The following is a 115,046-nucleotide window of genomic DNA, read 5'->3' on the forward strand; positions in this document are numbered from 1 at the left end:
TCGGTCGTCCTGCCCCGCGACGCGCCGACCGGTCTCGCGGTCGAGGAGCTCCGCGCGGCGGCGGCCCGCATCTCGGCAACCATGGGCACGCACCGTCCCCAGGCGCCGGGCGGGCACCGGGACACCAGGGCGTCCTGAGCCCCGGCCCCACGCGACCCGAAATCCGATTCCCGTTCAATGGGAACAGCGGTCGTGGGCCGGGCCCGGCTGGGCCAGACTCCCTGCCATCCCCGTCGGCCCGTCGAAGGAAACGACATGCCCGTACGTACCCGTGTCGCCGTCATAGGCGCAGGACCCGCCGGCCTGCTGCTCTCCCACCTGCTCGACCGGTGCGGCATCGAGTCCGTCGTCATCGACTCCCGCACCCGCGAACAGATCGAGACCACCATCCGGGCCGGGATCCTGGAGCAGGGCACTGTCGAGGTCCTCGCCGAAACCGGCGCGTCGGACCGGGTCCTGACGGCCGGCCAGAAGCACGAGGGCATCGAGCTGCGCTTCGGCGGCGAGGGGCACCGGATCGACTTCACCGACACCGTCGGACGCGCGGTGTGGCTGTACCCGCAGCACGAGGTCCTGAAGGATCTCGTCGCCGCGCGTCTCGCCGCCGGCCAGGACCTCCGCTTCGGAGTGACCGCCGAGCGCGTCGAGGACGCCGGGACCGATCGGCCACGCGTCCTCGCGCGGGACGCCGAGGGCTACGCGATCGAGATCGAGGCCGATGTGGTGGTCGGCGCCGACGGCTCGCGCAGTGTCGCCCGCGAGGCCGTGACGGGCGCGTACGGGGGGTACTTCCGGGAGTACCCGTTCGCCTGGTTCGGCATCCTGTGCGAGGCGCCGCCCAGCGCCGGGGAACTCATCTACGGCAACTCGCCGGACGGCTTCGCGCTCATCAGCCAGCGCAGCCCCGACGTACAGCGCATGTACTTCCAGTGCGACCCGGACACCGACACCGAGGCGTACGACGAAGGACAGCTCTGGGAGATGCTCCAGGCCCGCGTACCCGGCACCACCCTCCACGAGGGCCCGATCTTCCAGCGGGACGTGCTGCGCTTCCGCAGTTTCGTGGCGCACGAGATGCGCCGGGGGCGCGTCGTCCTCGTCGGCGACGCGGCCCACACGGTCCCGCCCACCGGCGCCAAGGGCATGAACCTCGCCGTCGCCGACGTCGTCCTGCTCACCGACGCGCTGCGCGCCCTGCTGCTCGACCGGGACGAGACGCTGTTCGACTCCTTCGCCGAGACCGCCCGGCAGCGCATCTGGAAGGCGCAGCACTTCTCGTGGTGGATGACGAGCCTGCTCCACGTCCAGCCCGGAGCGAGCGACTTCGACCGTATGCGCCAGCTCGGCGAACTGCGGACCGTCGTCGAATCGCGCGCGGGCAGCACCTACCTCGCCGAGGCCTACACCGGCTGGCCCCTGCCGGGAACCGGCCACCACTGACGGAGTCGGCGCGAGGCCGAAGTCCAGGCGGCGCAGCGCGAACTGCCCGGTGACACACCGGCGCCCTACGCGACGAACGACAGCGCCGCCTGAAGGAGCCCGCGGCCAGGTCCCTGGTTCTGGACTCCCAGGCCTTGTCGCTGCTGCTGCTGCTGAGCGACGCCGGTGGCGCGCCTGGCCACACGTACGCCATCGACGCTCTCGCCGCCGCGATGGCAGTGCGCTCCCCGCCACCCGTTCCTCGCACTGACCAAGGAGCGCGACGACTGGTCGGAACTGTGCGACGACCACGTACAGGTCAAAGACGTCTGCCCTCGGCGCCCGCTCAGGTGGAACGCACCCGGTGGCCGACCGTTGCTTCGTAGACGGCATAAGCAAGGGCCCGACCCCGAAGAGCCGGGCCGAACACATATCCCACCAAAGGAACCAGTGGGTCAACGCGCCGGCCCGCCTCCGGGGCCACCCCGGTTACGCCCCTGCTGAGCTGCACTGCTGGACGTACCTCCACTGGGACTTCACCCATGTCTGAACCTCGTCCATGATCCACTCGCTCTCGATCACGTCGTCCCGATGGCGATCGCCCCGGTCACTCCAAGGAACGGACCGGGAAAACGGAGCACTAAAGAGGCAACGGGCAACACCGCCGAACTTCGATTCTCCAGGCGCGCCTCATGCCAAACTCGCTCTCGGATGCGAAGCGAAACGATGCTGTCACAGCGGGTGTTGACCCGTCAGGTTTCGTGTCGCCCGGTGGTCGTCGGATGGCGACTCCCCGTGAGGGCTTACGGCTCTCGCGATCAGTGTTCAAGGGGAGGTTGATGATGAGCACGACTTCCAGTTTTGGCCCTGAACTCCGCCGTTTACGAGTGGAAGCGGGGCTGACTCTGACCGAGTTCTCCGTGGCGCTCAACTACGACAAGGGGCACCTCAGCAAGGTCGAGCGTGGGGAACGTTCCGCTTCCCCCCAACTGGCCCGGCGGTGTGATGCCTTCCTCGGCGCGGACGGCAAGTTGCAGCGCCTGGTTACCCGTCCCGAGACGGACCCGGGCACTGCCGAACCCCACGCCGGACCGAGCCGCTGGCTCGTCGGGCGCCGGACGGTCCTCTCCGCAGGTACGGGAGCGCTGATCGACCTCGGCCTGCAACTCGGCGGTCAGGCGGTGTCCTCCACCGATGCCCCCCTCCTGCCCTCCCTCCGCATGCAGTTCGACCAGCTGCGGAAGCTCGGTCAGTCCACTGCGCCCAAGGTCCTGCTGCCCCTGCTGGAGACGCAGACCCGTATGATCGCCGGACTAGCCGCCGACGCCCGGTCCGTTTCTCGGGCCCCTGCGCTCCTGCTCGCCTCGCGGTTCGCGGAGTTCACCGGCTGGATGGCTCAGGAGGCCGGGGACAGCGATGCGGCACTCGGCTGGACGGGCGAGGCCGCCGAACTGGCGCGCGCCGGGGGTGACCCCTACCTCGGTTCCTACGCACTGGTGCGACGCGCTCTGGTCACGCTGTACGGCGGGGATGCCGCCGGCACCGTCGCTCTGGCCCGCCGCGCCCAGAGCAGCGAACTCCCGCCACGCATCCGGGGACTCGCGGCCCAACGGGAGGCCCAGGGGCACGCGCTCGTCGGCAACGAAGTCGACTGCCTCCGCAGCCTAGACAAGGCGCGGGAACTACTTGCCAGTGACGACGCCCGCAACGGCGCCGAGCCCGTGATCGGCACCTCCCATGTGAGCGATCCGGCGGCGATGTCGACCGGCTGGTGCCTGCACGACCTCGGCCGCCCCAAGGCCGCCGCCGAGGCACTCGACCGGGAGTACCGCCGCCTCCCGCCGCATGCGCTGCGCACCCGCGCCCGGTACGGCTTCCGCCGGTCCTTGGCCCATGCAGCCTCGGGGGAGGTCGAGCATGCGTGCGCGATCGCCGGGGATCTCCTGGGAGTGATGCCAGCCGTGCCCTCAGCGACGGTGAACAGCGACATCCGGCGTCTCGCACGGGAACTCTCCCGATTCCGGAGCAGTCGCGCCGTACGTGATCTGCAGCCCTCACTAGCGCACGTACTCGCCCCGGCGCACGACTGACAGTCGCTCCACGACCCACACAGATTCGAACCGTCCGGCTCGCCGGATCTCCGGTCCCTCCGGCTCCCACGGTTTCCGACGGGCCCTTCTGATCACCGCTCGACGCGTCGCCTCGCGCCTCGGCTTCTTCAGGCTGCCCGCGACCGGTGACGCACCAGGCAGCACACCTCCATCCGCACGCCTTCCCGTGGACGCGCCATGCGCCCACGTGGTCGGAACCTCATGGCCTGGGCTGCCCCGTAGCCCCGCGCCCGTTCGCCCCGTCCTCCTTCACGAAGGGAAGCTTCATGCCCGACGTCTTTGTCAACTACCGCACAGGCGATGAGGAGTCCGCAGCGACCATGGTCGCTCGAGAACTCGCCCGTCGGTTCGGTGACGAGCGGATCTTCTTCGCCAGCAACTCGATCGAGCCCGGGCGTCGCTTTCCCGTGGAACTGGTCAGGGCTGTAGAGGAGTGTGAGGCACTCCTCGCAGTGATCGGCCCGCGCTGGGCGGAGGTACGGGGGGCCGACGGCCGCCCTGCCCTCCAAACCGAGCAGGACTGGACCCGCCGCGAGATCCACACCGCGCTCGACCGCGGGGTCCTCGTGATCCCTGTGCTAGTCGGAAAGGCCACGCGGATCGACCGCGCGCTCCTTCCGGACGATCTGCTGGAGCTGGCAGACTGTCAGTACAGGCGGTTCGACCACCGCAACGCCGAATCGGACCTGACGGCGCTCGGTGACAGCCTCGCCCGGCTCCTGCCCGAGCTGGGTGCGGTGGACCGGGACGCCCGTGCGGTGCCGGAACGGGCGAAGGGAAAGTCCCGCAAGAAGTCGGCCCGGGACGCCGGGCACACCAGGATGCGGACGCACGATGTCGAGCAGCGCGTGCGCGGCGGCATCGGAAACCTCAACGGAGACCTGTCAGGCACCTTCGTCAATGAACCTCAGGGGCCTGTGAACACCGGCTGGGGGCCCCAGTACAACGCACCTCACTTCGAGGGTGACAACACTGGGGTCCAGTTCACAGCGGGCGACAACAGCGGCACGGTCCACCAGCGCTTCGAGCGAGAGCGCCGGCATTCGGACGACGGACGATGACTGAGCAGGACCGTGTCACCGTCAACGATCCTCGCGGGCCGGTGAACAACGGCGAGGGGCACCAGTATGTCTATTACGGCGTCGGCACGGACTGGATGATCCGCAGGGGGGTCGAGTCCCTCCGGATAACCCGCGAGGACCGGGTGCACCTGGCCAACCGATTTGTTCCGCCGACGGGCTACCGCGTTGCCGCCGACCGTCTGGAGAAACCCGGATCCGTGGTGCTGTTGGAAGGGCGGCCCGGCAGCGGCCGCCGCGCCGCAGCAATCATGCTGCTGCACGGGTTCGGTGAGGACGGGGGCGCCGATGAGGAGGGGGTCCGGTTCGAAGAGCTCCCTGTCACGGGCAAGGACGAGAACCCTCTCATTCCCGGTATGGGGGACCGCTTCCTCCTCGACCTCTCCGGAATCGCCGATGAGGAGACGTACGACAAGGCCCAGCGCCGCCTGGCCGTACGCCGATCACAGGTCCAGGAGGCGGGGGCCCACATGGTCGTCGTCCTGCCGTCGGGCATGGAGCACGCCCACCCACCCGATCTCGAATTGCACACGGTGAGGCTGGGACGCCCCAGAGGTATCGCCGTCATCACCCGGTACCTCCGCATGGACCGGATGCCCTTCCGCCCTGCCGACCTGAGGAGCGCTGACCTCCAGCACCTGTGCGACCGCTCCCCCATGTGGGAACTGGCGCGGCTCGCAGGACTGGTGAGAGCCGCTCGTGACAGCGGCCGGTTCGGCGCCGACTTCGCGGGATGGCTGGATCAGGCGATGCACGCGGTGACCGACCGTGCCGGCGAGGTGGGCCGGCAGGTGGCCTCTGTCCGCACCACGCCTGAGCGGGCCCTGCTGCTCGCGACGGCAATGTTCGAGGAGGTCCGCGCCGACATCGTCTACGAGGCGTGGCACGGCCTGATGAAGACGGTGAGGCACGAGGAGGAAACGACAACCGAGCTCGCGCGGACCGATTTCGGAGAGCGGTTAGCGGGGCTCGGGATCGAGCGGGATCCGGACGGACGTCTCCGCTTCGAACGGCTCGCCTACGCGGACGCGGTACGGACGTACTTCTGGGCGAACTTCCCCGGAGTACGTGACGACCTCAGGGACTGGATCGGCCGCGCCGCCGGGCTACGCGGTCTGACCACCGACGACCGGGTGAACATCGTCGTCCGCTTCGGCGAGCGAGCTCTGGCCGCAGGCCAGCCCGACCATCTCTTCGACCTGGTGGCGCGCTGGGCGAACCGCGCGACCGGAACACCCTGTGATCCGCGGGCCGTGGCGGCACTCGAACTCGGCCTTGGACACGAGAGGTTCGGGGGATGGTTCCGCAAACGGATGTATGAGTGCGTCGCGAGATCGAGCTTTCTGTCGGACGGTCTCGTCCGTGTCCTGACCACAGCCTGTGTCCAGAGCCTCAGCGCCACGCACCCCGATCAGGCGGTGGTCAGGCTCCACTACCTTGCCGTTCGGAAAGGGGAGGCAGCGCGCGAGGCCCAGCTGGCGCTTCTCGACCTCGCCAGCCGCGACCGTCGACTGTACCGACTACTGATCGACCGCCTGCGGGACCGGGCGCGTCGGGGGCAGCACGGGCCAGAGCCTCATCTCCAACTGCTCACACACCTGTTGAGGAGCGACCGGGCGCCGGACCCGCCGCCGTGGCCGGACCTGTTCCTGGGCTGGGGGGCGGTGTTCTCCCAGCCGCCGACGGAACTCTGGAATCCGCTGGTGAGCAGCTGGCTGAACGCAGTGGCAGGCGACAGCACACGGAGGATGGCGCTGGACCTGATGGTTGGGGCAACCCGTGGCCGCGCGGTCGCCCTCCACCGCCTCTACACCATCACCTGCGGCTGGGCTGGGTCCGCTCGCCACCCGTCCCGAGCAGCGGTCGCCGCCCTTTTCTGGCAGTACATCGACCACGTGCAGTACGGCCGCACGGAGCGTGCGGACGCCGGACCACGGATTACGGAAGAGCCACAATGAGACCCCGACTTCCCCGCTTGTTGTTCGTCGCTCTCTGCGGCCTCGCACCGGCTGCGCTCGGAAACCTTGTGCACTGGTCGGTGTGGCTATGGGGGTTCATGTCCATGGTCACGGCCTCGGGCTCCCTGCTGCTCCTGATGACGGTCCTCAGCGATGGCCCGGCATCGGCTGCCCCCTCCGAGCCCAGGGAACCCGAGGCGCCCGCAAGGCCGGCGGAGCAGCCGTACCGGGAGACACGGGTGATCGACGCGGTGTTGCCGAGCGGGACGGACGGCTACGACTTCCTCTTCTCCGCCACTGTCTGGTGGAAGCCGGTTCCCGACCACGCCGGCTGGTCGGACGACGCCTCCCCGGCTCTCGCCGCCTCCTCGGTCGTCAGCCGGGCCCGGGAGGTCGTCCGCCACGAGGAACCCGGCCGGGCCAGCTTCGCGCAGTATCTCCTGGACGGGGAGTTGGGCGTTCCGCTCCCGGACCGGAACAATCGGGTGAAGGCTTTGGCGACGGATGTGACGCTGACCCTCGCTCCCGCCGACCGTGAGCGTCTTCGGAAGCTGAACGATCTCCGCAAGGACGAGGAGATCTGGGAATACGAGCGCGAGCACGAGCGCAACAAGCGACGTTACCTCGGCGGCGATGTACTCAAGAGTGCAGGCAGCGCGGTGGTGTGGTGGCTCGCCCGCCACGAGAACGAAATCGAGAAGGCGGTCCACATGATCGGCCCGCTCGCCCAGATCGCGGCGGCCGCAAACGACGAGGAGGTGCCCGATGTCTTCCGCCATCTGCTCGTTCCACCCGTGGGCGCGCGGAGCGAGGCGACCGTCGGGGGACCGTCCTGGGAGGAGGGTGGCCTTGCAGGGGACTTGTTCGACCGCGAGGAGGAAGTGGGGGTCTCGGATCGGCTGCGCCTGCTGCTGACGGCTGCGGGCCTCAAGCCGGACATGGACGGGTACGCAGTGCTCGTACACCGTGTGATGCGGTTTCTCAAGGCGGAGGGGCTTGACGAGGCCGCCGACGAGATCGGACTGGCCTTTGGCATGGCCCCCGACGAAAGGCCAGAAGACGACACATCGAACGAGGAGGACACCACTACGCCCTGGCCGCCGCCCCACTCTCCAACCTCTGAGGGCCCGTTCTTCACCGACATGGCCACAGACCCGGATACCGGCACGGGCGGGGATACGTTCACGTCCTGGGGGGCGGAGAACAGCGCGAACGAAAGGAACAGCAACTGGTGGGAGAGGGGCGAGGACGACATGCGATCTTCGCACCTCTGGGACCCCTCGCACAGTCCTCACCGTCGCGCCGAATCCCGCCCACGAGACGAGGACGGAAGCTGATCCGGTAGTCGGTCAGCTCTTCGAGGCTCCTCTTGGCAGCACACCACTGCAGGGCAGCTGCTCTTTATCGTCCCGGACAGTGCAGGTCGGAAGGGGTCAGACCTCAAAGTCCAGGTGTCTTCCGACATGCGCATTCTGCTGGATCATCGACGTTGTGGCGGCATCTGCGGCACCAACGCGGCCATGACGCTGAACTTCTACACCCACCTGTGGCCCGACTCCGTGGGGCGGACCCGGGCCGCCGTCGGCAAGGCGTACGCGGGCCGGTCCGCCGAGGCCCAGCCACAGGTCAGCGAAACGGCGTAACCGCCCCCCGCGTGCCGGGCCCATCCAGCACGCTGCGGACTCCGTGCGGACCGCAAAGGCCGCCCGACCCGCTCCGCCGCAGGTCAGACGGCCTTTCGCCGAACGTATGAGACGTTGAAGCGGAACTCCACCACAAGGCTGTGAACTGCGGAAATGCGGGCGCATCCCAGCACCATCCCAGCACGGGATGCGCGACGAAGTGCAAGAAGGCCGAAGATCGCCAACGCTACCCGGCAGCGCCCACACATGCCTGAAGTCTGCGGAACTTCTACGCACGCCGTATCAGGCTCGTGCCACCGCGCCGAACCTCGCAGAACAGCACAGCGCTCACACTCACTCGCGGTCTTCCCGGGCGCCGGCGGCCAGCTCCGCCGCCTGGCCGCCGCCCAGAATGTACGTCCAGACCTAGGGGCCGGCGCGAGCGTCCACAGATCCCGTATGCCCCTGGTTTGGTGGGGTATAGTCAAAAACTTCCGCAGGTCAGCCTGCATAGCCCAGCGGATGGAGCAGGCGCCTTCTAAGCGCTTGGCCGCAGGTTCGAGTCCTGCCGGGGGCGCCCCAAACATGGCTGGTCAGGGCTCCCTCGGACCGCCAGCGGAGAAACGGTGCGCGCGGTACTACGCCGTTCGTTCAAAGCGTTGGATTCCGTGCTCCAGAGAGGGGCAACGTGGATCAGCTCGGCATTCAGCTGGCCGAAGTGCGACGCGCCAGGCCCCCCTTCTCCAGCTCGTGCACCACCAGCTCCTCCATCACGTGTCGCTCCCTGGCGGAGGCGTAGGCGAGGTCGTGCAGGGCAGCAGCACGCCTGGCGAAGTCCCGCCTCACCGCATCGGTCGGCCAGGGGATCTTGTAGCGGGAAAAGTCCTTGCGCCTCATCGCGCGGGCCTGCTCACCCTGCGTAACGACCGTTAACTCCCGCCTCCGGTAACGCAGCGAGTGCAACAACCACATCCGATCGACCTCGGACTCCGTGTAAATCGCGAGCGTCCGCCGACCTGGCACTACCGGGGTAGTAGTGAGCACGGTCCGCACCTCCCCGGGACGCGGCGCGATCAAGAGGCTGCCGGACGGGCATACAACCTCCGCTTGCGCCACGGTGCGTGAAGTCACTGCACCCAGATGTACTGTCTTGCAGTTCAGTACTTCGCGGGGAGACACCCACGGCATAGCCGACTGCTCGCTGTCTGGCAGAGACTGTGCCGCACCAGCCGTAACCCGACACACTTCGCCCACTGCACGCTCGGTAGCGGGACCTTGCCCGCACGTCTGCAGCGCCTCCATGAAATGCGCATCCGCTATTTCCGTCGCGCAAGACACAATCCGGGTGTTCAACGCATTCTTGCGCTCAGCAAGCGAGATCAGCGAAAGCAGCCTCTCCCGCACCGGCGCTGGAGGCACTGGCACGGGAAGTCGGTTGAGTGCTCGCAGAGGCAAGGTCATGTGCTCGGCGTTCGACGAGGACAGCGTGAGATAGCTCTGGCTCTGCGAGGTCTTCAGCCACCATCGAAGCCACAGATCCCATTGTTGGGCGCGGCCCTCTGGTGTCCAGCGGACAACCGCGAGCGACCTGGCGACATTCCATCCTGCGTGCTCCTCCCCTGCAACTGCTGCCTCCCCCACACGCCCCACGAGCACGACAAGGAGGTCCCCAGACCTCAGCGTGCTGCGTGGGTGGCGTCTGGCCACATCGGGAGGCACAAATGTGAACTCCTGGACGTGCACACCTCCCTCGACGATCTCTGTGGCGCGGATCATCGGGATTCCGCCGGATGCCTTCTGCTGTCGCGCAATTCCGTAGGCGGCGTACTCGACCCCAGGGAACTCACGCAACTCAACGACGGGCCACGGAGTGGGGACATCATCCGATTCTGTAGTCATGCCTGCTCTCCAGGGCATCACGGACTCGGTTCCTGGCTGCGGCGCTACGATCCATGCACTCATACAGCTCGGCCTTCCGGTTCCGGTCTCCGTCACTTGAATGCAACTGCGCGGTGCCCCCGTTCCGTACGTAGCGTGCGGGGGTCAGATCGAAGCCGGCCTCAGCGATTTCCTCGTACCTCGCCGCACGGCACCATGGGACGGATTCAGGGTCCCCCTCGCCCTCACGGCTTCGAAGTCCCTGCCATTCGCCGAAGATCTGCAGCAGGCGTTCGGCCGAGTCCTTTGCGAAGTGGCGCCGCTGCCCCTCCTTCGCTGCTGGCAGTTTCCCTGCATCCGCGAACAAGACCTGATCGGAGTGCGGCCGCTCCCCTTTGGCCAGCAGCCACAGCGCCGTGCTCGCGCTGGCATGCGGAAAGAGCCACGTCGGCAAGGCCACGACGCCCACGACCAGACCGTTCTCCAGCAGCCCACGGCGGATCAGTCCGTCGGTACTGTTGCTGCTGTGCGCCGCGCCGGAAGACAGCAGAACGACGGCCCGTCCTTGTGGCGTGAGATCGGCAAGGATGTGCTGGACCCAGGCGAAGTTCGCGTTACCCGGACGTGGCACCCCCAGGGTCCACCGCCAGTCGTCCTTCAGTTCACCGTGCCCCCAGTCCCGCTGGTTCACAGGAGGGTTGGCGACGATCACGTCGGCCGGTATCGGCGAAGTGCCGGCCCTGAGGGTGTCAGCTCCTTCCTTGCCGAGGTCGGCAAGGAATCCGTGCAGGGCGAGGTTGACGGCTGCGGCATAACGCGCCGTCCGGTTGATATCCGCACCGGACAAGCGCACTTCACCCCCCTGTGCCCGAGCCCGGTGTGCGGCGGCGCGCAGCAGTCGCCCGCTGCCGCACACCGGGTCCCGAACAATCTCGCCTCCTCGGGGAGCGGCCAGCCCCGCGAAGAGGTACGCCAGGTCGTTTGACGTGAAGTAGTCATCGCCACGCGCATAGCGTGTCGAGTACGTGTCGAGGAGCACGTCAAGGAGCCTCGGGTCCGGATCCAGCTGCCGCACCTCCGCGATCAGCTCACGGAGGGCCGGGTCGATGAGCTCGAAGGGACGGCTCACACCTTCGTCGCGATACGCAGGAAGACTGTGGGCGCGAGCAACGGGCGTACGCGGCCACACTGCGCCGAGCCTGGCCCCGGCTGACCCCGAACCCGGCCCCCACAACCAGTCCACCTCCGCCAGTGATCCATGGCGGGACCAGCAGTGAAGGTAGACCACTTGAAAGGCAAACCGGTACGTCGTCGCAGCATCGGCGACGCTGCGTAGCTTCTCGACGGCCCGCAGCACTCGCCGGTACTTCAGCCGCCTCTCTTCGTTCGCCCATTCCTCCTGGGTCACGACGACCTCAGCCAGGAGACGACCGCCAGCCCGATGAGAACAGCGGCTCCGCAGGCGGCACCACCGTTCTGGATGGCCGTGACGACCTCTCCCGCGCCCACGAAATCGAGGATGCCGGCCACGAGCCCCACCACCACGGACGTCAGGACGACCACCACCAACAGCAGCGCTCGCTGCGACATGCCACGACTCCCTCGGTTCCACCAGCAGTTAGCAGTTCTGCGGTTCGTTCCGCGGACTTGAAAGTAGTGGCCTGACGCACCTCACGTCTCGCAGCACGGGAATTTGCTTTTTCCATAAGGCGATCGGGCGCAGCCCCTGCCGACCCCACGAAGGACATCCGGTCGGGCAGACGACCGCCCCGGCAAGCAGACGCTTGCCGGGGCCAGAAGCAAGATGAGCGAGGGCTATGCGTCGGCGGCCGAGCCGTCCTGGGACCACTTGTCGGCAAAGTGTTCCATCTGACGGATCACCAGATCGATCGCTTCCTTGGACTGCTCCGGCGGGTAGCCGTGGCGGGCCAGGAGGCGCCTGATGGTGGCGCGGAGCCTAGCCCGGACCGGTTCGCGGGCGATCCAGTCCTTCTTGAGGTTCTTGCGGACCTGGACCACGAGGTCCCGGGCGATGCCGGAGAGGATCTCGTCGCCCATGAGGTCGCGGGCGCTGCCGAGGTCGGCGACCGCGTCGTAGAAGGCGAGTTCGTCGTCGCCCAGCGGCGGGGTGAACTTCTCACCTCGCCGCGCGTCCTCCGCAACCGTCTTGGCCAGTTCCACCAGCTGGGCGATGATCTCGGCGCTGGTGAGCTGCTGGCGCATGTAGCGGGTCATCAGGTTCTGGAGGCGCTCCGAGAACGCGGTCTGGCGGACGATGTTGTGCCGGGTCTGCTCGCGCATCTTCTGCTCGACGAGACGGCGCAGGGCTTCGGCAGCCAGGTGCGGGGTTTCGCTGTTCTGCAGGCGGCCGACGAGGGCGTCGTTGAGGTGCGTGAGGTCGGCCTTGTCCAGTCCGGCCTCGGAGAAAAGGTCGGTGACGCCGCCGGTCTCCACGACGGCAGAGGTGAGCTGGGAGAGGTAGAGAGCGACGTCACGGGCGACGGGCAGGCCTTGGGCCTCGCGGTCCATGGCGTCGAGCTTCGCCATGTACGTACGGACCTCGACGAGGAACTGGATGTCGCGCTTCCAGTACGGCTGGTCGCCGAACCGGGAGGAGATGTCGGCGGAGGAGCCGGCCAAGGCGAAGAAGCGTTCCAGGCGGTAGCCGTGTTCGCGGAAGCGGCGACTGAGGGTCTGGTTCGGGTCGTCGAGCTGGTCGGGGTTGTTGCCCGGGGTGGCGGGGCTTCGGAGGTACTCGGCCGTGGTGTAGGCCGCCTTGATGAATGCCTTCGGGTCGGGGCGGGAGAGGCGTTCGCGCCAGTTCCAGCCGAGGAGCATCTGATCAAGGATGTCGTACTCATTGCGCAGTTCGTCTAGGGCGCGTTCGATGTCCTGGCCGAGGGTCTGGTCCGCTTGGTCGTCGGCAGAGTACTCAGCGATGGCCTTCTGGAGATTTTCGGTGAGCGGCGCGTAACCGACGAGGAGGCCGTCCTCCTTCTTGCGGAAGCGGCGGTTGACGCGGGCGAGGGCCTGCATCAGGCCGGCGCCGCGCAGCGGCCGGTCCAGGTACATGGTGTGGATGGCCGGCGCGTCGAAACCAGTCAGGAGCATGTTGTTGACAATGAGGAGCTGGAGTTCGTCCTCGGGGTCCTTGGCACGGTTGATGACGGCCTTGCGCTGGGAGTCGCGCAGGGCGTGGGCGCGCAGTTCCTTGGAGTCCTTGCGGGAGTCCGAGGAATAGACGATCTTCATGGCGCCGGTGGTCGGGTCGTCCGTGTGCCAGTCGGGGCGCAGGATCTTCAAGGCGTCGTAGACGAGGACGCAGATCTCACGGGTGGCGCAGACGAGCATCGCCTTGCCGGGGGCTCCGCCGGGTGCGTCGTCGGCATCCGCGACGAACGGCAGCATCGCCGCACGGCGCGCTTCCCAGTGTTCGACCAGGTCCTGGGTCAGGTCGCGTATCCGGGCCGGGGCGCCGTACATGGCGTTCATGGTGGCGACGGCCTGCTCCACGCGGGTGCGCTCGGTGTCGTCCAGACCGTCGGTGATGCGGTCGGCCTCGGTGTCGATGGTGGTGGGGTCAACGTCGTGGTCGAGGACGAGCCGGACGACGCGGCTCTCGTGGTAGACCTTCACGGTCGCGCCGTCGTCAGCGGCCCGCTTGAGGTCGTAAGTGTCGATGTAGTCGCCGAAGACCTCGCGGGTGTTGCGGTCGGCCTCGGAGATCGGGGTGCCGGTGAAGGCGAGCAGCGTGGCGTGCGGGAGGGCGTCGCGCAGGTGACGGGCGTAGCCGTCGAGGTGGTCGTAGTGGCTGCGGTGGGCCTCGTCGACCACGACGACGATGTTGCGCCGCTCGGAGAGGAGGGGGTGGTCGGTCCCGGATTCCTTCTCCAGTTTGGTGCGGCCGAACTTCTGCAGAGTGGTGAAGAGGATGCCGCCAGTGCGCTTGGCGGCGAGTTCTTCACGGAGTTCGGAGCGGTTGAGGAACTGGTGGGGCTGTTCCGGGAGGACCTCACTCTCCTTGAACGTTTCGAAGAGCTGGTCGTCGAGGTCGGTGCGGTCGGTGACGACCACGACCGTGGGGTTGTGCAGGGCGGGGTCACGCATGACGAGGTTGGTGGTCAACACCATCTCCTCGGACTTGCCCGAGCCCTGGGTGTGCCAGACCACGCCGGCCTTGCCGTCGGTCGCGGCGGCGCGGCGTACGGCGTCGGCGGCGCGGGTGACCGCGAAGTACTGGTGGGGCTTCGCGATCCGCTTCATGCGCTTGGCGGGCACGAAGTTGATGAAGGACCGGACGAGGGCGAGGAAACGGGGCTGGGTGAACAGGCCGTGCAGGGCGAGGTCCTGGCCGGTCGGGATGTCGACGTCGGCGTGGACGGCGGCAGCGTCCACGGTGTCCACTCGGGCGCCGAACTCGTCGGTGTTCCACGGGGCGAAGTGCTCGTACGGGGTGAACGGGGTGCCGTACTTGGCGGTGATCCCGTCGGAGAGCAGCACGACCGCGTTGCAGCGGAAGGCGGTCGGGAACTCCTCGACGTAATGCCGGATCTGGGTGTGCGCGGCGGCGAGGGTGGCGTTCGGGTCGCCGGCGCGCTTGAGCTCGATGACGGCGAGCGGGAGACCGTTGACGTACAGGACGAGGTCGAAGCGGCGGTTGCGTTCGCCGTTGATCACGGTCACCTGGCGGACGGCGCGGTACGTGTTCGCGTCCGCGTTCTCCAGGTCGACGATCCGGACGGTCGGTGTGTGCTCGGCGCCGAGCGCGTCGGTGTACGTGACGGAGTGGACGCCGTCGGTCAGGTAGCCGTGCGCGGTCCGGTTCTCCTCGTACGTGTCCTGGGAGGTAGGGGTCGCGGCGGTCGCGAGGGCCTCACGGACGGCCTCTGGGGGGAGGTTGGGGTTGAGCCTCTCGATGGCCTCGTGAAGATCGGAGTAGAGGATCAGGTCGTCCCAGGAACGGCGGTGACCGGATCCGGGCGCGAGCTCATTGCCATCGGCCTTCGGCCAGTCGAGCTCCAGGAGCTCTTCAAGGGCGAGGAGCTCCCAGTCGAGTTCGAGGGGGCGGAAGTTGTCGGGGGTGGGGGTGCCGGGGGTGTTGGGGGTGTTGGGGGTGTTGGGGGTCTCGCTGCTGCCGTTGTCGTTCCCGTGCGTGGTCATGCGTGGTCCTCGACAATCTTCTCGGCGTCCTTGACGCGGAGGCGGCCGGACATGAGTTGGGGGAGGAGGGTGTCGCGGAGGGCGGCGAGGGCAACGGACTCAATCAGCGCCTGGTCGGCACGGTCTTCAAGTGAGTCAAGCTTGACTCGGAGTTCGCGCTGCCGCGAAGTGCTGGGCAAGGTGATCTCTAGGCCCCCTACCTGGGCCCGTCGGAGTTCCGTCTGGCCCGTACTACCTTCGCCCATAGCCTCGATATCCGGCTGAGCTCTCAACATCGCGAACCCTGCGCAGACAGGGTCGACCTGCTGAGCGTCGAATCGCACGATAGTCACATGCGAGTCAACCGTCGCTTTACTATCGGAAGTCCAGCGAGCCACCCTCCCGAGGGTTCCAACTCCAGTCGAGTTCACCAGAACGTCGTTTCGGTTCAGCAGCTTCGGGGGCTTCACCTTCTCACCCAGCGTCCTACGCGCCGGAGACAAGTTCACCCGCCCATCCCGAATGCATTTCTGATTCAGGACGATAAGCTCATCAGGGGCGTCCGAATACTTCGGAGCGACGCCACGCATCAGAGCATTTACCACCGAATCGACCTCGACATCCACCGCCCCATCGCCTTGGATTGCCTGAACGAAAAGGGCCATTCCCAATCCGCGCGCCGTGGTCGCAATGCGCTCATTGACAGCGATCTTGTCGTCCAGCGCCCCGAGAAATGCCGCAACCGAGCGCTGCTCTGCAAGGGGCGGGCAGGGGACCATCAAACCTCGAATGCTCGCCAGAGAATTTGCCAAACTCGGCACGCCGGTAGTAACGGCATGCTCTAGAATGCTGCGACGCCCTGCAGGTGACACGAACCAGTAGTAGAGAAACTCCGGCACGGCTTTACTTTCATCGACACGCGCCTTCACTTGACTTCCCGAGATCACATACCGGTCATAAAGCGGCTCCCTCGGGATCATCGAGACTTGACCAACAGTCCCCTTTCTCGTGAAAATAAGATCCCCCGATGCAACAACGGCGGACTCAATCTCATCAGCTTTTTCGTCCGAGATGAAGACGAAGTCGGAGTCAACAAATACTCCTCTGGCCAGATTCACACCTCGAATGAACGGGACGCCACTCTCCTGATAGTCGGATGTCGTCACTTTCGAACCAAACGGCCCAATCGAGAAAGCCCAACGGTCTGCCGAGGAAAGCTGATCAAATCGGATACTTGACCAATTAGACATCGATCTTCTCCAGCTGCTCGCGCACCGACTTCGCCAGCTCGTCCGACTTGTCGAACAGCTCGTACAGCTCCCCCGTCAACCGTGCGATCTTCTCCGAGACCGCCTCGGCGTCCTCTTCCTCCGCCTCGGCCGCTCCGACGTACCGCCCCGGCGTCAGCACGTACCCGTGATCCTGAATCGTCTTCAGGTCCGCGCTCGCGCAGAACCCCGGCACGTCCGCGTACGAGGCCCCCGCGTCCTTCGCGCTCGCCGTCCCCCGCCACGCGTGGTAAGTCCCCGCGATCTTCGCGAGGTCGGCCTCTGTCAGGACCCGCTCAGTGCGGTCGACCATCTCGCCCATGTCCCGGGCATCGATGAACAGGATCTCGCCCCGGCGATCCGCAGCCGCAGCCTTCTGCCCCTTCACACCCCCCGGCGACTTGTCCTTTGCCAGGAACCAGAGACAAGCCGGAATGGCAGTCGTCCGGAACAGCTGCGCCGGCAGCGCGACCATGCACGCCACCATGTCCCCGTCCACCAGGGCCTGCCGGATCTCGCCCTCGCCGCTCTGCTGGCTGCTCATCGAGCCGTTGGCGAGGACGACGCCGGCCGTCCCCCGCTCCCCCAGCTTGCTGATCATGTGCTGGAGCCAGGCGTAGTTGGCGTTACCCCTCGGCGGGACGCCGTACTTCCATCGCGCATCCGACTCGTTCCGCGCCCAGTCCTTGATGTTGAAGGGCGGGTTGGCCATGACGTAGTCGGCCTTGAGGTCCGGGTGCTTGTCGTCGGAGAAGGTGTCGCCCCAGCGGGCGGCGAGGTTGCCGTCGATGCCGTGGATGGCGAGGTTCATCTTGGCCAGGCGCCAGGTGCGTTCGTTGAGTTCCTGGCCATAGACGGAGATATCGGATTTATGGCTGCGGCCGCGGTGGGCCTCGATGAACTTGGCAGCCTGGACGAACATCCCTCCCGATCCGCAGGCCGGGTCGTACACCCGGCCCTCGTACGGTTCCAGGACCTCCACCAGGAGGCGGACGACGCTGCTCGGGGTGTAGAACTCACCGCCCCGCTTGCCTTCCGCGCGGGCGAAGTTGCCGAGGAAGTACTCGTAGACCTCGCCGAGGACGTCCTGGGCGGGCTTGTCGTCGCTGCCGCCGAAGCGTGCGTCGGTGATGAGGTCGACGAGTTCGGCCAGGCGCTTCTTGTCGACGTTGTCCTTGTTGAAGATCTTGGGGAGGACGCCGGTCAGCGACGGGTTGGCCTTCATGATGGCGTCCATCGCCTGGTCGAGGACCTCGCCGACGTTGCCGCTCTTGGCGTTGGCGGAGATCGAGGACCAGCGGGCGCTCTCGGGGACCCAGAAGACGTGGTGCCCGGTGTACTCGTCCTGGTCCTCCAGGAACTCCTCCAGCCGGTCCTCGGCGATGCCTTCCTCCGCGAGCTCCTTGGCGAGCTGCTCGCGGCGCTCCTCGAAGGCGTCGGAGACGTACTTGAGGAAGATCAGTCCGAGGACGAATTCCTTGTACTGGTTGGCGTCCATGGAGCCGCGCAGCTTGTCTGCGGCCTTCCAGAGGATGGCCTGGATCTCCTTGGGCGTGGAGGCGGTGAACAACTCCGCCTGGTCGGCGGGCTTCTTCTTCCGGGGAGGCATGGGCGCTCGGGTCTCCTTCAAGAGTCGGACGAGAGATCAGACGAGAGGGGGTTCGGTGAGGGTCAGCGTGCCGTCGACGAGGCCGGCGGCGGTCAGGGAAGTCAGGTCGTCGAGGGCCGCCGCGTGCTGGCGCAGCAGGGCCGTACGGCGGGCGATGTCGGCCAGGAGCGCGTCGTACCGCTCGGCCTCGTCGCCGGGGAGGTCGGGGATGAGGAGGTCCTCTATGCGGCGGGCGGAGCGGACCGCGCCACTCACCCGCCGGTGTTCGGCCGCCGCCGAGCGCAGGAGCGCTGCCAGGACACGGGGCCGTACGGGATGCTCAGCATCGGCTCGTACGCGCAGGACGCGGGCGGGGAAGGCGACCACGGACAGGCCCTCGTCGTCGACGTACGCGCCGAAGCTCGGGGTGGCGGTGACGACGATGTCGCCGGGTTCGGTGAAGTAGGCGTGCTCGTAAGCGGTGAGGAGTACGGCGCGGTCGATGCGGTGGCTGCCGACCGGCGCGCTGCCGGTGATCTCGGCCGGGGTGAGGACGGTGTAGTGACCTGCGCCGCCGGTGGTGAGGTGTTCGTCGGCGATGCGGTGGCCGGGCAGGCGCCGAAGGCGACGGTCCTTGAGTAGGCGGGCCACGGTGGTGCGGCGGACCGGCCGGTCATCGGGGCGCAGGACGGCGTTGCTGCGGATCGTGGGTGCGTGGTCGAGTGCGCTGCGGGTGGCGTCGATCAGCTGCTGGAGCCGGAGTTCGGTTTCGGAGATGCGGGCGGGGCGTTCGACGACGGTGCGGGTGTAGCGGTCGGCGTGCGAGCGGTGCTGCGGGGTGAACGCAGTGCCCGGTGCGCCGGTCAGGGTGGTGGCCGGGACGATGACGGCGTTGCGCGGTTCGTGACGGCCGTCCGACCGCCAGCCGGCGTCACGGAAGATGTCGATGTCCTCGGCCAGCGTGTCCAGGGCCTGCGCGGTAAGGGTGCGTGAGGAGAGGTCGGCGAGGAGGATCTGGCCGGTGCGCTGTGCTTCGGGGGTGCGGTGCAGGACCCAGACCGCGGTGCGGTGGGCCGGGCGGAAAGGGAGCACGCCTTCGGGGAGACTGATCGCGGCCTTTAGGAGGTGCTGTTCCAGGAAGCCCCGGCGCAGGCGGTCTGCTTCCCCGCGTGCGGGCAGGGGGCGGACGAGCGCATCGGCGGGGCCCAGGACGATGGCCGTGCAGTCCTCGGCGAGGAGGTCGGTGAGGTCCTGCAGGTTCTGCAGGACGGCGAGCGAGCTGCGGGTCTCGGCCGCCTCGTAGGGGAGGGCACAGACGACGACGTGCGGGTCTCCCCAGTCGTCCGTGGCCAGTTCCTCGCCGTCCACGAGGTCCATCTCGTACTCCTGGACGCCTTGGGCCATGAGGCGGCGGCGGGCGAGCCGGGCTAGGTCCGGCATCGGGTCCGCGGAGAGGAAGAAGGGCATGCCCTCGGCGTCGGACACTGCTTCGCGCAGGGCGACCAGCAGATCTCCGCTCCTGGGATACAGGACGGCGGCCGTCGCCCCTTGCTCGCGCTCGTTCAGACGCGCGATGCCGGACAGGTGGGCCATCGCCCGACTCACCAGCGGAATCGGTTCGTCGGCGGCGAGGTCGTCGCAGCCCAGGCGGCGGCGCGCGTCCATGACCCGTTCGAGCGCGTCGGCCGGGGTGTAGGCGGCCTCGGTGAGGTGGTCGGCGAGTACAGCGAGCAGGGGGCCCTGACGTTCGGCGTCCGGCAGGTCGCGCAGTTCTTTGTGGAGGTAGGTGTCCTCGAAGTCGGTCTCCGAGGCGCGCTCCAGGATCGTGCGCCACGGCAGCTCGGAGAGCGGTTCGTCGAGGAGCTGGCGCAGGCAGAGCAGCGCGGTCACCGTGTCGACCAGCGTGCGGGCAGGGATCGCGCGCCGCCAGGCGGACAGGGTGTGCAGCACCAGCTCCGCCTGGATCTGGTCGGCGTCAGCGTTGCCGCGGCCGGTGGACAGCAGCCATTCGGCGACTTCGCCGCCGTCGAAGAGCGGGCTGGCTCCCTCGTATGCGACGGGCTCAGGGAAGTCCGCGTGCCGGCGCACCCAGGTGGTGACGACGGGCCGTTGAACTTGGGCCAAGTTCGCAATTTCGGCGTAACTGATCCGCCAGGAGGTCTCCTCCGGCAGGATGGGAGCGGTTGCTTCACGTGTGTCGGCCATGCGGTTCCGCTCCCTTCGTGACGACTGCCGCGTGCTCTCGGTCGAGAACGTTTCTCCCAGTGCACCTCACACGCTACAGCCGCCCGAGCTCTCATCTGCGCCAGTGGTTGATAACCAGGGTTATCAGGTTCTCGAACAATTTCACCTCTGATCTTCTGGCACCTTCGTCACCATCACCCCGGCACCACCCGCTGGGACGCCGGCCCCATACGAGTCTGATCGCACCGGCGCCCTCATCGCCGCACCTCTGCTCCCTTGCACGGCACTCGCCCTTGTCCGCCTCGACACCACCCGTCCCGTAAGGCCGCTCGTGTTACCGAACCGCACCGCAACCTCGCCCCAGGAGACCTCTGTGTCCAGCACCGCGTCGAAGCGCACCCTGTACCGCCTGACCGACGTCAAGGCGACCCCTGAGTCGATGCTCGAAGCCCTCGACGTCGACGCCCTCGACACCCTGGACGCGGTCGTGCGCGACGTCAGCGATCACATGGGAGTTCCCGCACTCGCGGTGTCCTTCGCCGTAGCGAAGGAGGAAGCCGCCTGGGGCAAGGACGTCCTCCGGCTCGTCGGCGAATCGGACCTGCTGCAGAGCGAGCAGCGCACCGGCGCACTGCTCGTGCTCGCCGTCGACGACGTGGTGTACGCGATCGGCTTCGACCAGGGCTACCGGCTTCTCCCCGTCCAGCTCAAGGACGCGCACTTCGGTCTGTCCTTCGGTATCCGCGCCATCAACCCGCGTCAGGTGCGGGACTTCACCGCCAGCGTCCTCGGCCAGGCCCGCATCGACAGTTCCCTGATCCCTGCCGGCGCCTCCGTACCGGCACTCGGACTCCGGGACCACGGGCGGATCATCCGCCACCTCGGCGGCTACCTCGACGAAGTCGACCTCACCGCGGGGAGCGGCACCAGGAACGGGGCCATGACCGCGGAGGGCGGCATCGGTCTCCGTATCAAACTCGGCACCACCCCCGCCACACTGATCAAGGACATCCGCGCCATCGCCGCGATCTGCGAGCACGTCGTTCCCCACCCCGACCTGGCCTTCGTCGAGCACATCACCGTGGTCAAGGACCCTTCCCTCATCGACGCGCTCGACGCGGAACTGGACGCCACGCTCGGCCGTCCCGCAGACGGCCGGATCATCACCGCCGTCCCCTTCTCCCAGAGCACCGACCTGCCCCGGTCCACCGCCTGCACCATCAAGATCGGGTCCTGCCCGCCCCACCTCCGGGACGAGTTCAGTCTCGACTACGTCCTGGAGCGGGCCCGTGTGATCAAGGCAGGCGCCCGCGTCACGGCGCTCCGGCAGGGCACCGTCGAACTGTTTCGTGACACGCTCTCCGCACGGACCGCGCTCGCCCCGCGCACCGCCTCCCTGGAAGCCCTGTCCAAGGAAACCGCCATGAAGTGGATCGAGGCCACCTTCTCCCTCAGCTCCCGCACGTTCTGTCTGCTCGACGGTGAGTGGTACGAGCTCGGGGCGGGCTACCTGCGCAACGTCAACGAGACCGTGGCTCCCTTGTTCCCCGACGCGCCCTCCGTCGATCTCCCCCGCTGGCCGCTCGTCGAGAAGCTCAACAAGAAGGGTATGCGCGTGATGCGTCCCGTAGACGAAGGCGACTACAACAAGCTGGCCGCCCAGGCCCGTCGCGGCTGGGTCTGCCTGGACAAGAAGAATGTCCACAACCCCTTTCGGGCAAGCAACTCCGTCGAGATCTGCGACCTGTTCACCGAGGACGACACTCTTGTCCTCGTGAAGCCCGCGCACTCCTCTAGCCCGCTGAGTCACCTGTTCAGCCAGGCGCGCGTCTCCGTTGAGCTCCTCTTCGAGAACGCGGCCGTACGCTCGGAGTTCGCCCGGTCCGTACACGTCAACAGCGATCCGGCCCGCAGCATCCCCGAGGACTTCACCCCGCGCCGCGTCGTCTTCGCGATTCTTCTGAAGGACGGAGCCAAGCTCACGCCGGACTCCCTCTTCCCGTTCTCCGCCATCACCCTGGCCCAGACCGCGAAGGCCCTCGCCGCTCGCGGCGTGACCGTCGAAGTCATCGGCGTCGAAAGCGAGTCGGTCCAGTCCGCCATGCTCGACGAGGCTGCATAGCAGCCCGGGCCCGCTCACCACGTGCAGCGTTCCGGGAGCCTGGCCGAATCCGCTTCCCCTTGAGCGCACCCCTACCTGCGAGCGGCCGACGCTCCCACTCGTGCGCCACATCACCGCCGTCAAGGAGTACCTGAATGAGCTGGCTCACTGGGACATAGACGCCCCGGAGACGAAAGCCGCGGCACTGACGGAGACCAAGCAGCTTTTGAGCCTGCTGAAGCTGATCGACCACGACCCACGGCCCTGGCCGGCTGAGGCGCCCTGAGCCGGGCCTGCTGTCAGGCTTCCGGCTCAGGGCTGTCGAGGCCGAGTTCGATCACCGCGAGTGCACGAGTGCGATGTCCTGATCCTGCCGGCCGACGAAGCTGCACTCTCACGGCAGATCCGGATGGCGCCGCGAGGCAATAAGTGCCTGCTGGCCATCGAGTGCAAGTACTACACCGCCAGCCGGGTCGGCATCGGCCACGCGCGTAATTTCGAGGGGTTGCACACCGACCTGCGGACCGCCCGCAACCTGTTCGTCTCCAACACGGGAGCATCGAGCGTGGTCAAGTACGTGTCCGCCCGCAAGCGCGGATACGAGCGGGAGGTCGTACCAGCCAACGTCAACACCGCCGGCTACACACGTGGCCAGATCCGCGAGGCGTTCAAGATCTACCTCGGCAAGACGGCTCCGTCCACGGTGATCTGATTCAGACGCGCACCGCGGCGACCGTCGACAACGTCCACGTACGCCCGATCTCGGGCTCAGCTGCGTGCACCACGATGTCGGCCCACTGCCCCTCCTGGACGTCCACCCGCACCCCAAGCCAGTTCAGCCAGATCCCTATCGACGACTCTGAACCCAAGCCGTTTCGCATCAATACCAGGAATAACTACTCTCGCCGTAAACACGCCCTCTATATCTCTCACCCGATCGAGGAGTCCTTTCAACAGCCCAGAATTCCCGCAAGGGCAGCGGGCATCGTCTCCGGGGGCAGGGCACCCAGGGAACGGCGGGAGGCTACATGGAACAGGCCCTCAACAAGCGGCAGCAGGCCGTGCTCGGCTGGGTGGGCCAGGGGTGTCCCGACGGAGTCTGGCCAGACAGCACGTACAAGACCAGCGGACAGGCCCTGCAGAACCGAGGGCTCATCAAAGTCAACAAACGCCGCGGGCATTGGAGCGTCCACCTCACCGAGAAGGGGCGGCAGCATCTCATCGAACGCGGCATCCGCCCCGTGGAGCAGAGCACCCGACCGCCGGAGCGCCCCACCCGAAAAGCGGCACCGCCGCGCCCCCGAGCCGTGCCGAAGGCCCTTGCGAACTACGCGGACCAGCTACTCGATGAACTGGCCGTTGCGAACGACTGCTGTCTCATCAAGCCCATCGAATCCGGCCCGCACGCGGTGAATTGGGCGTCACGGGTCAACGCCGCCCGCAAGTCCGGCAAGATCCCCCACACGCAGGAAATCCACGGATACCGCACCCACCGCGGCTACGAGATCAAGCTGGTCGACATCCCTGCCTGGCGCCTCACGGAACTCACCCCGCTCCCTGTGCCGGCCAGACTCACCAAACCCCATGCCGTCGTGGCCGCCCTCCAAAAGCAACCGCAGCCCATGGGCCTGACCAAACCCCTCCAGGGCCGAGCCCTGCGCATCATCCAAACCTTCATCGCCGCCACCACAGCCCAAGGCCACAAGGCATCGCTCGGAACCACACAAGGCGCGCCCCCGCCCCATCGGCGCCGCAAGGCACCACCGCACTTCTCCATCACCGCCCACGGCGAAAGTGTCGGATTCCTCGTCCTCCAAGAACAGGACCGCAACGAACACGTCCCCACAGACAAGGAGCTCGCCGACGCCAAGAAGCACTCATGGATGCGCATCCCCCGCTTCGACTACACCCCCTCCAGCCGCCTACGCTTCATACTCCGCGGCGGCAGCCCGCACCGTGCAAGCGAATGGGCAGATCTCCCCGACCGGCCTCTGGAAGAACAACTCGCCGAGATCGTGCAGGAGGTCGGACTCCGCGGCGAAGCCGCAGAACGCAAACGCCTTGCAGACCAGCAAGCCAGAGAGGTACAGCAAAAGCGCTGGGAAGCCGCCATGCAGGAAGCCCACGTCGCCTACGCCCATGCCTACCGCGTCAAACAGCTCGGAGAACAGGCGGACACCTGGTACCAGGCCAGGCGCCTGACTGAATACGTCGCAGCAGTAGGCGTCCATGCCACATCACTTCCGCCCGGGCAGGAGCGGACCGAGGTCGAGGCGTGGCTCGCGTTCGCGGACGCGCACCTCCAAAACCTCACCGAATCGGTCTCAGCGCCGAAACTGCCCACGCCGCCGAAACCCAGCGGCGACGACCTCAAGCCCTTCCTCGGTCACTGGAGCCCCTACGGACCCCGCTCCTACTGAGCCGGGCCAAGGGAAATCACACCGCCACGAGCCGGACCCGCTCACCGCACAGCTTGGCCATGTCGTCAATATCGGAAGTCAGCATGACCACGGGGCGGTGCTGTCGCAGCGCGGCCTCGGCGACGGCCGCATCGATCGCGTACTTGTGTCCGTGCAATCCGGCATTCATCAGCAACTTCGAGGCAGCCCTCGCCTCCTCGTCACCGACCGGGACGACCCGCAGCCCGGAAAGCACCCAGTTCAGGCGTGACTTGTTCGTACGGGCGTGGACGGCCTCGATGATGGTGAGCGCACTGATCACGACCTCCATGCCACGCGAGCGCGCCTCAGCGATCAGAGCCACCACCTGTTCTTCGTCAGCGAGCAGCTTCGAGAGTCCCTCGCTGTCGAGGACGAGCGTCCCCTCGTGACTCAGCCTGCGGCGGGCCACTCGGCCTCCTCGGCGAACACCTCGTCGAAGACCTGCCGCGCCCGCTGACGAGCCGGCTCGGAGACGGGCCCCTTGCGGCTCTCGTAGTCCGCCAGGTACTCGTCCAGGACCTGCCCGCGCAGCTCACGCTCGACCGCCTCGGCGATGAACGCGGAGAACTCCCGCTTGCCCACGCGAGCCCGGATCGCCTCCGCGGTCCCCTCCGGCAGCGACAAGCTCACCCGCGTCGCTGGCCCTTCCCCGATGCTGTACGTCGCCTCAGCCATACCCCCGATTGTGTCAAACGAGTAGGAAAAGCGCCACGTCTGCACTACCTTCAAAGCTCGGTCAGCGCCCCGCTCACACAAATCCCAGCACGGGCACCCCCATCCCATCCCAGCACGATCCCAGCACGGTAGGGATGAGCAGAGGTGATGACAGGTGACGAGGAGTCAGCTATCCCAGCACCATCCCAGCACGGGAAAAAATAAAGGGCCCGACTCCGAAGAGTCGGACCCTCTCTGAGCTGCACGTTTGCCAGATCAGCGACGTGGTGGTAAGTCGCCCACTACACGTTGAAGCGGAACTCCACCACATCGCCGTCCTGCATCACGTAGTCCTTGCCCTCCATGCGCGCCTTGCCCTTCGCGCGGGCCTCGGCGACCGAGCCGGTCTCGACCAGGTCCTCGAAGGAGACGATCTCCGCCTTGATGAAGCCCTTCTGGAAGTCGGTGTGGATCACACCGGCCGCCTCCGGGGCCGTGGCGCCCTTCTTGATCGTCCAGGCGCGGGCTTCCTTCGGACCTGCCGTGAGGTAGGTCTGGAGGCCCAGGGTGTCGAAGCCGACGCGGCCGAGGGTGGCCAGGCCGGGCTCTTCCTGGCCCATGGACTGGAGGAGTTCGAGGGCCTCGTCGTCGTCCAGCTCGATCAGCTCGGACTCGATCTTGGCGTTGAGGAAGATGGCCTCCGCCGGGGCGACCAGGGCACGCTGCTCGTTCTTGAAGTCCTCGTCGACCAGCTCGTCCTCGTCGACGTTGAAGACGTAGAGGAAGGGCTTCGTCGTGAGCAGGTGCAGCTCGTGGAGCAGGCGGCCCTTCTCGGTGCCGGCGGTGATGCCCTTGGAGAAGAGGGTGTCGCCCGCTTCGAGGATCTTCTGGGCCTCCTCCACGGCGGCGAGGACCGCGACCTTCTCCTTCTGGAGGCGGGACTCCTTCGTCAGGCGCGGGACGGCCTTCTCGACGGACTGGAGGTCGGCGAGGATCAGCTCGGTGTTGATCGTCTCGATGTCGTCCTTGGGCGAGACCTTGCCGTCGACGTGGACGACGTTCTCGTCCTTGAAGGCCCGGATGACCTGGCAGATGGCGTCGGACTCGCGGATGTTCGCGAGGAACTTGTTGCCCAGGCCCTCACCCTCGCTCGCACCGCGCACGATGCCCGCGATGTCGACGAAGTCGACGGTGGCGGGGAGCAGCTTCTGCGAGTTGAAGATCTCGGCGAGCTTGTCCAGACGCGGATCCGGGACGCCCACGACGCCGACGTTCGGCTCGATGGTGGCGAACGGGTAGTTGGCCGCCAGCACGTCGTTCTTGGTCAGGGCATTGAACAGGGTCGACTTGCCGACATTCGGCAGGCCGACGATTCCGATCGTGAGCGACACGTTGGCGACTTCCTGAAGTGAGGAGAGGGGGCTGTGCGGGCGGGCCGCGCGTGGACCCGATTCTCCAGTTTACGGGCGGGCCCGGGCTCCCCGTCACGGGTGCGGGCCCGCAGCCGTCCCCGGGGCCGAACGGTTGTGTTTCGGCCGTGTGGCATCGAACGCAGAGCCAAGGTCGTCCAAAGGGCGTGTCCCGCACCTGTGGGAGACCGTCCCGCGACCTAGGTTGTCGGGGTGGAGCAGCACAGGACACGTACCCCGCAGCGCAGGCAGCCCTCGCAGGTCCCGCCTGCCCCGCCCGGTGGCCTCGGCGAGGGCACGGCGGCGGCCGGCTATCCGGTGACGGTGGCGGTCGCCCCCGCACCGGCTGCCGGCCAGGGGCCGACGGGGGCCCGGACGGGTCCGGTCGCGCCGGTGGTGCTGGCGCTGCGCCGGTTCCCCAACCCCCGGCTGACCGGCATCGGTGCGGGGCTCTTCGCGGCCCTGACCATGTTCCTGCTGGCCTGCCTGGACCAGCTGCTCCTCGGTGGCTCCGAGGCCGTGTACGGGGTGCTGTTCCTCCTCGTCAGCGCCCTGACCGCCTACTGGGTCCGGCCCGCCGACCTGGTGACCGCCCCGATCATCGTGCCCATCGCCTTCGCGGTGGGCGTGATCCCCGTCGCCGGGGGCACGGGCGGCTTCGGCGGGCAGGCGATGGCCGTGGTGACCGCGCTGGCCGTCCATGCCGGCTGGCTGTACGGGGGCACACTCGTCGCGGGGCTCATCGCCTCCGTACGGAAGATCCGGCAGATGCGGGAGCGGCAGCGTCACCTGCTCAGGGCCGACCGGGTCGCCGCCCGCCGCCCCCGCCCGTAGGACCACCCGTACGGATCAGGCCGGGCTCACTTGCCGGCCGCCGCCATGGCCGCGCCGACGATCCCGGCGTTGTTCTGGAGCACTGCCGGGACCATCTCGGCCCGTACGTGCTCGATGAGCGGCAGGAACTTCTCCGCCTTGCGGCTGACGCCGCCGCCGATGATGAAGAGCTCCGGCGAGAACAGCATCTCCACGTGCACCAGGTACTTCTGCACCCGGTGCGCCCAGTGCTGCCAGCTGAGGTCCTCGTCCTCCTTGGCCTTCGTGGAGGCGCGCTTCTCCGCGTCGTGGCCGTGCAGCTCGAGGTGGCCGAGCTCGGTGTTGGGGACGAGGTGCCCGTCCGTGAAGACCGCGCTGCCGATGCCCGTGCCGAGGGTCAGCATGATCACGGTGCCCTTGCGGTCGCGGCCCGCGCCGAACGTCATCTCGGCGATGCCCGCCGCGTCCGCGTCGTTGAGGATCGTGACGGGCCGGCCGATGCGGTCGCTGAGGAGCGCGCGGGCGTCCGTGTCGATCCAGCCCTTGTCCACGTTGGCCGCGGTCCGGGTGATGCCGCCGGTGACGACCCCGGGGAACGTGATGCCGACCGGTCCCTGCCAGTCGAAGTGGTCCACGACCTCGGCCACACCCGCGGCCACGCTGTCAGGCGTGGCCGGGTGGGGTGTCAGTACTTTGTGGCGCTCCCGCGCCAGCTCTCCGCGGTCCAGGTCAACGGGCGCACCCTTGATGCCCGAACCGCCGATGTCCACACCGAAAATCTCCATGTGATCCACGGTACGGGCAGGTGGCACGGATCACTCCCCGGAGGGTCGATCCGGGGGCGCGCCCGGCTTACTCGGCGGAGAGGGCGGCGGCCTCGGCGCGCAAGTCGCGCCGGAGCTCCTTGGGCAGCGAGAAGGTGATCGACTCGTCGGCGGTCTTCACCGTCTCCACGTCGGCGTAACCCCGCTCGCCCAGCCACTCCAGCACGCCGTCGACCAGGACGTCGGGGACGGAGGCCCCCGAGGTGAGGCCGACCGTGGTGACGCCCTCCAGCCAGGCCTCGTCGATCTCGTCGGCGAAGTCGACCAGGTGGGCGGCGGGCGCGCCCGCGTCCAGGGCGACCTCGACCATGCGGATCGAGTTGGAGGAGTTCTTGGAGCCCACGACGATGACCAGCTCGGCGTCCTCGGCCAGCTTCTTCACCGCGATCTGGCGGTTCTGGGTGGCGTAGCAGATGTCGTCGCTCGGCGGGGAGAGGAGGTTCGGGAACTTCTGCTTGAGCGCGCCGACGGTCTCCATCGTCTCGTCCACGGAGAGCGTGGTCTGCGAGAGCCAGACGACCTTCGACTCGTCGCGGACCTCGACGTTCGCGACGTCCTCGGGGCCGTCGACCAGCGTGATGTGGTCGGGGGCCTCGCCGCTCGTGCCGATGACCTCCTCGTGGCCCTCGTGGCCGATCAGGAGGATGTCGTAGTCCTCCTTGGCGTAGCGCACGGCTTCCTTGTGGACCTTGGTGACGAGCGGGCAGGTCGCGTCGATGGTGGCGAGCTTGCGCTCGGCGGCCTCGGCGTGGACGGTCGGGGCGACTCCGTGGGCGGAGAACATCACGATGGAGCCCTCGGGCACCTCGGCGGTCACGTCGACGAAGATCGCGCCCTTCTTCTCCAGCGTCTGCACGACGTACTTGTTGTGCACGATCTCGTGGCGGACGTAGATCGGGGCGCCGTACTGCTCCAGGGCCTTCTCGACGGCGATCACGGCGCGGTCCACGCCCGCGCAGTAGCCGCGGGGCGCGGCGAGCAGGACACGGCGGGTGTTACTGCCGCGCGTAGCGCCTCCACTCGGGGCGGCGGCGGGTGACGGGCTGGGCGTAGCAGTCATGCGTCCCATCGTAAGGCCGTACCGAACAGGCGCCGGATCGGCGTGGTCGGGAGACTGATGCGTACGCGATCAAGCGATGGAGGGTTCATGGCCGGCAGCAGCACGGACGAGGCAAGGCTGCACCGCACACTCGGGTTCCGGGACCTGGTGGTCTACGGGCTGCTGTTCATCGCGCCCATGGCCCCGGTCGGCGTGTTCGGCACCCTGGACGCCAAGTCCGGTGGGGCTGTGGCGCTGGTGTATCTGGTGGCGACCGTCGTGATGGCCTTCACCGCCTTCAGTTACGCGCAGATGGTGCACGTCGCGCCGCTCGCCGGGTCGGTCTTCGCCTACGCCCGCAAAGGGCTGGGGGAAGGGCCCGGCTTCATCGCCGGCTGGATGGCGATGCTCGACTACCTGCTCATCCCGGCGGTCGCCTACCTCTTCTCGGGCATCGCGATGAACGCGCTGGTGCCCGAGGTGTCGCGGTGGGTGTGGACCGCCCTCGCGGTCGTCCTGACGACCGCGCTCAACCTCTGGGGCGTGCGGGCGGCGGCCCGGGTGGGCTTCGCGGTGCTCGCGATGGAGATCGTGGTGCTGCTGGTGTTCGTGGTGTCGGCGGTGGTGGTGCTGACCAGGGACGGGGCGCAGCGGGGCTGGCTGACGCCGCTGACCGGGGACTCCGGCTTCTCGATGACGGCGGTGCTGGGGGCGGTGTCCGTCGCGGTGCTCTCGTACCTGGGCTTCGACGCGATCGCCTCCTTCGCCGAGGAGGTGACGGGCGGTTCGGCGAAGGTGGCGCGGGCCGTGCTGTTCTGCCTGGTGCTCGCCGGGGTGCTCTTCGTGGCCCAGTCGTATCTGGCGGCGTTGCTGGAACCGGTGAGCTCGGCGGAGCTGGTGGCGGATCCGGGCAAGCAGGGCTCCGCCTTCTACGACGCGGTGGACGCCTCGGTCGGGACCTGGCTGCACGACCTGGTGGCCGTGAGCAAGGCGATCGGCGCGGCGTTCGCGGCGCTGGCCGGGCAGGCGGCGGCCGGGCGGCTGGTCTTCGCGATGGCCCGGGAGCGGCGGCTGCCCTCCTTCCTCTCCCAGGTCGACGCCAGGTCCGGGGTACCGCGGGTGGCGATCATGGGGGCCGCGGTGGTGACGCTGGTGGCGGCGGTCTGGGCGGCCCGGCGCGACGACGGGCTCGACCACCTGGTGTCGGTGGTGGACATCGGCGCGCTGACCGCGTTCGTGCTGTTGCACGCGTCGGTGGTGGGCTGGTTCGCGGTACGCCGGATGGAGGGCCCGCCGAGCTGGTGGCGGCACGTGCTGATGCCGGTGGTGGGTGCGGCGATCCTGGTCGCAGTGATCCTGGAGGCGACGACGAGCGCCCAGCTGGTCGGACTGTGCTGGCTGGGGATCGGCCTGGTGGTCCTGGCGGTCCAGTGGGGGCGGCGGGCCGCCTGAGGGCCGTCCCGCAGGCCCTCCCGCCGGAGGGAGCGCAACCGCGCGTACCGGCGCGTCCGGCCCGGCACGGACGGCTGAGCGCGGCCCGGCACGGACGCCGGCGCGCCGCCCGCACCCGGGGGCCGGGCCCGGCACGGCCCCGCTGAGCCCGGTGCGGACCGCCGAGCCCGGTGCGGCCCGGACGAGAGGCCCAGGCCCGGACCCGGGAGGCCGGGCCCGGCACGGCCCGGACGAAAGGCCCGGGTTGTCGGTCCCGGCCGATACGCTCGCCCGTATGGCTCTCACTACGTCCCCGGAAGCCCCGCTGCCCGTCGGCGACGTGTCGCGCCTGATCGGCGGCTGGATCGACCGGCTCGGTGCGGTCTGGGTGGAGGGGCAGATCACCCAGCTGTCGCGCAGGCCGGGCGCCGGCGTGGTGTTCCTGACGCTGCGCGATCCGTCCCACGACATCTCGGTGAGCGTGACGTGCTTCCGGCAGGTCTTCGACCGGATCGCCGACGTGGTGACGGAGGGCGCGCGGGTGGTCGTGCTCGCGAAGCCCGAGTGGTACGCCCCCCGGGGCCAGCTGTCGCTGCGGGCGACGGAGATACGGCCGGTGGGCATCGGCGAGCTGCTGGTGCGGCTGGAGCAGCTGAAGAAGTCGCTGGCGGCCGAGGGCCTCTTCGCCCTGGACCGCAAGAAGCCGCTGCCGTTCCTGCCGCAGCTGATCGGCCTGGTCTCCGGGCGCGCGTCGGCGGCGGAGCGTGACGTCCTGGAGAACGCGCGGCGGCGCTGGCCCGCCGTGCGCTTCGAGGTGCGCAACACCGCCGTGCAGGGGGTGCACGCCGTGAATCAGGTGGTCCAGGCGGTCAAGGAGCTGGACGGGCTGCCGGAGGTGGACGTGATCGTCGTGGCCCGGGGCGGCGGCAGCGTGGAGGACCTGCTGCCGTTCTCGGACGAGGAGCTGATCCGCGTGGTGGCGGCGTGCCGCACCCCGGTGGTCTCCGCCATCGGGCACGAGCCGGACTCCCCGCTGCTCGACCTGGTCGCCGACGTCCGGGCGTCGACGCCGACGGACGCGGCGAAGAAGGTCGTCCCGGACGTGGGCGAGGAGCTCGACCGGGTGCAGCAGCTGCGGGACCGGGCGCTGCGGACGGTACGGGGGCTGATCGACCGGGAGGAGCGAGGGCTGGCCCACGCGCTGGGCCGGTCCTCCATGGAGCACCCGCAGCGGATGGTGGACGAGCGGGCGGCCGAGATCGACGCGCTGGTGGGCCGCAGCCGCCGGGTGCTGGGGCACCTTCTGGACCGCGCGGACTCCGAGCTCGCCCACACCCGGGCCCGGGTGGTCGCGCTCTCCCCTGCGGCCACGCTGGAGCGCGGGTACGCGGTGCTCCAGCGGCCGGACGGCCATGTGGTGCGCTCCCCGGAAGACGCGGGAGCTCCGGGGGACGAACTGCGGGCGCGGGTCTCGGAGGGCGAGTTCACCGTCCGGGTCGCGGAGTGACGGGGCGGGTTTGTCGGACCCCGCGCATAGGGTGGACGGCATGACGGACGACGGGACGACGACGGCTGCCGCGACGGGCACGCTCGGGTACGAGCAGGCGCGGGACGAGCTGATCGAGGTCGTACGCCGCCTGGAGGCGGGCGGCACGACGCTGGAGGAGTCGCTGGCCCTGTGGGAGCGCGGCGAGGAACTGGCGAAGGTGTGCCGGCACTGGCTGGAGGGAGCCCGCGCCCGGCTGGACGCGGCCCTGGCCCGCCCGGAGGAGCCCGCGACGGACGGCGGCGGCACGGACTGAGCGCCAGGGACTGAGGGGCGCGCGCCCCGAAGAACACGCGCTCCGCGCGGGACCAGGGCGGGAGACCGCCGGTGCACACGGCCGGATGGACGGCCGGGAACACGGGGCACCCCCTCGGGCCCGACCCGGTGCGGCAAGGGGCGGGCGGCGGGCGGTCCTCCAATGTGCCCGGCCCGGTGAGCGCGGGACGCGAAACGACCCTCCGGACCCCCGGCTCAGCACGGCGACGCAGCCCGGCGGCTCAGCACGGCACGGAGCAAGCGCACCTCCGGTCCCCCGGACAGGTACGGCACGGAGCAAGCGCACCTCCGGTCCCCCGGACAGGTACGGCACGGGGCGAGCGCACCTCCGGTCCACCCGGCCCGCTGCGGCAACGGCTAGCGGCCCTCCGGTGCGCACCGCCGGCAGGATGCCCTGGAACCCAGGGGGCTCCTCCTTCAGGCCGGCCCGCTGCGGCACGGCAGGCGTTCTCCGACCTGACCTCCCCCGTGGTCCGTGCGCGGGACCCTCTGTGCGCTGGATCACTACCACCACGATTTAGTTGAAATTTAATCTATCCCTCGGCTACGGTGATCGCATCGCTTGACCCCCACACCCGTCCGGAAGGTAACGCCCCAGATGTCCCTCGTTCTTGACCCCGCCGCCCAGGACCTCCTCTTCCGTGAGGCCCGCACTGCCAACACGTTCACCGACGAGCCGGTGACCGACGAGCAGGTCCAGGCGATCTACGACCTGGTCAAGTTCGGCCCCACCGCCTTCAACCAGTCGCCGCTGCGCATCGTCCTGGTCCGCTCCGCCGAGGCTCGCGAGCGTCTGGTGCAGCACATGGCCGAGGGCAACCGCCCCAAGACGACGACCGCCCCGCTGGTCGCGCTCCTCGTCGCGGACCACGAGTTCCACGAGGAGCTCCCGGCGCTCATGCCGCACTTCCCGCAGGCCAAGGACGCGTTCTTCTCCGAGCGCCCGGTCCGCGAGCAGTCCGCCGCGCTGAACGCCGCCCTCCAGGCCGCCTACTTCATCATCGGCGTCCGCGCCGCCGGTCTGGCCGCCGGCCCGATGACCGGCTTCGACGCCGCGGGCATCGAGAAGGAGTTCCTGGACGGCGACCACAAGCTGCTCATGGCCGTCAACATCGGCAAGCCGGGCGAGGACGCCTGGTTCCCGCGCCTGCCCCGCCTCTCCTACGACGAGGTCGTCACGACCGTCTGATCCCCGGACCGGACGCAGGAAGGCCCGCGACGCTCGGCGTCGCGGGCCTTCCCGTATGCGCGTGGGGGCTCAGGAGGCCGTCTTCAGCGCCGCGGCCATCTCCGTCAGGCTCTCCATCGGGGCCGAACCGGTGACGACCGTGGTGACACCCTCCGCGTGCAGCACGAGGGCGTCGTACTTCGGGCCCTCCCAGCGCTGCCACTCCTCGCCCGCGACCTCCTGGGTGCGGCCGGTGTCCTCGGCGTCGTGGCTGACCTCGGGGACGTACTTCTTCGCGGGGGTCGTGGACTGCTCCACCGCGACGTACCGGCCCTGCGGGTCGAGGAAGCCCAGGTGCCAGCCGGCGCCCGCCTGGCCCTCGTACGAGACGGAGGTGGGCTTCCAGTCCTTCGACAGTCCGGCGGGAGCCGCCACCGGATACGGCGCCGCGCGACGGGCCGTCGCGAGTTCGACCCGGTAGTCGACCGCCTTGATCGGGTCGGCCTTGTCGTCGTGCGGGATGAAGAGGTAGACGACGCCCGCCACTGCGGTGATCACGAGCATCGACAGGAACATGTCCCGGACGGTCTGCTTGCCTCGCATGCTTGCCACGGACCCAATGGTGGCATGAGCCTCCGGACGCCCCTCCAGCGGGCATCCGCTCATTCGTGACCCGCTCTGCTCATTTTATCGACCTACCGATAGAGTCACAGCACCCTCTTTTCCGGTCGTCGTCGTACAGAAAGGTGCGCTCCGATGTCCGAGCATCATCTGCCGTCCCAGCTCGAGGTCTCCCCGGAGGCCCCAGACCGCAACCTGGCCCTGGAACTGGTCCGGGTCACCGAGGCCGCAGCCATGGCCGCCGGGCGCTGGGTCGGCCGCGGCGACAAGATCGGCGCCGACGGCGCCGCCGTGAAAGCCATGCGCACGCTCGTCTCCACGGTGTCGATGAACGGCATCGTCGTCATCGGCGAGGGCGAGAAGGACGAAGCCCCCATGCTGTTCAACGGCGAGCGGGTCGGCGACGGCACGGGAGCCGAGGTCGACATCGCCGTCGACCCGATCGACGGCACCACGCTCAACGCCAAGGGCATGCCCAACGCGATCGCTGTCCTGGCCGCCGCGGACCGGGGGGCGATGTTCGACCCGTCCGCCGTCTTCTACATGGACAAGCTGGTCACCGGACCGGAGGCCGCCGACTTCGTCGACATCAACGCCCCCGTGTCCGTGAACATCCGGCGTGTCGCGAAGGCCAAGAGCTCCACCCCCGAGGACGTCACCGTCGTCATCCTTGACCGCCCCCGGCATGACGGCATCGTCAAGGAGATCCGGGAGACCGGCGCCAGGATCAAGTTCATCTCGGACGGCGACGTCGCCGGATCGATCATGGCCGCCCGTGAGGGCACCGGCGTCGACCTGCTCATGGGGATCGGCGGAACCCCCGAGGGCATCATCTCGGCCTGCGCCATAAAGTGCCTCGGCGGTGTGATCCAGGGCAAGCTCTGGCCCAAGGACGAGGCCGAGCGGCAGCGTGCACTGGACGCGGGTCACGACCTCGACCGCGTGCTCTCCACGGACGACCTCGTCAGCGGGGACAACGTGTTCTTCGTCGCCACCGGGATCACCGACGGCGAACTCCTGCGCGGTGTGCGGTACCGCGCGGAGACGGCGACCACGGAGTCCCTGGTGATGCGGTCCAAGTCCGGGACGATCCGGAAGATCGACTCGACGCACCGCCTCTCGAAGCTGCGCGCCTACAGCGCCATCGACTTCGACCGGGCCAAGTGACACGGCGGGTGACCGTGCCGGGTGGCCGCGCCGCGTAGCGGACCGGGCCGTACAAAGGGGGGCCGCCCGTGCAGGCGGCCCCCCTCCGTACGCGCGGGTCAGCCGGCCGCGGCTATGCGTTCCGCCGGGGCCGCGGCCTTGAGCTCCATGTCGCGCCGACGGCGCCGGGCGAGCACCACGCGGCGCTCGGCAGCCGTCAGGCCGCCCCACACGCCGTAGGGCTCGGGCTGCATCAGGGCGTGCTCCCTGCACTCCACCATCACCGGGCACCGCGCACAGACCTGCTTCGCGGCCTCTTCGCGCGACAGCCGGGCAGCGGTAGGCTCCTTCGACGGAGCGAAGAACAGCCCGGCTTCGTCGCGGCGGCACACCGCCTCCGAGTGCCAGGGCCCCGCCTGGTCCTCGCGCGCGGGCGTGCGCTGGGACGGAACGGCGGCGACCTGCAGGGGCTGATGCGGCGAATGCAGCACGGTCCACTCCTGACGACGGCTTGGGCTTCGTGAGCGCGAGACGATGCAGCTGTCCCTACCCGCTGTACGCACGCCTATGCACTGAGTGGCACCGCCTTCGACCCCGCGCAAGCCCGCCGGATCGCATTCTGGCCGAAATTCGGACCCGGCCCTCCGGCCGCCGTCAGTGGCCGAGGTGCTTGCGCAACTGCTTGTGCAGATTGGCGATGAGCTTGCCACGCTTGGGTTTTGCCTCGACGCTCCCGAGAACCGAATAGCCGTTCACGACGACGACCGGTGCTTCCGGGTCGGCGGATTCCAGTGTGTCGACTTCGAAATTGCCGAAAATGCCCGTACCGCTGCCGCGCAGCGAGATGTTCTCGGGCACCTTGATCTCGACGCTGCCGAAGATGGACGTCGCGTTGATGACCGTGAGCCGCTGACCGAACAGCGCCTCGGTCAGATCGATCTCGACGCTGCCGAAGACCGCGAAGGCGTTCGTCCGGCCCCCGACACGCCAACGCCCCCTGCGCGTCGAGCTGCTGAACACCGCGACCAGATTCTCCGCGGGCCCGGGCGGGGCCTCGGCGTCGAATCCGTAGGCCGGGGAGGAGCGGCGGGCGGAGGTGTCCTGCACCGGCAGGTCCCGCACCAGCGGCTCGAGTTCACCGAGGGTCTTGGCGCGGTAGACGAGGTCGACCCGCTCGGCGTGCTCCTCGGCCGTCAGCCGGCCCTCCGCCATGGCCTCGCGCAGGATGTCCGCGATCCGGTCCCGGTCCGCGTCGGACGCTCGGATTCCGGCGGGCGCGGGATCGGCCGGAGCGACGGGCTGCTGGGGCTGCTTCTCGAGGTCCACCGGACCAGCTTACTCAAACGCGATAGATCGCGACCAGTACCCGTGCACGGCTCGATGCTTGGACTCCGGCGCGGGGCCGCGTCCCCTCCGGGTGAGCCTTACCTCACAGGGGCGGCGGGCCCAGGGCGTTCTACCCTGGTTGCTGCGCTGCCCAAGGGTGGTCAGCCGCTGTCGCCGAGTGAGGAATGGCCGTAATGCCAGAGTTTGCGTACTCCGATCTGCTCCCTCTGGGAGAGGACACCACGCCGTACCGGCTGGTGACCGCCGAGGGCGTCTCGACCTTCGAGGCCGACGGCCGTACGTTCCTCAAGGTGGCTCCGGAGGCCCTGCGCACCCTCGCGGCCGAGGCCATGCACGACATCTCGCACTACCTGCGCCCCGCCCACCTCGCGCAGCTGCGCCGCATCGTGGACGACCCCGAGGCGTCGTCCAACGACAAGTTCGTCGCACTGGACCTGCTGAAGAACGCGAACATCGCCGCGGCCGGCGTCCTCCCCATGTGCCAGGACACGGGTACGGCCATCGTCATGGGCAAGCGCGGGCAGAACGTCCTCACCGAGGGCGGTGACGAGGAGGCCCTGTCGCACGGCATCTTCGACGCCTACACGAAGCTCAACCTGCGCTACTCGCAGATGGCCCCGCTGACCATGTGGGACGAGAAGAACACCGGCTCGAACCTCCCGGCCCAGATCGAGCTGTACGCGACCGACGGCGGCGCGTACAAGTTCCTCTTCATGGCGAAGGGCGGCGGCTCGGCCAACAAGTCCTTCCTCTACCAGGAGACCAAGGCGGTCCTCAACGAGGCCTCCATGATGAAGTTCCTGGAGGAGAAGATCCGTTCGCTGGGTACGGCGGCCTGCCCGCCCTACCACCTGGCGATCGTGGTCGGCGGCACGTCGGCGGAGTTCGCGCTGAAGACCGCGAAGTACGCCTCCGCGCACTACCTCGACGAGCTGCCCTCCGAGGGCTCCCCGACCGGCCACGGCTTCCGCGACCAGGAGCTGGAGCAGAAGGTCTTCGAGCTGACCCAGAAGATCGGCATCGGCGCCCAGTTCGGCGGCAAGTACTTCTGCCACGACGTCCGGGTCGTCCGCCTGCCCCGGCACGGCGCCTCGCTCCCCGTCGCCATCGCCGTGTCCTGCTCGGCCGACCGCCAGGCCACCGCGAAGATCACCGCCGAGGGCGTCTTCCTGGAGCAGCTGGAGAAGGACCCGGCGCGCTTCCTCCCGGACACCACCGACGCGCACCTGGACGAGTCCGGTGACGTGGTGCGGATCGACCTCAACCGGCCCATGGACGAGATCCTCGCCGAGCTGACCAAGTACCCGGTCAAGACCCGGCTCTCGCTGACCGGCCCGCTGGTCGTGGCGCGCGACATCGCGCACGCCAAGATCAAGGAGCGGCTCGACGCGGGCGAGGAGATGCCGCAGTACCTCAAGGACCACCCGGTCTACTACGCGGGCCCGGCGAAGACCCCCGAGGGCTACGCGTCCGGCTCCTTCGGCCCGACGACGGCCGGCCGCATGGACAGCTACGTCGCGCAGTTCCAGGCGGCGGGCGGCTCCAAGGTGATGCTCGCGAAGGGCAACCGCTCCCAGCAGGTCACGGACGCCTGCGACGCGCACGGCGGTTTCTACCTCGGCTCGATCGGCGGCCCCGCCGCGCGCCTGGCCCAGGACTGCATCAAGAAGGTCGAGGTCGTCGAGTACGAGGAACTCGGCATGGAGGCGGTCTGGCGGATCGAGGTGGAGGACTTCCCCGCGTTCATCGTGGTCGACGACAAGGGCAACGACTTCTTCACCGAGCCCGCCCCCGCGCCGACCTTCACCAGCATCCCGGTCCGCGGTCCCGGTCTCGGCTGACCTCCCGGCCCGCGGAGTCTCCAGGGGTGCCCCGCCGCGGCGGGGCACCCCTGCCGTGGTGTCGGGGGCCTGGCCGGAGATCGGCGAGCCCTTCCGGCGGCGCCCACCGCGCCGCATATGTCCGGTCCGCGGCCCGGGTGCGGATATTTTCTGGCGGACGGCGCCCGGGAAGGCGCCCGGCCGGACACCCGGGGAATACGGGGCACGGACCACGCGCTCATCAGCATCAGGAGGTTTGCAGACCATGGACGGTTCGGCAGAGGAAACGGCGTACCGCGTCGAGCACGACTCGATGGGCGAGGTGAAGGTGCCCGCGCACGCCAAGTGGCGGGCGCAGACGCAGCGCGCGGTGGAGAACTTCCCCATCTCCGGGCAGCGGCTGGAGCGGGCCCACATCGAGGCCCTGGCCCGGATCAAGGCCGCCGCGGCCAAGGTCAACGCCGAGCTCGAGGTGCTGGACCCGGAGATCGCCGACGCCATCCAGGAGGCAGCCGCCGAGGTGGCCGCCGGGCGCTGGGACGAGCACTTCCCCGTCGACGTGTTCCAGACGGGTTCCGGCACGTCCTCGAACATGAACACCAACGAGGTCGTGGCCACGCTCGCCGCCGAACGCCTGGGGCGCGAGGTGCACCCCAACGACCACGTGAACGCCTCCCAGTCGTCCAACGACGTGTTCCCCTCCTCCATCCACATCGCCGCGACCGCCGCCGTCACCGCGGACCTGATCCCGGCGCTCGAACACCTGGCCGCGTCCCTGGGGCGGAAATCGGCCGAATTCGCGGACGTCGTCAAGTCGGGCCGTACGCATCTGATGGACGCGACGCCCGTCACCCTGGGCCAGGAGTTCGGGGGCTACGCGGCGCAGATCCGCCACGGCGTGGAGCGGCTGCGCTCCTCGCTCCCCCGCCTCGCCGAACTCCCGCTGGGGGGTACGGCGGTGGGGACCGGGATCAACACACCGCCCGGCTTCTCGGCCGCGGTGATCGCCGAGGTCGCCCGCACCACGGGGCTGCCGCTCACCGAGGCCCGTGACCACTTCGAGGCGCAGGGGGCCCGGGACGGACTCGTGGAGACGTCCGGTCAGCTCCGTACCGTCGCGGTCTCCCTCACCAAGATCTCCAACGACCTGCGCTGGATGGCATCGGGGCCGCGCACCGGACTGGCGGAGATCAATCTGCCGGACCTCCAGCCCGGTTCCTCGATCATGCCGGGCAAGGTCAACCCGGTCGTCCCGGAGGCCGTGCTGATGGTCGCGGCCCAGGTGACGGGCAACGACGCCACCGTCGCCGCCGCCGGGGCCGCCGGCAACTTCGAACTCAACGTGATGCTCCCGGTGATCGCGAAGAACCTGCTGGAGTCGGTGCGGCTGCTCGCCAACGCGTCCCGGCTGCTCGCGGACCGCACGGTCGACGGCATCACGGCCAACGTGGAGCGGGCCCGGCAGTACGCGGAGTCCTCGCCCTCGGTGGTGACCCCGCTGAACAAGTACATCGGCTACGAGGAGGCGGCGAAGGTCGCCAAGAAGTCCCTCGCCGAGGGCACGACCATCCGGGAGACCGTGCTCGCCGGGGGGTACGTCGAGCGCGGCGACCTGACGCGGGAGCAGCTCGACGCGGCCCTGGACGTGTTGCGTATGACCCGGCCGTGACGCACGGGGCGGCGGGCCGGGGGCCACGTCCCTAAGATCTCTTCATGACAGCGACGGAAGCGGGTACGGGAGCAGGCACCCCGGCGGGTGCGGGTGACGGCGGGCGCTGGGCACCGGGGGATCACATCCTCTGGCGCTACCGGGCCAACGGCAGGCCGGCCGGCGGTGGCCACGCGGTGCACATCTGCCGCCCCGTCACCGTCGTCCAGGACACCGACGAGCTGCTGGCCGTCTGGATGGCCTCCGGCACCGAGTGCGTGAGGCCGGTCCTGGCCGACGGGACGCAGGTCCACGCGGAACCCCTCGCCACCCGCTACACCCGCCCGCGGACGACGGTGCGCTCGCGGTGGTTCGGCTCGGGCGTGCTCAAGCTCGCCCGGCCGGGGGAGCCCTGGTCGGTCTGGCTGTTCTGGGACCGCGGCTGGCTCTTCCGCAACTGGTACGTCAACCTGGAGGAGCCCCGGTCACGCTGGGCCGGCGGTGTTGACTCCCAGGACCACTTCCTCGACATCTCGGTGCGTCCCGACCACAGCTGGGAGTGGCTCGACGAGGACGAGTTCGCGCAGGCGCAGCGGGTCGGGCTCATGGACGCCGCCACCGCCGGGCGGGTGCGGGAGGCGGGCCTGGCGGCCGTCGAGGTGATCCGGCGCTGGGGCACCCCGTTCAGCGACGGCTGGGAGCACTGGCGGCCAGACCCGGGGTGGGAGGTTCCCGCACTGCCGGATGACTGGGACCGCGCCCCCTCCCCCACGCCGTCGTGAGACCCTTGATGCACCCCATGGGGGCAAACGTAGGATCGGCCTCCACAAAGCTTCGCCGGACCGCTGCACCCTAACCGGCCCGGACAGCAGGGGAACTGACCAACAGTCACCGCATGCACCGCATGTGTCACACGGGCCACGAAGCCGGGTGGGACGCGCGGTCGCACGAACCACTACGAGGGGGTGGAGACGTGCCCGCTGCCCGCTGCCCCGTCGCCGCCGGACACCGTGGGGAGCCGACCGGCGGCCGTACGGTTTCGGCCCCTTTCCCGAGGGCATCCGGTGACAGCCGTTGTTCTCCGCGCTCTTGCCGGGGCAGAGTGGCGCCCCACAAGGTGATTGCCTCATACAACCGGCCCGGACGGACGGAATCCCACGCGTGACGGAGCATCCCACCTCCCACGAAGGCCGGCAGCCGCTCGCTGCCCGGCCGCAGGAACGCGCCCGGCCCCGGCAGCAGGAGGCCACGCCCAGCGCAGCCGCCACCGCCGCGATCCCCGGTCCCTCCCGGGTGCCGGGCACCGCCGGTGAGGCCGCGGCGAACAGCGCGCCGGTCCCGAACCCCACTCCGGGCGGGGCCGTGGATCCCGCCGCGCCCGTCGCCGACACCCAGGCGGTCAGCCGCCGCGAGGGTGACCGGCTGAGGTTCGTCGGGGCCGCGACCCGCCGGATCGCCCGCGGCATAGACCTGGACGAGATCGTGCTGGGCCTGTGCAGGGCGAGCGTGCCCACGTTCTCCGACGCCATACTCGTCTATCTGCGCGACCCGCTCCCGGTGGGCGACGAGCGGCCGGTGAGTCCGTTCGTGCTGCGGCTGCGGCGTACGGACAGGCTGCGCCTGCCCGACGAGGAGAGCGAGGGCGCCGGCCAGGACGGCGAGCGGCTGCGGCTTCCGGTCACCGACCCGCAGGCCGGGCTGCTGCCGGCCGCCGATCTGTGCGAGATCCGGGCGGGTGGCGCGCTGGCCGAGGTGCTGCGCGGGGTCCGGCCGGTCTTCGGGGACTCGGCCGCGGCCCGTGTCGCCCTGCCCGAGCTGCTGGGGGCCGGCCGGACCGTGCCCACCGGGCACCGCGCGATCCTGGCGCCGCTGCGGGGCCGGCGGCGGGTGATCGGTGCCGCCGTCTTCCTGCGGGGCACGGACCGCCCGCCCTTCGAGGCCAACGACCTGCTGGTCGCCGCGCAGCTGGCCACGCACACGGCGCTCGGCATCGACAAGGCCGTGCTGTACGGCCGCGAGGCCTACATCGCCGACGAGCTCCAGCGCACGATGCTGCCCGATTCACTGCCCCAGCCCACCGGCGTACGCCTGGCCTCGCGCTATCTCCCGGCCGCCGAGACGGCCCGGGTCGGCGGGGACTGGTACGACGCGATCCCGCTCCCCGGCAGCCGGGTCGCCCTGGTCGTCGGTGACGTGATGGGCCACTCCATGACGTCCGCGGCGATCATGGGCCAGCTGCGCACCACCGCACAGACCCTGGCGGGCCTCGACCTGCCCCCGCAGGAGGTCCTGCACCATCTGGACGAGCAGGCTCAGCGGCTCGGCAGCGACCGCATGGCGACCTGTCTGTACGCGGTGTACGACCCGGTCGCGCACCGGATCACCATCGCCAACGCCGGCCACCCGCCGCCCGTGCTGCTGCACCTGGGCGGCCGGGCCGAGGTGCTGCGGGTGCCGCCGGGGGCGCCCATCGGGGTCGGCGGGGTCGACTTCGAGGCCGTCGAGCTGGACGCGCCGGCCGGGGCCACGCTGCTCCTCTACACCGACGGTCTGGTGGAGTCCCGGATGCGGGACGTCTGGACGGGCATCGAGATCCTCCGGGAGCGGCTCGCGGCCACCGCGCAGCTGACCGGGCCGGACCATTCGCCGCCGCTGGAAGCGCTCTGCGACGACGTGCTCGACATGCTCGGCCCGGGCGACCGGGACGACGACATCGCTCTCCTGGCCGCCCGTTTCGACGGGATCGCGCCCAGCGATGTCGCGTACTGGCACCTGGAGCCGGAGGACGCGGCGCCCGGCCGGGCGCGCAGGCTGGCCCGCAGGGCGCTGAGCAGGTGGGGCCTGGACGATCTGTCGGACGAGGTGGAACTGCTGGTCAGCGAGGTGGTCACCAACGCGGTGCGCTACGCGGAGCGGCCGGTGACGCTGCGGCTGCTGCGTACCGACATCCTGCGCTGCGAGGTCGGTGACGACTCCCCGCAGCTGCCGAGGCAACGGCGCGCCCGGGAGACCGACGAGGGCGGGCGCGGGCTGTTCCTGGTGAACCGGCTGGCGAGGCGGTGGGGGGCGACGCGGCTCTCCACGGGCAAGGTGGTCTGGTTCGAGATGGCCACCCCCTGATCGTCCTTCCGGCACCGGCTTCCCGTGTTGCCGACCTCCTGTCGGCGGAGTTGACTTCAGTCGTGAACGAAGCGACCTGACCGATACCCCACCCCGACGGGAGGACGCTCGTGACCGAGGAAGCCCAGAAGGTTCCGTACACCACGAACAATGCCGGGATCCCGGTGGAGAGCGACGAACACTCTCTCACCGTCGGGCCTGACGGACCGGTGCTGCTCCAGGATCACTACCTGATCGAGAAGATGGCCCAGTTCAACCGTGAACGGGTCCCCGAACGTGTGGTCCACGCCAAGGGCTCCGGCGCCTACGGCACCTTCCACGTGACGAACGATGTCAGCCAGTTCACCAAGGCGGATCTCTTCCAGCCGGGCAGGCGCACCGAGATGCTCGCCCGGTTCTCCACGGTCGCCGGCGAGCAGGGTTCGCCGGACACCTGGCGCGATCCCCGGGGATTCGCGCTGAAGTTCTACACCCAGCAGGGCAACTACGACATGGTCGGCAACAACACGCCGGTCTTCTTCGTACGTGACCCCATGAAGTTCCAGGACTTCATCCGCTCCCAGAAGCGCCGCCCGGACAACGGGGTGCGTGACCACGACATGCAGTGGGACTTCTGGACCCTGTCCCCCGAGTCGGCCCACCAGGTCACCTGGCTGATGGGCGACCGGGGCATCCCGAAGACGTACCGCCACATGAACGGCTACAGCTCGCACACCTACATGTGGGTGAACGCGGGCGGCGAGCGGTTCTGGGTGAAGTACCACTTCAAGACCGACCAGGGCATCGACTTCTACACCCAGGACGAAGCCGACGCGATGGCCGGGATCGACGGTGACGTGCACCGCCGTGACCTGTTCGAGTCGATCGAGCGGCGCGACTTCCCGAGCTGGACCCTGAAGGTCCAGATCATGCCGTTCGAGGACGCTCCGGACTACCGGTTCAACCCCTTCGACCTGACCAAGGTGTGGCCGCAGGGCGACTACCCGCTGATCGAGGTCGGCCGGATGACGCTGGACAAGAATCCCGAGGACTTCTTCGTCCACATCGAGCAGGCGTCGTTCGAGCCGTCGAACATGGTGCCCGGCATCGGCCCGTCGCCGGACAAGATGCTGCTGGGCCGGCTCTTCTCGTACCCGGACACCCACCGGTACCGAATCGGACCGAACTACCAGCAGCTTCCCCCGAACCGGCCGCGGGTACCCGTCCACTCGTACGCGAAGGACGGGCCGATGCGGTACGAGCCCTCACGCACGGGTGCCGTCTACGCGCCGAACTCGTACGGCGGCCCCGAGGCGGACACCGCACGCTTCGGAGACCCGGCGGGGTGGGCCACGGCGGGCGAGATGGTCCGCGAGGCGTACAGGACACGCAGTGCGGACGACGACTGGAGCCAGCCCGGCACCCTGGTGCGCGAGGTCATGGACGACGCCGCGCGTGAGCGGCTCGTCTCCAACATCTCGGGCCATCTGCTGGACGGCGTGAGCAGGCCGGTCCTGGACCGTGCGGTGCAGTACTGGCGCAATGTGGACACCGACCTCGGCGACCGGGTCGCGAAGAAGGTCGACGGCGGCTGACGCCGGACACGGGTGAGGGGCGGGTGCCGGCCGGCACCCGCCCCTCACCCGTCGCTACTGCCCCAGCAGATTCTCGGCGCCCGGCCGTTCGCCGGGCGGCTGGTCCCCGTCACCGGGTTCGTCCGTCGTGCTGGGAGTCGTGCTGGGCGTCCCGGAGGGGGTCTCGCTGGGCGTCTGCGCCGGCGGCGACTCCTCGCCCGGAGTCTCGCTGGGCGTCTCGGAGGGTGTCTCGGGCTCCTCGGACGGGGTCTCGGAGGGCTCCTCGGACTCGGAGGGGGTCGCCGAGGGGCTCTCGGTCACCGCCGTCTCGCCTCGCTCGACGCCTTCCAGGTCGAAGGTGGCGCTGGAGCCGCCGCCGAGCGCGCCGAGGGTGTAGTCCGCCCAGATCCTCGCGGGGAATCCACCACCGTTGGCCCGGCCGGAGTTGGCGGTGCCGGTGAGCGTGACCTGGCCTCCACCCTCCTTGGTGGACTCACCGAACAGGGCGACGACCGTCGTGAGCTCCGGGGTGTACCCGGCGAACCAGGCCGCCTTGTTGTTCTCCGACGTGCCCGTCTTGCCCGCCGCGTCGTAGGCGGAGGTGTTCGCCGCGCGGCCGGAGCCGATGTCGACGACCTCGGTCAGCGCCTTCGTCACGGTGTCCGCCGACGCCCGGCTGATCACCTGGCCACCGGTGCCGTCCACGGGCTCCATGGTGCGGTCACGGTGCACGGCGGACTTGACGATGGTCGGGGTGACCTTCTTGCCGTGGTTGTCGAGCGTGGCGTAGACGCCGGCCATGTCCCACGTCGAGGCGTTCATGGTGCCCAGGGTGATGGCGGGCCGCTCGGGGAAGTTCTTGTCCGGTACGCCGAGGCCGAGCGCCGTCTTCTTCACGGCGGCCGGGGTGACGTCGACGACCATCTGCGCGAAGACGGAGTTGATCGACTTGTCCATCGCCGTCTGGACGGTGGGGCTGTCGTAGCTGATGTCGTCCTCGTTCTGCGGGGCGAACGGGGTGTCGCTGCCGACGACCGGGCGCTTGCTGGTGCCGTCGTACACCGTGTTCAGGCCGATCAGGTCACCGTCCTGGGTCCTCGACCCGTTCTCCAGCGCGGAGGCGAGCACCAGCGGCTTGAAGGTGGAGGCGGGCTGGTAGTCCTGCCGGGTGGCGTTGGATATCCAGTGCTCGGTGGCACCTACCCCGCCGTAGAGGGCGACGACCTTGCCCGTCCTGGGGTCGACGGAGGTCGCACCGGCCTGGACGGTCGCGTCGACCTTGCTGGCCTTGCGGTCGAGCTGGTCCTCCAGCTGGGCGTCCACCGACTTCTCCAGCTGCTTCTGGCGCTTCTTGTCGATGTTGAGGGTGATCGTCCAGCCACCCGCGTCCAGCATCTCCTCGGTGACGCCCTGCCGCTCCATCTCCTCGTTGGCGGCCTCGACGAGGTAGCCGGTCTGGCCGTCCATGCCGGGGGCCGCCTTGGGCGAGTCGGGGACGGGGAAGGTCATCTTGTCCCGCTCGGCCTGGTCGAGCCAGCCCTCGTCGACCATGTTGTCCAGGGTGTAGCCCCAGCGCTCCCTGACCAGCTTCTTGCCGGTCTTCGAGGCGACCGCCCAGTCGTACTGGCTCGGAGCCTGGAGCAGCGCGGCGAGGTAGGCGCCCTGGGAGGTGTCGAGATCCTTGGCGTCGACGCCGTAGTAGGCCTGGGCGGCGGCCTGGATACCACTCGCGCCGCGCCCGTAGTACACGGTGTTGAGGTACCCGGCGAGGATGTCGTCCTTCTTCATCCGCTGGTCGACCTTGAGCGAGATCACCAGCTCCTTGAGCTTCCTGGTGACCGTCTGGTCCTGCGTGAGGTAGTAGTTCTTCACGTACTGCTGGGTGATGGTGGAGCCACCCTGCTTGCCCTTGCCGGAGAGCGTGTTGAGCAGGCCGCGTGTGGTGCCCTTCAGGTCGATGCCCTGGTCCCGGTAGAAGGACTTGTTCTCGGCGGCGACGAAGGCGTGCTGGACCTCCTTCGGCACGACACCGAGATCGACTATCTCGCGGTTGACCTCGGAGTTGCTGCGGGCCAGGAGGGTGCCGTCGCTGTACTTGTAGACGTTGCTCTGCTTCTCGGCCTGGGCGTTGGCCTCCGGCACGTCGACGTACATGTAGAGCGCCAGGAAGGCGCCCATCACCAGCAGGCACAGCCCGAAGAACGTGCCGAGGACCTTCCGCCAGGTGAAGAGCCGGCGTGTGCCGCCCCGGGCGGCCCGGCGCGCTCCCCGCCCCTGGGCTCGTCGCGCATCCGCTCGACCCATCGCTGTGGTGCTCCTGTTCTTCTGCTCGTACCACTCCGGTCAGACCTGCCAGCTAACACCGAAAGCTTGGACAAATGACAAGCGATCCGGTCTTTTCCGGACGTGAGAATCAGCACCCGGTCCTGAAGGAACCGACTCGCGAGGGATGCGCAAGGTTGCGAAACGCGTTAATGTGAAATCACATTGATAGCGCGGCACCACGCCGCAGGAAACGGGGGACCCATGTCCGCACAGCACGGCCCCGCCGGCGCCACCGAGCCCGGCGCCGACCTCACTCCGGACGCGCCGGAGATGCCCGCTCCGCAGGTCAGAGAGACGACCGCCCATTCCATCCCCGGCGGCCTGGGGCTGCTGCTGACCGTGCTCGGGGTGCTCCTCGGCGTGGCGCTGACCATCGTCGGCGGCGTGCTCGGCTCCGACGGGCACAACGGCGTCGGCATCCCGCTCGTCGTCCTCGGCCTGCTCCTGGCCGTCGCCTCCTTCTTCTGCATGAGCGGTGTGAAGATGGTCGCTCCCGGCGAGGCCCGGGTCATCCAGCTCTTCGGCCGGTACGTCGGCACGATCCGCGCGGACGGCCTGCGGTGGATCAACCCGCTGACCTCCAGCCGCAAGATCTCCACCCGTGTCCGCAACCACGAGACGGCCGTCCTGAAGGTCAACGACGCGTACGGCAACCCGATCGAGCTCGCGGCGATCGTCGTCTGGAAGGTCGAGGACACGGCGCAGGCCCTCTTCGAGGTCGACGACTTCCTGGAGTTCGTCGCCACCCAGACCGAGGCGGCCGTCCGGCACATCGCCATCGAGTACCCGTACGACGCCCACGAGGAGGACGGGCTCTCGCTGCGGGGCAACGCCGAGGAGATCACCGAGAAGCTGGCGGCGGAGCTCACCGCACGGGTGCAGGCGGCGGGCGTACGGATCATCGAGTCCCGCTTCAGCCATCTCGCCTACGCCCCCGAGATCGCCTCGGCGATGCTCCAGCGGCAGCAGGCGGGTGCGGTCGTCGCGGCCCGGCAGCAGATCGTCGAGGGCGCGGTGGGCATGGTCGAGATGGCGCTGACCCGGATCGCGGAGCAGGACATCGTCGAACTGGACTCCGAGCGCAAGGCGGCGATGGTCAGCAACCTGATGGTGGTGCTGTGCGGTGACCGTGCGGCGCAGCCGGTCCTGAACACGGGCACGCTCTACCAGTGACGGACGACGCGACCCCCTCGGGCTCCGGCGCCGGCCGGCCGGCCCGGCGCGGCCCCACCCGCAAGCAGATGCTGCTGCGGCTGGATCCGGCGGTGCACGACGCGCTGGCCCGGTGGGCGTCGGACGAACTGCGCAGCGCGAACGCGCAGATCGAGTTCCTGCTGCGGCGGGCCCTGGCGGAGGCGGGCAGGCTGCCGGGGGGCGCCGCACCGATCCCCCGCCGGGGCCGGCCGCCGAAGTCCCCTCCCGCGGACCCGCCGGAGCCGACGGAGTGAGGACGCGCCGCCGGGCCCCGGGGCGAGCACCCCGGGGCCCGGCGGGTCGCGCACCAGGACGTGGGCCCTGGTACGGGCGCCGGACCCGCATACACGCCAGGTATACACACGGTGTACAGTGCGCCGCATGTCAATCGGTCACACACTCCTCGGGCTCCTGGAGTCCGGGCCCCGCCACGGCTACGACCTCAAGCGCGCCTTCGACGAGAGGTTCGGGCACGATCGCCCCCTGCACTACGGCCAGGTCTATGCGACCATGTCGCGGCTGCTCAAGAACGGGCTCGTCGAGGTCGACGGGGTCGAGACGGACGGCGGTCCCGAGCGCAAGCGGTACGCCATCACCGACGCGGGCATCACCGATGTCTCGGCCTGGCTCGCACAGCCGGAGAAGCCCGAGCCGTACCTCCAGTCGACCCTCTACACGAAGGTCGTCCTCGCGCTGCTCACCGGCCGCGACGCCGCCGACCTGCTGGACGCCCAGCGCTCCGAGCACCTGCGCCTGATGCGCGTCCTCACCGACCGCAAGCGCAAGGGCGACCTCGCCGACCAGCTGATCTGCGACCACGCGCTCTTCCACCTCGAAGCCGACCTCCGCTGGCTGGAGCTGACCGCCGCCCGGCTCGGCAGACTCGCCGAGGTGGTCGCCCCGTGACCCCCGCCGGCTCCCTCCTCGTCGCGCAGGACCTGCACAAGGCCTACGGTTCGACGCCCGCGCTCGACGGCGCCTCCTTCTCCGTGCATCCCGGTGAGGTCGTCGCCGTCATGGGGCCGTCCGGTTCCGGCAAGTCGACACTGCTGCACTGCCTCGCCGGGATCGTCACCCCCGACTCCGGCACCGTCACCTACGCGGGACGCGAGCTGTCCACGCGGTCCGACGCCGAGCGCAGCGCCCTGCGCCGCGGCGATTTCGGCTTCGTCTTCCAGTTCGGCCAGCTCGTCCCCGAGCTGACCTGCGTGGAGAACGTCGCCCTGCCGCTCCGCCTCGCCGGCGTCCGGCGCAAGGCGGCCGAAGGCACCGCCCTGGAGTGGATGGCGCGCCTGGAGGTCGAGGACCTGGCTGCCCAGCGCCCCGGCGAGGTCTCCGGCGGTCAGGGCCAGCGCGTCGCCGTGGCCCGCGCCCTGGTGTCCTCCCCCAAGGTCGTCTTCGCGGACGAGCCGACCGGAGCGCTCGACTCCCTCAACGGCGAGCGGGTCATGGAGCTCCTCACCGAGTCCGCCCGGACGGCCGGCACGGCCGTCGTGCTCGTGACGCACGAGTCCCGGGTGGCCGCCTACTCGGACCGCGAGGTCGTCGTGCGCGACGGCCGCTGCCGTGATCTGGAGTACGCCGTATGACCTGGCTGCGCGATCTCGGCCTCGGCATACGCTTCGCCGCGGGAGGCGGACGCGAGGGCTGGGCCCGGACCGCGCTCACCGCCGTCGGGGTGGGCCTCGGCGTGGCGCTGCTGCTGGTCGCCGCCTCCGTGCCCCATCTGGTGGAGGAACGCGCCGGGCGTGACCTCGCCCGCCAGGAGAGCGCCGCCTCCTACGCGGAGAAGGCCGAGCGGTCCGACACCACCGTCCTGCGGATCAGCGCGGAGACCGAGTACAGGGGCCAGGTCGTCGGTGGCTTCCTCATGCGTCCGGAGGGCGCGCACCCGGTGACCCCGCCCGGGGTCGGGGCGCTCCCCGGCCCCGGCGAGATGGCCGCCTCCCCCGCGCTGAAGGAGCTGCTGGCCTCGCCCGAGGGCAGCCTCCTGCGGGAGCGCCTCCCGTACCGGATCACCGCGACGATCGGCGACGCGGGCCTGCTCTCCCCGGGGGAGCTGTACTTCTACGCCGGCAGCGACACCCTGACCACCGCCGCCGGCGGCCACCGGGTCGACGGCTACGGGGACAGGTCCGAGGACGAGCCGCTCCCGCCCGTCCTCGTCGTCCTGGTCATCATGATCTGCGTGGTCCTGCTGGTCCCCGTCGCCGTCTTCATCGCCACGGCCGTACGGTTCGGCGGCGACCGCCGCGACCGCCGGCTCGCCGCCCTCCGCCTGGTCGGTGCGGACATCCGCTCGACCCGCAGGATCGCGGCGGGCGAGGCCCTGTTCGGCGCCCTGCTCGGGCTGCTCGCCGGCGTGGCCTTCTTCCTCGTGGGCCGCGGGTTCAGCGGCCACGTAGAGGTGTGGAACTACAGCGTCTTCCCGTCCGACCTGACGCCCGCGCCCTGGACGGCGGTGCTGATCGCCGTCGCGGTGCCGCTGTGCGCCGTGCTGGTGACCCTGGTCGCGATGCGCGCGGTGGTCGTCGAACCGCTGGGCGTCGTGCGCGACACGGGCCGCCGGAGGCGCCGCCTGTGGTGGCGCCTGCTGGTGCCGGCCCTGGGACTGGCCGTGCTCGGCGTGACCGGCAGGGTGGGCGAGGGCGACGTCACCGACCCGTACCCCCTCGCGGCCGGCGCCGTCCTGGTCCTCCTCGGGCTCGCCCTGGTGCTGCCCTGGCTGGTCGAGGCGTGCGTCCGCCCGCTGCGGGGCGGCCCGCTGCCCTGGCAGCTCGCCGTCCGCCGGCTCCAGCTCAACAGTGGCGCCGCCTCCCGCGCGGTCAGCGGGATCGCCGTCGCGGTGGCGGGCGCCGTGGCCCTTCAGATGCTGTTCGCGGCGGTGGGCGACGAGTTCACGCACCTGACGGGCCAGGACCCCTCGCGCGCCCAGTTCCACACCTTCTCGGAGCAGGTCAGCGGGGACGCCGCCACCCGGACCATCGAGGAGTTCCGGTCCACGAAGGGCGTGGAGGCCGTCATCGGCACGGTCGAGACGTATGTGACGAAGCCCGGGACGTACGAGGAGGACGAGGTCACCCCGACCACCTCGCTCAGCATCGGCGACTGCGCGACCCTGAAGGAGCTGGCCGAGATCGGCTCCTGCGCGGACGGCGACGTCTTCGTCGTCCACCCCAGGGGCGACAAGGAGATGAGCGACTGGGTCGACGAGACGGCGCGCAAGGGCCGGGAGGTCGAGCTCGACTCCGGTGCCGAGCTGCCGCCGGGCGGCACGAGGCGGCTCTGGACCCTGCCCGCGGACGCCCGGACCGTCACCGCCGCGCCCGACCCGCTCGGTGAGGCCCACTGGGGCATCATGGCGACGATCGGAGCCGTCGACCCGCGCACGCTGCCGCACGCCCGGACCGTCGCGCAGATCAAGGTCGACGAGGACGTCGAGGACGTCGGCGAGTACGTGCGGAACACCGCCGCCAGGATCGATCCGGGCATGCGGGTCGCCGCGTTGACGTCGATGACACGCGACCGCCAGTACGCCAGCGTGCAGACGGGGCTGCGGTTCGGCGCGCTGCTGACGCTGCTGCTGATGGCCGCGTCGATGCTGGTGTCCCAGCTGGAGCAGCTCCGGGAGCGCAGGCGGCTGCTGTCGGTCCTGGTCGCCTTCGGCACCAGGCGCGTCACGCTCGGCTGGTCGGTGCTCTGGCTGACGGCCGTCCCCGTGGCCGTCAGCCTCGTGGTCGCGGTGGCGGGTGGCGTCGCGCTCGGAGCCGTCATGACCTGGATGATGGCCAAGACGGTCACGCGGTGGTGGGTGTTCCTGCCACTGGCCGGGGCGGGCGGGGCCCTCGTCGTGGTCGTGACCCTGCTCTCGCTGCCGCTGCTGTGGCGCATGATGCGCCCGGACGGCCTGCGCACGGAGTGACGGCCCAGGGGGTGGGCCCGGCGGCGTACGGGCCCACCCCTCCGCGTGCGGCGCCGGCGCGGTGCGCGCTCACCCCTGCGCGTACAACCGCACCGGCAGCGTCGCCAGCGCGCCCCGCAGCGCGGTCGCGAGCTCCTCGAACTCCTCGTGCCGCGCCGAGCCCGTCCGCACCGCCAGCGCCACGCGCCGGGACGGTGCGGGGTCGCTGAAGCAGCCTGTGGACAGGGCCTCGTTGCGACCGGTCTCCACCGTCACCGCCGTGCGCGGCAGCAGGGTCACCCCGAGCCCGCCCGCGACGAGCTGCACCAGGGTGGAGAGCCCGGCGGCGGTCGTCGTCACCGGGGCGCCCTGCGTGCGCCCCGCCTCCCGGCAGATGTCCAGCGCCTGGTCGCGCAGGCAGTGCCCCTCGTCGAGCAGCAGCAGCGGCAGATCGCGCAGCGCCTCGCGCGGCAGGCCGGTGGCCCCGGCGAGGCGGTGCTCCTTCTCCATGACGAGCACGAAGTCCTCGTCGAACAGGGGGAGTTCCGTGACCCCGGGCACTCCGAGCGGCACGGCGAGCAGCAGCAGATCGAGGCGCCCGGCCGCGAGCCCGTCCAGCAGCGAGGAGGTCTGCTCCTCGTGGACCTGGAGGTCCAGCTCCGGGTAGCGCTCGTGGACGAGCCTGAGCACCGCGGGCAGCAGATAGGGCGCGACCGTGGGGATCACCCCGAGCCGGAGTATCCCGGTGAACGGCGCGCGCACCGCCTCGGCCTCCTCCATCAGCTCACCGAGCGCCTCCAGCACCACCCGGCTCCGCACCGCGAGCCGCTCCCCCGCGGGGGTGAGCAGCACCTTGCGCGTCGTACGCTCGATGAGCTGGACACCCAGTGCCACCTCCAGCGCGGACACCGCTCCGGAGAGTGCCGGCTGACTCATCCCGATTGCCGCCGCGGCGTCCCGGAAGTGCAGATGTTCCGCCACGGCCTCGAAGGCGCGCAGCTGCGAGAGACTGGGCTGCTTGCCCCTCATCGTCTGATTGACGTACGCCACTGATAGGCACCTCCGATCATCCGGACCAAGTGTAGCTATTTCCGTGATCAATGCACTGTGTGCCAAGGTGGGGACTGTCCAACCCCCAGGAACGCCCTCAAAAGGGGATTTCCTACGCAGCAAGGAGTGCGCGTGCTCACTGTCGGTGACAAGTTCCCCGAGTTCGACCTGACCGCTTGCGTGTCGCTGGAGAGCGGCAAGGAGTTCGAGCAGATCAACCACAAGACCTACGAGGGTCAGTGGAAGATCGTCTTCGCGTGGCCGAAGGACTTCACCTTCGTGTGCCCCACGGAGATCGCCGCCTTCGGCAAGCTGAACGACGAGTTCGCCGACCGCGACGCGCAGATCCTCGGCTTCTCCGGTGACTCCGAGTTCGTGCACCACGCCTGGCGCAAGGACCACCCGGACCTGACCGACCTGCCCTTCCCGATGCTGGCCGACTCGAAGCACGAGCTCATGCGTGACCTCGGCATCGAGGGCGAGGACGGCTTCGCCCAGCGCGCCGTCTTCATCGTCGACCAGAACAACGAGATCCAGTTCACGATGGTGACCGCCGGTTCCGTGGGCCGTAACCCCAAGGAGGTCCTGCGGGTCCTCGACGCCCTGCAGACCGACGAGCTGTGCCCCTGCAACTGGACCAAGGGCGAGAACACCCTCGACCCGGTCGCCCTCCTCTCGGGCGAGTGAGCTGATACCCCATGGCACTCGATGAACTGAAGTCCGCCATACCGGACTTCGCCAAGGACCTGAAGCTGAACCTCGGTTCGGTCATCGGCAACAGCGAGCTCCCCCAGCAGCAGCTGTGGGGCACCGTCCTGGCCTGCGCGATCGCCTCGCGCTCGCCGAAGGTGCTGCGCGAGCTGGAGCCGGAGGCCAAGGCCAACCTCTCCGCCGAGGCGTACACCGCGGCGAAGTCGGCAGCGGCGATCATGGCGATGAACAACGTCTTCTACCGCACCCGGCACCTGCTGTCGGACCCCGAGTACGGGAACCTCCGTGCCGGCCTGCGGATGAACGTCATCGGCAAGCCTGGCGTGGAGAAGGTCGACTTCGAGCTGTGGTCGCTCGCCGTCTCCGCCATCAACGGCTGCGGCCAGTGCCTGGACTCGCACGAGCAGGTGCTGCGCAAGGCCGGCGTGGACCGTGAGACCATCCAGGAAGCCGTCAAGATCGCTTCGGTGATCCAGGCGGTCGGCGTGACCCTCGAAGCCGAGGCCGTGCTCGCCGAGTAGCAGCCCGCAGTACCTTTGTACGAGAAGGGCCCCGAGGACGACCGACCGTCCCCGGGGCCCTTTCCCGTGTGCCCTTCCGCTCCGCTCCCCCGGGCCGCCGCTCACGACCCCCCGGCGGAGCCTTGGTGCCGCTCGGCTCGGAACCTCCGCCGGGTCACGTCCCGGGTCCGGCCTCCGGTTCCGGCCGGTCCCGGCTTTCCGCCGGCTCGTCGGCCGGGCGCGGAGGCGCCGTGGGCGGCACGGCCGAGAGGGCCGTGGCGCCGTGCGGGCCGGGGCCGTGGAGGTTGGACGAGCCGTGCTGCCCGTACGAGCGCAGATAGCCGACGACCGTGTTGGTCACCGCGACCAGCGGTACGGCGACCACCGCGCCGCCGATGCCCGCCACCATGCCGCCCGCGGCGACGGAGAGGACGACCGCCAGCGGATGGACGCGCACGGCCCTGCCGAGGATGAACGGCTGGAGGATGTGGCCCTCGATCTGCTGCACCGCGAGCACGACGATCAGCACCATCAGCGCGGTGAACACGCCCTGGGTGACGAGCGCGACGACCACGGCGAGGGCGCCGGAGATCACGGCGCCGACCAGCGGGATGAAGGCGAAGAGGAAGATGAACACGGCGAGGGGGACCGCCATCGGCACGTCGAGGAAGTAGATCCCCAGCCCGATGAAGATCGCGTCGATCAGGGCGACGATCACCGTGCCCCGCACGTAGGCGGTCAGCGTCCGCCACGCGCGCGGCCCGGCTCCCGCGACGCCCGGACGGGCCTGCGAGGGCACCAGCTTGAGGACCCACAGCCAGATCCGCTTGCCGTCGTACAGCAGGAAGAGCGTCGAGAACATCGCAAGCAGCAGCCCGGTGAGCACCTCCACCATCACCGTGACGCCCTGGAGCCCGGCGGAGGTGATCTCCTCGGTGTTGGTGCCGATGGTGTCGCTGAGGTTCTTCGCGATGTCGTTGATCTGCGACTCGGTGACGTGGAACGGGCTGTCCAGGAGCCAGCGCTTCAGCTCGTCGATGCCGTCGCGTACCCGGTCGGAGAGCGTGTCCAGATTGTCCATCACCTGCCATACGACGAACCAGCCGACCAGGCCCATGACGACGAACCCGAGCACCGCGGTGACCGCGGTCGCCAGCCCGCGCGGCAGCCCCAGCCTCCTCAGCCGCACGACCGTCGGCTGGAGCATCGCCGTCACCAGCATCGCGGCGGCGAAGGCGAGGACGACCAGCTGTACGGCGCTGATGATCCGCATCAGCACCCAGAGGGTGCCCGCCAGGACCAGCAGCCGCCATCCGGCCTCGGCCGCGACGCGCATCCCCCAGGGGATCGCGGCCACCGGTTCGGGCCGCGCGGCGACCGAGGGGGCGTAGGAGGGCGGGGCCGGCACCCGCTCGGCGACGACGGTGGACAGCGTCGAGGAGGACACGTCCTTGGCCGCGTCGGCGTCGGCACGGCGCTCGTCCTCGGCGCGCCGTTCTTCCAGGCGCGCCCCGATCTCGGTGAGTTCGGCGCCCAGCCGACCGAGCCACCCCGGAAGTTTTGACATGGATTTTTTCCTTCCCCCATCCGCTCCCCGCACGCCCCCGGAGCTTTCCGGGTCCGACCGTACACGCGGGAAGCCCCGCACCGTAGGAGACGGTGCGGGGCTTCCCGGAGTTGAGAGCGGAACCTCGCGGGGTCCTAGTACCAGTGGTTGGCCTGCCAGAACGACCAGGCGGCGCACGGGCTGCCGTAGCGGTCGCTGTTCATGTAGCTGAGGCCCCACTTGATCTGGGTGGCCGGGTTGGTCTGCCAGTCCGCACCCGCCGACGCCATCTTGGAGCCGGGCAGCGCCTGCATGATGCCGTAGGCGCCGGAGGACGGGTTGGTCGCCTTGTAGTTCCAGCCCGACTCGCGCTCCACGATGTTGCTGAAGCACTGGAACTGGTCGGCCGGCATCATGGCCCGCGCCATGGCCTGGACCTCGGCGACGCTGTAGGAGCTCTGGGCCGAGAACGTGGAGGCGTCGCGGACGGAGCTGCGGCTCGCGCGCTCGGCCTCTTCCTTGGCCTCGCGCTCCGCCTCCAGCTTGTCCTCGGCCGCCTGCTTCTTCGACTTGGCGTCCTTGGCGGCCTGGATGCGGGCCGTCTCCTCGGCCGACTTCTTCGCCGCCGCGTCGGCCGCGGATGCCTGGGCATCGGCCTGCTGCGTCAGTGAAGCGGTCTGCACCTGGGCCTGCTGGCCCGCGGGGATGTCTGCGAGCAGCGTGGTGTCGGCTGCGGCCGCCTCGAAGTTGTTGTCGTCGACAGCGGGGGTGCTGCCCGACGCAACGCCTACGACGGCGCCTACGGTGGTGACCGCGGTGGCAGATGCCACGGCGAACCCCCGGACCGAGATCCGGCTCACACGGTGTCCTTCCAGCATCGCCCGCTTAGGTGACCTCGCGGGCGCAATCGTGCCCCTGACACTGGCCTCCCTACTGCATGGGTCACGGGAGGCACGGGCCCGGTGGGCGGCTTCCTCGCGGAAGCGCCGCGTGGTGCTCGCGGGCGGCATACGGACGGCGATTGTTGAGTTGTGTGGTGCGGGGCGCCTTCGGAGGTGCCCGAGTGCCGTATGCGGGGCCTGACGGAAGCAAGACTCTGCCGGACGGACACGGCCTGTTGCAATTCTGTGTTGCGTGTGAAAGCTCACACCCCGTTTGGCGCACAACATTTTCGGAAATGACGGCGCGACACGATGCCGCCCGGCTAAGCTCCTTGGCTCGCCGGGCGGCATCTATCGGATGTTCAGGGTCAGATGTGGCCGTCCTCCAGCATTTCGGTCACGAGAGCGGCGATCTGCGAGCGCTCCGACCGGGTCAGGGTGACGTGCGCGAAGAGCGGATGCCCCTTCAGCTTCTCGACCACGGCGACGACTCCGTCGTACCGGCCGACCCTGAGGTTGTCCCGCTGTGCCACGTCGTGCGTGAGCACGACCCGCGAATTCGCCCCGATCCGGGACAACACGGTCAGCAGGACGTTCCGCTCCAGGGACTGGGCCTCGTCCACGATCACGAACGCGTCGTGGAGCGAGCGGCCCCGGATGTGGGTGAGCGGCAGGACCTCCAGCATCCCGCGCCCCAGCACCTCTTCGATGACCTCGCGCCCCGCGACGGCCGACAGGGTGTCGAAGACCGCCTGCGCCCAGGGGCTCATCTTCTCGGCCTCGCTGCCGGGGAGATAGCCGAGCTCCTGCCCGCCGACCGCGTACAACGGCCGGAAGACCATCACCTTCTTGTGCTGACGGCGCTCCAGCACCGCTTCCAGGCCCGCGCAGAGCGCGAGGGCCGACTTGCCGGTGCCCGCCCGGCCTCCCATGGACACGATCCCGACGTCCGGGTCGAGGAGCAGGTCGAGCGCGATGCGCTGCTCGGCGCTGCGGCCGTGGATGCCGAAGGCCTCCCGGTCCCCGCGTACGAGACGGACGTTGCCCTCGGCCGTGACCCTGCCGAGCGCCTTGCCGCGCTCGGACTGGAGGACCAGCCCGGTGTGCACGGGGTACTCGGCCGCCTCGGGGACGTACAGGGTCTCCTCGGCGAAGAGGAGGTCGACCTGTTCGGCCGCGAGGGAGAGCTCCGACATCCCGGTCCAGCCGGAGTCGGTGATGGCGAGTTCGGCACGGTACTCCTCGGCCAGGAGGCCGACCGAGGACGCCTTGATCCGGAGCGGCAGGTCCTTGGAGACGACCGTGACGTCGTACCCCTCGGCCTGGAGATTGCGCGCGACCGCGAGAATCCGTGAGTCGTTGTCCCCCAACCGGTAGCCGGCGGGCAGTACGCCGGGGTCGGAATGGTTGAGTTCGACACGGAGCGAACCGCCCAGGTCCCCGAGCGGGATCGGGGCGTCCAGCCGGCCGTACCGGACGCGGAAGTCGTCCAGCAGGCGCAGGGCCTGACGGGCGAAGTATCCGAGCTCCGGGTGGTGCCGCTTGGCCTCCAGCTCCGTGACCACGACGATCGGCAGCACGACTTCGTGCTCGTCGAAGCGGGCCATGGCGTTGGGGTCGGCCAGCAGGACGCTGGTGTCGAGAACATAGGTGCGCCGGTCGGGCATGCGGCGCTTGATGCTGGTCACCACGGAAGGACGTACCCCCTCGGACGAGGTCGGGGAGTGCGACGGAGGTCGCGGAACTTCCCGAAGGGAGAGGACGGACCGGGTTCGGGCCCCGTGCGCGGGCCGAACGCCGGCCCTCCGCGTCGGCCGCACGTCGTGCGGTCCTTCGTGTGCAAAGGGCCTCCCGGGCGAGCGGGCTGGGTGCCGCTCACTTGGTTGCGACGTCCGCCTGGTTACCGACCGGACGTCGACCTGAGAGCTGTATTCCCTCGAACACGCGAAGCCATGCCCCGGCCTGCGACAAGCTGCGCCCGGCCGGCCCTCCGGCCCCTCCCCGCCCTGGCGTCCCGGACGGGTGCCCGCCCGCGCCGTCAGGCCCCGTAGCGCCGGTGACGCGCCGCGTAGTCACGCAGGGCGCGCAGGAAGTCGACCTTGCGGAACGCCGGCCAGAAGACCTCGCAGAAGTAGTACTCCGAGTGGGCGCTCTGCCAGAGCATGAAGCCCGAGAGGCGCTGCTCGCCGCTGGTGCGGATCACGAGGTCCGGGTCGGGCTGGCCACGGGTGTAGAGGTGCTCGGAGATCAGGTCCGTGGAGACGACCTCGGCGAGCTCCTCGAAGGTCGTGCCCTTGGCCGAGTGCTCCAGGAGCAGCGAGCGCACCGCGTCCGCGATCTCCTGCCGGCCGCCGTAGCCGACGGCGACGTTGACGATTATCCCGTCGATCCCGGCGGTGGCCTCCTCCGCCTCCTTGAGGACGGTCTGGGTCCGTGCGGGCAGCAGGTCGAGCGTGCCGACGTGGTGGACCCGCCAGCGCCCGTCGGCGGCCAGCTGGCGCACCGTGTTCTCGATGATGCCGAGCAGCGGGATGAGCTCGGCCTCGGGCCGGTCGAAGTTGTCCGTGGACAGCAGCCAGAGGGTGACGACCTCGACGTCGGTCTCGCTGCACCAGCCGAGCAGCTCGGAGATCTTGTCCGCCCCCGCCTGGTGCCCCTCGACGGCCGAGCCGCCGGACGCCTTCGCCCACCGCCGGTTGCCGTCGAGGATGACTCCGATGTGCTTGGGCACCTGAGCGTGATCCAGGCGGCCTTCCACCCGGCGTGCGTAGAGCCCGTACACCAGGTCGCGCAAGTTCACTGAGTTCACCCTCTCGGTTCCGTACGGGCCGAAGGCCCGCCCTCCCCCTCGACGGGGGTCCGGGGCCGCCCCCCGGGGGATCGCCGCGCGGTTCGCGCACCGCTCTCACGCGCCGCGGACCGGCAGGTCCCGAAGCGGCCACATTACTGCGGACGGGTCACGGGGGCCCAACCCGGCCTGTCACAAGTCCGTGATAAGGAGTGAAACGTGACTGATTCCCTCTCCTACCTCCCCGACGCGTCGCGCTACGACTCCATGGAGTACCGCCGTACCGGCCGCAGCGGGCTCAAGCTGCCGGCCGTCTCGCTGGGCCTCTGGCACAACTTCGGCGACGACCGCGGACTCGGTTCCCAGCGGGCGATCCTGCGCCGTGCCTTCGACCTGGGTGTGACCCACTTCGACCTGGCGAACAACTACGGCCCGCCGCCCGGCTCGGCCGAGCTGAACTTCGGCAAGCTCTTCCGCCAGGACTTCGCCCCCTACCGGGACGAGATTCTCGTCTCGACCAAGGCGGGCTACCGGATGCACCCCGGCCCGTACGGGGAATGGGGGTCCCGCAAGTACCTGCTGTCCTCGCTCGACGCCTCGCTGCGGCGGATGGGCCTCGACCACGTCGACATCTTCTACTCCCACCGCTTCGACCCGGACACGCCGCTGGAGGAGACGATGGGCGCGCTCGCCTCGGCCGTGCGCCAGGGCAAGGCGCTCTACGTGGGCGTGTCCTCCTACAACGCGGTGCAGACCGCCGAGGCGGCCCGCATCCTCCGCGAGATGGGCGTCCCCGCCCTCATCCACCAGCCGTCCTACTCGATGGTCAACCGCTGGGTGGAGTCGGACGGGCTGCTCGACGCGCTGGAGTCCGCCGGCATGGGCTGCATCTCCTTCGCGCCGCTCGCCCAGGGCCTGCTCACGGACAAGTACCTCGCGGGCATCCCCGAGGGGTCGCGCGCCAGTCAGGGCAAGTCGCTGGACCCGGAGCTGCTGTCCGGCGAGATGGTGCGCCGGCTGCGCGGGCTGAACGACATCGCCCGGGGTCGCGGACAGTCACTCGCCCAGCTGGCGCTCAACTGGGTGCTGCGCGACAGCCGGATGACGTCCGCCCTGATCGGTGCGTCGCGTGTGGAGCAGCTGGAGGAGAACGTGGCCGCACTGGCCGCGCCCGCGCTGACCGCGGCCGAGCTGGAGGAGATCGACACCTTCGCCGTGGACACCGCGAGCACCAACATCTGGGCGAACCGGGGCTGAGCCGGGCCTGCGGAGGCGCCCAGGGCCTCGCCCCAACGGGCTGCGGGGCGGGTCGGAGGAGCCTGCGGGGCGGGTTCACCGGGGCCTGTGGGGCGGGGGCTCACAGGGCCCACACATCCCCCGCACGACCCGGGCACAAAAAACGGGCCGGTCCGTGGGGGGGGGGTTACGGACCGGCCCGAGGGGGGGTTTCCACCATAACCCTTCGTAAGTGATGCTGCGTGCCACGCCACTCAACAACTACTCTCCGGATTCACCGGAATGCGCTGCGGGCACGCTCCGGCCCCTCCTACAGGACAGATTCCGTCCTGTAGGAGTCCTAGATTCCGCGTCATGACGACACGAACCCGTACGACCACGGTGACCTGGTCCCAGGCGAACGCCAGGCGGCTGGACCGCCAGTCGCTCGGCGGGAGCGGCTCGCCCGCCCTCGGCGTCACGGAGGCCGTCGCCGCGATGCTCGGGGCGCACGCACAGGTGCTGTCGGCGGCCGAGCTGGCCGTCGGGGTCCGCGCCCCCGGGGTGACGCGCGCGGAGGTGCGCTCGGCTCTGTGGACCGACCGGAGCCTGGTCAAGACGTTCGGCCCGCGCGGCACCGTGCACCTGCTGCCCGCCGCGGAGCTCCCGATGTGGACCGGGGCCCTGTCGGCGGTGCCCGGGGAGGCGGCCCGTCTCCCCGGGGACGCGCGGATGACACCCGAGCAGGTCGAGGCGGTCGTGACGGCCGTGGCCGAGGCGCTGACCGGGGCCGAACTCACCGTCGACGAGCTCTCCGACGAGGTGATCGCCCGCACGGGCCCCTGGGCGGGCGACCCGGTGATGCCCGCCTTCCAGGGGATGTGGCCCCGCTGGCGCCAGGCGCTGCACCTGGCGGGCCACCGTGGCGTCCTCCGCTACGCGCCGAACCGGGGCAGGAAGGCCACGTACACCAATCCCGGAACCGTCCCGCTGCCCGGCCCGCAGGCCACGCACGCCCTCGTCCGGCGCTATCTGCACGCGTACGGGCCCGCCACCCCCGCCCACTTCGCCAGGTGGCTCGGGGCGCCCCGTGGCTGGGCCGGGCAGCTCTTCGAGGGCCTGGCGGCGGCGGGAGCGATCGAGGAGGTCACCTTCGAGGGCGTCGGGGCGGCCTGGGTGGCGGCGGGCGACACCGCTTTCCCGCGGTCGGGGCCACGGGGCGTGCGGCTGCTCCCCTACTTCGACGCGTTCGCCATCGCCTCCATGCCCAGGGACCGGCTCTTCCCCGGTGCGGCGGGCGACCGCGCGCTGGCGGGTGGTCAGGCGGGCAACTTCCCGGTGCTGCTGGTGGACGGCACGGTCGCGGGGGTCTGGCACCAGCGCCGTTCGGGGAAGCGGATCGCGGTGACGGTGGAGCCCCTGGCCGCGCTGGGCGGGGGCCGGGTCCGGGAGCTGGAGCGGCGGGTGGCGCGGCTCGGCGAGGTGCTGGAGGGGACGGCGGAGCTGACGGTGGGGGCGGTGACGGTGGGCGGCCACGCCTGAGGGCTGTCCCGTGATCCCTGGTGGATCAGCGCGCGGCGTCGGATGCGGGGCGTCGCGAGGCGGAGGGACGTCCGCGTACGGGATGTGTCCGGGCGTTCCGGCAACGCGGCGAGGTGCCGTAGCTGTCGTGGTGCGCCCGCCAGGGATCACGGGACAGCCCCGAGGGGCCGGGGCCCCGGCGGTTCAGCCGCGTACGAAGCGGATGCCCACGGTGTCCCCGCCGTTGACGACGAAGTCGCCGTTCTCGCAGCGGATCACCGCCTCGCACACCTCGCCGTGGTCGTCGCGCAGCTCCTGGGTGCCGATGACCGTCCACACTCCGCCGTAGGGGGGCGGGGGCAGGCGGTCCAGCTGCTCGAACTGCCACTGGCCGGCCGGAACGCACCAGTCGGGGAGGCCGGGCCAGGCACCGGAGGTGATGTTCAGCGTGTGGTCGGAGGCGCAGGTCAGCAGCACGGACTGCCCGCCGTCCAGGACGAATTCGACGGCTTCCGGCTCCCCGGCGCGGCCCTCGGGGCGGTAGAACAGCCCCTGGACGGCGGTGATCCGCGCGCCCGTGAGCCAGTCGGCCTTCCCGTGACGCGGGCGGCCCACCGGCGGGCTGATCTCGTCGCCCGGCATTTCCCTTCCCACCGACATGACCTGCTCCTTCGTTGTGCGCTCGAGCACCAGGGTCGCACTACTCATGGGTAGGACGGAGGGGCAGGGGATGCCGTTGCATCCGGCTCCTGTGAATCCCGCTTCAGCGTAGGGGTGTTGACGGGTCGTCCGGTTTGCGCGCCTCGATCAGGAACCGGGAGCTGTGCGCGACGAACGGGCCCTCCGTCTCGATCAGCCGGTGGAGGGAGCGCAGTCGGGGCAGGTGGCCGGCGACGGTGAATCCCGGCACCATCCAGATGACCTTGCGCAGGAAGTGGACGACGGCACCGATGTCCCGGAACTCCACGCGCAGCCGCTCGGCGCGCAGATCCGTCACCTCAAGCCCGGCCGCCTCGGCCGCCGCCCTCGCCCGCTGCGGGTCCCGCGCTCCGCGCTCCTGCGCCGTACGCGGGCCGAGGAAGTACTCGACGAGCTCGAACACACTGGCCGGGCCGACCTGCTGGGAGAAGTAGACGCCTCCCGGCACCAGCACCCGGGCGATCTCCTCCCAGCAGGTCGTCACGGGATGGCGGCTGACGACCAGGTCGAAGGCACGGTCACCGAAGGGCAGGGGCGATTCCTCCCGCACCGCGACGACGGCGGCGCCGCGCGGGTGCAGAAGCGCGGTGGCGCGGGCGATGTTCGGCGGCCAGGACTCGGTGGCCACGGTCAGCGCCGGCAGCACGGGCACGGAGGCCAGGACCTCGCCGCCACCGGTGTCGAGGTCGAGCGCGGCGCGGGCACGCGCCATGCGGTCCGCCAGGGAGCGCGCGTAACCCCACGAGGGGCGCTCCTCGGTGGCACGGCCGTCGAACCACGAGAAGTCCCAGCCGTCGACGGGGGCGGCGTCGGCCTCCGCCACGAGGGCCTCGAACCGGGCCTCCGACGAGGCCTGGGGACGCCCTGGCGAGGAGGGGACGAGAGGGGCGGAGGGTTCGGTCATACGGAAAGGGTGTCAGCCACCCGCCGCCTCGCGCGAGCGCATATTCCGTACGTCCGTGCGCCTGGTGAGGCTCAGGCGGCGAGGCCTCCGAACAGCAGACCGACGAGCGCACCGGCGATCATGAAGGGGCCGAACGGGATGCCGGTCTTGCGGCCCGCCCGGCGCAGCAGCACCAAACCCGCCCCGTAGAGCGCGCCGAAGAGGAAACCCGCGAAGCCCCCCGCGCACAGCACCGCCCAGCCGTACCAGCCGAGGGCCACGCCCAGCGCGAGGGCGAGCTTCACGTCGCCGAAGCCCATCCCGGTGGGGTTGATCAGGAAGAGGAGGAGGTAGAAGCCTCCGAGCGCCGCCCCGCCGAGCACCGCCGAGATCCAGGACCCGCCGTGTTCGGGCAGCAGGGCCGCGCACCCCAGGAGCACGGTGGCCGCGCCCGTCAGGGGCAGCGTCAGCCGGTCGGGCAGCCGGTGCACCCGGCGGTCGATGACGGCGAGGAGCACGGCGACGGGCGCCAGCAGCAGCCAGACCACGGCCTCGGGCCGGCTCCCGGTGGCGGCGGCGAGAGCGGTGCAGGCGAGCACCGTGACGACCGGGGCGAGGACGCCGGGGGCGTAGCGGCGGCGCCCGACGGGCGGCGGGAGCACCGCAACGCCGTCCTCCGGGAGGTCCGGGGCCGCGCCGCCCTGAAGCGAGGGAACGGCCACGGCGCAGGCCGCGCACCGGCTCGTACCGAGCCAGCCCCGCGCCGGACCGGTGAACGGGTGCCCGGCCGGACAGGCGTCCCGCCAGGGCTCCCCGGGCGCGACGGAGAAGCGGTAGGCGGCGCGCGGGAGCAGCAGTCCGGCGGCGGCGCCCCAGAGCACGGCGACCGCGATGAGGGTGGCGTCCACGGCGCCGACCCTAATCCGGCCCGTACGGCGCGGTCTTGGGCCCTGGGGCCCACTGCGGGGCCGTTTCCGGACCCACAGGGCGGTCAGGGGGTCTACGGTCGGTTCCCATGGGGAAATGGCGTGACGGAAGCGGAACACTGACGGTCGGGACGGGTGCGGACGTGCGGGAGGTGCCGCTGCGGATCGCCGCCTCGTACCGTGCGCGGACGCGCGGGCTGCTCGGCGTGGACGGGGTCGACGGAGCGCTCCTGCTCACGCCGGCCGGGAGCGTGCACACCTTCCGGATGCGGTTCGCGATCGATGTGGCCTACCTGGACCGGAAGTTCAACGTGCTGGCGGTCCGCACGATGAAGCCGGGGCGCCTCGGCCTGCCCAGGCTCCGCGCCCGCCACGTGGTGGAGTCGGCGGCCGGTGAGATGGAGCGGTGGGGCCTGCGGCCGGGCACCCGGGTGCGGGTCTCCGCGGCCGTCACGGAAGTGTCGCCGCCGGCACGGTGACGGGCGCGGGCCCGGTCACGGAAGTGTCGCCGCCTGCGCGGTGACGGGCCCGGTCACGGAAGCTTCGCCGCCTGAGCCGTGACGAGCGCGGCCGGGACCTCCGGGGTGAGCGCCGTCAGGAAGTTGGCCGCGTAGAAGGTGACGACGGTGGAGCCGGTCCGCACGAGGTGGAAGACCAGCGGCACCTTCTCCCCCGACAGGCTGCCCGTCACCTGGTAGGCGAACGACTCCTGGCCGGCCCGGGGCGCGGGCAGCGTCTTGACGCTGGTGTAGGTCGAAGGCCCGTCCGCACTCGTCGTCCGGAACCCGCCCGCGCAGTCCCGCACGGCGTCCCGGACCGAGCGCAGCAGTTCCTCGGCTCCGCCCGCCGGGTGGGAGGTGAGGATCTCGGTGACGACGGTCTGGTCGTCCTCGCCCTCCTCCGTCGTGTCCATCGCCGTACGGAAGACGGTGGCCGCCGGGGCCGGTTCGGGAGAGCCGTTGATGATCGCGGTGAGCGGCCGGCAGTCCTCGTCCCGGGACTCCTCGGTGCCGCGCTCGTCGGCGCCCTCCAGCGGGGCGATCTCGTAGCCGGGGAGCTCGCCCGTGGTCAGGGCCACCTCGGCGAGCTCGGCCTCGGTGAGCGTCCTGCCGCTGCTGGGAGGCGTGGGCGACGGGCTGCCCGCGCCGGTCGTGGCGCCGGAACCAGGGTCCGGCGTCTGCGAGGCAGCGGCCTTCTTGCCGCTGCCCTTGTCGCTCCCGCCGTCGTCCGGGCCGCAGCCGGTGGCCGCCAGGCAGAGGACGAGCGCGCTCGCCGCCACGACAGTGCTCCGTACCCTCATCGCTCACCGCTCCCGACCCGCTGTGCACCGGATACGCACGCTAACAACCGGGATGCCCCGGGCGCGTGGGCCCGTGGGCCCAACTCACGGCGGTCCCGGTCCCAGCAGCGTCCACGCGCCGTACCCGGCGGAGGCGAGGGCCGCGACGGCGACGACCGCGCCGGTGCGCGCTGTCGTCCGCAGCCCCGCGAGTGCGACGGCCGGCGGCAGGAGCAGGGGGAAGGCGGGCATCATCAGCCGTGGGCGTGAGCCGAAGTAGCCGGAGCCGATGAGCGAGACGACGACGATCCCGATGCCGTACACGAGCACGGGGAGCGGCTGCCGCTGCCGCACGCACAGGACCACCAGCCATCCCAGCAGCGCCAGGGCGGCGCACAGGCCCAGGGCGGCCGGCGGGGGCAGGCCGATGACGAAGGCGGCCAGCGCCCGGCCTCCGTCGATGCTGTTGCCCCACTGGGCCTGCACCTCGAAGTAGGCGAGAGGGCTGTCCTGCCGCACGCCGACGTACACCACGTACGCCAGCCAGCCCAGCGGGGCCAGGCAGACACCCAGCAGCATGCGCGCGTGGCGCCGCAGGACCTTGCTCTCCCCCTGCCGGTACGCGCGCACGAGGACGGCGGCGGCGGTGACGGCGAGCGCCGCGATGAGCGCCGCAGCCGAGGGGCGCGTGAGTCCGGCGAGCACGCACAGCGCGCCCGCGGCGATCCAGCGGCCCTGGAGCACCGCGTACAGGGACCAGGCGGCGAGCGCGGTGAAGAGGCTCTCGGTGTAGGCCATCGACTGCACGAACGCCGTCGGGTACGCCCCCCACAGTGCGGCCAGCAGTACCCCGGCGCGCCGTCCGTGGAGCCGCGCTCCGACGGCGTGGATCCCCCAGGCGGCGGCGAGCCCCGCCAGCCAGGCGACGGCGATCCCCGCGCCTTCGGCGGTGAGGGGGCTGAGCGCGGCGATGCCGCGTTCCAGGGCGGGCAGGAGCGGGAAGAAGGCCAGGTCGGGGTGGATGGCGCCGTCGGGGAGGGTGACGGTGTACCCGTAGCCGTGTTCGGCGATCCGCTGGTACCAGACGGAGTCCCAGCGCCCGCCCAGCAGGTGCAGGGCGTCCTTCCCGGCGACCGAGGCTGCCGCCCAGAGGACGAGGAGCCCGACGGCCCGGACCGCCGCGTAGGCGCCCAGCGCGGGCGCGGCGGCGGCGAGCCGGTCCGTGACGCGGTGCCGGGCGCTGCGGGGTGCGGGCGCCGCCGGGCGGGAGCGCGTCTGCTGATCGGGCATGCGGCCGATTATCTGCCCGCCCTGGCACCGGCCACCAAACCGGGTGAGGCGCAGGGCGTCCGGTGCGGCGCGACGGGCGGGTGCGGCACGGGGCGACGGGCCGGAGGTCGGGGCGGTCAGCGGGCCGGGTGCGCCCGGAGCGGCATCGGCCGCTCAGCCGGGCGGGCGCGGTCGTCACCGAATCGGCGGGGCCCCGGTCACCGGGACGGACGGGCGGGCGGGAAGCCGGTCACCGCATCGGCGGGGCCGGGCCCGGTCACCAGGCCGGGCGGGGCGGGGGCGGCCCGCCCGCTCGCAGTACCTCGGTGTGCGGGGTGAGCCGGGTACCGAGTCCCCGGCCCACGAGCGGGGCGACGGTGCGGATCAGCTTCAGCTGCGCCGAGCGCAGGACGCGTAACGTGACGTCGTCGGCCCAGCCGGTCGTGGTGGACCACTCGTAGCCGGAGCCGACCACGTCGCTGGCGAAGGCGAGTTCGGTCGCCAGCAGGGCCCGCGCCCAGTCCAGGGGGTCCAGGGACTCCCTCTCCGCGAGGGCGCTGCGGATCGACATGCCGCGACGGCCGACGTCCTGCGCGCTGTCGAAGCCCATGGCCACGGCGAACTCCTCCGTGCACCGGGCCGGACCGCACCACTCCATCAGTCCTTGCTGGAGCAGCAGGGACTCCTCGTCGGTCATCGACAGTTGTTCAGCCGTTGGCACGCGGGTCCACCTTCCGTTGGCGGCCCGGCCCGGCGCCGTGGGGGGAGCGCCGGGACGGGCGTCGATCACTTGCTGCGGAGACGCTAAGTTCCGCGCGGCTGCCCGTCTTGGGTCCAGGGGCCCAACCACGGGCCCTTCGCCCTGCCTGAACCTGCAGCCCGCCGTCTCGGGTGCCGGACCCGGCGGAGCGGGTGCGGCACCTCGTGCGAGGGTTTCGGGCGTCCGTGCGAGCCGTACGGCGGACGTGAGCTGCGGAGGAAGGACAAGAGCGGATGGCCGGTTCATCGGTACCGACGGCGGAGGAACGCGCGGAGCGGCCTCCCTCCGGTGCGCCCGCCCCACGGCCACGGCTGGTCCGCGACCTGTCCCTCTCCGCCGTGCTCGCCGGCGTGGTCGCGGTCGTCGTGTCCTACTCCGGTCCGCTGGTCATCGTGCTCGCCGCCGCGCGGGCCGGGCATCTGGACGCCGGGCAGACCGGTTCCTGGATCTGGGCGATCTCGATCGGCAGCGGGCTGACCTGTATCGGCCTCAGCCTGCGGACCCGCATGCCGGTCGTCACCGCCTGGTCCACGCCGGGCGCCGCGCTGCTGGTCACCAGCATCGGCTCGTACGCGTACGGCGAGGTCATCGGCGCCTTCGTGGTGTCCGGCCTCGTCATCGCCCTGATCGGGGTGACCGGGATCTTCGGACGGCTGATGCGGCTCGTGCCGGGGGCGGTGGTCTCCGCGATGCTCGCGGGCATCCTCTTCTCGTTCGGCGCGGACGTCTTCACCTCGCTGGAGCACACCCCGGTCATCGCCGGATCCGTGCTGCTGGCCTATCTGCTGGGCAGGCGGTGGCTCCCGCGGTACGCCGTCCTCCTGGCGCTGGCCGCCGGTGTGGTGTGCAGCGCGGCCAGTGCGAAGCTGCACGTGCGGCTGGACCATGTGGGCCTGGTGCAGCCGGTGTTCACGGCGCCCGCCTTCTCGGTCGCCTCGCTGGTCGGCATCGCTGTCCCCCTGACGCTGGCGACGCTGGCCTCGCAGAACGCGCCCGGCATCGGTGTCCTGGCGGCGTCCGGTTACCGCCCCGACGACCGGCTGCTGGTCGGCTCCACCGGTCTGGTCTCGGCGGTGCTCGCCCCGTTCGGCTCGCACGCGGTGAACCTCGCGGCCATCACCGCCGCGATCTGCACGGGGCCGGAGGCGCACCGCGATCCCCGGCGCCGCTATGTCGCGGGGGTCGCCTGCGGTGCCGTGTACCTGGTGGTGGGGGCGTTCGGCTCCACGCTGGTGGCGTTCTTCGCCGGCCTCCCGAAGGAGCTGGTCGCCGCCCTGGCCGGAGTCGCGCTCCTCGGCGCGCTGTCGGGCGGCCTGACGGGCGCGGTGCGAGAGGAGAAGGACCGCGAGGCCGCCCTGATCACCTTCCTGGCCACGGCGTCCGGCGTCACCCTGTTCGGCATCGGCTCGGCCTTCTGGGGGCTGGTGTTCGGAGTCGCGGCGCACCTGGTGCTCAACGGCCGCCTTCGTGGGCGTACCGCTCCCTCGCCGCCGGAACCGCTGCCGCCCGCACGGGGGTGACGGGTCAGGCGTACGGACCCCGGCCGTGGCGCCCCGTCAGTCGTCCCACGGCAGCTCGACCGGGCGCCGGTGCCACCACCAGCCCCGGTCGGCGACGGCGGAGCCCGAGCGGGTGAGGCGGCCGAGCAGCGCGCCGGAGTCGTCCTCGGTGCCGTGCCGGAACAGCTCGTCCAGCTCCTCCAGCGCCTGGCGCACCGGCCCCCGTTCGGGGCCCGCGGCCTCGGCCAGCTCGGCCAGGCGGTCGCGGGTGCGCAGATCCTCGACGTACAGCTCGGCGGAGTAGCGACCGCCCGGCGACCAGCCGGCGTCGATCCGGCGCACAAGGCGTTCCCAGAGCAGCAGTGCCTCGCGCGCCCGGTTCACGGTGCCGACGGCGGGCGCGCGGCCGTGCGGGTCCCGCGCCGCCGCGTAGGCGTCGGCGACCGGGGTCTCCACCTGCTGCTCGCGCAGGATCTCGGCCAGCACCTCGACGCGGGCCGACGGGAGCTGGTCCATGGGGGCCTCGACCGCGTCGACCACGAGGACCGGACGCTCCTCGTCCCCCTCCCCCTCCAGCAGGCGCGCCCGGGTGAGCGTCCCGTCCGGACCCACCGCCCAGTACGCCGAAGGGGCCTTCTCCCGCGCGGGGTACAGGACCGTCGTGGCGAGTGCGTCGGCGAGCCGCGGGGCCGCCTCCGCCTCGCCCGGCGGCGCCGCCACCGCGTCCGAGGCGGAGACGTCCCAGGCGAGCGCCAGGTCTCCGGCCACGGCGCGGTACGTGCAGAGGACCGGGGCGTCCCAGTTCCTGTCGTCCGCCTGCCCGGTGTCCTCGTCGGCGACGTCCACTCCGGCCGCCGGGAGACCGAGGGCTCCGGCCAGCGCCGCCGCCATGAGGTGCGGCGCGGGCCGGTGCACGGTCAGGAACGTGTAGCTCGCGGTCATGAATAGGTCCCGTCGTAAACCTTCTTGGCCTTCTCCACCACCTCAGGATGGTCGGCAAAGCGCGGGTTCCTTGTCAAAGCGGGTGAATCCGTCTTGCCGCCCGCCTTGGCGATCTCCTTGAGCGCCGCGTACTCGTTCCTGTCCAGTTCCACGAGCCCCTTGCCGGAGATCGGGAAGGTCCGGCCGTTCTCCTCCACGCCGTACTTGCGCCCGTTGATCTCGTAGGCGCTGCCGTTGTCGACGAGCTTGCCCTTGCCCTCCGCGATGCCCTTGATGTCGTTCGTGACGTCGGCCTCGTTGCCCTTGAGGATGACGGTGTTCTTCTCCTTCACCATGCCGTTCCTCGCACCGGCCACGGTGTGCCTCGGGTGCGGCGGCTTGAGCTTCTTGCCGGCCGCGGGTCCCTTGACGTTCGGGTCGGTCTCGAACTCGCAGTCGTTGTTGTGCACCAGCACGCCGGCGGTGCCGATGCCGACGTAGTACGCGTGGATGCCGTCGACCGAGAGGTCGTGCGTGGTCTGCCGCTCCGTGGAGCGGGAGACGCCCGTCACCATGAGCGACCTGCCGTCGGGAAGCCGGAGACGGTCACCCGTCACGATGTCACCGGCGTCCACCCAGTCCTGCCGGCCGTTCAGCCAGAAGGGGTGGGTGTCGGTGGCCGTGATCCGGCCGGCCGAGGTGCTCAGCCGGGTGAAGTGCTTGTCGTCGTAGGTGGTGAAGGTCTCCGTCACCTGGCGTACGGCGGAGACTCCGCGCACCGGATCGGTGGCGACCACCGTGTCCCCGGCCCGCAGGGACTCGATGGGAACCCGCCTGCCGTCCGCGACGAGCACCGGGGTGCCGGGCGGGAAGCTGTGACTGACCGGGCAGGTCTGCGGCTTGTCGTCCTTCTTGGGTGGGTCCTTCTTCTCCGCGTCGAGCTTCTTCTGCGCGTCCGCGAGCTTCTTCTCGGCGTCCTTGACCTTCTTACGGTTCTTGATCAGGTTCTTCAGGCCGTCGTAGAGGTCCCCACCGTGCTTCTTGAGCTTCTTGATCAGCTCGGCGGCCTTCTTCCACTTCCACGGCGCCCCGTACTTCGCCGCGAGCTTCCCGACCGCGCCACCGACCAGACTCAGCAGCACATTGATCAACGTCTCGGTGCAGGCGCCCATGTCGCCCTTGGTGATGCAGTCCAGGGCGTCGGTGATCCCCAGCTCCTCCGCCAGGATCTTCGCCAGCTCCTTCGCGGCCTCCACCGCCTTGTCGGAGCTGTCCTTCTCCGCCTTCTGCGCGTCCTGGAGCTCCTTCAGCGCGGCGTCGTAATCGATCTGCGTCTGCGACTTCGGCGCACCGTCGTCCGAGGCCGGGTCACCCTCACCGGCCGGATCGCCCGCGGTCACGTCCGTGTCCCCGCCGCCACCGTCACCGCACCCGCCGCCACCGCCGATCCGGCAGACCTGGGCGCTGATCTTCTCGGTCAGCTCGGCGCCGATCCCGGTGGCCACCAGGGCACCGACGATCGCCGCGACCACCAGGACCAGACCCAGATACTCGACCGCGCCCTGACCACGCTCACCGCCGCGCGACCGGCGCAACCCGAGCAGACGCACCCTCGTCCGCGGCACACTCCCCCGCGACCAACGGCGTAACCGACGACGCACAACCCCCGGACCAGACATACCCACGACGCTAACCACCGCACAGGCGAGCCGTCTTGGGCCCCCGGACCCAAACCGGCGGGGGCCGCGCCCAAAAAGAAGCCCCGTCCCGGCCGCGGGCCGCCGCCCTTGCCGGGGTCGCGCTTCCCGGCGCGCCGCAGGTGGCCTCGCGGGCGCGGGGCGGAGAAGAGGGACCGGAGGCGGTCCTGATCACGTCCCCGGCCCCGGCGTCGGGGGTCGCACCGGAAGGCCGAGGGGCGGCCCGGCGCCGCGGGCGGCGGGCCGGCCGGCCTCCGCGACCTCGACGCCGTCCTCCCGCCGCACGTCGTCCACCAGGCGCTTCCGCGCATGGTTCCACGGCACCGACCACCGTGCAGGCGAGCGGAGTTGGAACCGCGGCCCCCCTGCCCCGTGGGTTCAGGGCCGTTCCAGCCGCCGCGTCCCCCCAAGGCATCGGGCCCGTCTTCTGAACGAGGGCCGTGGTGCGGCAGGTTGGGCCCGTCTTTGGGGCCGGGGGCCCAGGTCGCGGGGGCGCTCCGGCCGTACATTCACCCTCCAGAGGCAACTGGGCCGGCGTCGTCGAAAGGGTGAAACCGTGAGCGGTGGCAGAGACTGGGGAAGCGGCATCCCGGGCCATGTACCGCCGGGTTCCACCGGCGGCGGGGACGGCTGGTTCTTCCCGCTGAGCCGCAGCTGGGCGGCCGGCGCTCTCATGTACGTCGCCACCGGCTTCCTCGTGACGCGCGCGCTCGTCGAGACCCTCGGGACCGGGGAGCGCCTCGACCTGTTCGGCTGGCGCCTGGCCCTGCTGCACCTGCCCGGCGTCCTCGTCACCGTGCTGACGGTCCTCGCCGCCGCCCGCGCTCTTCCCGACCGGCAGCGCGAGTCCGGCGTCCTGCGCCTGCTGGCCGCACTCGCCGTCCCCGTCGCCGGACTCGCCTACGGCTACGCCGTGGCCTGGGAGGTGGTGGGCACCGAGGGCGTGGTGATGCCGGCGGTCGCGATGGTCACGGGATCGGCCGTGGGGCTGGCGGTCGACCGGCTCCTGGAGGGCAGGGACGAGCACCCCGCGTCCTCGTCGGCGTACACCCGCTCGTACCACTGGCGTGACGGTGGCGCCACCGCCACCGAATACCTCGGCGTCATCGTGCTCGTCGTCGCACTCGTCGCGGCGCTCGCCATGGCCGGGATCGGGGGCAAGATCGGCGACCGCATCCGCTGCGCCATCACCTCCCTCACCGGGGGCGGCGGCGGCTGCGCGACCGGTGGGGACGACACGGCGAAGCCGAAGACCGACGCGGACTACGAGCCCAAGCTCTGCCAGGTCTCCAGCATCTCGGACACCGCGGGCGGCAAGGTCAAGATCGGCTGGTTCGAGTGGGGCGAGGAGTACGGCTTCCAGCAGAAGGTCGCGCAGGCCAAGACCGATGTGAACGAGGACGGGAAGGTCGACGAGAACGACAAGCTCGTCTACATGACCTTCACCGACGCCGCGTCGGCGGGAGCCAACGCCAGCACACCGGGGGTGAAGCTCGGCAGCCTGGGGAAGGCGGACATCGACATCGGCGGCGGCGTCAAGATCACCAACGGCGACACCTGGGTCTTCAAGAGCGAGGCCGACGCGCAGAAGATGCGTGACGACATCGAGGAGATGAAGATGTGGGAGACCTCGATGAAGCACAGCGGCGGCTACGGCGGCGGCTGGTACTCCGGCATGAAGTGGGCGGAGAAGAAGGAGGACATCGAGAAGAAGATCGGTGACAAGAAGATCTCCTACTCGACCATCGGCCTCAACGTGTACGCCGACGGCGGCCTCTCCATCAAGGCGGGCGACGAGGACAAGCTGGGCGCCAAGCTCGGCGGCAAGGCCAAGTTCTCCCCCGATGTGACGATCACCAAGGACGACGTCAACGGCAACGAGTCGTACACCTACACGGCCAAGCTCGAACTCGAGGGCAAGGTGAGCGGCAGCGCCGGTCCGCTCGGCGGCACCGCGGGCGCCAAGGACACGAACACCGGGGCGATCACGGTCACCCGCGACCAGAAGACGGGCAAGATCGTCCGGATCGACATGACGAAGACGGTGGAGAAGACTTCGACGTCCGACAAGGGCGAGGCCGGCGGCGACAACGGCAAGAAGGACGGCGACAAGCGGGGCGGCAAGGGGAGCGTCACCGACTCCTCCGGCGACACGGGCATCGAGGTGCAGACGAACTCGATCGTCTTCGGCAAGGAGACCGACGAGGCCACCGAGGCCAAGCGGGCCGTCGCGGAGACCTGGCTCGACGGCTCGGGGAACAACACCGCCCCCTTCGAGTACATGTTCGGCGACAAGTCCCTGAACAAGAAGCCTGAGGGCGGGGACCCCTTCGAGCAGCTGATGTTCCAGGACGGCCTGTCCAGCACGATGCAGTACCACGGCGAGACGGACGCCCAGGAGTTCGGCTTCGAGGTCTCGCTGGGCATGAGTCTCGGATTCTCGATCTCCGACGAGCACAAGAAGGAGACACTGACGGACGCGCAGTTCCTCGGAGCTCCGCAGGGCGACAAGCGCTCGTACCTCCCGTACAGCTACTGCGCCCGGTGAACCCACGCGACGAAGAGGCGATGACGTTGAAGAAGTCGAAGGCGTTCGGCGCGGCGGCTGTCGCCGTCCTCGCTCTGACACTGCTCGGTGGCTGCGGCGGCGGGGACGCCGGAGCGGTCCCCGAGGGCTGGGGCACGCTCGACACGAAGAGCGTGTCGGTCGGCTACCCGAAGAGCGAGGGGTACGCCCCGCAGCCGGCCGCGGAGCGCAGCGAGGCCAACGCCGCGGTCGCGCTCAAGGAGGAGAAGGGCCTGCGCACCGGGATGGTCTCGGTCCAGCTGGACTTCGCCACCGGGGTCGGTGACGCCGACGAGGCCGCCGCGGCGGCGGGCGCCGGGATCGGGCTCGGGGCGACCCGCGGGGCGACCACGGACGTGCGGCTCGCGGGCGAGGAGAGCGCCCGTGAAGCACGCCGGATCGACTACGAGTTCACCTCGACGGGCGAGGAGTCGACGCCGGTGAAGGGGACGCGGATGACGGGGGTCGTGGTGGCCGGGGTCGACTCGAAGGACGTACCGTTCGCCATCCGGGTCAACGCGGTGAAGGGTGCGCTGAGCCCGGCGGACCTCGACGCGTTCGTCGACTCCATCACCGTCAAGTAACCCGCTCCGGAGTCTCGTTCATGGACGTACTGCCCGGTGGCACGGCCACCTTCCTCCTGCTGTTCGGCGTGTTCCTCGGCGCGTTCGCCGTACGCTCCGGCCTCCGGCTGGCCCGGGTGCTGCGACTGGTCCGGCACGGCGAACGCGTCGAGGGCCGGTGCGCGGACCGGCGCGTGGTGGACCGGGGGTCCGGGACGGAGAACCGTTACCGCACGGAGTACGTCTTCGCCTTCCGCACCCCGGACGGCCGCGAGGTGGAGTTCACCGACCACGCCCCGGGCCCCTTCGGCTTCGAGGTCGGGGCGCCGGTCCGGGTCTCCTTCGACCCCACGGCCCCCGAGCGCCGGGCCACCGTGGCGGGGCCGGGGGCGTGGGGGCCGGTCCTGATGCCGACGGTCTTCGCCGTGGTGCTCGGGCTGTTCTCGCTGGCGCTGCTGTTCGCCTTCGCGGCGATGCGGGGCTGGGTCTGAGGGGAGACCCGAAGGCGAGAGGCCTTCGCCCGAGGGGCGAAGGCGATGTGGGGGGCGTCGACCGAGGGCGTGTTACCCGGCCGGCGCGGCGAAGGCCACCGCGAAGAGCACGACGGGCTCCTCCCGGTCCATCTGCCCGACGCCGATCCCGACCGTGCGCCCGTCCGCGTGCCAGGTCTGAAGGTCGCCGGAGTACCCGAGCTCGCCGAGCGCGGCGAAGAGCGGCGGCACGGCCCGGCCCTCCGCCTCGCGCTCCTCGTACGGGACGGTGGAGAGCTCGCCGTGCCGTCCCCAGCGCGTGTCGAGGGCCAGGACCACACCCCAGCGCTCGGTCTCGAACGCCTCGTGCGCCGCGTCCATCCGCTCGCCGTCGTCGTCCGCGTCGTAGAAGTCCTCGCCGACCCGGAGCGCGACGACCGCGAAGTCCTCGCCGCAGGCCGAGCGGCCGGGATCGGCGCAGCCCTGCCAGGGGGGCGTGTACGGGCCTGCCCGCAGTGCCTCGACAGCGGCGATGTCACCGCGCACCCTGGCCCGGAGTTCCAGCGCCTCGCTCACCAGAGCGGCCGGGGCTCCGCGACGGGCAGGGGTTCCAGGGCGCCCGCGCCGGCGAGGGCCCGCTGCGCGGCCATGACCGCGTCGGTGTCCCGCCCGGAGTCCAGGACCAGCCCGCCGTCCGCCGTGGCGCGGCGCGGGCCGGGCAGGTCAGCGGGCACGAGGGCGGCGCGATTGGCGGAGAGGTAGGTGACCCAGCCGCAGCGCGGCCTGGAGTTGCGGAGGGCGAAGGCGGACTTGACCGCGTTGAACAGCTCACGGTCGTAGGCCAGGCCCGTGTCGGCCTCCCAGGCTTCGGCGAGCGCGGCGAGTACGTCGGGGAGCCGGTCGGTGAGCGGGGCGCGTGAGCCGGCCGCCGCTCCGGCCGCCGGGAAGAGCTGGAGCGTCGCGGTGAAGGGGGTGTACGCGTCGCTGCCGCCCCCCTTGGCCCGCAGATAGGCGTATCCGCCGTCGGGCCAGGTGCCGACGACCGCGGCCTGCCGTCCGACGATGTCGGCGTCCTTTTCCGGGCCCCCGGCCTCGATCACGGTGGCGACGTCCTCGGCGGTGGACGGGACGGGGGTCCCCTTCCCGTCCTCCACGTCCCAGCGCCAGTCGACCGGGCCGGGCTCCGACAGCTGCGTCAACCGGGCGAGCGCCTCCAGCCAGCGCTCCGCCAGCTCCCCGGGGGACTCGGGCCGCGGGCCCCAGGACACCTTCACCACGACTTCGCTCGACATCGTCATCCCTCGTGCTCGTGCTCGGACCCGTGCCGGTTCCGTCCCCGGGGTCCGGGCGCCGCCGACGTCAGTTCTTCACCTCAGTGTGCTTCACGATCACGTCCACGTCGGCGTCGTCGAACGCCTTCTGCGCCGCATCGGCCACCTTCTTGTTGGAGAAGTTCCATTCAACCGGTTTGTCCCCGGCCGCACGCAGCTGCCGCTGCGCCTGTTCCACGAACTTGGCCGCCTGGGCGGGTTCGAGGGTGCCGTCCGGCCGCACCTTCTTGCCGTACCCGAACTTCGCCTCCTTGTAGGTCTGGGAGGCGGAGTCCCAGCCGTCGAAGTCGACGTCACGGCCCGTCTGCGGTTCCTTCACGGCGTACTCCTTGCCGCGCTTCACTCCGGAGACCTGCTCCTGGTAACGCATCCAGCGCTCCATGCCGGGCCAGTACGCCACGGACTTCTTGGCCTTCCACTGGCCGTCGCCCGCGTCCTTCGACCCCTTGCGGGGGTTCTTCAGGTCCCCGTACCAGGAGGGCTTCGCCCACTTGGCGACCTTCTTGCGGCTCGCCTCCTTCGCCGCCGCCTTGGCCGCGTCGGCGTCCTTCTGCGCCTGCTCGGCGGCGTCGATCTCCTCCTGGCTGACCCCGTCGCACTCCTTCTCCGCGAGGAGCAGGACCGGGACCCCGTTGACGCGGTAGGCGGCCTGGGTGTGCGCCGCCGCGTTCACACCGCCGGCGTAGGCGGGCTGGTGCCGACCGCCGCCGAGGGGCCCTGAGCTGATCAGGCAGCCCTTCTCCGCCAGCTCGTCGGCCGCGTCGTCCGCATGCTCCTGGGCCTCGTCCGCGGCCTTCTTCGCCGCGTCGACATCACCCTTGCCCGCGGCCTTGCGCGCCCGCTCGGCGGCCTTGCCCGCCTTCTGTGCCGCCTCGCCGAGCTTGCCCAGCTTCCCGAGTTTGCCGAGCTTGCCCAGCTTCTGGGCGATCTTGGCCTCGCCGTACCCGGGGATGAAGAGCGAGCCGATGTTCCATGCGACGGTGGTGCCGGCCCTGGTCTTCTGGCCGTTGTTCCACTGGTCCTTGACCTCGTCGCCGATGAACATGTCGTCGAGCACGGTCAGGCCGGTGTCGACGGAGGAGCCGCCCCAGTCGGTCAGGGCGTCCCAGTAGTCGCCCTTGCGCCACTTGTCGCCGGCGTCCTTGGTCCCCTCCGACCAGGCGTCACCGAGCGAGCTGCCGTAGTCCTTGATCCCTTCCCAGGTGCCGGGGAGGTCCGTGACCGTGTCCCAGATCCCGGTGACGTCGCCCCAGATGCCGTCGACGAAGAGGCCGCCCGCCACCTGCTCGACCTTGTCCCCCGCGCAGGAGAAGAAGGCGCCGAAGCCGGAGAAGCAGTCCTCGTCCTCGTCCTCGTCACCCTCGCCCGAGGCGTCCTCGTCGTCCTCCCAGCCGGGCTCGTCCTCGGCGGCGTCGGTCTTGTCCTCGTCGGTCTCGACCTCCACGTTGCCGACGGGCTGGGTCCCGGTGCCGCCGGTGCCACCCGACTCGCCGCCGGTCGCGCCGCCTGAACCGCCGGTGCCGCCCGCGTCTCCGCCGGTGCTGCCGGTGGCTCCCGAGTCGCCGCCGGTCGCGCCGCCTGAGCTGCCCGAGGCCCCGCCGGTGGTGCCGCCCGTGCTGTCCGCACCGCCTGAGGTGCCGGTGCTGCCGCCCGAGTCACCCCCCGTACTGCCACCCGAAGCGCTGCCCGTGCTGCCGCTCGTCCCGCCGGTGTCCGCACCACCGGTGCCGCTTGTCCCGCCGGTGTCCGTGCCACCGGTGCCACCTGTCCCTCCGGTGTCCGAACCTCCGGTGTCCGCGCCTCCGGTGTCCGTGTCACCGTCGGCCGGCACGTCACCGGCCTCCACCGTCTCCGAGCCGGCCCCCGGAGCAGGACACGAACTGCCCGTCAGCGAGCAGATGGCGGCCTGCAGGCCGTCGGTTATCCGGCCGCCCACACCGCCCAGCGCGAGGGCGAGGACGATCGCCGCCACGACGGTGACCAGCCCCAGGTACTCCATCGCCGACTGGCCCCGGTCCCTGCGCCACGTGATCATCCGTGACAGCGAGAAAGGGGGTTCCTCGTGGATCTCCCGGTGACCTCCGTCCAGACGGAACCACCGGCGGCTCTCCGCCCGGCTCAGGAGGACGAGGATCACGACGGGAAGGAACATCTGGGTCAGCCCGCGCAGGGAACCGTCCCGCAGGCTCGATATCCCGCCCAGGAGCAGCCATGCCTGTACGGCGAGCAGCCCCCGCCAGACCCACACCCCGCCGGTCCACGCCTTGCGTGCCAGCACCCATCCGGCGACACCGGGCGCGGCGCCGTACAGGGTGAGTGCCAGGACGGCGCCGTCCAGGGCGTCGATGCTCGCCGCTGTCAGGAGCAGTCCCACGCCGCCGAAGACCGTGATGGCGAAGAGGACGTGGATGAGGATGCGTGACACCCTCAGCAGCTGAGGCATGTCCTGGCGCTCGGGGACGGGCGGCTGCCACGAGCCTCCGAAGCCGGGAGTTGACCCCACGGTGGACATGTTCGGCCTCAACTCGTCTCATCGTGACCGCATTTGGTCGATAACCGTACGCCGCCGAACCCTCTGTGCGCCTGGGCCCAGGGGCCCAATCAGGACCTACAGCAGTGACGCCCCACCAGGTGCGACGGCAGAAACCGGGTGAAGCGAGGGCTCCGCTTCCACCCGGCCGTGATGGCTTTCAGGCCCGGGACCAGAGGGCCGATCGTCGGCCACGGCGGTGCCGGCAACTGCGGCGTCGGACACAGCTGTTCGATGGGGCTCGATCAGCCGGACAGGTGCCGCGTGCAGCTCCTGAACGCCGAGGTACGCCTCCTGTGCGAGAACCGGACGGGCCTGGGGCACCCGTTGCTGCCACGCGTAGCGCCCGCAACGGTTCGCCGTCTGCCGTACGTCGGCACGCGGGTGGCCCGGGCGGAGAGGCGCGCCGCCAGAAGGGCGAGTGCCCCTCGCGGCTGGAGGCGGATGGGCGCGAAGAACAGCCCGAACGGGCCGGCCACGATGTCTCGTGGCCGGCCCGTCGACTGGCCGTCGGTTCGACTGGACGTCGGTCTGTGGCGTGGACGTCAGCCCGTCGTACGCGGGAAGGAGACCTCCACGCGGCGGTTCTTCTTGCGGCCTTCCTCCGTGCTGTTGTCGGCGATGGGGTACTGCTCGCCGTACCCGCGGATCTCGAAGGTGATCGACGGGTCGAGCTCCTTCGACAGCACGCTGTTCACCGCCTCGGCACGCTGCTTGGACAGCACGTCGCCGTGTGCCGAGGAACCGAGGTTGTCCGTGAAGCCGAAGACCCGGACCTTCGTCGCGTTCTGCTTCTCGATCTCGGCCGCGATGGCGACGATGCGCGAGTTGGCCTCGGAGCTCAGCTTGGCGCTGTCCTTGCCGAAGAGCACCTCGGCCTGGAGCGCGAACTTGATGTCCGCGTTGCTGTCCTCGCGACGCTCCTCGCCGCCGAGATCCTCGACCACCTGGATGATGTCGAGGACCTTCCCGGGAGCGAGGGTGCCGCCCTCGGGCATCTTGAGGTCCGGATCGTTGCCGTCCGTCTTGACGGGCGGCTCAGCCGACGCCTCGGTCCCGGGCGGGACGCTGGGGCCGTCGTCGGCCTGCGCCACGGCGCCCATGAACGTCGTGCTCACCGTGAACAACGTCGTGGCTACTGCCACGCCTGCCGTTGGTCCCATTCGCCTGCGAAGGTGGGTCATCTCGCTCATCACCCTGAGATCTTCAGCGACGTGGTGGAGAACGACGGAAGAGTGAAGTCAACCTCCGTCGTCGTGCTGGGCGGAGCCGGGAACTGCATGAAGACAGGTGCGGAACCCCCTGCCGCAACGTTGGTCATGGCTGTCGTGCACAGGCACCGATTGTCCGTGTCCCGCAGCACGTAGTAGCGCTTCTTGCCTACCTTGTCGACAAGGGTGGCTCCCGCGACAGAGTTGGGGTTCTGCGCTACGACATTGCTTTCCGTGCCCTCCATTCCATTCAAGCTTCGGGGCTGGTCACCTGTGTTCTTGATCTCGCCGCTCACCGTGACGAAGCCACCGGAGTCGCGCTTTACCTCCTGAACGACGAGTACGAGCCCCACCTCGCCCTTGATCTCGGCGAGCTTCGCATTCGGGTCCGTTTCCTCACCGGCCGCCGTATCAGGGTTGGCCCCCTTGTTCGACTTGTCGGTCTCGGCGGAGGCGGACGAACCGGTGCTCTCGGGATCGCCGTCGTCACCACCACAGCCCGTGACCGTGAGGGCCAGCGCCGCTGCCATCGAGGCAACCGCCACTGCCCTTCGAGACCTCGGTGTGCGCCGAATGCTCATGGGTTCTGGTTCCTTTACTCGTCGTTCACTGTCAGTCGTCGGTCAGATGCACGGCAAAGAGCGTCTCGCCCAACTCAGCCCAGGGATCAGGATGAAGAGGGTCGATCTCGAACCGATCCCTACCGTCACATTGGAAGGTGAACGGACCTGGAGTCTCGGGCTTCTCACCCTCGTCCTCTTCGTTCTCCGGCTGAGGCGACGCCTCCCCGTCCGGCTCCTCGGCAGGCTTCCAGTTGCACCGGAACTCGACCACAGCCGTCGCGGTGGCTGTGGCGCGCGTCTTCTCCGTACCGGGTATCACCGTGTCGCCCACCGTGTTGCGGGTCTCGACCTTCACGGTGACCTCGTCACGCTGGAAACCGGAGTCCCACCTACAGCGGCCGACCACATCCGCGCGATTGCTCGCGGCAAAACGCTGCGCCTGATTGCACGGCTCGCCGCTGATGTAGTGGCCTCCGAAGAAGTCGTTGAGTCCGCCTGGCAGCAGAAGCGATCCGAGGAACGCCGGCCCTATCTCGTCGCGGGCCTGCTGGGCAGCAGCGAGGGCCGCTGCGTCAGCGGCCCCCTGAGCACCATTACGCGTGGCCGAAGCCTTACCGACCGCAAAGAATGCGAACGCGAGGAAGAGCAGACCCGCCACCATCACGATGTAGATGGGGAAGGCCTGCCCTCGATCGCTGCACCGTGCCTTGGTCACTTGCCCGCAGTGATGGAGCTCACCAGACCCGTGATGCGGGTCGTGATCGCCGAGCCGATGCCTGAGGCCACCATGCCGCCGATGATCGCCACGACCACCAGGATGATGCCCAGGTACTCGAACGCCGTCTGGCCCCGGTCCTTGGCCTCGTAGCGCTTCTGGATCGCGCTGACTGCGGTGTTCGCCCAGCCGTTGACGCGGACGGCGGTCTTCAGGGTGATGTTCGACATGGTGTTCCCCTCCAGGTCCGGCCGACCGACAGCCGGCCGACTCACACGTTTCTCGGTTGTCGCACCCGTTACCGGCTTCCTCCTGGCCGGTGCCGTCTGCGACATGAGAAACGTACGGCGGAACACCCTTCCCGAGAGAGGGTCCCAGGGCCCAAAGCCGGGCCCAATGTGTGAGTTGGGCCCGGCGTCCCCGCTCCTGGGCCCGGACGCAGCCGGTCCCGGCCGTCGTGTGGCGCTTCCCCCGCTGAGCCATGGTTACCTGCCTCCCAGACCCGGCCGGCCACCCGGCGCCGTGCCCAGCCATCGGGCGATGGCCTCGCTGCGGCTGCCGCTGTGGAGCTTGGTGAAGATGCGGTTGATGTGGTTCTTGACCGTCTTCTCGCTGATGAAGCAGGTGGCGGCGATCTGCTGATTGCTCATGCCCGACGCGATTAGCTCCATGACCTCCACCTCCCTGGAACTCAGGCCGTGCTGCGGCGAGTTGGGCGCCCCCGGCGGGTCATCCGCCTTCGAAGACTGTGCCACAACCGGTTGCAGTTGCGAAAGACCCTGCGCCGGCGGGTTCGGTCGCGTCGCAGGTGGGAGCGATTGCGGCACCGGCCCGTGTGCAGGCGCACCGTGCGGGGAGGCGGAGGCCAGGGCCGCACCGAGGCCGTCCGGGAGCGGGCCGCCCTGCGGGACGGGGCCCTGGCGCATGTGGGCGAGGAGCGCGTTCGCGGCCGTGGCCGTGAAGTGGGCCCGGCCGCCCTTCGTGTCGCGTACCGCCTGCACCAGCTGGTCCGCGGTGAACTCCCCGTGCACCAGATAGCCGCCGGCGCCGAGCCGCAGCGCCTCGTGCACGATCTCGCTCTCGCGGCTGTACGTCAGCATCATCACCGGCGCCACCCGTACGAGGTGCGGCAGGGCGGAGATGCCGTCGACCCCCGGCATGCGGACGTCGAGCAGGACGACGTCCGGGCGGTGCTGCACGGCCATCTCGTACGCCTGACGGCCGTCCGCCGCCTCGGCGACGACCTCGATGTCCTCACGGCCGGACAGCAGGACGCCCAGCCCGGCGCGTACCACCGGGTTGTCGTCGGCGACGACGACCCGGAGCGGGCCCGGTGCGGGGGTGTCGCGGGGTGCGGGGAAGGGCGGCATCAGCTCGGATGCCGCGGGCCTCTGGGGCGCCGGGAATCCCGGGGAGCTGAGCTCGGAGGGAAGCGGGTTCGCGTGGGCGGAAGTGTGCTGGGAGGCGTGGTTCTGCGCCGCCCAGTTCTGGCCCGACGTGCGGGAGATGTCGTCCGGCATTCTGCGACCTCCTCTCAGGTCTCTGGATCTGTATCTGTCTCGTTCTACGGGGACGGTGCTGTGGGGTCTACGGAGAAAGGGTGCCGCGGGCGGGCCGCGGCCGTTCAGTGCGGAGCCGCCGCGGGGAGGCCGTAGGAGTCGGGGAGAGGGGGTGGCGGGGCAGCGCCGCCGAGGGCCGCCAGCGGAAGTTCCGTGCGCACCTCGGTTCCCTTCGCGGCCTTGCCCCTGCCGATGCGGATACGGGCACCGATGGACGCCGCCCGCTCGACCATCCCGACGAGTCCGAAGTGCCCGGCGCGCTTCAGGTCGTCGAGGGTGGTGCCTTCGGGCAGGCCCTTCCCGTCGTCGTACACCGTGACCCGCAGGACGTCGCCCTTCACCCCGGCGAGGACGACGAGATAGGTGGGTTCGGCGTGCCGGTTCGCGTTCTCCATCGCCTCGGACGCGACGGTGAGGAGCTGCCGGGCCACCGGGGACGGCACCGGCGGCACCGGGGCGTCGCTGAGCCGGCGGAACGTGGCGGTGAGGTCGTGGCGGCGGGAGAAGTCGTCCGCCCGCGCCCTGAGTTCGGCGATGATGTCGATGCCCTCGTCGAGCCCTGACTCCCGGCGCAGGTCCGAGAGCAGTTCGCGTGATTCCGCCGCGGCCCGGCGGGCGGAGCGGGCCACGAGCTCCGCCTGGTGCCTGACGGTGAGCGGGTCCATCCGGTCCGAGGACGCGGCGAGCCCGTCGGCCGCCAGAGCCAGGCCGTGCAGGGTCTTCGCGACGGAATCGTGCATCTCGCGGGCGAGCCGGGTGCGCTCGCTCTCCACGGCCTCGTTGACCGCGAGCCGCGCCCGGGTCTCGGTCAGGGCCTGGCTGGCCGCCCCGAAGCGGAGCAGCAGGTTGCGCAGGGTGACGCCCACCGCTCCGGAGATCACGCAGAAGCCGGGGAGCAGCAGCGCGGTGCCGTCGCTCGCCTCCAGCTGGACGTCGGTGGCGTACACACCGGAGACGATCAGGACCTGGAGCACGGCGAAGGCGGCGGCCCCGCGCCAGCCGTAGACGAGACCCGCCAGCAGCGGGGTGCAGACCGTGACGTACGCGAGCGTGGACTCCGGGGTCGCCGTGACCAGGAGCAGGGCGCCGAAGAGCGCGTCGATGCCGAGGAGCCATGGGTGGCGCAGGAAGAGCGGGCCGAAGCGCTCCCAGTCCCGGAAGAGGACGTAGGAACCCATGAAGGTGACCAGGACGGCCGAGCCGACGAGCCAGGTGGCGAGCCCGGGTGCCGTGCGGTCGACGGCGAAGGGCGTCGCTATGGCGATCATGGCGAGGCGGAACCCGAAGACCTGGCGGCACATCGCCTGGAGGGCGTTCACCTGGAGGGCGAACGCCGGGCGGGCGCCGGGATCGGCCATCGCCTGGCGTACCTCTCCGTTCAGCCCTGTGTGGCCACTGCCCAGTGGGTAGGACACCGGTTCCCTCGCCTCCCCTCGCTTGTCATGCCCATCCTCCTCAACTCCCGCTCCTCCCGCAGGACATCAGCCCGAGATGAAGCTGAAGTCGACGTTCGCCCCGTACACGAAGCCCACCGTCAGCAGAACGAGCGTGCCGGGCAGCAGGAACGAGGTCACCGCGAAGGTCGCCTTCGGGACCGCCTTGGCCGCCTTGCGGCGGGCGTTCTGGGCGTCGGTGCGCCGCATGTCGTTGGCGATCTGGATGAGGGTGTCGACGATGGGCGCGCCCAGTTCCTCGCCCTGCTGGAGGGTCGTCACGAACATCGCGACCTGTTCCGAGTCGTTGCGTTTACGCAGCTCCTCGAAGGCCTGGCGCCGGCTGACGCCCATGTCCATCTGGCGCAGGGTGATCCGCAGTTCGTCGGCCCACGGGCCTTCGTACTTCTCCGCGACGCGCTCCAGAGCCTGGCGGAAACCGAGGCCCGCCGAGACGACGACCGCGAGGACGTCGAGGAAGTCGGGGAGCGTCCGCTCGATGTGGTCCTTGCGGACGCGGATCGCGGACCAGATGCCGACCTCCACCCAGAACAGGCCGAAGGCGATCAGGAGCAGCGAGACGAAGAGCTGCCCCCTGACGATCGTGGTGAAGGCCCCGAAGAACCCGAGGGCGCCGTAGACGGCGCGGCGTGCGGCGTAGCGGTCGATGGTCAGACCGCCGGGGTTGCCCGCCATGTCGATCTGGCGGCGCTTCTTGTTGACGGCCTTGGGACCCATGAGCCGGAGCACCATCGGCGCCCAGCGCATGCCCATCCGGTCGATCCCCGAGCCGACCGCGCTGGTGCGGCTGGAGCCGATCTCCAGGGCGATGGCGAGGTCGCCGGGCAGTTTGGCGTCGGCCCGGTACATCCGGATGCCGGCGATGGCTCCGTACACCGCGAGGCCCACGACGAGTGCGAGCAGCAGATCCATGACGGTCCCCCTCTCAGACGTCGATACGGGACAGGCGACGGATCACGATGAACCCGATCGCGTACAGCACGATGGAGACGATCACCGCGGCCTGGCCGATGAGGGCGCCGGTCATGCGGTCGAGCGCGCCGGGCATCACGGCGTTCATCAGCAGCATCGCGCCGATGCCGAAGCCCGGCACGGCGTAGGCGGTCACCGTCACCTGCGACAGCTGGGTCTTGACCTCGCGCCGGGTCTCCTTGCGTTCCTCCAGCGTCTCGGTGAGGTTGCGCAGGGAGCTGACGACCGTACCGCCGGCCCGGTTGGACAGCACGAGGGTCGTCACGAGGACGACGAGTTCGCGCGAGGGCAGGCGGTCCGTGAGCTCGCTCAGCGCGTCGTCCAGCGACTCGCCGACGGAGAGACGGCGTGCGACGCGGGCCAGTTCCTCGCCGGCCGGGTTCTCCAGTTCCTCGGCCGCCATGCCGATCGCCGTACGCAGGGCGAGGCCCGCCTGGGTGGCGTTGGCGAGGATGCGGGAGAGCTCGGGGAGCTGGTTGATGAAGCGGTCGGTGCGCTTGGTGCGCTGCCATTCGAGGAAGGCGTTCGTGCCCCAGAGGCCGATGAGCGCGGCGACCGGGCCGAAGAAGCTGGCGAGCAGCGACGAGGCGATGAGCCAGAGCCCGGCCATGGCCACGATCGCGTAGACGAAGAACTCACCCGGGGTGATCTCCAGGCCGGTGGCCGCGAGCTTCAGTTCGATCTTCCGGCCGAGAGTCGTGGACCGCAGTCTGCGGTCGACCCCCCGGAACCGGCGGTGCCGGCCCTCCTGGGGGATCTGTCCGGTGTGCGAGAGCCGGTCGACGAGGGCTTCGCGGTCGGCCTTCCCGCCGGCGTACGCGTGCAGGCCGACGACGCCCAGCACGCAGCACAGCAGCGTGACGCCGACGGTGAGCAGGGGGAGATTGGTCATGGGGCGGTACCTACTTGGCCTCTCGGGTGGCGAGCTGTTCTTCGGACGAGGCGACCCCGAAGGCCTGCGGGATGGGCTGGCTGGCCATGTAGAGGCGCTCGGCGACCTTGCGCGGGAGCGGCAGATACTGGAACTGCCCGTAGATCCGCCCGTCGGCGGCCATCGGCTGGGCGTTGAAGCGGGCGACGCTCACGATGCGGTAGTTGTCCCGGCCGTGGGAGTCGAGCACCGCGATCTCGGTCACCTTGCGCCCACCGTCGGCGAACCGGGTGAGCTGGACGATGACGTCGACGGCGCTGTTGATCTGGTCGTGCAGCGCCTCGAAGGGGATCTTGATCTCGGACATCGAGGCCAGCGTCTGGAGGCGCATGAGGGCGTCCTCGGCGCTGTTCGCGTGCACCGTGGCCAGCGATCCGTCGTGACCGGTCGACATCGCCTGGAGCATGTCGAGGGACTCCCCGCCTCGGACCTCACCGACGACGATCCGGTCGGGGCGCATACGCAGGGAGTTGCGGACCAGGTCCCGGATGGTGATCTGGCCCTTGCCCTCCACGTTCGCGGGGCGGGACTCCAGCCGGATCACGTGGTTCTGCTGGAGCTGGAGCTCGGCGGAGTCCTCGATGGTGACGATGCGTTCGTTGTTCGGGATCAGCCCTGAGAGGGCGTTGAGCAGGGTCGTCTTGCCCGTGCCCGTCGCCCCGGAGACGATGATGTTGAGCTTCGCCTGGACCAGTCCGGAGAGCAGGATCAGCATCTGCTCGTCCAGCGAACCGAAGCCGATCATCTCCTGGAGCGTGAAGGCGCGCGGGAACCGGCGGATGGTGAGCGTCGCGCCGGTCAGCGACAGCGGCGGGATGATCACGTTGACACGCTCGCCGCTGGGCAGGCGCGCGTCGACCATCGGATTGGCCTCGTCGACGCGGCGGTTGACGGTCGACACGATGCGCTCGATGGTCTGCATCAGCTGCTCGTGCGAGCCGAAGCGCATCGGGAGCTGCTCGACCCGGCCGCTGCGCTCGACGAAGATCTGGTCCGGGCCGTTGACCATGATCTCGGTGATGGAGGCGTCCTCCAGGAGCGGTTCCAGGATGCCGAGGCCGAGGGCCTCGTCGACGACGCGGCGGATCAGCTGGGAGCGTTCGACCGTCGAGAGGACCGGCCCCTCGCGGCTGATGATGTGGCCGAGCACGCGCTCCAGCCGGGCCCGCCGGTCCGCCGCCGCCAGCGAGGACATCTCCGCGAGGTCGATCTCCTCGAGCAGCTTGGCCCGGTAGGTGGCGACCAGATGGCCGTCCTCCCGCCCACCGGGTTGCTCCTCGGGGGCGGTGATGCGTGCCCGCAGGCTCATTTCCGTAACTCCTCGGTCAGACGTGCCGGTGGTGCCGGAGCCCTTCCCGGCGGTCCTGCTGGTCGTTCGTAGGTGCTGGTACCGGGTGCGGCGGTCGCGACGGCCGCGCCCGCAGGTGCCCGTGGGGACGACGCCGGGGGCGCCCGTACGGGCCGGTGCCGGGCCGCTCAGTCGCGGGGCATCGTGGAACTGCGCTCCGCCCAGCCGAAGGCGTCCTCCATCCCCGGGATGACCGAGGGGACCTTGACCCTGGCCGTGTACGTGACCTCGTCGCCGCCCCAGCGCGGGGTGAAGGTGGACTCGTCGGCGAGCCAGCCGCTGATGGCCCGGCGCCCCGCGTCCTCGGGGCTGCTCTCCGGCCGGTCGTGGCCGGCGGTACGGGCGGCGGCCCTGGCGGCGGTGCCCGCCTGGTTGGCCGCGTACGCCGCCACACCCAGCTGGATCGCGCAGAGGCCGACGATGAGCAGCAGCGGGATGAAGCCCATGTACTCGATGGCGACCTGACCGCGCTCGCGGCGTCCGGTCCGCGGGTTCCGCTTCATTGCTCAGCCCTCCTTCACCGAGGCGGCGTCGCCGGTGACCGTCATGGGGAAGTCGAGTACGCCGGGCACGAGTACGGGCACCTTGAGGTCGACCTCCGCCCTGTACAGCCCCCGGTCGGTGGAGCAGCGCACGGTCGCCGCCGAGGACCACGCGTCCGGCAGGTCCTCCCGTGCGGCCTCGCCGCACGCCTGGCCCTGCTGCCAGCGTGCCCCGGTGCCCGCCCGGGCGCCGACGTCGGCGGCGTTGCCCGCGAGGCTGAACGTGTAGCCGATCAGCGCGCACTGCCACAGCGCCACGAGCAGCAGGATGATCAGCGGGGTGACGCCCACGAACTCGACGGCGGTCTGCCCGCGGTCCTGTTCACCGGGGCGGAGGCGTACCCGCCCCGCCCGTATGGCCGGGCGTTCTCTGTCGGTGGATGTCATCGGTCAGCCTGCCCCCTAGGTCGCTCCGCTGCCCCGGCCCCGCCGTCACGCCGCCTGCGGGCGCGCCCGATCGAGCCCCGGTCGTTCCGGAACTTGCCACTGCCTTCGGCGCCGGCGGGTACCTTCACCAGCCCCAGCTCTCCGGCCAGCGCCCACAACGCCTGCTTGACGACGCTCTTCGCGTCGAGTTCGTGCATCCGCCCCGCGTCGACCGCGCCCTGCAGCTCCTTGAAGTTCGCGGGCACGGCCACGCCGGCCATCCGGGTACCGGTGATCTTCTGGATGAGCGGCGGCTGGATCTCGGTGTTGCGGTTGAAGCGGTTGACGACCGTGACCGTCTCCTCGGCCTTGCGGATCTGCAGCCGGTCCCACATCCGCACGATGCGCTTGGCTCCCCGTACCGCCACCACGTCCGGCGTGGTGATCAGCAGGGCGATGTCCGCCATCTCGATCGCGGCGGCGTTGGCGCCCTGCATCTGGCTGCCGCAGTCGATCACCACCACCTCGTAGCGCGACCGCAGGGCGCTGACGATCTGGCGGGCCGAGCGGTCGCTGACCTCCTCGCCGCGCTCCCCCTCGCCGGGTGCCAGGAGGAGGGCCATCCCGGTGTCGTGGTTGTACACGGCGTCGGACAGGACACGGGGCGATATGTCGGAGATCGCGGCGAGGTCCACGATGGAGCGCCGGAACTGGACGTCGAGGTACGAGGCGATGTCGCCGGTCTGGAGGTCGAGGTCGACCAGCGCGACGGTGTGGCCCGAGGTCTGGGCGGCCAGGGCGATCTGCACTGCGGCGACGGTGGCACCGACGCCGCCCTTGGCCCCGGTGACGGTCACCACGGTGCCGCCCGGGCCCGTGAAGACGTCACCGCCGGACCCGAGGTGGCGCCGCACGCCGACGGACCACTGGGCCGCCGCCTGCACCCGGTTGGCCAGTTCCTCGTAGCTCAGCGGCAGGGTGACCAGCCCGCGCGCGCCGGAGTCCATGGCCGCGGAGAAGAGGCCGGGGCTCGCGTCCACGGTGATCAGTACGACGCCCACGGCGGGGAACCGCAGGGAGACCTCCCGGATCAGCTCCAGGGCCGGAACCGGGCCGATCCGCTCATGGACCAGTACGACCTCGGGCAGCTCGTCGAGGGACTCGCCCGCGAGGCGTGCGAGCGTGTCGATGAGCTGGGTGGAGTCACCGACGGGAGCGGCGGGCTCCGCGTCGGGGAGCTGACTGAGCAGGGTGGTGACGGACCTGGCCGCGTCCGCGTCACCCACTGCCGGGAGGATCCTGGTGGTCATCCCATCCTCACTTGTCCTTGTCGAGCGTGTAGGTCCGGTCGCCCGGACGGATCGTGCCGTCGCTGCCGGACGCGATGAGCGCCAGACGCACGTGCTCCGCGAACGACTCGGCGTAGGCGATGCGCTGGGTGTCGAGGGTGTTGAGGGCGAACGTGATCGGGACGGCCTCGCTCGCCTGGTTCGCCTTGTTGTCGTTGTCCGGTTCCAGCGCTGTCAGCTTGCCGACGTCCAGCACCCGGGCGTTGGAGACGATGACCTTCGACTGGGCGGGCTCGCCCTCGCTCTCACCGGCGAACGTGGCGTAGACGTTGACCGTCGCGCCCGGGGTGATCTTGCCCGCGACACCCGTGGCGGCGTCGATCAGGATGGCGATCTCCTGCTCGCCCGGCCGCAGGGCGGGGCGCTTCTCCATCATGTCGGACTGGAGGAGCGAGCCCTTGCGCAGCTGGGTGACCGCGATCTTGCCGTCGACCTCGGAGAGGTCGGTGACCGCGTTGGCGGAGAGCCACCGCTTGGGCATCGAGATCTTCTCGAACTGGCCGCTGGAGAGCGCGGTGTAGGGCGCCACGTCGTTCTTCACCTGATACGTCGTGACCTCGGGCCCGACCTTCGAGTTCACGTCGCTGATCACCGAGAGCACCCCGGCGAAGGCGCCGAAGGCGCACAGGACCGACAGGAGCAGGAGTATCACGCCGCGGCGCTGGCGGGAGTTCATGAGCCGGACAACCTCGTTCGAATCGGATGCGTGGGGCAGCGGACAGAGAGAGATGCGCGGTGTCTGGGGAGCGGTACGGGGACGTCAGGAGCTGGGTGGTGCGGGCGCTCCATGGTTCAGGACACCGGTTGAGTGCATTCGGTTCTCGGCCGGGGCCAGCGGGGAGGAACAGAAGCCGCAGCGGTCGCCGATGAGCTCCATTCCGCACCAGTGGCAGTTCTCCCGCCGTACCGAGGAGACGAGCTGGTAGATCACGGAGATGTCCGGGAGGAAGGACGCGAATTCCACCAGCTTCCCGGTTCCCCACCAGCGCGCCGAACCGGAAGGCACCGGGCACTCCTGAATGGCCTGTACCTTCCACGCGGGGGCGAGGGTCTGCTGAACCCATTCCGAACTCAACTGCCCCTTGGCGACCAGTAGATGGGTGGGAAACTCGGGTCCGGCCGGCGGTTCCACGCCCGTCCCGATCTTGACCAGTTGCGGGTTGGGCCCGGCGAGTACGGCGAACTGGGAGCCGGGCACCCAGGACTTGGCGTGCGTCTTGAGGCTGACGGGGACGCGGTCGAGCCGGGCCACCGAGTTCAGCAGGGCTCCGGCGTGGATGTAGTGGGCCAGCAGCCGCGCCGCCGAGGCCACCACCCCCGGGCTGAAGTCGCAGATGGACAACTGCCGCAGCTGACGCACCAGCACGGCCACACCCAGCGGCGGGAGGTCCACCTTGAGCAGGGCGATACGGTCGCTCTCCATGACGGAGCGGATGGCGTGCAGCCTGCGTTCGTGGGCGGGGCTGAGGCCCGTCGGGTAGACCGCGATCACATATCCGTGCTGCTCCAGGAGCAGGTTCATGTCACCGATCGCGAGGTCGAGGGCCTGGGCTTCGGGAGCCTGTAGCAGCGCCGCGGTCGGTGTCTGCTGGTCGGTCGGTGGTAGCACCAGGTCAGCACTGGTCACTGCTATTGCGGTCGGCACGCTCTTCCCCGTTCGGCTCCGGCCGTCGTCGGTGATGACTCCGGCCGCAATCGCTCCTGCTCCGTGCTTCTTCCCCAGCACTTTAACCACGTCATACCAGGCAGAGAACAGATATCTGACTCCAGTACGAAGTGATCCTGCACGGACGTTCGCAACGCGCCCGTACGAAATCGGACCAAATGCAGAGTGGTTAACTTCTGTACCACTGCGGAGGGTTACCCCCGCTCCCCGGGTTTGAAATGCACGGCAATTCATCCGCCCACGTCAGAAGGGGCGCAGCCGCTTTACCCGGCGCCCCGCCGATATCCGCTCCGTCACGGTCCGGGGCTCCGCGCGACATCACCCGCGCGAGTGCACCGCGGACCCGGAGGCCGCCACCCGAAGGGGGACACACCCCTCCACCAGGGCCTCTCCACCGCCATCCGCGGGCATCGGGACCGCCACAGGTCTTGACAACTTGATTGGTCTGGACCAGTTTATCGGCCAACGGTGGCCACCGTTCCCCGCCAGCACCCCCAACTCCCCCACCGGAGGCAGCAAGTGGAACGCTCCGCAGGCAGCAGCAGGCACAGAAGACACCGCGTCCGCCCTGTCCTCGGCGGGGCCGTGGCCGCCGTGGCGGCCGGGGCGCTGACCGTCACCGGACTCGCCACCAGCGCGCAGGCGGCCGACGTCAACGTGGCCAGGAACGCCGGGTTCGAGTCCGGGCTCGCCAACTGGACCTGTTCCGGGGGCAGCGGCGCCACCGTCTCCTCCCCCGTGCACGGCGGCTCCTTTGCGCTGAAGGCCACACCGGCGGGCCAGGACAACGCCAAGTGCACGCAGACCGTGGCCGTGAAGCCCGGCTCCACGTACACGCTGAGCTCCTGGGTCCAGGGCGGTTACGCCTACATCGGCGCGAGCGGCACCGGGACCACCGACGTCTCGACCTGGTCGCCCGGCTCCAGCAGCTGGACCCAGCTGAGGACGACCTTCACCACCGGCCCCTCCACCACCTCGGTCACCGTCTACACCCACGGGTGGTACGGCCAGGCCGCCTACCTCGCGGACGACATCGAGGTCACGGGGCCCGACGGCGGCGGTGGCACGGACCCCGCCCCCACCGTCCCCGGAGCGCCCGCCGGGCTGGCCGTCGGAGCGACCACCACCTCCTCCGTCACCCTCTCCTGGAACGCGGTCTCCGGCGCCACCGGCTACACGGTCTACCGCGACGGGGCCAAGGCGACCACCTCCACCGGCACCTCCGCGACCGTGACGGGCCTGGCCGCGGACACCGCGTACCAGTTCTCCGTCAGCGCGACCAACGCCGCCGGCGAGTCGGTCAAGTCCACCAGCGTCAGCGGCCGTACGGCGAAGGCCACCGACCCGGGTCCCGGCCCGTCCACCTCGGTGCCGAAGCACGCGGTGACCGGCTACTGGCAGAACTTCAACAACGGCGCCACCGTCCAGAAGCTCAGCGACGTGCCGGCGGCCTACGACATCATCGCCGTCTCCTTCGCGGACGCCACGGCCACGCCCGGCGCCGTCACCTTCAACCTGGACTCGGCCGGGCTGAACGGCTACACCGTCACCCAGTTCAAGGCCGACATCAAGGCCAAGCAGGCCGCCGGGAAGAACGTCATCATCTCCGTCGGCGGTGAGAAGGGGTCCGTCGCGGTCAACAGCGACGCCTCGGCCACCGCCTTCGCCGACTCGGTGTACGCGCTCATCCAGGAGTACGGCTTCAACGGGGTCGACATCGACCTGGAGAACGGCCTCAACTCCACCTACATGACGAAGGCCCTGCGCGCCCTCTCGTCGAAGGCGGGCTCCGGCCTCGTCATCACGATGGCGCCCCAGACGATCGACATGCAGTCGACCTCCGGCGAGTACTTCAAGACGGCGCTCAACGTCAAGGACATCCTGACCGTCGTCAACATGCAGTACTACAACAGCGGTTCGATGCTCGGCTGCGACGGCAAGGTCTACTCGCAGGGCTCGGTGGACTTCCTCACCGCGCTCGCCTGCATCCAGCTGGAAGGCGGGCTCGCCCCCTCGCAGGTCGGTCTCGGCGTCCCCGCCTCCACCCGGGGCGCGGGCAGCGGTTACGTCGCCCCGTCCGTCGTGAACGCGGCCCTGGACTGCCTGGCCAAGGGCACGAACTGCGGTTCCTTCAAGCCGTCCAGGACGTACCCGGGGATCCGCGGGGCCATGACCTGGTCCACCAACTGGGACGCCACGGCGGGCAACGCCTGGTCGAGCGCGGTCGGGCCGCACGTCCACGGGCTCCCGTAGCCCCGCGGGACCGGTGATCCAGCAGCGCCGCCGCTCCCCCGGCGGCGCTGCCACGCTCCCGCACACCGGCGCGGGGCACCTACCAGGGCAGGTCGCGCACCTGCTGGACGCACAGGACGACGAACAGCAGCCCCGCCGCCCCGAGCATCCCGTTGCTGAGCCATCCGTTGCGCCACTCCCTCGGCGTGCGCGAGGAGTTGAGCAGCCACAGCAGGGTCAGGGCCAGGAACGGCATGAAGAACGCGCCCAGGACTCCGTAGCCGATGACCAGCCCGAACGGCTCGTCCAGCCACAGGAGCGTCATCGGCGGGAACGTCAGCCAGAGCAGGTAGGCGCGGAAGGGCACGGACCGCTCCTGGCGCCCGACCCTCTCGCTCGCCGGCCGCTCGGCCACCGCCTCGCCGCCGCCCTGCCGGATGCGCTCCACGAAGTCGGCGAACATCAGGCTCACGCCGTGCCACACCCCGATGAGCGACGAGAACGACGTGGCGAAGAAGCCGACCAGGAACAGCTTCGCGGTGGCGGACCCGAACCGGTCCTCCAGGACCTGGCCGAGGTCGATGAGCCCCCGGTCCCCCTTGGTCAGGGCGAGGTGCGACGAGTGCAGCAGTTCGGCGCCGACGATCAGCATGGCGACGACGAAGATGCCGGTGGTGAGATAGGCGACCCGGTTGTCGACCCGCATCACCTTCATCCAGCTGGAGTCGGACCATCCCTTGGCGTTCACCCAGTAGCCGTACGCCGCCATCGTGATGGTGCCGCCGACCCCGCCGATCAGCCCGAGCGTGTAGATCAGCGAGCCGTCCGGCAGCACGGGGAGGAGCCCGGCGAAGGACGCGCCGGCGTCCGGCACCACCCGGATCGCGACGTAGACCACCACGACGAACATGACGCCGATCAGGACCGTCATGACCTTCTCGAAGACGGCGTACTGGTTGAACCAGACGAAGACCAGGCCGATCAGCCCGGTGATGATCGCCCAGGTCTTCAGCCCCGGCCCGTCGGGGAAGAGCGCCACGAGGGGCAGGGCGCTGGAGGACATGGCCGTCGCGCCGTACACGAAGCCCCAGACGACGACGTACACGGCGAAGTAGCCGGTCGTCCAGCCGCCGAGGGTGCGCCAGCCGTCGAAGAGGGTGCGGCCCGTGGCCAGGTGCCAGCGACCCACCGCCTCGGCGAGCGAGATCTTGACGAGGCAGCCGATCACGGCCGCCCACATGAGGGTGTAGCCGAACTTGCTCCCCGCGATGAGCGTCGCGACCAGGTCACCGGCGCCGACGCCGGTCGCCGCGACGGCGATGCCCGGGCCGATGTACCTCCAACTCGACCGACGTGGCCGGGAGTCCAGCTCCCCGGTGTCTGTGGTTCCGCTTGTCTCCGCCATGTCGGTCAACGAAGCGCATCGCGCGCCTTCGCACAAGGGGTCGCGTCGCACCTCCGCCCCGTACGCGCGCTCTCCGCGAGCAGCTGTGGACGTTCCGTGACAGGAGAGGTGGTGCACCGGCCGACCACCCGTGGGACGCTGGGCGCGCGGGACGGTGGGGCTGCGGGACGGGGGAAGTGGCATGGCTGGCGCGCGAGTCGAGCCGTTGGGCGGTGGGGACCCGGCGGCACTCGGTCCGTACGAACTGCTCGGGAGGCTGGCCTCCGGGGGCATGGGGCGGATCTACCTCGCCCGGAGCTCCGGCGGCCGGCTGGTCGCCGTGAAGACGCTGCTGGCCGAGGGCGTCGTGAGCGACGTGGACCGGCGTCGCTTCACCCGGGAGGTGGAGCTCGCCCAGCGGATCGACAGCGCGTTCACCGCGCGGGTCCGGGACGCGGACCCAGGAGCGGAACGGCCCTGGATGGCGATCGACTACATCGCCGCCCCCTCGTTGTCCGAACTGGTCCGGAGCGCCGGGGTGCTGCCGGGTTCCGCGGTCCGGTGGCTGGCGGCGGGGACGGCCGAGGCGCTCGTCACGCTGCACGGCGAGGGCATCATCCACCGGGACCTCAAACCGCAGAACATCCTGCTGCCGCTCGCCGGTCCCCGGGTGATCGACTTCGGCATCTCCCACGCGAACGACCTCACCCGCACGACCCTCACGCTGGGCACGATCGCCTTCACCTCGCCCGAGCAGGCGCGCGGCGAGCCCTCGACGGAGGCCTCGGACGTGTACTCGCTCGGGGCCACCCTGTTCCATCTGGCCCTCGGCCGGCCCCCCTACCGCGCCGACAGCGACACCCTGGCGCTGCTGGCACGGGTGCAGCGGGGCGAGCTCGACCTGGAGGGGCTGCCCAAGGAACTGGCGACGCTGATCCGCCCCTGCCTGGCGGCCGATCCGCGGCAGCGGCCCGTGCCGGCCGAGATGCTGGACCGCTTCCGCCGCTCGCTGGCCGGGCTGCCGGTCTCGCAGGACGGCCGGCGCTGGCTGCCCCAGCGGTGGACGGACCTGATCACCCAGTACGAGCGCCAGGGGCGGGTCCTGGCACGCGGAGCGGGTTCCGCGACCGGGGACACGGACCCCGAGGGACTGACGGCCGACCTGCGCACGGACGTGGTCCCGCCCCCGGACTCGACACGGGTGTACACGCGCGAGAGGGAGCGCGTCGCGCGCGAACAGGCGGAGCGGGAACGGGCGGAGCGTGAGCGCGCCGAGAAGGAGGAGGCGGAGCGTGAGCGTGCCCGGGTCGCGCAGGAGCGGCTGCGGGAGCAGGAGTGGCAGCGGGAACTGGAGCGCAGGAAGGCCGAGGAGGACCGCAGGAGGGCCGAGGAGAAGGCGCGCAGGGAGGCCGCGAAGCGGGAACGGGAGCGCGCCGAGCAGCAGGCCGCGCGGGAGCGGGCAGCCCGGGGTCGGCAGCAGGCACCCCGGGCTTCCTCGGGATCGGCGGGAATGCCGTCGCGGCCGGCCCGCCCGGCTCCGGCACCTTCCGCGCCCGCCCCGTCCGGGAAGTCCTCCTCCGTGGTGGGCGTCCTGGTGGTGCTGGCCGTCATCGCGTTCTTCGTGTGGCAGAACGCGCGGGCCGGCTCCTCGGACGGCGAAGGAGGCAGCGGTCTCACCTCCAGCGCCTCTCCGACCACCGGGGCGGCCGGCAGCACGTCGGTCGCCGGCTCGGGCACCGGCTACGAACCCGACCCCGAACCGACGCCCGACGCGGACGACGAGGCGTTCGGCGCCGTGTCGACGGGGGACTGCCTCACCGCCTACGACGACGGGTACGGCGACTGGTCGACCGACACCCCGAAGACCGTGGACTGCGACGCGGCCGACGCCTACCTCCGTGTCACCTCGACCGAGGACGGGATCAGTGGTTCCGGCTGCCCGGGCGGCTCGGGCGAGTCGTTCTGGTCGCACGTGGGCTCCGTGACGGAGTTCAGCACCACGCTCTGTGTGGAGCGCCAGTTCCGTGTGGGCGAGTGTTTCGTCGCCAAGCACCGGGGCGACCGGATGACGGACGCCCGGCTCATGACGGTGTGGAGCTGCGGCGCGGACACCGTGCCCAAGGGCTACGACGTGATCCTGCAGATCACCGGCCGCTGGCGGGCCGAGTCGACGTACCCTCCCGGCTACTGCTCGCGGAGCGGCACCGACGCGGAGGACTACTGGCGGTTCGAGGTGAACGACGACCGGACGGTGCTCTGCGTCAGATGGGTCTGAACCGGCCCGCCCGGGCGGGCCGGCTCCCGTCGTCGGCTAGATCACCAGGCTGAGCGCCGCCGCGACGACGAATCCGGCGACCGAGAGCACGGTTTCCAGGACCGTCCAGGTCTTGAGGGTGTCGCGCTCGGATATCCCGAAGTACTTCGAGACCATCCAGAAGCCGCCGTCGTTGACGTGGGAGGCGAAGATCGAGCCCGCGGAGATCGCCATGATGATCAGTGCGAGGTGCGCCTGCGACATGTCCTGGCCCTCGACGAGCGGGACGACGATGCCCGCCGTGGTGACGATCGCGACCGTCGCCGAGCCCTGCGCGACCCGCAGGACGACGGAGATCAGCCAGGCGAGCAGAATGACGGGCAGGCCGACGTCGTTGAAGGTGTCGGCGAGCGCGTCGGCGATGCCGCTGCCCTTCAGCACGGCGCCGAAGATCCCGCCCGCGCCGACGACCAGCAGGATGTTGCCGACCGGCTTCAGCGAGGACGTGGAGACCGCTTCGAGGGACTTGCGGGACCAGCCGCGCCGGATGCCCAGCAGGTAGTAGGCGAGGAACAGGGCGATCGTCAGCGCGACGAACGGGTTGCCGAAGAACTCGACGACCGAGCGCGGGGTCGAGGGGTCGAGCGCGATGGACGAGAACGTCGCGGCCAGGATCAGCACCAGCGGCGTGCCGATGATCGCGAGCACCGTGCCGAGCGGGACGGGCTTCTCGTGCGGCGTGACGCCGGCAGCGCGCTGTTCGGCGACGACCGCGGCCTTGGACTCCTCGGCCGCCTCCACCATGTCCTGGGGCACGTCGACGAAGACGCGCTTGCCGATCCACGCGGCGTACGCCCAGGCGGCGAGGACGGAGGGGATGCCGACGACGGCGCCCATCAGGATGACCCAGCCCAGCGAGACGTTGAAGAGGCCCGCGGCGGCGACCGGTCCGGGGTGCGGGGGCAGGAACGCGTGGGTCATCGAGAGGCCGGCCAGCAGCGGCATCGCGTACAGGACGATCGACTTGCCGGAGCGCTTGGCGGCGGCGTAGACGATCGGCGCGAGGACGAAGATGCCGACGTCGAAGAAGACCGGGATGCCGAAGATCAGACCGGTGAGGCCCATGGCCAGCGGGGCGCGCTTCTCACCGAAGAGGTTGAGCAGGCGTGTGCTGAGCACTTCCGCTCCGCCGGAGACCTCCAGGATGGCGCCGAGCATCGTGCCGAGCCCGATGATGATCGCGACGTGTCCCAGGATGCCGCCCATGCCTGATTCGATGACCGAGACGGCGGCCGACTTCTGGACCGTGCCGAAGAGTTCGGTGACGGAGAGGCCGGCGCCGAGGCCGACGGCTATGGAGACGGCGAGCAGGGCGACGAACGGCTGCAGCCGGGCCTTGATGATCAAAAAGAGCAGGAGCGCGATTCCGAGGGCGGCGACGGTCAGCAGACCGGGGGTGCCGCCGATGAGGAGGAGCAGTCCACCGGTGTGGGGTGGCGCCTCGGGGGCGGGGGCGGCGGCGAGCAGCATGTGCGGGTCAACTCCGTTGGTGACAGGGCCCTTCGGGGCAGGGGGGAGCGCGGCACGGCGCCCCTCGGGGGAAGGTGTGGGGCGCCGTGCCGTGGTGCTGGGTGCTGAGGCGGGGGGAGCGGTTCAGGAGGTGGGGCCGGCGGGGGTCAGCCGAGGACGGCGAGGGCGTCGATCTCGATGAGCAGCCCCTTGGGCAGGCCGACGTAGACCGTCGTACGGGCCGCGGCGGGGGCCTTGAGGTCCTGCTCGCCGAAGTACTCGTTGTAGATCGCGTTCATCTCGGCGAAGTGGTCGACGTCCGTGAGGTAGACACGCATCATCATCACGTCGTCCCAGCTCGCGCCGCCCTCCTCCAGGATCGCCTTGACGTTGGCGAAGGTCTGAAGGGTCTGCTCGCGCAGCGTGGGGCCGGCCGGGGTGGGGGCCTGGCCCTCGACCGCGGGCAGGAAGCCGACCTGACCGGCGACCTGGAGGATGTTCCCCTTCCTCACGCCGTGCGAGAACCGGGCGGGCGGGGCGGTGTGGGTGCTGGGGGTGAGGGCGGTCTTCTCGGTCATGGCGGTTCAGGCTTTCTTGGTGGGGGTGGTGCCGGAGTACTCCCGGCTGATGGTGTCCGCGGTGCGTCGCACCAGGGGGAGCAGGGTGAGGAGTTCCTCGGCCGTGACGACCACGTTCGGCGCGGACACCGACATGGCGGCGACGACCCGCCCGTCCGCGCCCCGGATGGGGGCGCCGACGCAGTTGATGGACTCCTCGTGGCCGCCGAGGTCGGTGGCCCAGCCCTGTTCGCGTACGACGGCGAGCTCCTTGAGGAAGGCGCCGGCGTTCGGGATCGAACGGGACGTGTACATGGGGTAGTCGAGCCGTTCGGCGATCACGCGCCGCTCGGGCTCGGTGAGGTCGGCCAGGAGCAGCTTGGCGACCGCGGCGACGGTGATCGCGACGGGCTTGCCGATCCGCGAGTACATGCGCACGGGATAGCGGCTCTCGACCTTGTCGATGTAGAGGACCTCGTTCTCCTCGTACACCGCGAGGTGGACGGTGTGGCCGCACTGCTCGTTGAGCGCGACGAGGTGGCTGTGGGCGATCTCGCGCACGTCGAGGTTCTCGACGGCCTCCTGCGCGAGGGCGAAGAGCCGGGCGCCGAGACGGTAGCGCTGGTCCTCCTGGCGGTAGACCAGTCCGTGCTCGTGGAGGGTGCGCAGCAGGCGCAGCGCCGTGGACTTGTGGACGCCCAGCCGTTCCGCGACCTGGCCGAGGTCTGCGGGGCCCTGGGCGAGCAGCGGCAGGATGCTCAGCGCGCGGTCGACCGTCTGGCTCATGTGATGCGTACCTCCTCGTTCGCCCCTGCGGCGGCTGTCCAGCCGGGGCCGAGACGAAGTGTGCCCCAGGCCTCGTCGTCGAGGGCGGCCAGCCGGTCGGCGTGGGCGCGGGGCGGCGGACCCGTGAGGTCGCCGGGGACGGTGAGGACGGCCGCGGCCATGAGGTGGCCGTGCCGGGCGCGGTCGCGTACGGGCAGGTCGCGCAGGGTGGCGGAGAGGAAGCCGGCGGCGAAGGCGTCGCCCGCTCCGACGGCGGCGACGACGTCGACGTGGAGCGAGGGGACGTCGGTGACGGTGTCCCGCGCCCGGTCTCCGGCGCGGGAGAAGACCGTGACGCCGTCCGCGCCCCGCTTGACGACCAGGAGGGCCGGTTCCGGGAGTGCGGCGCGGATCGCCCCGGCCCCGTGGAGGCCCCACGCCTCCTCCGCCTCGTCCTCGCCGACGAAGACGAGGTCGCTGCGGCGGGCGAGGCCGAGCAGCACCGCGGGGCCGGCGTCGCCACCGCGCCACAGGCCGGGCCGGTGGTTGACGTCGAAGGAGATCAGCGGCCGGTTCTCCCGGGGAGCCGTGAGGTCGTCGAGGAGCGCCAGGCAGTCGGCGGAGAGCGCGGCCGTGATGCCGGACAGGTGCAGGACGCGGCCGGCGAGCACGCTCTCGTACGGGACGTTGTGCGGGGACATCGCGGAGGCGGCGGATCCGGCCCGGTAGTACGCCACTTCGTGGGCGTCGGTGGCCCGGTCCGTCGCCGTGCGGAAGTAGATGCCGGTGGGGCGGTCCGGATCGCGGCGGACGGCGGAGGTGTCGACGCCGTAGCCGGTGATGGCCTCGACGAGGTGGTCGCCGAAGCCGTCCGCGCCGACCCTGCCGACCCAGGCCGCCCGGTGGCCGGCGGCGGCCAGCGCGCAGGCGACGTTGGACTCGGCTCCGCCGATCCCCCGGGCGAAGGAGGGGACGTCGGCGAGGCGGCCCGGCTGCGAGGGCAGGAACGTCACCATGGACTCGCCGAGGCAGACGACGTCCGCGGTGGCGGTCCTGGCTGCGTGTCCGGACACTCTGGGCTCCTCTTGGTCGGCCGTGGGCGCCGGTGCACACCATTGACCCGGCATCGGCTCGGATGTTAGACAGCCTTGAGCGATATGCGCAATGGTCGTTGCAGATGATGCAACGACAAGTCTCCGAGGAGGGTCCCTTGGCCGCCCAGCAGTCCGCCGAACAGTCCGTTACGGCACTCGCCGGCGAAGTGGTCGACCACCGCTTCAAGGCGCTGCCGCCCGACGCCGAGGGGCTCACCGTCGGCGCCCTGGCCGCCGAGCGCCGCAACCTCTTCACGGGCGGCTTCACCACGCCCGTGCTGGCCCTGTCCGCCGAGTCGGTCGAGGCCAACCTCGCGCTCCTGGAGACGTACGCGCAGCGGCACGGCCTGGCCTTCGCACCGCACGGCAAGACCTCGATGTCCCCGCAGCTCTTCGCGCGCCAGCTGGAGCACGGCGCCTGGGGCATCACCGCGGCGGTCCCCCACCAGGCCCGGGTGTACCGCGCCCACGGCATCCGCCGGATCTTCCTGGCCAACGAGCTCGTCGACGCGGTGGCCCTGCGCTGGCTGGCCGGTGAGCTGGACGCCGACCCCGGCTTCACGTTCGCCTGTTACGTCGACTCCGTGCGCGGCGTCGAGCTGATGGACGAGGCCCTGCGCGCGGCAGGCGCCGTACGTCCCGTCGACGTCGTGGTGGAGCTGGGCGCGGGCGAGGGCGCCCGCACCGGCGCCCGCACGGAGGCCGACTGCGCGGCCGTCGCCGACGCGGTGGCCGAAACGTCCACCCTGCGCCTGGTCGGCGTCGCGGGTTACGAGGGCGAGGTCCCGGACGCCACTCCCGAGCGGGTGCGTGCGTGGCTGCGACGGCTCGTCGGGCTGGCCGCCGCCTTCGACGCCGACGGCCGCTTCAGCGCCCTGGCCGACGGCGAGGAGATCCTGATCAGCGCGGGCGGCAGCGCGTGGTTCGACGCGGTCGCCGACGTCTTCGCCGAGATCCCCGAGCTGAGCCGCCCGGTCCTCAAACTGCTGCGCTCCGGCGCCTACGTCAGTCACGACGACGGCCACTACCGCCACCTCACCCCCTTCAACCGGATCCCCGAGGAGGGTGCGCTCCAGCCGGCCTTCCGGCTCTGGGCGCAGGTCGTCTCCCGTCCCACCCCCGAGCAGGCCTTCGTCAACGCGGGCAAGCGTGACGCGGCCTACGACCTGGACCTCCCCGAGGCGCAGGCCGTCCGCTCCGCGCGCGACGGCTCGGTGCGGCCGGCCGCCGGAATCACCGTCAGCGCCCTGTCCGACCAGCACGGCTGGGTACGTACGGACGCGGACGCCGAGCTGGAGGTCGGTGACTGGCTCGGCATGGGCCTCTCGCACCCCTGCACCTCCTTCGACAAGTGGCAGCTGATCCCGCTGGTGGAGGCGGACGGCACCGTCACCGACTACATCCGCACCTTCTTCTGAGCCGGCGGAGCCCTCCCCCACCCGAAAGGCGACACCCATGGACCTGGTCATCCGCGACGCCCGCGTCGTCGACGGCACCGGCACCCCCTCCTACCGCGCCGACGTGGGCGTCACGGACGGCCGGATCACCGAGATCCGCGGGGAGGGCGGCGGCCCCCGCCCCACCGCCGCCCGCACCCTGGACGCCGATGGCCTCGCGCTGTCGCCGGGCTTCATCGACATGCACGCGCACAGCGACCTCGCCCTGCTCCGCGACCCGGACCACAGCGCGAAGGCCGCCCAGGGCGTCACCCTGGAGGTCCTCGGCCAGGACGGGCTGTCGTACGCCCCCGCCGACGACCGCACCCTCGCCGAGGTCCGCCGCTCCATCGCCGGCTGGAACGGCGACGGCGGCGACATCGACTTCGACTGGCGCACGGTCGGCGGCTACCTCGACCGCCTCGACCGGAACTTCGGCGGTCAGGGCATCGCCGTGAACGCCGCCTACCTCATCCCGCAGGGCACCGTCCGGATGCTCGCCGTCGGCTGGGACGACCGCCCCGCGACCGGGGCCGAGCTGGACCGGATGAGGGAGCTCGTCGCCCAGGGCATGGCCGAGGGCGCCGTCGGCATGTCCTCGGGCCTGACCTACACGCCGGGGATGTACGCGAAGGACGCCGAACTCACCGAGCTGTGCCGGGTGGTGGCGGCCCACGACGGTTACTACTGCCCCCACCACCGCTCCTACGGGGCGGGAGCGCTCCAGGCGTACGAGGAGATGGTGCGGCTCACCCGCGACGCCGGCTGCGCCCTGCATCTCGCCCACGCCACCATGAACTTCGGCGTGAACAAGGGCAGGGCCCCCGAGCTCCTCACCCTCCTGGACGAGGCTCTCGCGTCGGGAGCGGACATCTCCCTGGACACCTACCCGTACACCCCCGGCTGCACGACCCTCGTGGCGATGCTGCCCAGCTGGGCGGGCGAGGGCGGTCCGGAGGCGATCCTGACCCGGCTCGCCGACGAGGCGACCGCCGAACGCATCAGGCACCACATGGAGGTGCTGGGCTCAGACGGCTGCCACGGCGTCCCGATCGAGTGGGACACGATCGAGATCTCCGGCGTCGGCGACCCGGAGCTGTCGGACCACGTCGGCCGTACGGTGGCCGAGTCCGCCCTGCTCCGCGGCGAGGAGCCGTGGGTGACGGCCCGCCGGCTGCTCATCGGGGACCGGCTGGGCACGACGATCCTCCAGCACGTGGGCCACGAGGAGAACGTGCGGCAGATCATGCGCCACCCCGTGCACACCGGGGGGAGCGACGGCATCCTCCAGGGCGACAAGCCGCACCCCCGCGCGTACGGCACGTTCCCCCAGTACCTCGGCCGGTACGCGCGCGAGCTGGGCATCCTCTCGCTGGAGGAGTGCGTCGCCCACCTCACCTCCCGCCCGGCCGCCCGTCTGCGCCTCCCGGACCGCGGCCTGGTCCGCGAGGGCTACCGCGCGGACCTGGTCCTCTTCGACCCGGACACGGTGGCGGCGGGCTCGACCTTCGACGCACCGCGCACCCTCCCGGTGGGCATCCCGCACGTCCTGATCGACGGCCGCTTCGTCATCCAGGACGGAAAGCGCACCCCCACGCTCGCGGGCCGGGCGGTGCGGGGCACGGGCCGCGCGCGGGTCTGAGAAAGGGCGGGGGCGGCCGGTGGGTCCGCCCCCGCCCCGGTCCCTACGGCTTGGGCAGTGCGCAGCCCGCCCGGTTCAGGTCGATCTGGTTGCCGGCACCGATGCACGGCACCAAGGTGTACGTCTGCTGGGCGTAGTTGATGCCCTTGCGTACGGTCACGGTGCCGTCCTCGGCGACCTCGCACGGGTTGTTGTCCGTGCACCGCTGCCCGTCCTCGTTACCGGTGTTGTTGACGGCGACGACCTTGCCGGTCGCGTTGTCGATCACCGGGGACCCGGACGTACCGCCGATGGTCTGGCAGGCGGAGGTGTAGCGGACCGAGTCCTTCCAGGTCCACACCCCCTCCTTCAGCCGGTACGCGAACCCGTCGACGGCGCAGCTGTAGGTGCGCTTCCAGTAACCGGAGACGACGGTGATCGCCTTGCCCTGTGCCGGGCGCACGGTGTCGAGTTCGAGGGCCTTGATGCCGTAGGAGCTCTCGATCTGGGCGTAGGTGCGGGTCAGCTGGTACAGCGAGACGTCGGTGTCCGTCATCGTCCCGTACGCGATCTTGGATGCCCGCAGGGTGCCGACACCGCTGCCCGCGGCGTTCAGCAGGGTGAAGCTGCGGGTCGAGGACTTGTTGAGCACGACCTCGCCCGGGTCGGGGAAGCCGGTCTCCAGGCAGTGGCCGTTGGACAGCACGAGGGCGGGATCGCCCGGCTGCGACGAGGGCGCCCGGACGACGGAGCCGGAGCAGTTGCTGAGCGCGACCGTGCCGGCGAAGGTGGCCGCCGCGGCACGGGCCTCGGTCCTGTCCGGGCTCGTGGCCGTGGACGCCGCCGCGGGTGCGACGCCCGCCCCGAGGAACAGGACGGAAAGAAGTGCGCCGACGAGAGGCTTGTTCATGTGGGGGTCCCCTCCAGATGTGCCCGTGACCGGAGTTCTTCCGGCTTTGACATGCGCATGCTTGCGCATGGAGGGGTGCCCGACAAGGGGCGGGATCAAGCCGCGGGCGGATCAGGGCACCCGCCCGGCCCTCGCCACGGACCCGCGGCCCCCACCCGCGCGCCCTTCACGGCGGACCCCTTCCGCGCGGCCTTCACCCCGGCCCCGTGGACCCCGTCCGCCCGCCCCGGTCACCGGCCGCCCGAGGAGGACCCCCGCCAGCACGAGGCCCGCTCCGCAGAACTGTCGGGCGGTGAGCACGTCACCGGCGACCAGCGTCCCCAGCAGCACCCCCGTCACGGGGTTGAGCAGCCCCACCAGGCCGACCGTCGCGGCGGGCAGGTGCCGCAGACCGGCGAACCACGCGACGAAGGCGAGGGCCGTCGCCACCACGGCGACATAGCCGAAGCCGAGGAGGGCCGGACCGTCCAGGGAAGGCGGGGCGCCCTCCACGAGCACCGCGAGCGGCAGCAGCAACACCCCGCCCGCGATCAACTGCCAGGCAGTGGAGGCGAGCAGGTCGACCTCGCCGCCCCACCGCTTGGCCAGGACGTATCCGAGGGACGACAGCAGCATGGCCGCCACGGAGGCGACGACCCCGCCGGGCGAGGCCGGCGCCTCGCCGCCGAGCAGCATGAGCGCCACTCCCCCGGCCCCGACGACGACCCCGGCCAGGTGTCGCGCGTGCGGACGTTCCGCGACGAGCCCCCAGGCGACCGCCATCATGACCATGGGCGAGGTGGCCATGATCGTCGAGGCGAGGCTGGTCGGAAGCGTCTGGGCGGCGATGTAGACCAGGGCGAAGAAGACACCCGTGTTGAGCAGGCCGAGCACGGCACTGCGCCACCACCACGAACCCCGCGGCAGCTCCCTGCGGACCGCCAGGAGCAGCAGTCCGGCGGGCAGGGCCCTGATCACGGCGCCGTACAGGGGGTCACCCGCGGGCAGATAGGCGTGGGTGACGTAGTAGTTCGTGCCCCAGGAGACCGGAGCCGCCGCCGTGACCAGCGTCCAGCGCAGATTAGCTTCCATGGAAGTCATTATGCCTTCCCGGGAAGCTATAGTGAGGCCATGGCGGAACACCGCGAGGAACAGCTGGACCACGTGGCACGCATCCAGGCCGAATGGGCCAGGGAGCGCCCGGATCTCGACGTGCGCCCCCAGGCCGTGATCGGGCGGCTGCACCGACTGGGCGCGCTGCTCACCGAGCAGTTGTGCGCCGTGTACCGCCGTCACGGTCTGGGCGAGGGCGAGTTCGACGTGCTCGCGGCCCTCCGGCGCGCGGGCGAGCCGTACGAGCGGGCCCCGGGCGAACTGGCCGCGCACACCATGGTCACGACCGGCGCCATGACGAAGCGGATCGACCGACTGGAGCGCGACGGCCTCGTCAGCCGCCGCCGCTCGACGGCCGACGGCCGGGGACGGGTCGTGGCGCTCACCCCGGCGGGACGCGACCTGATCGACCAGGCCTTCGGCGCGCACATGCGCAACGAACGCCGGCTGCTGGACGCGCTGTCCCCCGAGGAGGCCGCACAGCTGGAGACGCTGCTGACCACCTGGCTGGCCCGCGTGGAGCCGCCGCCGGGCCCCTGACCCCCGGCGGGGCTCGGCCCCCGGGCGACGGACGGGCCCGGCAGACGGCGTACGGGGAGCGCGTTCCCCCTGTCTCCTGCACCGTCACGGCATGTGGGAAACCCCCGTGGTGTCTGCGTACTGTCGGACCATGACACTCGACCTCGACGCCTACTTCGCCCGCATCGGCTGGGCGGGGAGCGCGGACCGCCGCCCCACCGTGGAGGTGCTGCGGTCCGTGCACCGCGCCCACATGCTGGGCATCCCGTTCGAGAATCTGGAACCCCTCCTCGGCAGCGCCCCGTCCCTCGCGCTCCCGGACCTGGAGAAGAAGCTCGTACGCGGTGAGCGCGGCGGCTACTGCTACGAGCACAACACCCTTCTGGCCGCCGCCCTCACCCAGCTCGGGTTCCACGTCACGCTGCTGACCGCGCGCGTGGTCCTGGGCGCCGCCCCCGGCGACGTCCGGCCCCGCACGCACATGCTGATGAAGGTGGACGTCCAGGAGGGCGAGGAGGCTCCCACCTCCTGGCTGGCCGATGTCGGCTTCGGCTCGCACGGGGCGCTGCTGGAGCCGATCCAGCTGGTGGCCGACGCCGAGCTGCTCGACACCCCGCGCCGCCACCGGCTCGTGCACGCCCCGCACGACGGGCCGCTGGAGATGTGGGAGCTCCAGACGGACAAGGGCGGCTACTGGGAGCCGCAGTACGAGTTCACCCTGGAGCCGTTCGAGGCTCCGGACCACGAGGTCATCAACTGGCACATCGCGACGAACCCGCGCTCCCCCTTCCGGCAGGCGGTCTACGCCCAGCGCACCCTGCCCGGTCTGCACCGTGCCCTGTCCGGGCGGACGTTGGTCGAGACGGCCGACGACGGCACGGTCGAGGAGCGGCAGCTCGGCGACTCCGCGGAGGTCGTGCGGGTCCTGGCGGAGGACTTCGGCGTACGGCTGCCCGAGGGAACCGTCCTGCCCGGCTGACCTCGGGGGCGGCGCGTACGCGCCAGAGGCGGGGCGCTCGGACGGGGCGGGGCGGCGGTCGGGACCGCGGCCCCGGCTGCCGCCGCCCGCTGTTCCGGCCCCGGCCCCCAGGGGTTCCGGCCCCGGGCCGTACAGCCGCACCGGCCGCTCCACCGGGCCGCCGTGCCGGACCGCCGCCCACCGGGCCAGCCGCACCGCGGACGCGCCCCGCGCGCGATCAGCTCCCCGCACGGCGCCCGCGCGCCGTCGGCGCGCCCCGCGCGTCAGCCCGCGTGGCGCATCTCACCCGGTCCCGCGCCCCACGCCCGCATTCCAAGCCGCCGCGCCTTCCCGACCGGCCGTTCCCACGGTGCGCGGCGGGGGGCGGCATGCCGATGGAAGACCCGGCCCCCCGGCGCGCGTCCCCGGAGGGAGCAACCGTCAGGCAAACCGGGAGCACCGCGCGAAACACGGTCGTAAGCTCGCAGACATGCAGGTCATCCAGTCCACGAAGCTCTCCGGCGTCTGTTACGAAATCCGCGGCCCCGTGCTCGAAGAGGCCATGCGGCTCGAAGCGGCAGGTCATCGCATCCTCAAGCTCAACACGGGCAACCCCGCCGCGTTCGGGTTCGAGTGCCCGCCGGAGATCCTCGAGGACATCCTGCGCAACCTGTCGGGGGCGCACGGCTACGGCGACGCGAAGGGCCTGCTGTCCGCGCGCCGCGCGGTGATGCAGCACTACCAGACCAAGGGCATCGACCTCGGCGTCGAGGACATCTACCTCGGCAACGGCGTGTCCGAGCTGATCCAGATGTCGATGCAGGCACTGCTCGACGACGGTGACGAGGTGCTCGTCCCCGCCCCGGACTACCCGCTGTGGACGGCCTCGGTCTCGCTGGCCGGCGGCACGGCCGTGCACTACCGCTGCGACGAGCAGTCCGACTGGATGCCCGACCTCGCGGACCTGGAGCGGAAGATCACCGACCGCACCAAGGCGCTCGTGATCATCAACCCGAACAATCCGACGGGCGCGGTCTACGACGACGAGATGCTGCGCGGGCTGACGGAGATCGCCCGCCGCCACAACCTGGTCGTCTGCTCCGACGAGATCTACGACCGCATCCTCTACGACGGCGCGACCCACACGCCCACCGCCGCGATCGCCCCGGATCTGATGGTCCTCACCTTCAACGGGCTCTCCAAGAACTACCGGATCGCGGGCTACCGCTCCGGCTGGATGGCGGTCTGCGGCCCGAAGGCCCACGCCTCCTCGTACATCGAGGGGCTGACGGTGCTCGCCAACATGCGGCTGTGCGCCAACATGCCGGCGCAGCACGCGGTGGCGACCGCGCTCGGCGGCCGGCAGTCGATCAACGAGCTGGTGCTGCCGGGCGGGCGGATCCTGGAGCAGCGGGACATCGCGTACGACCTGCTGACGCAGATCCCCGGTGTGACGTGCGTGAAGCCGAAGGGGGCGCTGTACCTCTTCCCGCGGCTCGACCCCACGGTCTTCAAGATCAAGGACGACCGCCAGATGGTCCTCGACCTGCTGCGGGCCGAGAAGATCATGGTGGTGCAGGGCACGGGCTTCAACTGGCCGGAGCCCGACCACTTCCGGGTGGTCACCCTGCCCCCGGCCAAGGACCTGACGGACGCCGTGACCCGCATCGGGAAGTTCCTGGACGGCTACAGCCAGCCATGACCCTCACCCGGCAGGACCCGGCACAACTTTAGACTGAATCCAAGATAGGATGGGCTTACTGCAACGCCAGGAGGCCATCCATGTACGAGCCGATCCGTACCAAATCGGTCCACACATCGGCCGACGACGCCGATTTCCCCCACCGCAGCCGCGAGGACGAGCTGGACATCCAGCTCGCCGGCCACCTCGCCGCCCTGCTCGCCGTCACCGACGAGCTGGGGCTGACCTCGGACGGCGACCGCATCGCCGAGCAGGTCGCCCGGCTCCGCGCCGCCCCGCCCGCCCGTCACGCCGGCAGCAGCGGCGCGTCCCCGGCCGCCCTCCACCGTCGTGCCCACGCCCTCGCCGGCCGGGCCCTGGTGGTGGCCGCGTCCCGCGCCGACACGGCCGTCGCGATCCTCGCGGCCCAGGCCATGGACGTACACACCGCAGCCCTGGCGGGTGCACCCGCGCGGACCGCTCTGGTCGGCGCACCCTGACGGCCCCGGTCCACGGTCGCGAAGACACGTGGACCGGGTGCCACACACGCGCCGGGTGCGGTCGGCACCCTGGAGAAGGCCCGCGCAGCCCGGAAGGGCTTCGCGGGCCTCACGCTGTCAGGACGCGGTCGTGCCCCGGCCGTCAGGCGGCGGCGCGGACCCGCACGGTGGCCGTGGCGCTCGACGCGGTGTGCAGGTCGTCACCGGCGTAGGCGACCGTGTAGACGACCTCGCCCCGGACGGACGCCAGATCCCTGATCGTGAAGGTGCCGTCGGCCGCGACCGCCGCGGAGGTGAGGGCGCCGGTGCCCCTCTTGTCGGCCCGCTCCACCGACAGGGTGACGCCCGGGGGAAGCGCCCGGCCCTGGCCGGTCAGGGTGCCGGTGATCTCCAGGCTCTGGTTCTTCGTCGTCTCCGCCGGAGCCGTGAGCGTGAGGGCCGTCGGCGCCTTGGCCACCGTCACGGGCAGGGTGACGTCCTCGGCCGGCCGATGGGTGACGTCACCCAGGAAGGACAGGGTGTACGTGGCCTCGCCGACCAGCGAGGGGACGTCGAGGACGGTGAACGTGCCGTCGGCCGCGACCTCCACGGCCGCCAGCTTGCGGTCGCCGTTCGCGTCATGGCGTACGGCCGAGACCTTGACCGGCTCCGCGGGTGCGGGCCCGTCGAGTTCGAGCCGGCCCCGGATGCCGAGCGGTTCCCCGACGACGGGTGTGCCGGGACTGGTGGACAGCGCCCCGGTGAAGCGTGAGTCGTACTGGGCGGCCGGGGGCTGGATCACGTGCAGCCAGAAGGACGTGGCGGACGCGTTCATGGTGAGGGCGAAGAGCCGGGAGCCGTCTTTCGACCAGCCGAGCCCGCGCGGTACGACCCGGGCTCCGTCGAGTTCGCCCTCGAAGGCGAACTCGAGCGCCGAGGTGCCCTCCTCCGGGTCCGCCTTCTGGATCAGCAGGTCGGGTGCCGAACCGGTGGCCTCGGCGCCCCGCGCGATGTACTCGCCGTCACCGCTGAAGGCGACGGCGGACGCCTTCGCCCCCTCCGGCAGCGGGCCGTACGGCGTCGGGGCGTCGGACAGGTCGGCCGCGTCCAGCAACCGGGTGCCGTGGGCGGCGTCGGCGACCGCGATCCGGCTGCCGTCCGGGGACAGCGCCAGGTCCTTGAGGTCGAGGCCGCCCGCCCCCTCGCTGTCCGCGAACCGGCGCTGCGGCCCCCGAACGAGCGTGTCCCCGCTGCTGTCGAAGGTGGTGAGGTAGGGATTCGTCCCGGCCGTGCTCAGCGTCTGGCCCATGACCAGGGTGTCCGGGACCCCCGGCGTCGTCGCGAAGTAGAGCTTCCCCGTGCCGTCCCAGCCCGTCGAGGTGGGTGAGCCCAGGGTGCTGCCGTAGAGGTAGCTCCGGTACTGCTCGCACCCGCTGGCGGTCGGCGTCTCGGTGTGCCACACCTTGCCTCCCGCGTAGGCAACCTGGCGCCCGCACTCACCCCAGTAGAGCGTGGCCGTGTGCGTGGTCTTCACGTACGTCTCGGTGTCGTACGCGGCGATCCGGCCCATCTCCGACACGAAGAGCTTCGTGCTGTCGGCGGAGAGCGCCATGCCACCCACGGCGCCCTGCGAGCTGGGGAGCGCGGTGACCCGCTGGCCCTCGAAGTTGTAGACGAGCACCGACGACTTGGTGTTCAGGCTGCGGGTGTCGTCGCTGATGTAGACGCGTTCGTGCACGGAGTCGACCACCATGCTGGAGAACGACGTGATGGGCAGCTTGGCCACGTCGTCGTCCGCCGCGTGCGCGGCGGGTGCGGCGAGCATGGTGAGGCCCGCGCCCCCGAGTACGAGCGCGGCGAGCGTCGCGACACCGCGTCTCGTCTTCCCTGACCTGTTCAACTTTTTTCCCCCACAGAGTTGTTGGCGCCCCGTCACCCTGGGCGCGCGTGTGGGCATCATGCAACAGATGTGAAGGTTATGTGCGCAAGTTGTCGGCGATGTATGGACGTTCTCGCCCAATCCGGGCGGAGTCCCGACGCGGGTCAGGCCTCCGGAAAGAAAAGCGGCACCCGGAGCATCCAGGGCTCCGGGTGCCGTACCGCGGCGGGCCGCTGACCCCCACAGGTCAGGGCGGATGTCGACGGGACCCGCCACGGGGACGGGGGGGCGGGTCAGCCCAGGCGGCGGACCAGCGCGCGGTATTCGTCCCACAGCTCCTTCGGCGCGCGGTCGCCGAAGGTCTCCAGGTGGCCGGGGATCAGCGCGGCCTCCTCGCGCCAGACCTCCTTGTCGACGTCGAGCAGGAAGTCGAGGTCGGACTCGGACAGGTCCAGGCCCTCGGTGTCCAGGGAGCCCTTGGCCGGGAGGATCCCGATCGGCGTTTCGACGCCCTCGGCCCTGCCCTCCAGACGCTCGACGATCCACTTCAGGACGCGGCTGTTCTCACCGAAGCCGGGCCACACGAACGTGCCGGCCTCGTCCTTGCGGAACCAGTTGACGTAGTAGATCTTCGGCAGCTTGGACTGGTCCGGCTTGTCCGCGCCGACGTCGATCCAGTGCTGCATGTAGTCGCCCATGTTGTAGCCGCAGAACGGCAGCATGGCGAACGGGTCGCGGCGCAGCTCGCCGACCTTGCCCTCGGCGGCGGCCGTCTTCTCGGAGGCGACGTTGGCGCCGAGGAAGACGCCGTGCTGCCAGGTGAAGGACTCGGTGACCAGCGGGACGGCGGAGGCGCGGCGGCCACCGAAGAGGATCGCCGAGATCGGCACACCCTTCGGGTCCTCCCACTCCGGGGCGATGATCGGGCACTGGCCGGCCGGCACGGTGAAGCGGGCGTTGGGGTGGGCGGCGGGCGTGCCGGACTCGGGGGTCCAGTCGTTGCCCTTCCAGTCCGTGAGGTGCGCGGGCGGCTCCTCGGTCATGCCCTCCCACCACACGTCGCCGTCGTCGGTGAGCGCCACGTTGGTGAAGACGGAGTTGCCCCACATGGTCTTCATGGCGTTGGCGTTGGTGTGCTCACCGGTACCGGGCGCGACCCCGAAGAAACCGGCCTCCGGGTTGATCGCGTACAGCTGACCGTCCTCGCCGAAGCGCATCCAGGCGATGTCGTCGCCGATGGTCTCGACGGTCCAGCCGGAGATCGTGGGCTCCAGCATGGCGAGGTTGGTCTTGCCGCAGGCGCTCGGGAAGGCGGCGGCGACGTACTTGCTCTCGCCGCGCGGCGGCGTGAGCTTCAGGATCAGCATGTGCTCGGCGAGCCAGCCCTCGTCCCGGGCCATGACGGAGGCGATGCGGAGTGCGTAGCACTTCTTGCCGAGCAGGGCGTTGCCGCCGTAGCCCGAGCCGTAGGACCAGATCTCGCGGTCCTCGGGGAAGTGCGAGATGTACTTCGTGGCGTTGCAGGGCCAGGGCACGTCCGCCTCGCCCTCGGCCAGGGGGGCGCCGAGGGTGTGGACGGCCTTGACGAAGAAGCCGTCGGTCCCGAGCTCGTCGAGGACCGCCTGGCCCATGCGCGTCATGGTGCGCATCGAGACGGCGACGTACGCGGAGTCGGTGATCTCGACGCCGATCGCGGAGAGCGGCGAGCCGACGGGACCCATGCAGAACGGGACGACGTACATCGTGCGTCCGCGCATGGAGCCGCGGAAGAC

General features: G+C 70.5%; 100 protein-coding genes (2 of these 100 running past the window's edge). 44 read left to right on the forward strand and 56 right to left on the reverse strand.

Annotation, left to right across the window (positions count from 1 at the left end; all coding sequences use genetic code 11):
- From ACFY8O_RS03170 to ACFY8O_RS03200, 7 genes are all read left to right on the forward strand, one after another.
- On the forward strand, positions 1 to 138 hold the 3' end of the coding sequence (locus ACFY8O_RS03170; protein ID WP_145803569.1) for an IclR family transcriptional regulator. 654 nt of this gene lie to the left of the window's left edge; 138 of the gene's 792 nt are visible here — the last part of the coding sequence; its start codon lies beyond the left edge, outside the window; the stop codon is at positions 136 to 138.
- A 117-nt stretch (positions 139 to 255) separates the two neighbouring features.
- Entirely contained in the window at positions 256 to 1,440 is a 1,185-nt protein-coding gene (locus ACFY8O_RS03175; RefSeq protein ID WP_387898286.1) for a 4-hydroxybenzoate 3-monooxygenase, read from the forward strand.
- Positions 1,441 to 2,261: 821 nt separating this feature from the next.
- Complete coding sequence (locus tag ACFY8O_RS03180) at positions 2,262 to 3,509, forward strand: helix-turn-helix domain-containing protein (protein ID WP_387898289.1); 1,248 nt, start codon at positions 2,262 to 2,264, stop codon at positions 3,507 to 3,509.
- A gap of 287 nt (positions 3,510 to 3,796) precedes the next feature.
- Positions 3,797 to 4,591: a toll/interleukin-1 receptor domain-containing protein gene (locus ACFY8O_RS03185; RefSeq protein WP_387898291.1), complete on the forward strand. Its 795-nt coding sequence runs from the start codon at positions 3,797 to 3,799 to the stop codon at positions 4,589 to 4,591.
- Positions 4,588 to 6,567, forward strand: coding sequence for a hypothetical protein (locus ACFY8O_RS03190; protein ID WP_387898293.1), 1,980 nt, complete (start codon positions 4,588 to 4,590; stop codon positions 6,565 to 6,567). Before ACFY8O_RS03185 ends, ACFY8O_RS03190 begins: the two co-directional genes overlap by 4 nt.
- Positions 6,568 to 6,806: 239 nt before the next feature.
- Positions 6,807 to 7,904, forward strand: coding sequence for a hypothetical protein (locus tag ACFY8O_RS03195; RefSeq protein ID WP_387898296.1), 1,098 nt, complete (start codon positions 6,807 to 6,809; stop codon positions 7,902 to 7,904).
- A gap of 126 nt (positions 7,905 to 8,030) precedes the next feature.
- Positions 8,031 to 8,210 carry a hypothetical protein gene (locus tag ACFY8O_RS03200; protein WP_387898299.1) on the forward strand — a complete coding sequence of 60 codons (180 nt, stop codon included), beginning with the start codon at positions 8,031 to 8,033 and terminating at the stop codon, positions 8,208 to 8,210.
- 684 nt (positions 8,211 to 8,894) lie between these two features.
- On the opposite strand, the gene ACFY8O_RS03205 is transcribed toward ACFY8O_RS03200, so the two are convergent.
- From ACFY8O_RS03205 to ACFY8O_RS03235, 7 genes are all read right to left on the reverse strand, one after another.
- The gene (locus tag ACFY8O_RS03205) at positions 8,895 to 10,088 is read right to left on the reverse strand and encodes a hypothetical protein (protein ID WP_387898302.1); all 1,194 of its coding nucleotides are present in this window, start codon (positions 10,086 to 10,088) and stop codon (positions 8,895 to 8,897) included.
- Positions 10,069 to 11,475, reverse strand: coding sequence for an N-6 DNA methylase (locus ACFY8O_RS03210; RefSeq protein ID WP_387898305.1), 1,407 nt, complete (start codon positions 11,473 to 11,475; stop codon positions 10,069 to 10,071). Before ACFY8O_RS03210 ends, ACFY8O_RS03205 begins: the two co-directional genes overlap by 20 nt.
- Entirely contained in the window at positions 11,472 to 11,657 is a 186-nt protein-coding gene (locus tag ACFY8O_RS03215; protein ID WP_387898308.1) for a hypothetical protein, read from the reverse strand. Before ACFY8O_RS03215 ends, ACFY8O_RS03210 begins: the two co-directional genes overlap by 4 nt.
- A gap of 225 nt (positions 11,658 to 11,882) precedes the next feature.
- Positions 11,883 to 15,227, reverse strand: a complete 3,345-nt coding sequence (locus ACFY8O_RS03220; protein WP_387898311.1) for a type I restriction endonuclease subunit R — start codon at positions 15,225 to 15,227, stop codon at positions 11,883 to 11,885.
- Positions 15,224 to 16,372 (reverse strand): restriction endonuclease subunit S, encoded by a 1,149-nt coding sequence (locus tag ACFY8O_RS03225; RefSeq protein ID WP_387898314.1) that lies wholly within the window; start codon positions 16,370 to 16,372, stop codon positions 15,224 to 15,226. The genes ACFY8O_RS03220 and ACFY8O_RS03225 overlap by 4 nt, the downstream gene beginning before the upstream one ends.
- 76 nt (positions 16,373 to 16,448) lie before the next feature.
- A complete protein-coding gene (locus ACFY8O_RS03230; RefSeq protein WP_387898317.1) occupies positions 16,449 to 18,083 on the reverse strand; it encodes a class I SAM-dependent DNA methyltransferase in 1,635 nt (544 codons plus the stop codon).
- 36 nt (positions 18,084 to 18,119) lie between these two features.
- Positions 18,120 to 20,267 (reverse strand): hypothetical protein, encoded by a 2,148-nt coding sequence (locus tag ACFY8O_RS03235; protein WP_387898320.1) that lies wholly within the window; start codon positions 20,265 to 20,267, stop codon positions 18,120 to 18,122.
- A 352-nt stretch (positions 20,268 to 20,619) separates the two neighbouring features.
- On the opposite strand from ACFY8O_RS03235, the gene ACFY8O_RS03240 reads away from it, so the two are divergent.
- From ACFY8O_RS03240 to ACFY8O_RS03250, 3 genes are all read left to right on the forward strand, one after another.
- A complete protein-coding gene (locus ACFY8O_RS03240; RefSeq protein ID WP_387898323.1) occupies positions 20,620 to 22,368 on the forward strand; it encodes a DUF6119 family protein in 1,749 nt (582 codons plus the stop codon).
- Positions 22,369 to 22,468: 100 nt separating this feature from the next.
- Positions 22,469 to 22,633, forward strand: a complete 165-nt coding sequence (locus ACFY8O_RS03245; RefSeq protein ID WP_387898326.1) for a hypothetical protein — start codon at positions 22,469 to 22,471, stop codon at positions 22,631 to 22,633.
- A 60-nt stretch (positions 22,634 to 22,693) separates the two neighbouring features.
- On the forward strand, positions 22,694 to 23,059 hold the full coding sequence (locus tag ACFY8O_RS03250) for a hypothetical protein (protein WP_387898328.1): 366 nt from the start codon (positions 22,694 to 22,696) through the stop codon (positions 23,057 to 23,059).
- A gap of 1 nt (position 23,060) precedes the next feature.
- Here ACFY8O_RS03250 and ACFY8O_RS03255 read toward each other — a convergent pair whose 3' ends face one another.
- Entirely contained in the window at positions 23,061 to 23,216 is a 156-nt protein-coding gene (locus ACFY8O_RS03255; RefSeq protein WP_387898331.1) for a hypothetical protein, read from the reverse strand.
- A gap of 159 nt (positions 23,217 to 23,375) precedes the next feature.
- Between ACFY8O_RS03255 and ACFY8O_RS03260 the strand changes: the two genes are divergently transcribed.
- The gene (locus ACFY8O_RS03260) at positions 23,376 to 24,767 is read left to right on the forward strand and encodes a hypothetical protein (RefSeq protein ID WP_387898333.1); all 1,392 of its coding nucleotides are present in this window, start codon (positions 23,376 to 23,378) and stop codon (positions 24,765 to 24,767) included.
- 16 nt (positions 24,768 to 24,783) lie between these two features.
- Here the strand turns inward: ACFY8O_RS03260 and ACFY8O_RS03265 are convergent, their stop codons facing one another.
- The 3 genes from ACFY8O_RS03265 to ychF all read right to left on the reverse strand — a co-directional run bounded on the left by ACFY8O_RS03265 (position 24,784) and on the right by ychF (position 26,833).
- The gene (locus ACFY8O_RS03265) at positions 24,784 to 25,197 is read right to left on the reverse strand and encodes a PIN domain-containing protein (RefSeq protein WP_037661709.1); all 414 of its coding nucleotides are present in this window, start codon (positions 25,195 to 25,197) and stop codon (positions 24,784 to 24,786) included.
- Positions 25,179 to 25,463 carry a hypothetical protein gene (locus ACFY8O_RS03270; RefSeq protein ID WP_028438980.1) on the reverse strand — a complete coding sequence of 95 codons (285 nt, stop codon included), beginning with the start codon at positions 25,461 to 25,463 and terminating at the stop codon, positions 25,179 to 25,181. Before ACFY8O_RS03270 ends, ACFY8O_RS03265 begins: the two co-directional genes overlap by 19 nt.
- Before the next feature lie 281 nt (positions 25,464 to 25,744).
- Positions 25,745 to 26,833, reverse strand: a complete 1,089-nt coding sequence (gene ychF, locus ACFY8O_RS03275) for a redox-regulated ATPase YchF (RefSeq protein ID WP_145803583.1) — start codon at positions 26,831 to 26,833, stop codon at positions 25,745 to 25,747.
- A 231-nt stretch (positions 26,834 to 27,064) separates the two neighbouring features.
- Between ychF and ACFY8O_RS03280 the strand changes: the two genes are divergently transcribed.
- The gene (locus ACFY8O_RS03280; RefSeq protein WP_387898336.1) at positions 27,065 to 27,685 is read left to right on the forward strand and encodes a DUF6542 domain-containing protein; all 621 of its coding nucleotides are present in this window, start codon (positions 27,065 to 27,067) and stop codon (positions 27,683 to 27,685) included.
- A 26-nt stretch (positions 27,686 to 27,711) separates the two neighbouring features.
- Here the strand turns inward: ACFY8O_RS03280 and ppgK are convergent, their stop codons facing one another.
- Together ppgK and ACFY8O_RS03290 are read right to left on the reverse strand one after the other, a co-directional pair.
- Positions 27,712 to 28,449, reverse strand: coding sequence for a polyphosphate--glucose phosphotransferase (gene ppgK, locus ACFY8O_RS03285; protein WP_145803587.1), 738 nt, complete (start codon positions 28,447 to 28,449; stop codon positions 27,712 to 27,714).
- A gap of 67 nt (positions 28,450 to 28,516) precedes the next feature.
- On the reverse strand, positions 28,517 to 29,557 hold the full coding sequence (locus tag ACFY8O_RS03290; RefSeq protein ID WP_387898340.1) for a 4-hydroxy-3-methylbut-2-enyl diphosphate reductase: 1,041 nt from the start codon (positions 29,555 to 29,557) through the stop codon (positions 28,517 to 28,519).
- A gap of 78 nt (positions 29,558 to 29,635) precedes the next feature.
- Here ACFY8O_RS03290 and ACFY8O_RS03295 point away from each other — a divergent pair, with 78 nt between their 5' ends.
- From ACFY8O_RS03295 to ACFY8O_RS03310, 4 genes are all read left to right on the forward strand, one after another.
- Positions 29,636 to 30,979, forward strand: coding sequence for an APC family permease (locus tag ACFY8O_RS03295; RefSeq protein ID WP_387898342.1), 1,344 nt, complete (start codon positions 29,636 to 29,638; stop codon positions 30,977 to 30,979).
- A 274-nt stretch (positions 30,980 to 31,253) separates the two neighbouring features.
- The gene (gene xseA, locus ACFY8O_RS03300; protein ID WP_387898344.1) at positions 31,254 to 32,465 is read left to right on the forward strand and encodes an exodeoxyribonuclease VII large subunit; all 1,212 of its coding nucleotides are present in this window, start codon (positions 31,254 to 31,256) and stop codon (positions 32,463 to 32,465) included.
- Between the two features lie 40 nt (positions 32,466 to 32,505).
- On the forward strand, positions 32,506 to 32,760 hold the full coding sequence (locus ACFY8O_RS03305) for an exodeoxyribonuclease VII small subunit (protein WP_145803594.1): 255 nt from the start codon (positions 32,506 to 32,508) through the stop codon (positions 32,758 to 32,760).
- Positions 32,761 to 33,378: 618 nt separating this feature from the next.
- Positions 33,379 to 33,969: a malonic semialdehyde reductase gene (locus tag ACFY8O_RS03310; RefSeq protein WP_145803596.1), complete on the forward strand. Its 591-nt coding sequence runs from the start codon at positions 33,379 to 33,381 to the stop codon at positions 33,967 to 33,969.
- Between the two features lie 69 nt (positions 33,970 to 34,038).
- Here ACFY8O_RS03310 and ACFY8O_RS03315 read toward each other — a convergent pair whose 3' ends face one another.
- Complete coding sequence (locus ACFY8O_RS03315) at positions 34,039 to 34,560, reverse strand: DUF4245 domain-containing protein (RefSeq protein WP_145803598.1); 522 nt, start codon at positions 34,558 to 34,560, stop codon at positions 34,039 to 34,041.
- Between the two features lie 144 nt (positions 34,561 to 34,704).
- On the opposite strand from ACFY8O_RS03315, the gene glpX reads away from it, so the two are divergent.
- On the forward strand, positions 34,705 to 35,736 hold the full coding sequence (gene glpX / locus ACFY8O_RS03320; protein ID WP_145803600.1) for a class II fructose-bisphosphatase: 1,032 nt from the start codon (positions 34,705 to 34,707) through the stop codon (positions 35,734 to 35,736).
- A 98-nt stretch (positions 35,737 to 35,834) separates the two neighbouring features.
- On the opposite strand, the gene ACFY8O_RS03325 is transcribed toward glpX, so the two are convergent.
- Complete coding sequence (locus tag ACFY8O_RS03325) at positions 35,835 to 36,206, reverse strand: WhiB family transcriptional regulator (protein WP_145803602.1); 372 nt, start codon at positions 36,204 to 36,206, stop codon at positions 35,835 to 35,837.
- 163 nt (positions 36,207 to 36,369) lie between these two features.
- Positions 36,370 to 37,041 carry a DUF1707 SHOCT-like domain-containing protein gene (locus tag ACFY8O_RS03330; RefSeq protein WP_387898349.1) on the reverse strand — a complete coding sequence of 224 codons (672 nt, stop codon included), beginning with the start codon at positions 37,039 to 37,041 and terminating at the stop codon, positions 36,370 to 36,372.
- Positions 37,042 to 37,235: 194 nt separating this feature from the next.
- On the opposite strand from ACFY8O_RS03330, the gene ACFY8O_RS03335 reads away from it, so the two are divergent.
- The 5 genes from ACFY8O_RS03335 to ACFY8O_RS03355 all read left to right on the forward strand — a co-directional run bounded on the left by ACFY8O_RS03335 (position 37,236) and on the right by ACFY8O_RS03355 (position 45,224).
- Positions 37,236 to 38,903: a fumarate hydratase gene (locus ACFY8O_RS03335; RefSeq protein ID WP_145803606.1), complete on the forward strand. Its 1,668-nt coding sequence runs from the start codon at positions 37,236 to 37,238 to the stop codon at positions 38,901 to 38,903.
- A 244-nt stretch (positions 38,904 to 39,147) separates the two neighbouring features.
- Positions 39,148 to 40,551, forward strand: coding sequence for a class II fumarate hydratase (locus tag ACFY8O_RS03340; protein ID WP_387898352.1), 1,404 nt, complete (start codon positions 39,148 to 39,150; stop codon positions 40,549 to 40,551).
- 44 nt (positions 40,552 to 40,595) lie between these two features.
- Positions 40,596 to 41,312 (forward strand): cytidylyl-2-hydroxypropylphosphonate hydrolase, encoded by a 717-nt coding sequence (fomD, locus tag ACFY8O_RS03345; RefSeq protein WP_145803610.1) that lies wholly within the window; start codon positions 40,596 to 40,598, stop codon positions 41,310 to 41,312.
- Positions 41,313 to 41,691: 379 nt separating this feature from the next.
- The gene (locus ACFY8O_RS03350; RefSeq protein WP_387898356.1) at positions 41,692 to 43,650 is read left to right on the forward strand and encodes a SpoIIE family protein phosphatase; all 1,959 of its coding nucleotides are present in this window, start codon (positions 41,692 to 41,694) and stop codon (positions 43,648 to 43,650) included.
- Positions 43,651 to 43,760: 110 nt separating this feature from the next.
- Positions 43,761 to 45,224 carry a catalase gene (locus ACFY8O_RS03355; protein ID WP_387898359.1) on the forward strand — a complete coding sequence of 488 codons (1,464 nt, stop codon included), beginning with the start codon at positions 43,761 to 43,763 and terminating at the stop codon, positions 45,222 to 45,224.
- Positions 45,225 to 45,278: 54 nt separating this feature from the next.
- Here the strand turns inward: ACFY8O_RS03355 and ACFY8O_RS03360 are convergent, their stop codons facing one another.
- Entirely contained in the window at positions 45,279 to 47,507 is a 2,229-nt protein-coding gene (locus ACFY8O_RS03360) for a transglycosylase domain-containing protein (protein ID WP_387898361.1), read from the reverse strand.
- Positions 47,508 to 47,729: 222 nt separating this feature from the next.
- On the opposite strand from ACFY8O_RS03360, the gene ACFY8O_RS03365 reads away from it, so the two are divergent.
- From ACFY8O_RS03365 to ACFY8O_RS03385, 5 genes are all read left to right on the forward strand, one after another.
- Positions 47,730 to 48,701, forward strand: coding sequence for an SPFH domain-containing protein (locus ACFY8O_RS03365; protein ID WP_387898364.1), 972 nt, complete (start codon positions 47,730 to 47,732; stop codon positions 48,699 to 48,701).
- Positions 48,698 to 48,976 carry a hypothetical protein gene (locus ACFY8O_RS03370; protein ID WP_145803619.1) on the forward strand — a complete coding sequence of 93 codons (279 nt, stop codon included), beginning with the start codon at positions 48,698 to 48,700 and terminating at the stop codon, positions 48,974 to 48,976. The genes ACFY8O_RS03365 and ACFY8O_RS03370 overlap by 4 nt, the downstream gene beginning before the upstream one ends.
- A gap of 127 nt (positions 48,977 to 49,103) precedes the next feature.
- Positions 49,104 to 49,628, forward strand: coding sequence for a PadR family transcriptional regulator (locus tag ACFY8O_RS03375; protein WP_387898366.1), 525 nt, complete (start codon positions 49,104 to 49,106; stop codon positions 49,626 to 49,628).
- Complete coding sequence (locus tag ACFY8O_RS03380; RefSeq protein ID WP_145803623.1) at positions 49,625 to 50,311, forward strand: ABC transporter ATP-binding protein; 687 nt, start codon at positions 49,625 to 49,627, stop codon at positions 50,309 to 50,311. Before ACFY8O_RS03375 ends, ACFY8O_RS03380 begins: the two co-directional genes overlap by 4 nt.
- A complete protein-coding gene (locus ACFY8O_RS03385; protein WP_387898369.1) occupies positions 50,308 to 52,644 on the forward strand; it encodes an FtsX-like permease family protein in 2,337 nt (778 codons plus the stop codon). The genes ACFY8O_RS03380 and ACFY8O_RS03385 overlap by 4 nt, the downstream gene beginning before the upstream one ends.
- Positions 52,645 to 52,713: 69 nt before the next feature.
- Here the strand turns inward: ACFY8O_RS03385 and ACFY8O_RS03390 are convergent, their stop codons facing one another.
- A complete protein-coding gene (locus tag ACFY8O_RS03390) occupies positions 52,714 to 53,652 on the reverse strand; it encodes a hydrogen peroxide-inducible genes activator (RefSeq protein ID WP_387899541.1) in 939 nt (312 codons plus the stop codon).
- Between the two features lie 153 nt (positions 53,653 to 53,805).
- On the opposite strand from ACFY8O_RS03390, the gene ACFY8O_RS03395 reads away from it, so the two are divergent.
- A complete protein-coding gene (locus tag ACFY8O_RS03395; RefSeq protein ID WP_018100933.1) occupies positions 53,806 to 54,360 on the forward strand; it encodes a peroxiredoxin in 555 nt (184 codons plus the stop codon).
- 11 nt (positions 54,361 to 54,371) lie between these two features.
- A complete protein-coding gene (locus ACFY8O_RS03400) occupies positions 54,372 to 54,905 on the forward strand; it encodes an alkyl hydroperoxide reductase (protein WP_073744727.1) in 534 nt (177 codons plus the stop codon).
- Between the two features lie 154 nt (positions 54,906 to 55,059).
- Here the strand turns inward: ACFY8O_RS03400 and ACFY8O_RS03405 are convergent, their stop codons facing one another.
- The 4 genes from ACFY8O_RS03405 to ACFY8O_RS03420 form a co-directional block, all read right to left on the reverse strand.
- A complete protein-coding gene (locus tag ACFY8O_RS03405; RefSeq protein ID WP_145803629.1) occupies positions 55,060 to 56,451 on the reverse strand; it encodes an AI-2E family transporter in 1,392 nt (463 codons plus the stop codon).
- Between the two features lie 134 nt (positions 56,452 to 56,585).
- On the reverse strand, positions 56,586 to 57,290 hold the full coding sequence (locus ACFY8O_RS03410; protein WP_145803631.1) for an aggregation-promoting factor C-terminal-like domain-containing protein: 705 nt from the start codon (positions 57,288 to 57,290) through the stop codon (positions 56,586 to 56,588).
- 389 nt (positions 57,291 to 57,679) lie between these two features.
- Entirely contained in the window at positions 57,680 to 59,002 is a 1,323-nt protein-coding gene (locus ACFY8O_RS03415) for a PhoH family protein (RefSeq protein ID WP_145803633.1), read from the reverse strand.
- Between the two features lie 347 nt (positions 59,003 to 59,349).
- Positions 59,350 to 60,111: an isoprenyl transferase gene (locus ACFY8O_RS03420; protein WP_387899544.1), complete on the reverse strand. Its 762-nt coding sequence runs from the start codon at positions 60,109 to 60,111 to the stop codon at positions 59,350 to 59,352.
- A 207-nt stretch (positions 60,112 to 60,318) separates the two neighbouring features.
- Here ACFY8O_RS03420 and mgrA point away from each other — a divergent pair, with 207 nt between their 5' ends.
- Positions 60,319 to 61,356, forward strand: coding sequence for an L-glyceraldehyde 3-phosphate reductase (gene mgrA / locus ACFY8O_RS03425; RefSeq protein ID WP_387898373.1), 1,038 nt, complete (start codon positions 60,319 to 60,321; stop codon positions 61,354 to 61,356).
- A gap of 333 nt (positions 61,357 to 61,689) precedes the next feature.
- A complete protein-coding gene (locus ACFY8O_RS03430) occupies positions 61,690 to 62,856 on the forward strand; it encodes a winged helix DNA-binding domain-containing protein (RefSeq protein ID WP_387898375.1) in 1,167 nt (388 codons plus the stop codon).
- Between the two features lie 183 nt (positions 62,857 to 63,039).
- On the opposite strand, the gene ACFY8O_RS03435 is transcribed toward ACFY8O_RS03430, so the two are convergent.
- The 3 genes from ACFY8O_RS03435 to ACFY8O_RS03445 form a co-directional block, all read right to left on the reverse strand.
- Positions 63,040 to 63,495 (reverse strand): hypothetical protein, encoded by a 456-nt coding sequence (locus tag ACFY8O_RS03435; RefSeq protein WP_145804788.1) that lies wholly within the window; start codon positions 63,493 to 63,495, stop codon positions 63,040 to 63,042.
- A gap of 103 nt (positions 63,496 to 63,598) precedes the next feature.
- The gene (locus ACFY8O_RS03440; RefSeq protein WP_387898378.1) at positions 63,599 to 64,438 is read right to left on the reverse strand and encodes a methyltransferase domain-containing protein; all 840 of its coding nucleotides are present in this window, start codon (positions 64,436 to 64,438) and stop codon (positions 63,599 to 63,601) included.
- 71 nt (positions 64,439 to 64,509) lie between these two features.
- Entirely contained in the window at positions 64,510 to 65,325 is an 816-nt protein-coding gene (locus ACFY8O_RS03445) for a prepilin peptidase (protein ID WP_387898380.1), read from the reverse strand.
- A 107-nt stretch (positions 65,326 to 65,432) separates the two neighbouring features.
- Here ACFY8O_RS03445 and ACFY8O_RS03450 point away from each other — a divergent pair, with 107 nt between their 5' ends.
- Positions 65,433 to 65,822 carry a DUF192 domain-containing protein gene (locus ACFY8O_RS03450; RefSeq protein WP_387898382.1) on the forward strand — a complete coding sequence of 130 codons (390 nt, stop codon included), beginning with the start codon at positions 65,433 to 65,435 and terminating at the stop codon, positions 65,820 to 65,822.
- Between the two features lie 53 nt (positions 65,823 to 65,875).
- Here the strand turns inward: ACFY8O_RS03450 and ACFY8O_RS03455 are convergent, their stop codons facing one another.
- The 3 genes from ACFY8O_RS03455 to ACFY8O_RS03465 all read right to left on the reverse strand — a co-directional run bounded on the left by ACFY8O_RS03455 (position 65,876) and on the right by ACFY8O_RS03465 (position 68,612).
- Complete coding sequence (locus ACFY8O_RS03455) at positions 65,876 to 66,643, reverse strand: hypothetical protein (RefSeq protein ID WP_387898385.1); 768 nt, start codon at positions 66,641 to 66,643, stop codon at positions 65,876 to 65,878.
- Positions 66,644 to 66,727: 84 nt separating this feature from the next.
- Positions 66,728 to 67,912: a hypothetical protein gene (locus ACFY8O_RS03460; protein ID WP_387898388.1), complete on the reverse strand. Its 1,185-nt coding sequence runs from the start codon at positions 67,910 to 67,912 to the stop codon at positions 66,728 to 66,730.
- Positions 67,913 to 68,168: 256 nt separating this feature from the next.
- Positions 68,169 to 68,612, reverse strand: a complete 444-nt coding sequence (locus tag ACFY8O_RS03465; RefSeq protein WP_387898391.1) for a hypothetical protein — start codon at positions 68,610 to 68,612, stop codon at positions 68,169 to 68,171.
- Positions 68,613 to 68,884: 272 nt separating this feature from the next.
- Between ACFY8O_RS03465 and ACFY8O_RS03470 the strand changes: the two genes are divergently transcribed.
- Complete coding sequence (locus ACFY8O_RS03470; RefSeq protein WP_387898394.1) at positions 68,885 to 70,171, forward strand: benzoate/H(+) symporter BenE family transporter; 1,287 nt, start codon at positions 68,885 to 68,887, stop codon at positions 70,169 to 70,171.
- Between the two features lie 36 nt (positions 70,172 to 70,207).
- On the opposite strand, the gene ACFY8O_RS03475 is transcribed toward ACFY8O_RS03470, so the two are convergent.
- Positions 70,208 to 71,092, reverse strand: a complete 885-nt coding sequence (locus ACFY8O_RS03475) for a hypothetical protein (protein ID WP_387898397.1) — start codon at positions 71,090 to 71,092, stop codon at positions 70,208 to 70,210.
- Positions 71,089 to 72,696 (reverse strand): polymorphic toxin-type HINT domain-containing protein, encoded by a 1,608-nt coding sequence (locus ACFY8O_RS03480; RefSeq protein ID WP_387898400.1) that lies wholly within the window; start codon positions 72,694 to 72,696, stop codon positions 71,089 to 71,091. The genes ACFY8O_RS03475 and ACFY8O_RS03480 overlap by 4 nt, the downstream gene beginning before the upstream one ends.
- 628 nt (positions 72,697 to 73,324) lie before the next feature.
- On the opposite strand from ACFY8O_RS03480, the gene ACFY8O_RS03485 reads away from it, so the two are divergent.
- The 3 genes from ACFY8O_RS03485 to ACFY8O_RS03495 are packed head-to-tail and all read left to right on the forward strand — an operon-like array spanning position 73,325 to position 76,388.
- Positions 73,325 to 75,316, forward strand: a complete 1,992-nt coding sequence (locus tag ACFY8O_RS03485; RefSeq protein ID WP_387898402.1) for a hypothetical protein — start codon at positions 73,325 to 73,327, stop codon at positions 75,314 to 75,316.
- A gap of 20 nt (positions 75,317 to 75,336) precedes the next feature.
- On the forward strand, positions 75,337 to 75,918 hold the full coding sequence (locus ACFY8O_RS03490; RefSeq protein ID WP_145804790.1) for a hypothetical protein: 582 nt from the start codon (positions 75,337 to 75,339) through the stop codon (positions 75,916 to 75,918).
- 20 nt (positions 75,919 to 75,938) lie between these two features.
- A complete protein-coding gene (locus ACFY8O_RS03495) occupies positions 75,939 to 76,388 on the forward strand; it encodes a DUF3592 domain-containing protein (protein ID WP_387898405.1) in 450 nt (149 codons plus the stop codon).
- 72 nt (positions 76,389 to 76,460) lie between these two features.
- On the opposite strand, the gene ACFY8O_RS03500 is transcribed toward ACFY8O_RS03495, so the two are convergent.
- From ACFY8O_RS03500 to ACFY8O_RS03580, 17 genes are all read right to left on the reverse strand, one after another.
- The gene (locus tag ACFY8O_RS03500; protein ID WP_387898408.1) at positions 76,461 to 76,943 is read right to left on the reverse strand and encodes a hypothetical protein; all 483 of its coding nucleotides are present in this window, start codon (positions 76,941 to 76,943) and stop codon (positions 76,461 to 76,463) included.
- Entirely contained in the window at positions 76,940 to 77,659 is a 720-nt protein-coding gene (locus ACFY8O_RS03505; protein ID WP_387898411.1) for a hypothetical protein, read from the reverse strand. Before ACFY8O_RS03505 ends, ACFY8O_RS03500 begins: the two co-directional genes overlap by 4 nt.
- A gap of 67 nt (positions 77,660 to 77,726) precedes the next feature.
- Entirely contained in the window at positions 77,727 to 80,210 is a 2,484-nt protein-coding gene (locus ACFY8O_RS03510; protein WP_387898413.1) for a Tox-REase-5 domain-containing protein, read from the reverse strand.
- A gap of 563 nt (positions 80,211 to 80,773) precedes the next feature.
- On the reverse strand, positions 80,774 to 81,412 hold the full coding sequence (locus tag ACFY8O_RS03515) for an OmpA family protein (RefSeq protein ID WP_387899547.1): 639 nt from the start codon (positions 81,410 to 81,412) through the stop codon (positions 80,774 to 80,776).
- 8 nt (positions 81,413 to 81,420) lie between these two features.
- Positions 81,421 to 82,020: a hypothetical protein gene (locus tag ACFY8O_RS03520; protein WP_387898416.1), complete on the reverse strand. Its 600-nt coding sequence runs from the start codon at positions 82,018 to 82,020 to the stop codon at positions 81,421 to 81,423.
- A 31-nt stretch (positions 82,021 to 82,051) separates the two neighbouring features.
- Positions 82,052 to 82,717, reverse strand: coding sequence for a pilus assembly protein TadG-related protein (locus ACFY8O_RS03525; protein ID WP_387898419.1), 666 nt, complete (start codon positions 82,715 to 82,717; stop codon positions 82,052 to 82,054).
- On the reverse strand, positions 82,714 to 82,947 hold the full coding sequence (locus tag ACFY8O_RS03530) for a hypothetical protein (protein ID WP_356737759.1): 234 nt from the start codon (positions 82,945 to 82,947) through the stop codon (positions 82,714 to 82,716). Before ACFY8O_RS03530 ends, ACFY8O_RS03525 begins: the two co-directional genes overlap by 4 nt.
- A 255-nt stretch (positions 82,948 to 83,202) precedes the next feature.
- Positions 83,203 to 84,237: a response regulator gene (locus tag ACFY8O_RS03535; protein ID WP_387898422.1), complete on the reverse strand. Its 1,035-nt coding sequence runs from the start codon at positions 84,235 to 84,237 to the stop codon at positions 83,203 to 83,205.
- A 104-nt stretch (positions 84,238 to 84,341) separates the two neighbouring features.
- Entirely contained in the window at positions 84,342 to 85,634 is a 1,293-nt protein-coding gene (locus ACFY8O_RS03540; RefSeq protein WP_387899550.1) for a sensor histidine kinase, read from the reverse strand.
- Positions 85,635 to 85,757: 123 nt separating this feature from the next.
- Positions 85,758 to 86,642 (reverse strand): DUF5936 domain-containing protein, encoded by an 885-nt coding sequence (locus ACFY8O_RS03545; RefSeq protein ID WP_145803672.1) that lies wholly within the window; start codon positions 86,640 to 86,642, stop codon positions 85,758 to 85,760.
- A gap of 13 nt (positions 86,643 to 86,655) precedes the next feature.
- On the reverse strand, positions 86,656 to 87,594 hold the full coding sequence (locus ACFY8O_RS03550) for a type II secretion system F family protein (RefSeq protein WP_145803674.1): 939 nt from the start codon (positions 87,592 to 87,594) through the stop codon (positions 86,656 to 86,658).
- Positions 87,595 to 87,604: 10 nt separating this feature from the next.
- Positions 87,605 to 88,942, reverse strand: coding sequence for a CpaF family protein (locus ACFY8O_RS03555; protein WP_145803676.1), 1,338 nt, complete (start codon positions 88,940 to 88,942; stop codon positions 87,605 to 87,607).
- Between the two features lie 167 nt (positions 88,943 to 89,109).
- Entirely contained in the window at positions 89,110 to 89,484 is a 375-nt protein-coding gene (locus tag ACFY8O_RS03560) for a TadE/TadG family type IV pilus assembly protein (RefSeq protein WP_387898425.1), read from the reverse strand.
- A gap of 3 nt (positions 89,485 to 89,487) precedes the next feature.
- Positions 89,488 to 89,910, reverse strand: a complete 423-nt coding sequence (locus ACFY8O_RS03565) for a TadE/TadG family type IV pilus assembly protein (RefSeq protein WP_145803680.1) — start codon at positions 89,908 to 89,910, stop codon at positions 89,488 to 89,490.
- Positions 89,907 to 91,199 (reverse strand): AAA family ATPase, encoded by a 1,293-nt coding sequence (locus ACFY8O_RS03570; RefSeq protein WP_145803681.1) that lies wholly within the window; start codon positions 91,197 to 91,199, stop codon positions 89,907 to 89,909. Before ACFY8O_RS03570 ends, ACFY8O_RS03565 begins: the two co-directional genes overlap by 4 nt.
- 7 nt (positions 91,200 to 91,206) lie before the next feature.
- Entirely contained in the window at positions 91,207 to 91,914 is a 708-nt protein-coding gene (cpaB, locus tag ACFY8O_RS03575; protein ID WP_145803683.1) for a Flp pilus assembly protein CpaB, read from the reverse strand.
- A gap of 84 nt (positions 91,915 to 91,998) precedes the next feature.
- Positions 91,999 to 92,865 (reverse strand): hypothetical protein, encoded by an 867-nt coding sequence (locus ACFY8O_RS03580; protein ID WP_387898428.1) that lies wholly within the window; start codon positions 92,863 to 92,865, stop codon positions 91,999 to 92,001.
- 558 nt (positions 92,866 to 93,423) lie between these two features.
- Between ACFY8O_RS03580 and ACFY8O_RS03585 the strand changes: the two genes are divergently transcribed.
- On the forward strand, positions 93,424 to 95,157 hold the full coding sequence (locus tag ACFY8O_RS03585; RefSeq protein ID WP_387898431.1) for a chitinase: 1,734 nt from the start codon (positions 93,424 to 93,426) through the stop codon (positions 95,155 to 95,157).
- Positions 95,158 to 95,236: 79 nt separating this feature from the next.
- Here the strand turns inward: ACFY8O_RS03585 and ACFY8O_RS03590 are convergent, their stop codons facing one another.
- Positions 95,237 to 96,541 carry an Nramp family divalent metal transporter gene (locus ACFY8O_RS03590; protein ID WP_387898434.1) on the reverse strand — a complete coding sequence of 435 codons (1,305 nt, stop codon included), beginning with the start codon at positions 96,539 to 96,541 and terminating at the stop codon, positions 95,237 to 95,239.
- Between the two features lie 181 nt (positions 96,542 to 96,722).
- On the opposite strand from ACFY8O_RS03590, the gene ACFY8O_RS03595 reads away from it, so the two are divergent.
- A complete protein-coding gene (locus ACFY8O_RS03595) occupies positions 96,723 to 98,795 on the forward strand; it encodes a serine/threonine-protein kinase (RefSeq protein WP_387898437.1) in 2,073 nt (690 codons plus the stop codon).
- Positions 98,796 to 98,831: 36 nt separating this feature from the next.
- Here the strand turns inward: ACFY8O_RS03595 and ACFY8O_RS03600 are convergent, their stop codons facing one another.
- From ACFY8O_RS03600 to ACFY8O_RS03615, 4 genes are all read right to left on the reverse strand, one after another.
- Positions 98,832 to 100,304 carry a GntP family permease gene (locus ACFY8O_RS03600; protein WP_387898440.1) on the reverse strand — a complete coding sequence of 491 codons (1,473 nt, stop codon included), beginning with the start codon at positions 100,302 to 100,304 and terminating at the stop codon, positions 98,832 to 98,834.
- Between the two features lie 146 nt (positions 100,305 to 100,450).
- The gene (locus tag ACFY8O_RS03605) at positions 100,451 to 100,861 is read right to left on the reverse strand and encodes a RidA family protein (protein ID WP_145803691.1); all 411 of its coding nucleotides are present in this window, start codon (positions 100,859 to 100,861) and stop codon (positions 100,451 to 100,453) included.
- Between the two features lie 6 nt (positions 100,862 to 100,867).
- Entirely contained in the window at positions 100,868 to 101,626 is a 759-nt protein-coding gene (locus tag ACFY8O_RS03610) for an IclR family transcriptional regulator (RefSeq protein ID WP_145803693.1), read from the reverse strand.
- Positions 101,623 to 102,678, reverse strand: a complete 1,056-nt coding sequence (locus ACFY8O_RS03615) for a sugar kinase (RefSeq protein ID WP_387898444.1) — start codon at positions 102,676 to 102,678, stop codon at positions 101,623 to 101,625. Before ACFY8O_RS03615 ends, ACFY8O_RS03610 begins: the two co-directional genes overlap by 4 nt.
- Before the next feature lie 107 nt (positions 102,679 to 102,785).
- On the opposite strand from ACFY8O_RS03615, the gene ACFY8O_RS03620 reads away from it, so the two are divergent.
- Positions 102,786 to 104,117: an alanine racemase gene (locus ACFY8O_RS03620; protein WP_387899553.1), complete on the forward strand. Its 1,332-nt coding sequence runs from the start codon at positions 102,786 to 102,788 to the stop codon at positions 104,115 to 104,117.
- A gap of 37 nt (positions 104,118 to 104,154) precedes the next feature.
- On the forward strand, positions 104,155 to 105,777 hold the full coding sequence (locus ACFY8O_RS03625) for an N-acyl-D-amino-acid deacylase family protein (RefSeq protein ID WP_387898447.1): 1,623 nt from the start codon (positions 104,155 to 104,157) through the stop codon (positions 105,775 to 105,777).
- Positions 105,778 to 105,820: 43 nt separating this feature from the next.
- Here ACFY8O_RS03625 and ACFY8O_RS03630 read toward each other — a convergent pair whose 3' ends face one another.
- On the reverse strand, positions 105,821 to 106,666 hold the full coding sequence (locus ACFY8O_RS03630; protein WP_387898450.1) for a S1 family peptidase: 846 nt from the start codon (positions 106,664 to 106,666) through the stop codon (positions 105,821 to 105,823).
- Between the two features lie 111 nt (positions 106,667 to 106,777).
- The gene (locus ACFY8O_RS03635) at positions 106,778 to 107,737 is read right to left on the reverse strand and encodes a DMT family transporter (RefSeq protein WP_387898452.1); all 960 of its coding nucleotides are present in this window, start codon (positions 107,735 to 107,737) and stop codon (positions 106,778 to 106,780) included.
- Positions 107,738 to 107,776: 39 nt separating this feature from the next.
- Here ACFY8O_RS03635 and ACFY8O_RS03640 point away from each other — a divergent pair, with 39 nt between their 5' ends.
- The 4 genes from ACFY8O_RS03640 (at position 107,777) to ACFY8O_RS03655 (ending at position 111,416) form a co-directional block, all read left to right on the forward strand.
- On the forward strand, positions 107,777 to 108,298 hold the full coding sequence (locus ACFY8O_RS03640) for a MarR family winged helix-turn-helix transcriptional regulator (RefSeq protein WP_145803700.1): 522 nt from the start codon (positions 107,777 to 107,779) through the stop codon (positions 108,296 to 108,298).
- Between the two features lie 130 nt (positions 108,299 to 108,428).
- Positions 108,429 to 109,256, forward strand: a complete 828-nt coding sequence (locus ACFY8O_RS03645; RefSeq protein WP_387898455.1) for an arylamine N-acetyltransferase family protein — start codon at positions 108,429 to 108,431, stop codon at positions 109,254 to 109,256.
- 469 nt (positions 109,257 to 109,725) lie between these two features.
- The gene (locus ACFY8O_RS03650) at positions 109,726 to 110,937 is read left to right on the forward strand and encodes a pyridoxal phosphate-dependent aminotransferase (protein WP_387898458.1); all 1,212 of its coding nucleotides are present in this window, start codon (positions 109,726 to 109,728) and stop codon (positions 110,935 to 110,937) included.
- An 80-nt stretch (positions 110,938 to 111,017) separates the two neighbouring features.
- Positions 111,018 to 111,416, forward strand: coding sequence for an SCO4983 family protein (locus tag ACFY8O_RS03655; protein WP_145803705.1), 399 nt, complete (start codon positions 111,018 to 111,020; stop codon positions 111,414 to 111,416).
- 142 nt (positions 111,417 to 111,558) lie between these two features.
- Here the strand turns inward: ACFY8O_RS03655 and ACFY8O_RS03660 are convergent, their stop codons facing one another.
- A complete protein-coding gene (locus ACFY8O_RS03660) occupies positions 111,559 to 113,295 on the reverse strand; it encodes an Ig-like domain repeat protein (RefSeq protein WP_387898461.1) in 1,737 nt (578 codons plus the stop codon).
- Between the two features lie 272 nt (positions 113,296 to 113,567).
- Positions 113,568 to 115,046: the 3' portion of a phosphoenolpyruvate carboxykinase (GTP) gene (locus tag ACFY8O_RS03665; RefSeq protein WP_387898463.1), read on the reverse strand. Its footprint extends 348 nt past the window's final position; only the last 1,479 of its 1,827 coding nucleotides appear in the window; the start codon falls outside the window, past its right edge; its stop codon occupies positions 113,568 to 113,570.

The sequence above is a fragment of the Streptomyces argenteolus genome, assembly GCF_042902585.1.
GTDB classification, from domain to species: Bacteria; Actinomycetota; Actinomycetes; order Streptomycetales; family Streptomycetaceae; genus Streptomyces; species Streptomyces argenteolus.

Coding starts and splice junctions, on each gene's coding strand:
- ACFY8O_RS03175 (WP_387898286.1), top strand. CDS start 256: ATGCCCGTACGTACCCGTGTCGCCGTCATAGGCGCAGGACCCGCCGGC.
- ACFY8O_RS03180 (WP_387898289.1), top strand. CDS start 2,262: ATGAGCACGACTTCCAGTTTTGGCCCTGAACTCCGCCGTTTACGAGTG.
- ACFY8O_RS03185 (WP_387898291.1), top strand. CDS start 3,797: ATGCCCGACGTCTTTGTCAACTACCGCACAGGCGATGAGGAGTCCGCA.
- ACFY8O_RS03190 (WP_387898293.1), top strand. CDS start 4,588: ATGACTGAGCAGGACCGTGTCACCGTCAACGATCCTCGCGGGCCGGTG.
- ACFY8O_RS03200 (WP_387898299.1), top strand. CDS start 8,031: ATGCGCATTCTGCTGGATCATCGACGTTGTGGCGGCATCTGCGGCACC.
- ACFY8O_RS03205 (WP_387898302.1), bottom strand. CDS start 10,088: ATGACTACAGAATCGGATGATGTCCCCACTCCGTGGCCCGTCGTTGAG.
- ACFY8O_RS03215 (WP_387898308.1), bottom strand. CDS start 11,657: ATGTCGCAGCGAGCGCTGCTGTTGGTGGTGGTCGTCCTGACGTCCGTG.
- ACFY8O_RS03220 (WP_387898311.1), bottom strand. CDS start 15,227: ATGACCACGCACGGGAACGACAACGGCAGCAGCGAGACCCCCAACACC.
- ACFY8O_RS03230 (WP_387898317.1), bottom strand. CDS start 18,083: ATGCCTCCCCGGAAGAAGAAGCCCGCCGACCAGGCGGAGTTGTTCACC.
- ACFY8O_RS03235 (WP_387898320.1), bottom strand. CDS start 20,267: ATGGCCGACACACGTGAAGCAACCGCTCCCATCCTGCCGGAGGAGACC.
- ACFY8O_RS03260 (WP_387898333.1), top strand. CDS start 23,376: ATGGAACAGGCCCTCAACAAGCGGCAGCAGGCCGTGCTCGGCTGGGTG.
- ACFY8O_RS03270 (WP_028438980.1), bottom strand. CDS start 25,463: ATGGCTGAGGCGACGTACAGCATCGGGGAAGGGCCAGCGACGCGGGTG.
- ppgK (WP_145803587.1), bottom strand. CDS start 28,449: ATGGAGATTTTCGGTGTGGACATCGGCGGTTCGGGCATCAAGGGTGCG.
- ACFY8O_RS03290 (WP_387898340.1), bottom strand. CDS start 29,557: ATGGGACGCATGACTGCTACGCCCAGCCCGTCACCCGCCGCCGCCCCG.
- ACFY8O_RS03295 (WP_387898342.1), top strand. CDS start 29,636: ATGGCCGGCAGCAGCACGGACGAGGCAAGGCTGCACCGCACACTCGGG.
- xseA (WP_387898344.1), top strand. CDS start 31,254: ATGGCTCTCACTACGTCCCCGGAAGCCCCGCTGCCCGTCGGCGACGTG.
- ACFY8O_RS03305 (WP_145803594.1), top strand. CDS start 32,506: ATGACGGACGACGGGACGACGACGGCTGCCGCGACGGGCACGCTCGGG.
- ACFY8O_RS03310 (WP_145803596.1), top strand. CDS start 33,379: ATGTCCCTCGTTCTTGACCCCGCCGCCCAGGACCTCCTCTTCCGTGAG.
- glpX (WP_145803600.1), top strand. CDS start 34,705: ATGTCCGAGCATCATCTGCCGTCCCAGCTCGAGGTCTCCCCGGAGGCC.
- ACFY8O_RS03335 (WP_145803606.1), top strand. CDS start 37,236: ATGCCAGAGTTTGCGTACTCCGATCTGCTCCCTCTGGGAGAGGACACC.
- ACFY8O_RS03340 (WP_387898352.1), top strand. CDS start 39,148: ATGGACGGTTCGGCAGAGGAAACGGCGTACCGCGTCGAGCACGACTCG.
- fomD (WP_145803610.1), top strand. CDS start 40,596: ATGACAGCGACGGAAGCGGGTACGGGAGCAGGCACCCCGGCGGGTGCG.
- ACFY8O_RS03360 (WP_387898361.1), bottom strand. CDS start 47,507: ATGGGTCGAGCGGATGCGCGACGAGCCCAGGGGCGGGGAGCGCGCCGG.
- ACFY8O_RS03365 (WP_387898364.1), top strand. CDS start 47,730: ATGTCCGCACAGCACGGCCCCGCCGGCGCCACCGAGCCCGGCGCCGAC.
- ACFY8O_RS03375 (WP_387898366.1), top strand. CDS start 49,104: ATGTCAATCGGTCACACACTCCTCGGGCTCCTGGAGTCCGGGCCCCGC.
- ACFY8O_RS03385 (WP_387898369.1), top strand. CDS start 50,308: ATGACCTGGCTGCGCGATCTCGGCCTCGGCATACGCTTCGCCGCGGGA.
- ACFY8O_RS03390 (WP_387899541.1), bottom strand. CDS start 53,652: ATGAGGGGCAAGCAGCCCAGTCTCTCGCAGCTGCGCGCCTTCGAGGCC.
- ACFY8O_RS03400 (WP_073744727.1), top strand. CDS start 54,372: ATGGCACTCGATGAACTGAAGTCCGCCATACCGGACTTCGCCAAGGAC.
- ACFY8O_RS03405 (WP_145803629.1), bottom strand. CDS start 56,451: ATGTCAAAACTTCCGGGGTGGCTCGGTCGGCTGGGCGCCGAACTCACC.
- ACFY8O_RS03430 (WP_387898375.1), top strand. CDS start 61,690: ATGACGACACGAACCCGTACGACCACGGTGACCTGGTCCCAGGCGAAC.
- ACFY8O_RS03435 (WP_145804788.1), bottom strand. CDS start 63,495: ATGTCGGTGGGAAGGGAAATGCCGGGCGACGAGATCAGCCCGCCGGTG.
- ACFY8O_RS03440 (WP_387898378.1), bottom strand. CDS start 64,438: ATGACCGAACCCTCCGCCCCTCTCGTCCCCTCCTCGCCAGGGCGTCCC.
- ACFY8O_RS03450 (WP_387898382.1), top strand. CDS start 65,433: ATGGGGAAATGGCGTGACGGAAGCGGAACACTGACGGTCGGGACGGGT.
- ACFY8O_RS03455 (WP_387898385.1), bottom strand. CDS start 66,643: ATGAGGGTACGGAGCACTGTCGTGGCGGCGAGCGCGCTCGTCCTCTGC.
- ACFY8O_RS03460 (WP_387898388.1), bottom strand. CDS start 67,912: ATGCCCGATCAGCAGACGCGCTCCCGCCCGGCGGCGCCCGCACCCCGC.
- ACFY8O_RS03470 (WP_387898394.1), top strand. CDS start 68,885: ATGGCCGGTTCATCGGTACCGACGGCGGAGGAACGCGCGGAGCGGCCT.
- ACFY8O_RS03475 (WP_387898397.1), bottom strand. CDS start 71,092: ATGACCGCGAGCTACACGTTCCTGACCGTGCACCGGCCCGCGCCGCAC.
- ACFY8O_RS03490 (WP_145804790.1), top strand. CDS start 75,337: ATGACGTTGAAGAAGTCGAAGGCGTTCGGCGCGGCGGCTGTCGCCGTC.
- ACFY8O_RS03495 (WP_387898405.1), top strand. CDS start 75,939: ATGGACGTACTGCCCGGTGGCACGGCCACCTTCCTCCTGCTGTTCGGC.
- ACFY8O_RS03505 (WP_387898411.1), bottom strand. CDS start 77,659: ATGTCGAGCGAAGTCGTGGTGAAGGTGTCCTGGGGCCCGCGGCCCGAG.
- ACFY8O_RS03510 (WP_387898413.1), bottom strand. CDS start 80,210: ATGTCCACCGTGGGGTCAACTCCCGGCTTCGGAGGCTCGTGGCAGCCG.
- ACFY8O_RS03515 (WP_387899547.1), bottom strand. CDS start 81,412: ATGACCCACCTTCGCAGGCGAATGGGACCAACGGCAGGCGTGGCAGTA.
- ACFY8O_RS03520 (WP_387898416.1), bottom strand. CDS start 82,020: ATGAGCATTCGGCGCACACCGAGGTCTCGAAGGGCAGTGGCGGTTGCC.
- ACFY8O_RS03530 (WP_356737759.1), bottom strand. CDS start 82,947: ATGTCGAACATCACCCTGAAGACCGCCGTCCGCGTCAACGGCTGGGCG.
- ACFY8O_RS03535 (WP_387898422.1), bottom strand. CDS start 84,237: ATGCCGGACGACATCTCCCGCACGTCGGGCCAGAACTGGGCGGCGCAG.
- ACFY8O_RS03540 (WP_387899550.1), bottom strand. CDS start 85,634: ATGGCCGATCCCGGCGCCCGCCCGGCGTTCGCCCTCCAGGTGAACGCC.
- ACFY8O_RS03545 (WP_145803672.1), bottom strand. CDS start 86,642: ATGGATCTGCTGCTCGCACTCGTCGTGGGCCTCGCGGTGTACGGAGCC.
- ACFY8O_RS03550 (WP_145803674.1), bottom strand. CDS start 87,594: ATGACCAATCTCCCCCTGCTCACCGTCGGCGTCACGCTGCTGTGCTGC.
- ACFY8O_RS03555 (WP_145803676.1), bottom strand. CDS start 88,942: ATGAGCCTGCGGGCACGCATCACCGCCCCCGAGGAGCAACCCGGTGGG.
- ACFY8O_RS03560 (WP_387898425.1), bottom strand. CDS start 89,484: ATGAAGCGGAACCCGCGGACCGGACGCCGCGAGCGCGGTCAGGTCGCC.
- ACFY8O_RS03565 (WP_145803680.1), bottom strand. CDS start 89,910: ATGACATCCACCGACAGAGAACGCCCGGCCATACGGGCGGGGCGGGTA.
- ACFY8O_RS03570 (WP_145803681.1), bottom strand. CDS start 91,199: ATGACCACCAGGATCCTCCCGGCAGTGGGTGACGCGGACGCGGCCAGG.
- cpaB (WP_145803683.1), bottom strand. CDS start 91,914: ATGAACTCCCGCCAGCGCCGCGGCGTGATACTCCTGCTCCTGTCGGTC.
- ACFY8O_RS03590 (WP_387898434.1), bottom strand. CDS start 96,541: ATGGCGGAGACAAGCGGAACCACAGACACCGGGGAGCTGGACTCCCGG.
- ACFY8O_RS03595 (WP_387898437.1), top strand. CDS start 96,723: ATGGCTGGCGCGCGAGTCGAGCCGTTGGGCGGTGGGGACCCGGCGGCA.
- ACFY8O_RS03600 (WP_387898440.1), bottom strand. CDS start 100,304: ATGCTGCTCGCCGCCGCCCCCGCCCCCGAGGCGCCACCCCACACCGGT.
- ACFY8O_RS03605 (WP_145803691.1), bottom strand. CDS start 100,861: ATGACCGAGAAGACCGCCCTCACCCCCAGCACCCACACCGCCCCGCCC.
- ACFY8O_RS03610 (WP_145803693.1), bottom strand. CDS start 101,626: ATGAGCCAGACGGTCGACCGCGCGCTGAGCATCCTGCCGCTGCTCGCC.
- ACFY8O_RS03620 (WP_387899553.1), top strand. CDS start 102,786: ATGCAACGACAAGTCTCCGAGGAGGGTCCCTTGGCCGCCCAGCAGTCC.
- ACFY8O_RS03625 (WP_387898447.1), top strand. CDS start 104,155: ATGGACCTGGTCATCCGCGACGCCCGCGTCGTCGACGGCACCGGCACC.
- ACFY8O_RS03630 (WP_387898450.1), bottom strand. CDS start 106,666: ATGAACAAGCCTCTCGTCGGCGCACTTCTTTCCGTCCTGTTCCTCGGG.
- ACFY8O_RS03635 (WP_387898452.1), bottom strand. CDS start 107,737: ATGGAAGCTAATCTGCGCTGGACGCTGGTCACGGCGGCGGCTCCGGTC.
- ACFY8O_RS03640 (WP_145803700.1), top strand. CDS start 107,777: ATGGCGGAACACCGCGAGGAACAGCTGGACCACGTGGCACGCATCCAG.
- ACFY8O_RS03645 (WP_387898455.1), top strand. CDS start 108,429: ATGACACTCGACCTCGACGCCTACTTCGCCCGCATCGGCTGGGCGGGG.
- ACFY8O_RS03650 (WP_387898458.1), top strand. CDS start 109,726: ATGCAGGTCATCCAGTCCACGAAGCTCTCCGGCGTCTGTTACGAAATC.
- ACFY8O_RS03655 (WP_145803705.1), top strand. CDS start 111,018: ATGTACGAGCCGATCCGTACCAAATCGGTCCACACATCGGCCGACGAC.